The organism is Verrucomicrobiales bacterium (assembly GCA_016793885.1).
Lineage (GTDB): Bacteria > Verrucomicrobiota > Verrucomicrobiia > Limisphaerales > UBA11320 > UBA11320.
Genome location: JAEUHE010000042.1, coordinates 230,685 through 316,218 on the forward strand (window position 1 = coordinate 230,685; position 85,534 = coordinate 316,218).

51 protein-coding genes (1 of these 51 running past the window's edge) are annotated in these 85,534 nt (G+C 59.4%); 30 read left to right on the forward strand and 21 right to left on the reverse strand.

The genetic code is table 11. The annotated features are described in order from the left end of the window. The 4 genes from JNN07_05910 to JNN07_05925 all read left to right on the forward strand — a co-directional run. Positions 1-297: the end of an ABC transporter ATP-binding protein gene (locus JNN07_05910; GenBank protein MBL9167256.1), read on the forward strand. 384 nt of this gene lie to the left of the window's left edge; 297 of the gene's 681 nt are visible here — the last part of the coding sequence; the start codon falls outside the window, past its left edge; its stop codon occupies positions 295-297. Next, entirely contained in the window at positions 294-1,499 is a 1,206-nt protein-coding gene (locus JNN07_05915) for an ABC transporter permease (protein MBL9167257.1), read from the forward strand. The genes JNN07_05910 and JNN07_05915 overlap by 4 nt, the downstream gene beginning before the upstream one ends. Before the next feature lie 58 nt (positions 1,500-1,557). Continuing rightward, on the forward strand, positions 1,558-2,028 hold the full coding sequence (locus JNN07_05920; protein MBL9167258.1) for a hypothetical protein: 471 nt from the start codon (positions 1,558-1,560) through the stop codon (positions 2,026-2,028). 84 nt (positions 2,029-2,112) lie between these two features. Continuing rightward, entirely contained in the window at positions 2,113-5,334 is a 3,222-nt protein-coding gene (locus JNN07_05925; GenBank protein ID MBL9167259.1) for a hypothetical protein, read from the forward strand. Positions 5,335-5,480: 146 nt separating this feature from the next. On the opposite strand, the gene JNN07_05930 is transcribed toward JNN07_05925, so the two are convergent. The 13 genes from JNN07_05930 to rlmN all read right to left on the reverse strand — a co-directional run bounded on the left by JNN07_05930 (position 5,481) and on the right by rlmN (position 22,515). Continuing rightward, positions 5,481-7,457 carry a hypothetical protein gene (locus JNN07_05930; GenBank protein ID MBL9167260.1) on the reverse strand — a complete coding sequence of 659 codons (1,977 nt, stop codon included), beginning with the start codon at positions 7,455-7,457 and terminating at the stop codon, positions 5,481-5,483. Positions 7,458-7,572: 115 nt separating this feature from the next. Further along, positions 7,573-8,175, reverse strand: a complete 603-nt coding sequence (locus JNN07_05935; protein MBL9167261.1) for a hypothetical protein — start codon at positions 8,173-8,175, stop codon at positions 7,573-7,575. A 101-nt stretch (positions 8,176-8,276) separates the two neighbouring features. After that, positions 8,277-9,656 carry a hypothetical protein gene (locus JNN07_05940; protein ID MBL9167262.1) on the reverse strand — a complete coding sequence of 460 codons (1,380 nt, stop codon included), beginning with the start codon at positions 9,654-9,656 and terminating at the stop codon, positions 8,277-8,279. 27 nt (positions 9,657-9,683) lie between these two features. Continuing rightward, positions 9,684-11,477: a hypothetical protein gene (locus tag JNN07_05945; GenBank protein MBL9167263.1), complete on the reverse strand. Its 1,794-nt coding sequence runs from the start codon at positions 11,475-11,477 to the stop codon at positions 9,684-9,686. Positions 11,478-11,687: 210 nt separating this feature from the next. Further along, a complete protein-coding gene (locus JNN07_05950; protein ID MBL9167264.1) occupies positions 11,688-13,076 on the reverse strand; it encodes a response regulator in 1,389 nt (462 codons plus the stop codon). Further along, positions 13,060-14,931 (reverse strand): PAS domain S-box protein, encoded by a 1,872-nt coding sequence (locus tag JNN07_05955; GenBank protein ID MBL9167265.1) that lies wholly within the window; start codon positions 14,929-14,931, stop codon positions 13,060-13,062. The genes JNN07_05950 and JNN07_05955 overlap by 17 nt, the downstream gene beginning before the upstream one ends. Before the next feature lie 92 nt (positions 14,932-15,023). Further along, positions 15,024-15,737: a hypothetical protein gene (locus tag JNN07_05960; protein MBL9167266.1), complete on the reverse strand. Its 714-nt coding sequence runs from the start codon at positions 15,735-15,737 to the stop codon at positions 15,024-15,026. A 189-nt stretch (positions 15,738-15,926) separates the two neighbouring features. Further along, on the reverse strand, positions 15,927-16,475 hold the full coding sequence (locus JNN07_05965; protein MBL9167267.1) for a response regulator: 549 nt from the start codon (positions 16,473-16,475) through the stop codon (positions 15,927-15,929). Continuing rightward, positions 16,472-17,707, reverse strand: a complete 1,236-nt coding sequence (locus JNN07_05970; protein MBL9167268.1) for a PAS domain S-box protein — start codon at positions 17,705-17,707, stop codon at positions 16,472-16,474. The genes JNN07_05965 and JNN07_05970 overlap by 4 nt, the downstream gene beginning before the upstream one ends. Further along, positions 17,704-18,417 carry a response regulator gene (locus JNN07_05975; protein ID MBL9167269.1) on the reverse strand — a complete coding sequence of 238 codons (714 nt, stop codon included), beginning with the start codon at positions 18,415-18,417 and terminating at the stop codon, positions 17,704-17,706. Before JNN07_05975 ends, JNN07_05970 begins: the two co-directional genes overlap by 4 nt. 395 nt (positions 18,418-18,812) lie before the next feature. Then, positions 18,813-19,637: a hypothetical protein gene (locus JNN07_05980; protein ID MBL9167270.1), complete on the reverse strand. Its 825-nt coding sequence runs from the start codon at positions 19,635-19,637 to the stop codon at positions 18,813-18,815. A 789-nt stretch (positions 19,638-20,426) separates the two neighbouring features. Next, positions 20,427-21,089, reverse strand: a complete 663-nt coding sequence (locus JNN07_05985; GenBank protein ID MBL9167271.1) for a ferritin-like domain-containing protein — start codon at positions 21,087-21,089, stop codon at positions 20,427-20,429. A 319-nt stretch (positions 21,090-21,408) separates the two neighbouring features. After that, positions 21,409-22,515: a 23S rRNA (adenine(2503)-C(2))-methyltransferase RlmN gene (rlmN, locus tag JNN07_05990; GenBank protein ID MBL9167272.1), complete on the reverse strand. Its 1,107-nt coding sequence runs from the start codon at positions 22,513-22,515 to the stop codon at positions 21,409-21,411. Positions 22,516-22,726: 211 nt separating this feature from the next. Here rlmN and JNN07_05995 point away from each other — a divergent pair, with 211 nt between their 5' ends. The 9 genes from JNN07_05995 to JNN07_06035 all read left to right on the forward strand — a co-directional run bounded on the left by JNN07_05995 (position 22,727) and on the right by JNN07_06035 (position 42,968). Then, on the forward strand, positions 22,727-26,161 hold the full coding sequence (locus tag JNN07_05995; protein MBL9167273.1) for an autotransporter-associated beta strand repeat-containing protein: 3,435 nt from the start codon (positions 22,727-22,729) through the stop codon (positions 26,159-26,161). A 119-nt stretch (positions 26,162-26,280) separates the two neighbouring features. Next, positions 26,281-28,647, forward strand: coding sequence for a sulfatase-like hydrolase/transferase (locus JNN07_06000; protein MBL9167274.1), 2,367 nt, complete (start codon positions 26,281-26,283; stop codon positions 28,645-28,647). Positions 28,648-28,741: 94 nt separating this feature from the next. Continuing rightward, a complete protein-coding gene (locus JNN07_06005) occupies positions 28,742-30,499 on the forward strand; it encodes an ABC transporter permease subunit (GenBank protein ID MBL9167275.1) in 1,758 nt (585 codons plus the stop codon). Positions 30,500-30,982: 483 nt separating this feature from the next. Then, positions 30,983-35,188: an immunoglobulin domain-containing protein gene (locus JNN07_06010; protein MBL9167276.1), complete on the forward strand. Its 4,206-nt coding sequence runs from the start codon at positions 30,983-30,985 to the stop codon at positions 35,186-35,188. A 42-nt stretch (positions 35,189-35,230) separates the two neighbouring features. Beyond that, positions 35,231-36,403 (forward strand): hypothetical protein, encoded by a 1,173-nt coding sequence (locus JNN07_06015; protein MBL9167277.1) that lies wholly within the window; start codon positions 35,231-35,233, stop codon positions 36,401-36,403. A 3-nt stretch (positions 36,404-36,406) separates the two neighbouring features. After that, on the forward strand, positions 36,407-37,069 hold the full coding sequence (locus JNN07_06020; protein ID MBL9167278.1) for a hypothetical protein: 663 nt from the start codon (positions 36,407-36,409) through the stop codon (positions 37,067-37,069). A 96-nt stretch (positions 37,070-37,165) separates the two neighbouring features. Further along, a complete protein-coding gene (locus JNN07_06025; GenBank protein MBL9167279.1) occupies positions 37,166-38,740 on the forward strand; it encodes a sulfatase in 1,575 nt (524 codons plus the stop codon). Positions 38,741-38,751: 11 nt separating this feature from the next. Next, complete coding sequence (locus tag JNN07_06030; GenBank protein MBL9167280.1) at positions 38,752-40,812, forward strand: alkaline phosphatase family protein; 2,061 nt, start codon at positions 38,752-38,754, stop codon at positions 40,810-40,812. Between the two features lie 47 nt (positions 40,813-40,859). After that, complete coding sequence (locus JNN07_06035; protein MBL9167281.1) at positions 40,860-42,968, forward strand: hypothetical protein; 2,109 nt, start codon at positions 40,860-40,862, stop codon at positions 42,966-42,968. A gap of 27 nt (positions 42,969-42,995) precedes the next feature. Here the strand turns inward: JNN07_06035 and JNN07_06040 are convergent, their stop codons facing one another. Beyond that, positions 42,996-44,174 (reverse strand): hypothetical protein, encoded by a 1,179-nt coding sequence (locus JNN07_06040; GenBank protein ID MBL9167282.1) that lies wholly within the window; start codon positions 44,172-44,174, stop codon positions 42,996-42,998. 344 nt (positions 44,175-44,518) lie between these two features. Between JNN07_06040 and JNN07_06045 the strand changes: the two genes are divergently transcribed. Both JNN07_06045 and JNN07_06050 read left to right on the forward strand, forming a co-directional pair. Then, complete coding sequence (locus JNN07_06045) at positions 44,519-47,824, forward strand: tyrosinase family protein (GenBank protein ID MBL9167283.1); 3,306 nt, start codon at positions 44,519-44,521, stop codon at positions 47,822-47,824. Between the two features lie 261 nt (positions 47,825-48,085). Further along, the gene (locus JNN07_06050) at positions 48,086-50,962 is read left to right on the forward strand and encodes a hypothetical protein (GenBank protein MBL9167284.1); all 2,877 of its coding nucleotides are present in this window, start codon (positions 48,086-48,088) and stop codon (positions 50,960-50,962) included. A 128-nt stretch (positions 50,963-51,090) separates the two neighbouring features. Here JNN07_06050 and JNN07_06055 read toward each other — a convergent pair whose 3' ends face one another. Continuing rightward, complete coding sequence (locus JNN07_06055; GenBank protein MBL9167285.1) at positions 51,091-53,511, reverse strand: hypothetical protein; 2,421 nt, start codon at positions 53,509-53,511, stop codon at positions 51,091-51,093. Positions 53,512-53,679: 168 nt separating this feature from the next. Here JNN07_06055 and JNN07_06060 point away from each other — a divergent pair, with 168 nt between their 5' ends. Beyond that, positions 53,680-55,065, forward strand: coding sequence for a PQQ-binding-like beta-propeller repeat protein (locus JNN07_06060; GenBank protein ID MBL9167286.1), 1,386 nt, complete (start codon positions 53,680-53,682; stop codon positions 55,063-55,065). A 472-nt stretch (positions 55,066-55,537) separates the two neighbouring features. Here the strand turns inward: JNN07_06060 and JNN07_06065 are convergent, their stop codons facing one another. Beyond that, complete coding sequence (locus JNN07_06065; protein ID MBL9167287.1) at positions 55,538-56,314, reverse strand: spondin domain-containing protein; 777 nt, start codon at positions 56,312-56,314, stop codon at positions 55,538-55,540. A gap of 234 nt (positions 56,315-56,548) precedes the next feature. Between JNN07_06065 and JNN07_06070 the strand changes: the two genes are divergently transcribed. Then, on the forward strand, positions 56,549-58,546 hold the full coding sequence (locus JNN07_06070; GenBank protein MBL9167288.1) for an SUMF1/EgtB/PvdO family nonheme iron enzyme: 1,998 nt from the start codon (positions 56,549-56,551) through the stop codon (positions 58,544-58,546). 44 nt (positions 58,547-58,590) lie between these two features. Here the strand turns inward: JNN07_06070 and JNN07_06075 are convergent, their stop codons facing one another. After that, positions 58,591-60,552, reverse strand: coding sequence for a PQQ-dependent sugar dehydrogenase (locus JNN07_06075; GenBank protein ID MBL9167289.1), 1,962 nt, complete (start codon positions 60,550-60,552; stop codon positions 58,591-58,593). A gap of 417 nt (positions 60,553-60,969) precedes the next feature. Here JNN07_06075 and JNN07_06080 point away from each other — a divergent pair, with 417 nt between their 5' ends. Further along, positions 60,970-62,229: a sodium:proton antiporter gene (locus JNN07_06080; GenBank protein ID MBL9167290.1), complete on the forward strand. Its 1,260-nt coding sequence runs from the start codon at positions 60,970-60,972 to the stop codon at positions 62,227-62,229. A gap of 67 nt (positions 62,230-62,296) precedes the next feature. On the opposite strand, the gene JNN07_06085 is transcribed toward JNN07_06080, so the two are convergent. Next, positions 62,297-63,460 carry a terpene cyclase/mutase family protein gene (locus JNN07_06085; protein ID MBL9167291.1) on the reverse strand — a complete coding sequence of 388 codons (1,164 nt, stop codon included), beginning with the start codon at positions 63,458-63,460 and terminating at the stop codon, positions 62,297-62,299. A 769-nt stretch (positions 63,461-64,229) separates the two neighbouring features. On the opposite strand from JNN07_06085, the gene JNN07_06090 reads away from it, so the two are divergent. Genes JNN07_06090 through JNN07_06100 form a run of 3 tightly spaced genes read left to right on the forward strand, consistent with a single transcriptional unit; the run spans position 64,230 to position 66,847 of the window. Then, a complete protein-coding gene (locus JNN07_06090; protein ID MBL9167292.1) occupies positions 64,230-65,648 on the forward strand; it encodes an MBL fold metallo-hydrolase in 1,419 nt (472 codons plus the stop codon). Between the two features lie 50 nt (positions 65,649-65,698). Beyond that, positions 65,699-66,247: a YeeE/YedE family protein gene (locus JNN07_06095; GenBank protein ID MBL9167293.1), complete on the forward strand. Its 549-nt coding sequence runs from the start codon at positions 65,699-65,701 to the stop codon at positions 66,245-66,247. 6 nt (positions 66,248-66,253) lie between these two features. Continuing rightward, positions 66,254-66,847 carry a YeeE/YedE family protein gene (locus tag JNN07_06100; protein MBL9167294.1) on the forward strand — a complete coding sequence of 198 codons (594 nt, stop codon included), beginning with the start codon at positions 66,254-66,256 and terminating at the stop codon, positions 66,845-66,847. Between the two features lie 318 nt (positions 66,848-67,165). Here JNN07_06100 and JNN07_06105 read toward each other — a convergent pair whose 3' ends face one another. After that, positions 67,166-70,558: a hypothetical protein gene (locus tag JNN07_06105; GenBank protein ID MBL9167295.1), complete on the reverse strand. Its 3,393-nt coding sequence runs from the start codon at positions 70,556-70,558 to the stop codon at positions 67,166-67,168. A 255-nt stretch (positions 70,559-70,813) separates the two neighbouring features. On the opposite strand from JNN07_06105, the gene JNN07_06110 reads away from it, so the two are divergent. From JNN07_06110 to JNN07_06145, 8 genes are all read left to right on the forward strand, one after another. After that, positions 70,814-71,668: a radical SAM protein gene (locus tag JNN07_06110; GenBank protein ID MBL9167296.1), complete on the forward strand. Its 855-nt coding sequence runs from the start codon at positions 70,814-70,816 to the stop codon at positions 71,666-71,668. 4 nt (positions 71,669-71,672) lie between these two features. Next, entirely contained in the window at positions 71,673-71,927 is a 255-nt protein-coding gene (locus JNN07_06115; protein ID MBL9167297.1) for a hypothetical protein, read from the forward strand. Next, positions 71,924-73,489 (forward strand): AAA family ATPase, encoded by a 1,566-nt coding sequence (locus JNN07_06120; GenBank protein ID MBL9167298.1) that lies wholly within the window; start codon positions 71,924-71,926, stop codon positions 73,487-73,489. The genes JNN07_06115 and JNN07_06120 overlap by 4 nt, the downstream gene beginning before the upstream one ends. A gap of 77 nt (positions 73,490-73,566) precedes the next feature. Continuing rightward, positions 73,567-74,031 (forward strand): hypothetical protein, encoded by a 465-nt coding sequence (locus JNN07_06125; GenBank protein ID MBL9167299.1) that lies wholly within the window; start codon positions 73,567-73,569, stop codon positions 74,029-74,031. A gap of 6 nt (positions 74,032-74,037) precedes the next feature. Beyond that, positions 74,038-74,238 carry a DUF2997 domain-containing protein gene (locus JNN07_06130; protein MBL9167300.1) on the forward strand — a complete coding sequence of 67 codons (201 nt, stop codon included), beginning with the start codon at positions 74,038-74,040 and terminating at the stop codon, positions 74,236-74,238. A gap of 28 nt (positions 74,239-74,266) precedes the next feature. Next, positions 74,267-75,148 carry a hypothetical protein gene (locus JNN07_06135; GenBank protein MBL9167301.1) on the forward strand — a complete coding sequence of 294 codons (882 nt, stop codon included), beginning with the start codon at positions 74,267-74,269 and terminating at the stop codon, positions 75,146-75,148. Continuing rightward, a complete protein-coding gene (locus JNN07_06140; protein MBL9167302.1) occupies positions 75,145-75,918 on the forward strand; it encodes a tetratricopeptide repeat protein in 774 nt (257 codons plus the stop codon). Before JNN07_06135 ends, JNN07_06140 begins: the two co-directional genes overlap by 4 nt. After that, positions 75,915-76,973 carry a PilT/PilU family type 4a pilus ATPase gene (locus JNN07_06145; protein MBL9167303.1) on the forward strand — a complete coding sequence of 353 codons (1,059 nt, stop codon included), beginning with the start codon at positions 75,915-75,917 and terminating at the stop codon, positions 76,971-76,973. The genes JNN07_06140 and JNN07_06145 overlap by 4 nt, the downstream gene beginning before the upstream one ends. 641 nt (positions 76,974-77,614) lie before the next feature. Here the strand turns inward: JNN07_06145 and JNN07_06150 are convergent. Both JNN07_06150 and JNN07_06155 read right to left on the reverse strand, forming a co-directional pair. Further along, positions 77,615-81,172, reverse strand: coding sequence for a protein kinase (locus JNN07_06150; protein ID MBL9167304.1), 3,558 nt, complete (start codon positions 81,170-81,172; stop codon positions 77,615-77,617). Between the two features lie 86 nt (positions 81,173-81,258). Next, the gene (locus tag JNN07_06155) at positions 81,259-82,008 is read right to left on the reverse strand and encodes a sigma-70 family RNA polymerase sigma factor (protein ID MBL9167305.1); all 750 of its coding nucleotides are present in this window, start codon (positions 82,006-82,008) and stop codon (positions 81,259-81,261) included. 598 nt (positions 82,009-82,606) lie between these two features. Here JNN07_06155 and JNN07_06160 point away from each other — a divergent pair. After that, on the forward strand, positions 82,607-85,069 hold the full coding sequence (locus tag JNN07_06160; protein MBL9167306.1) for a LamG domain-containing protein: 2,463 nt from the start codon (positions 82,607-82,609) through the stop codon (positions 85,067-85,069). The last annotated feature ends 465 nt before the right edge of the window (positions 85,070-85,534 follow it).

Sequence of the window (85,534 nt, forward strand, 5' to 3'; positions counted from 1 at the left end):
GTGGGCCTGGGGGATCGACTCCACTACCGCCCGCGCCAGCTCTCCACGGGACAGCAACAGCGGGTGGCGGTGGCGCGCGCCTTGGCCGGGCAGCCTAAGCTGGTCCTCGCCGATGAGCCCACCGGGAACCTGGACAGCACCCGATCCAGGGAGGCCTTGGTGTTGATTCGTGAAGTCTGTCGCGAGAACGGGGCGGCGTTGCTGCTGGTAAGTCATGATCCCGGCGTGCTGGGGCAGTTTGACCAGGTCCAGGACTTCCATGCCCTGAACGCCGCCATGAAAGGGGCTGGACAATGACCATTCTTCGAATTGTTCTCAAGAGCCTCCGGCAGCATCTGCTCTCCACGTCCATCACGGCCTGTTCGATCGCCCTGGCGACCGGCCTGTGGATCTCCGTTTGGGTGGTCAAGGATCAGTCTCAATCCACGTTTACCGGAGTCACTGCCGGGTTCCATGGGGTGCTGGGAGCACGAGGATCTTCGCTTCAGCTGGTGCTCAACTCCATCTTCCACCTGGAAGCCTCGCCGGGAAATCTCCCCTGGAGCGACTATGAGGACCTGCGTAAGGATGAGCGGGTGCAACTCGCCATTCCGCTGGCGGTGGGCGACAATTACCACGGCTATCGACTGGTCGGCACCACCTCGGAGCTGTTCGAGAAGGGTGAGTATCGAGAAGGAAAGCCTTATCGGGTTCAACCTGGAGGACGATTCTTCGACAGCCAGCGGCGGGAAGCGGTGGTGGGTAGCTTCGTGGCCCAGCAGCTGAGGCTCAAGGTGGGGGACACGTTTCATCCCTACCACGGCCTCATTTTTAACGAAAACGATCGGCATGCGGAGACCTATGTGGTGGTGGGCTTGCTCGAGCCTTCCAACACACCTGCCGATCGGGTGATCTGGATCCCCTTGGCCGGGATTCAAATGATGAGCGGTCACGATGCCAAGTCGGCCACTGAGATCAGCGCCGTGCTCGTGAGGCTCAAAACACCCATGGCGGGGAAGCAGCTTGAGATGCTCTACAACAAGCAGGGGAACCGGCTGACGTTCGCCTGGCCGATCAGCACCATACTGGTTCAGCTGTTCGACAAGATTGCCTGGTTTGAGCGAGTGCTTGCCCTGGTCTCCTACCTGGTGGCATTGGTCGCGGCCGCCTCCGTTCTGGCCAGCATCTACAACTCGATGAACGAGCGTCGTCGGGAGATCGCGATTTTGCGCGCCTTGGGGGCGCGGCGCTTCACCGTGTTCGCCATCATCATTCTGGAGGCGACGGCGATCGCCGCAATCGGCATCCTGCTAGGGGCGGTGGTCTATGCCGTGCTCATGTCAGGAGTGGCCAACCTCATTCGCGCGCAGACGGGCGTCGTTCTCAACCCATTTGAGCCGGCCGCGGTCATGTTGTGGGCGCCGCTGGCGATGTTGGGACTTGGGGCGTTGGCTGGAGTAGTGCCGGCGTTTAAGGCCTACCGCACCGATGTCGCTCAGAACCTGACGCCTGCCTCATGATCGTCGCCTCTGGACTCACGGCTCCGGTTCCTCTACGTTCCTCGAACTCTCTATGAAAATGCTCGCTCTCTTACTGGTAGGAATCTCAGCTTGGTTTCTGGCTGGTTGCGGTGACTCCCACTCTTCACACGATCACTCGAGTCATGGGGCTGGATCGGAGCATAGCCACGCGGCACCTCATGGCGGAACGTTGGTGGAACTCGGCCAGCACGCCTTTAACGTGGAGTTTGTGCGGGATCTCGAGGCGGGGAAGCTGATCGCTTACATTCTCGATGCGCACGCGGAATCCTACCTCCGGTTGCCGATACCCAGCTTTGAGGTGACCCTGATGAAGCCGGGCCAGCCTGAAACGGTAAAGCTTGCCGCGGTCGAGAATTCCAAGACCGGCGAGAAGGTGGGCGATACCTCGCAGTTCGAGGTGCAGGCGGATTGGCTCAAAGTAGCCTCCCCCTTGGCCGGGGAGATCAAAGAGTTGGATCTTCGCGGTTCCAAGTTCTCAGGGGGCAAGTTCCAGCTTCCGGGCAAATAACCCCTGGCCGGGATGCGTGCCATCCAGCTGCGCTTAACAAACATGGCTTTCGACCTGGACCGTTAGCAATTGCGCGACTCGTGGATGTCCTTACTGCTCCCAGCTTTGCGGCCCGTCATACCCGACCATCGGCTGATCACTCTCATCGGCGGTGGCAGCTACGGCCAAATCTGGCTGGCCCAGAATGTGGCGGGCGCTTATCGGGCGATCAAGGTGGTTTCACGGTCGAACTTCCACTCGGACCGCCCCTACGAGCGGGAGTTTGAGGGCCTTCAACGCTTTGAGCCCATCTCTCGTTCTCACGAGGGCTTTCTTCAAATTCTGCATATCGGTCGCAACGACTCCGAGGGTTACTTCTACTATGTCATGGAGCTGGGGGACAGCCAGGACGAGGCCTGGCAACAGGACCCCTCGAAGTATTCTCCGCGCACTCTGTCGAGTGAGTTGGTTCAGCATCTCCGGTTGCCCCTGGATCGCTGTCTCGAGGTGGGGCTCGAGTTGAGCGCCGCTCTGGCTCGACTTCATCTGCAAGGGCTGGTGCATCGAGACCTCAAACCGGCGAACATTGTCTTCGTGAATCGACGTCCCAAGCTGGCGGACATCGGATTGGTGACGGAGGCGGGCAACTCGGTGACCTTTGTTGGCACGGAAGGATACGTTCCCCGGGAAGGGCCGGGCGCGCCCAACGCCGACATCTATGCGCTAGGCAAGATTCTCTATGAGATGGCAACCGGCTTCGATTGTTCTCGTTTCCCCGATCTGCCGGAGGAACCTCCAACTCCCGTGGGGAGTCTGACTTTTGCCGAATGGAATGAAGTCGTCTGCAAGTGTTGTGACGAAGATCCCTGGCGTCGCTACCAACAGGCGGAGGACCTCCGATTCCACCTGTCTCTGCTTAAGGCGGGAAGCTCGCTTCGACGACTTCTGAGACTGGAACGCACGCTGCAGCGCGTTCGGCGTCTCGCCCTCCCCGGCCTCTTGATGCTTGTCGCGGCGGCGGCGGTGGGCTTTTCCGTCTGGCGTTCGCGCCAGGATGCTGCGGTCATTTCGCGGCGGGAGTTCGAGCTGTCCCAGAGGAAGGTGGGATCGTTCGTCGCTACCGGTGGCCAAGCCATGCAGAGTGGAGACTTTTCTGGCGCGCTGCCGTGGTTCACCGCTGCACTGGCGCTGTTGGACAACGATCCAATGGCGTTAGAAACCCATCGGACCCGCATGGCCGCGGTCTTGGACCGATCTCCTCAGCTGAAGCAGCTTTGGTTCTCCGAGCACGAAGCGCGTTTCGGCCAGTTCACGACCAATGGCGAATCGGCTCTGGTGCAGACGCTGAGCGGTCGGTTTCAGCTCCGCCGGGTGTCGGACGGCGCCAGCCTTTCGCCTGAGTTTGGTAGCCTGAAAGGCGAGGAGCTTGCCTGCCTTTCCGCCGATGCCACGCTGGCGCTGACAAGCTCGCGCCGGGAGATGTTAATTCGTCTCTGGGATCTGCGCGGCGATAAGCCGGTGGGCCAGGTTCAGTTTCACAGCTGGGTCACTGCCGCGAGGCTTAGCCCGAATGCCGATCGGGTCGTGGTGGGGCTCTATGATGGCAGCGTGGTGATTCATCACCTGGCGACTCAGCGGCAGGTGGTGCTGCGCGCCCACAGCAAGCGCGTCTTGCATGTGACGTTCGATCGACACGGAGACCGACTGCTCACCTGCGGTGAGGACGGACAAGCCTGTATCTGGCACGGGGTCACCGGGGAGCGGATTTCGCGCTTTCTGGATCACGCCAACTGGGTTACCTGGGGTGCCTTCAGCCCTGACGGATCCAGAGTGGTTACGGCCGGTTTCGATCGAACCCTTCGAGTTTGGAACCCGGTCGACGGCGCTCCTTTGCTCCCAGCGCCCTTCGACCTCGCCTCGGTGGCTCGGAGTGTGGAGTTCACCGCCGATGGGCGGAACCTGGTGATCTCTGATTTCGAATTCCGAGTGCTCGTCCTGGATGCTCTGGACGGACAGCGTGCCGGTCCGGTGTTTCACCACGGCGAGCATGTGGTTTTTGCTGATGCTAGCCCATCGGGAGATCGGCTCCTGTCGGTCTCACAGGACGGAACCACCCGCATCTGGCAGATTCCGAAGAAGGTTCCGGTGAGCTCTTGGGCCGTGCTGGATTTTCAGCCCATGGCACAGCGGGGTATCGTCCTGACCAATGGCCGCTTCGCCGAACTCGAGCTTCCGCTCGGAGCGATCCGCGCCCAGCGGAACGAAATGGCGGAAGATCGTGCGCCTGTAGCTCGCTTTCTCGCGGATGGACAGTCGTGTGCCACCTTGTCGGAGGTCGTGACTGCGGACGCGGACCCTGAACCCATGCGTGTGCTGAAACGAATCGATTTTGCCGGCGAAGCTAGCGATTCGATCGCGCTGCGTCTGCCCGCCGCTTTCGATCGATTCCTTGGGCTAGGGACCCAGCGCTCCATTGCGGTGTGGTCCACGAATGTGCTGACGCGGTATGAGCTGGGAGCAGCGCGCCAGAGTTGGCAGGTAGAGTTCGGCGGATCGCGGCTGCATCAGGTTTTCCCGGACTCGGCGGGCGAGCGAATCGCTGTGGCGTTGACGGGGCGGGCGGGCCATTCATTGCAGCTGCTGGATTCCTCAGATGGACGATCGATTTGGGGCGGTCCGGTCCAGGTCAAGGGTGAGATCAAGGCCGTCGCATTTTCTCAGGATGGGAAATGGCTGGCGGTGGCTTGCAGCAGCAGTCCGGCACGGAGCGAAGCCGCATTCGTTTTCGAGTGCCGTTCCGGACGCCTCGTCGGCGAACCGTTCTTTCACCGCGATGGGGTCCTCTCGGTGGCATTCAGTCCGAGCGGGAAAGTCTTGGTGACCTGCGGCGAAGACAAGACCACACTGATCCGCAGCTTGGAGACCGGACAGCAGCTGGTGCGCCCTCTGCTGCATCAGGAACAAGTGCTGCGCGCGGTGTTCAGTTGGGATGGCCGCTGGCTGGCGACTTTATGCAAGAATCAAGTCCTCCAGGTCTGGGATGTTGGAACCGGGGACCCAATCACTCCTCCCATCGATCTTCCCGGACGATGCAACCAGGTCGCTTTTCATCCCCAGGCGCAAGGAGTTTGGGCGTGGGCTCCTTCGGACGGCCAGCTCATGGGTGAGGTCTGCTGGGTGCCGCTTCGGCGAGAAACACGGAGCCTGGATGAACTCGCCGCCATTGCTCGGGTCTTGTCCGCCCAGTATTATCACTACAGCGGGGGACTGTTGCCCTCGCCTCGCAAAGTGCTGGATGAAAGCTGGTCCAAGGTGCAAAGCCCTTGAGTTTCGGCTGGCAGCCTGTGGGACTTGTCTCCACCCCGACTCGGAGTCGGGGTTATTTCTAGCAGGCCCACGTCCAGAAAGCCCTGGAACCAAGGATTAGCCGTGGTGAGCACCTTGTAAAACGATATTCTAAGTCCGACGGCCTGCTAGAAAGAGAGCTTGTTCGGAGAGACTGGAGCGGCCGATCTTCGACGCTCCTTGTGAATCGGGTGGGAAGGTTGGCCGCCTTCCGGGCTTGAACCTGTCGCTCCCGGCGTTTCGTCGGCGGGCTGGCTGGCAGAACTGCCCACCAGCTTGTCGAGTTCAGTCATCGCTTGCTTGAGAACCTCCGCTTGCTTGCTCAGACCGCTCGCCGAGGCGGTGGTTTGCTCCGCTCCTTGGGAATTCTGGATCGCGATTTTCTCGATCTGCTGGATGCCCTCCTTGATCTGGTTGATGCCGACATCCTGGTCGGAGGAAGCCTTGGCGATCTGGGCTACCAGATCATCCACTTCTTTCACTTTTTTCACGATCACCTGCAGCCGTTCGGTCATTTCCCGGGTGATCTGGACCCCCTGTCGGCTGCACGTGCAGGAGTGGGCGATTTTTTCACTCGTTTCCGCAGCGGCGGCAGCGGAGCGCTGAGCCAGGTTGCGAACCTCATTGGCCACCACCGCGAAGCCCAGTCCGGCATCACCCGCGCGCGCGGCTTCCACGGCCGCATTCAGCGCCAGGATGTTCGTTTGAAAAGCGATCTCGTCGATGGTCTTTAGGATCTTTCCGACGTCGCTGCTCGAGGTCTGGATGTCGCTCATGGCCGCCTGCATTCGGTCCATGTCCCGACTGCCCAAGTCCACGACCTCGCAGGCCGATGCGGTCACGGCCTTGGCGGTGGCGGCGTTCAGGGAGTTCTGGCGGGAGAGATCCGCGATGGTGGCCGTCGCGCTGGCGGTTTCCTCGACAGCGCTGGCCTGGAGGTGAGCGCCATCACTCAGTCTGCTACTGGAACCCTGCATCGCAGAGGAAGCCTGGTTGACGCGCTGGGTGCCGGCCTTGACGCGCGCGGTCACCAGGCAGATCTGGCGAGTCGTGGCCCGAGCGATCAAAAAGGCAATCAGCGTGCCTGCTATCACGGTGATGATGGAAACGATCAAGCTGATCTGGACCGTTCTCTTGGACTTCTCTGCCAGCAGAATCTGTCCGGCGTCAAATTGGCGTTCGGTGGCCGTCCTCAGTCTTGCCACATTTTGAGTGATCTCCTGGGCGAGGTGCGCGAAGAATTCGTAATCTGCCTTCGCTGCCAGCGCTTGGCTGGCCTTATCGAAAGTTTTTGTGAACTGAGCCTCCATCTCGTCGAGCAAGGGCTTGGTCGCCTCGCTGTCCTTGGACTTGCGCAGTGCTTCGAGCCCTTCGGTGAATTTGGCTCGTCCGACGAAGTTCAGGTCTCGAATGGAGGTGGTATGCAGCACGGCCAGCACGCCCCGGGTCATCACGTTGAATGATTTGGGATCCAGAGGGTAGGCATCCAGAACTTTGCGGAACGTCTTGGCGAGCGCCTCCTTGGAACTCTCCAGTTCGCCGCGATTAACGAGCCGGCTTTCCGCGAGTTGGGCGGACTTCACACCCGCTTGCCGAAAGCGAACGGCATTGGTGCTCAGGAGGCTGATCAGCTGTCCCATGGTGCGGATCTCCGTCGATTTGACGTCCTCCGTCGCGGCCACTGAGGCGGATGCGATGCCCCCGGAATTGGGGCGCGTGTCGACCGAACCGCCCTCGGGAGGTGGGGCGGCGCTAGAGCTAGAACCACTGGTGGACGGCGCGAGAGCCTCCGAGTGAAACCGCTTGAAACGCTCTGAATTCAGTTGGCTGAGAGAGGAGTCGAGTTTGCTCAGTTGAGTATCCAGCTCCCGTTGGGCGGCTTGCACATCGCTCACGCGCAAGGCCAGGAACGACTCCGCCACCAGGTGCCCGATCTCGTCTACCTGAGATTTGATCTCCAGTGCCTCCCGATAAAGCGGGATTCGCTCGCTGCTTTCCAACTCAATGATTGCCACAATGGCACGAAGCTCGAGGTAGACCAGGCCGACAACGACCGCGAAACCGGCTACGAGCACGCCCACGGCGGTGAGGATTCGTTTGAGCATAAACTAACTGTAGAAACTAAGTTCTGGACAGGATGGGGCCCGGGATGAGGCTCCTTTCGCGCCGGGCGTCCCCGTGGAGTGCTCGCTCATGAGCCTCAGCGGAGGGGATATCTCCTTACTTCTTCTCGGCCAACTGCTTTTTGAGCCGATCCATTTGCTCCAACCCTTCCTCCATCTCCTCTTTCACCGCTTTGAGGTCATCCTCTCCTTTGCTCACCGCATAATTTTGGGCGGCTTTCAGCACCAGCAGGGGATGTACAATTGAGTGGATTGGATCGGTAAAGTGTTCGTTGCTCTCTTCCTTGAGATCCACGCCGGGGTCGTTCCCTGGTTTGGAAAAGTAACCCAGATCATGCCATTCGGTCTCCAGAGATTTGAAATCTAGCTTCTCCATGGCGGGGATGCTGGCTACCACGGTCTTGAGTAGCTTGGCTCCTGCGGGAAAGGCTTTGCCATACTCTTCCGCGGCCCATGATGCATCGGCTAGACACTCTCGGACATGTTTCTCCACAACCGTCGCATCGATTTTTTTCGTGATCGCCATTTCGAGGATGGCTTTCGCGTTCTTACTATAGTTCTGGGTGTGTTTTTCGAGAGCCGCCGAGTCGGTCGCCGCCCCCGCCCTCACCAAAGAAAGTCCGAGTAGGACTCCACTTATCAATTTGTTGAATCTCATACTTCTTGATGTGGAGGTGTTTTTTATTTCGTCAGCTTGCATTCCTCCCTCCTCTGTCTTTCATCGGTCAGCTAGCGGATCCCTTAAACGAGAATTGCCTGGGGTTATGGCAGTTCCCGTTCAGTTGGCTGGACTGGCTGTGTCTAGATCACCAGGCTGATTCCATACGCGATCAGCATGCCGACGATTCCGACAATGGTTTCAGTGATCGTCCAGGTGCGCAGTGTCTGACCTACGGTCAGGCCTAAGCTTTCTTTGACGATCCAGAATCCGCCGTCGTTCAGGTGTGAAAGGAAGAGTGACCCGCAGCCGATGGCAATGACAATCAGCTCGCGGTTCACCTCCATGTTGCCCTCCAGGGCAGGGGCCAGCAGGCCGGCCGCTGTCGTGATCGCCACGGTGGCCGAGCCGGTGGCCACTCGGATGAAGGCCGCCATCAGCCACCCATAGATAAGCAGCGGCAAGTGAATCGATCCCGCGAAAGAGGCCAGGGAACCTGCCACTCCGCTCTCTTTCAGCACGCGGGCGAAGCCTCCGCCACCCCCCACGACCAGCAGCGTCATACCGATGGTTCCGATGCTTTGTTCGGTGAACCGGAGGACTTCACTCCTAGAATAGCCGCAGGCGGTTCCCAGGGACCAACTAGCGAAAAGCACCGAGATCATCAGCGCGATCGTGGGGTTGCCGAGGAAGGCCATGGCAGCACGCCAGGGGTTTTCCTTGCTCAAGGTCAGTTCTGTCACCGTGGTCAGGAGCATCAGAAGAATGGGCAACAGGATCGAGATGAGAGTGATGGTGAAGCCCGGCAGGACCAGGTCGCTTCGCAGGTTATCCTGCTTGGAGGGAGACGGTGGGGCTGTCACCGGGATATGTGCGACCACCAGCCGCGCGAAAAGCGGCCCAGCCAGCAAAATGGTGGGAATGCCCACGACCATGCCCCACACCAGCACCATGCCCATGTTGGCCTTGAGCAGGTCAACCGCGACAACCGGTCCGGGGTGAGGCGGCATAAGCCCGTGCATGACCGAGAGGCAGGCGAGCATGGGGATCGCCAGAAGCAGAAACGGTTGTTTGGTCTCCCTGGTAAGCGTCAACAGGATTGGCAGCAGCAGGAGCAGACCGACCGCAAACCAGGTTGCCAGTCCGACCGCCAGCGCCAGGATCATCATGCACCACATGGCGTGGCGGGAGCCGAACCAGCTGTTGATGCGTTGAGCGAGCACTTCCGCACCGCCCGATTCAGCCAGCAGCTTGCCTAGCATGGTGCCCAGGCCGATCACCGCCGCGATCCCGCCCAACGTGGCCCCCACGCCAGCCGCGAACACGCTGACGATTTCCCCCATGCTCAGAGGGTGTGGCTTGCCGGTAGCTGGGATGCCGAACGTTAGAGCGCCAATGCCCACAAGCAGGGAGGCCAGGGCCAGGGCGATAAATGGGTTGAGCTTGAGGCGCGTCACCAGCACCACCAGCCCGGCCACCGCGACCAAGGCCAGCAGGATCAGTTTCCAATCGTCGGGTGTCATATCCAGGACTGCAGCCTTCAGCGCTCCTTAAAGCAGTGGGACCAACTTGGAGAAAACCAGGCAGACTCCAAGCCCCGCGATGCTATTGACTGTGACCGCGACCGACCAGGTCTTAAGCGTTTCCTTCTCGGTGAATCCGCTCAGCTTTCCCACCACCCAGAATCCGCTGTCGTTCATCCACGACCCAATCATGGCTCCGAAACCGATCGCCATAAACAAGTAGACTGGATGGTAGGGCAGGGAGGCTGCCGTGCTCATGATCGGGTAAATCATGGCCGACGTGGTCAACATGGCCACTGTTGCTGAGCCTTGAGCCATGCGAATGACGCCCGAGACCAGCCAGGAGAGCAGCAGCAGGTTCACATCCTTGCCCTCTACCAGTGCTTTCACCGCGTCGCCGACTCCGGCGTTCTTAAGCATCAGCCCAAAGGCGCCTCCTGCGCTCGTGATCAAGATGATCACGCCGGCGGTGGCGAACGGAGGCTCGATGAGCTGGCCGATCTTTTCAAGTGTCAGGTCTTTCTTCTGCCGGACCAGGACGAGAATCGCCAAGGTGGCTCCTAACAGCAAAGCGATGTTCCGGTTTCCCCAGAAAATTCCCCATTGATAGATGCTAGGGTTCATGCCGGTGGTGGCTTTGAGTTCTTGGGAAAAGGCATCCTCCAACAGCGCGCGGTTTAGCCGGACCAGGTTGTCTGCTTGAGGCGCGGAGGCCTTCAGCGCTTGAGTAGTGGGTCGGAGAGTCACGCCCTGCCAGGCGGCGTCCGCGCCGGCGAATTTACCTCGGATGATCGTATTCAGCTCGCCCGCAAGGTTGGCCACGAGTGCTGAGGAAGGGGCGGCGGCGACATCCAACGCGGCGATGGAGTCCTTGGTTTTGGTGCTGAGCTGCCCGTTCAGCCATTGAGCCGCCGGGTCCGCCGAGGCCTTGATCCTCCTCACGAACGCACCTGGGTCTTGAAAATCGGCCGCCAGGAATCCTTTGCCTTGGATGGCAATGAAGGTGGACGACAAAGAAATCAGCACGATGGGCAGAATGACGGGAAGGATCGAGGCCCAGAACCCAGGTAGCTCGGATTCCGGCCGTTCGGCGTTCGCCCGCAGTTCGCTGAGGGACAGGCCGGGCACTTCCCGCAGCGGTATGGTCATGCGTCTGTTGATCCATTTCATGACCGTCCATGAGCACGCCACCGGGATGATGCCAGCCACCAGTCCAACCATGATGGTCAGTCCCACATCCAGCTTCAGGCTCTCCGCCATGGCCAGCGGTCCAGGGTGCGGCGCGATCAAGGAATGCGTGACCACTCCACCGCAGCAAATGGCCATGATGTAGAGCATGTAGTCCTTGCCGGTTCGCAGGTGCATGGCCACGGCAAGCGGCAGCAGCAACATGAAAAACGTGTCGAAGAAAATGGGGATGGAGAGAATGTAGCCGCTCACTAGAATGGCTGCTCCCGCCCGTTTGGTCCCGAAGAGCGCCAGGAAGCGCCGCACGACCTTGTCGGCCGCGCCGCTCTCCATCAGGCACATGCCGATCACCGAGGCCAGAGCGATGACGACGCCAATCTTGCCCGCGGTCACCCCGAACTCGGAGGTCGTCAACTCCACTGCCTGCACCCAATGGCTTTTCTCCGTTTCGCCCGGCAGGGTCTTGGCCAGCAACCCGGCGCATATCGCCGCGAGAATCAGAGCCATGAAGGCGTGAACCCTCAGGACGGTGATCAGCGTCACGATCAGCCCAACGCTGATCGCGAGGACGGCAAATGGCCAATAGTCGGGAGCCCCAAGGGCTTGAGCCAGGAGTGGATTGATTGCGGTCATGATCGGTTGAACCGGCGTAGTTCGACAGAAAAAACCTCCAGGGTCAAGCGATGGGCGGTGGAAACGGGTTGTGGAAGTGCCGGATTTTCTTGGACCTTGCGTCATCCAAGCCGCCACGGAGGCATTATTTCCTGGATGAGGAAAAGCAGCGCGTGAAACGAATGGTTCCGAACTCGCCTGGGCGAAGGAACAGAGGTTATGACCTTAGAGTCATGCCCCTGATTCACGTCCGTTGTTCGGAGGTGCGCCCTCTCCGGAAACACAAGTCTCGCCGGCCTGAGCCTTCGCCAAACGCACGACGAACCAGAATAACGATCCTTCCCCAGGTCGACTCCGCACTCCGATGTCCCCGCCCATGAGCTTCACCAGCCGGCTGCTAATGGCCAATCCCAGGCCGGCTCCTCCAAATCGGCGAGTCGTCGAGAGATCCGCCAAGGCGAAGGGTTGAAACAGGCTGCGCTGCGCGTCCTCGGAGATGCCGATTCCGGTGTCGGTCACGCTGAATCGGAGAGTGGCGTTTTTCACCGATTGCTCGAGAAGCGTCACCTGGACTTCCACCTGGCCCTTGGTGGTGAACTTGAAGGCGTTGTTCACCAGGCGACTCAACACCCGACCCAAGCGCCGAGCGTCTCCCCAGAGCGGGGTTGGAATCGCGGGGTCGACGGATTCGACCAGTTTCAGATTCTTGCTCAGCAGCGCGGGGCTGAGTTCGCTGGTGATGCGGGAAACCAGCGAGCTCACATCCAGCTCGGTCTGGTCGACGCAAACCCCGTTTGTCTCCAGTTGGGAGAACTCGAGAACGTCGTTCAGCATCGCCAGCAGCACCTCTCCGCTAGCGAGCGCGGTCGACGCATAATCATGCTGCTCTGCACTGAGGTTCGTATCGAGGAGCAGCTTGGTCATGCCCAGCACTCCGTTCATCGGAGTTCGGATCTCGTGACTCATCACGCTTAAGAATTGACTCTTCGCGCGGCTAGCTGCCTCGGCGGCGCGAGCCAGTGCGTTAGCGCGGGCAGTTTCAGCCGTGAGGAACCTGTTCGCCGCGCATAGATCGGCGGTTCGCCGGTCAACCAATTGCGCGAGCTGATGGAGGTTTCCGCTGACCGCTCGCCCCAGTCGCCATTTCTCAGACAAGGCGATCGCCATTTGCAGCGCTTCGGTGTCGTCAAAGGGCTTCTTCAGGATCAGCAAATGATCCGACACCCCCAGCTTGACCAGCAGGTCTTCGAAGGAGTAGTCGGAGTAGGCCGTGCAGATCACCACCTGAAGTTCTGGGTCCGCTCGACGGAGGTGCTGAATGGTCTCCACCCCGTTCCAACCCGGTGGCATTCTCACGTCGACGAACGCGACGGCGTAAGGCCTGCCCGCCGCCCGAGCCTCCTGAACTCGTTGCAGACCCTCTTGGCCCTGAAATGCGGTGTCGACCTCAAACGACTCGCCACGGGGCTCCTCTCTCGCCGTGCCCAGAAATGCCGATTCCGAGCGCTCGAGTGCCGTTGGCTCTGCCATGAAGCCGGCAAAAATCTTCCTGAAATCCTCGTGGATGATCGGGTGATCGTCGATAACGAGGATCCGGCGATGGTCAAGGGGCTTGATCATGGGTCGAATTTGCAGGCTTTCGGGGAGTCGCATTCATTGGCAGTTCCAGGGTAAATTTCGCTCCCTGGCCGGGACCGTCGCTATGGACTGTCAGCCTGGCCCCCATTTCCTTGGCGGCATTCGCCCCAGCATGCAGCCCGAAACCGTGCCCCCCTTGACGAGTAGTGAAGCCGTGGCTGAAAATGCGATTGAGGTTTGCCTGGGGTATGCCGATGCCGTTGTCCAGAACCGAGATTTGAACCCATCCGTTAAGCTGCCGGCATCGCACCGTGATCCTGGGCGCGACTCCCTCCGCCGCGATGCAGGCATGCATGGCATTGCGGATAAAATTCACCAGAATCTGTAGCACCCTATGCTTGTCGCCCGAAATCGGAGGGATCTCCTCTTGCAGCTCGCGGACGACTTCGATGGCGTGTTGCGTGAGTTCATGGCTGCTCATCTCGAGTGCGTCCGCGATGAGATCGGCCACCTGGATGGTTTCAGGTACGCAGGCAATCCGCGCGTACGATTGCTGGCGGGCAACAATCTCCTTAATATGGTCGATGTTCTTGGCCAAGCTTCCGACCTCCTCAGCCATCGCGTCCCGCTCCTCGTTCAGCTGATCGGCGAGTTCCTTGAGGTATGACGTGAGCTTTTCGCCATGTGCGTCCCAGGCGAGGAACGTCGGCAGCTCCGCGGATTTCTCACGAAGCAACTTGGCAACTTTGTGAAGGCCGGGTGTCCGGCTCCTGCGGAGTCGCCCGCTGAGCAGTCGGCACGAAACGTTCACGCTGTTCAGAACGTTCCCCACGTTGTGTAACACGCCGGTTGCGACCTCCGCCATCCCTGCCTGTCGCGAGGACGCCACGAGTTGGCGCGTGAGCCGAATCCTTTCCGTAATTTCGATACGGATTGCCAGGTAACCCTTGATCTTCCCGTCTTCGTCGAACATGGGACCGATGGCCGTATCCACCCAATAGGTGTGACCATCCTTGGCCCGATTCCGAATCTCCCCCCGCCAGACGTTCCCCTGGGTGATGGTCTGCCACAGTTGCTGGAAAAACGAGTCCGGATGCTCGCCCGACTTGAGGATCCTATGGTTTTGGCCGATCAGTTCCTCTCGCCTATAGCCCGAGAGCCGACAGAAGTTTTCGTTGGCATGCGTGATCCTGCCCGCGCGATCCGTGATGGCGATGAGGTAGGCGCGATCCAAAACGGCATTGATGGCCGCCAGGGAACTCAGCGAAGCCTTCAGCCGTTCTTCGGCCAATCCCCGCTCGTCGATCTCCTCCTGCAGGCGTCGGGTCCGATCCTCGACGCGCTCACCAATCATCTGGTTCATCTGCTCAAGTCGGGCCTGGCGGTCGGCGATTAGACGGGATTCGCGCAGGCCATGTCGGATCGAAAGCCATAGAAAGCTATCCTCGAAGATCACCCATCCCGTGTGCTCAAGCCAACGCCAGGGGCTGGCTTGGGCTACGCCGAAGATGGACTGTGGCCAGAACGCCCCCCGGACTACGTGATCCAGGATGATGAGACTGGTGGCCGTGCCCAGCACCTTCCAATCCCGGTAGAAGGCTAGGAAAGCCAGCGATCCGAAAATGTGGAAATGGGTCTCGATGCGGCCGCCGGCTAGGTGGACCAGCAGCGCTGAGCTCAGCACTTGACCGACGGCGACGGTTTGCCGGGTGATCTCCGCGCCGGGGTGCGACCAAGCCAACCACACGGGTAGGCTGGCCACCGCTGCCCCCAGGAAAACTGCCGCCCAGACATGTCCGTGCACCTCGCTCTCCATTCCTTCCCACGCCTGGGGAGAGATCCAAAGAGCGGTCACAATCCCCGCGATCCACTGAACAATCATCAGATTCGCGAACATGCGGTCCGTGCGGACGTGGATTTCCTGTTGCCGCTCCCTAAAGATTTCCTCGCCTCGGCAAGCCAGCGGGTCGGATGTGGGGCAGGGGGCGTTCAAAGGCGCCATTCATCCCCCTCTCCGCCGCCATTCGGTTGCCCGCGAAACAAAGGGCAGCCGAAGACTGGCGAGTGACTTAGCTGGCGGGTGCCATGCAGCAAAAGCTGCCTGACTGCCTCCCGTCCCTCGCTATCACCCGAGTGGTTCCGCGCTGGAGTGATGCCTCCGTGGAACACCAGCTGCCCATGCTTGCTGTAGACGATGACGTCCCCGGAGGTGAACGACTGGAAGAGTCTTGCTTCCTGAGCTCCGACGTCCGCATGGAGCGTTGCCCCTGGAATCGTCGCCGCCTGGCTCCACCGATCCGTTGAACCCCATCGCTCACGGCTGGCCGCCGGATACAGCATCACCACGTGAGCCTTGACGCGTCCTTCGCAGCGCGCCAATAAGTGGGCGAGTTCTGCTAGGCTCGATGCAGAGCAGGCACATTGCGGGTGGACCATCATCACAAGCGTGGGCAGCATGGGGGACCGCTCCAGGATGCTTTGCTCCGGCCATCGCTGCGGAGGTTTGCCCGTCTTGCCGGGACTTAGGCTGCGCTGATGGATCAGGGCAAACCCAATGAGCAAGAACGCCAGCCAGAGCCCTATGGCCGCGGAGCGAGGGCGCAATCCGACCAGCGAGGAAGGGCGCGAAGGGACCGGGGATGCCAATGATCCCCGGTCGGACTTCGTCACCCCGCCGTTGCCGCGTGTCAGTATCCCATTCATCAGCTCTTCATCATGACTTCCCTCAAAAAGCAGAAGGCACAACCGTCCCTGGGTTAACCAGGAACGGTTGTGCCTTCAACTTGCGGGACCTGATCCCGCCCGGGAAAGCTCGCTCAGACCCGTCTGAGGTCTCAGCCTGCTAAAGACCTATCGGTTTGCCGAGGACGAGGGTTAAGTCCTCGCGTCGCATTAGCGCCAAAAAGGTGTTTCGAGCAGCAGTTCCAGCTTTTCACGGAGCTGGCCCAGCGCTTTTGATTTAAAAGCTCGTTTGGTGTCGCGTAGAACCTCGATGGCTTCCCGAACGGCATGGATCGCGCGCCTGGCCTCGATCTTCACTTGGCGCTCTTGCAACGCCCGCTGCGCTATCGGGGGGAGCAACTTGAGGTTGTTCTTCGCGACATAGTCGGTGGCGCCCTCACGGAGGAGACATGCGAGCGTTTCCTCGCCGATCGCCCCCGAAACCAAGACAAACGGAACATCCGGATAAGCGTCACGAGCGATGGCTAGGGCCTCCGACCCGCTAAACCCGGGTAACTTAAAATCTGAAAGGATCAGGTCGGGATTGATGCTAGCCAAGGCTCGGACATACGCGGGCTGGTCGGTACAGTGGTGGAAACAGCATTTCCGCTCCAAGGACTTCAGTTGGCGTTGGATGAGTTCCGCATCCCACATCACATCCTCTAGAACGATCACCTGCAACTCGCGGTCCGGAGCGAGGGGCTGTGGACTGGGGTTCATATCGCGGGAGGCGAGGGTGGAGGTGAAGTTAAAGGGGAGCCCGTCTGCGGCAGGCTGAACGTGAAAACGGCTCCCCCATTGGGCTTTCCTTCAGCCGAGATGGTCCCATGGTGTCGTTGGACGATACGCTGGACCAGAGCCAGTCCGATGCCATTTCCCTCAAATTCAGCATCGCTGTGCAGACGTTGGAATACACCGAACAGCTGACTTGCTTGCTCCATATCAAACCCAGCTCCATTGTCCTGGATTCGATAGCTGATCTCCTCAGGCCCAACCCGCCCGGTGACGTGAATCGTGGGGTTCGGTCGCTTGCTGCTATACTTAATCGCATTCGAGATGAGATTGGTCCAAACCTGGCGCATCATCGAGACATCGGCAGAAACTGCCGGCAGATCTTCGATGTGGATTCGCAGATCCGGTGACCTTGCTTGCTGCTCCAGTTGCTCGCAGACACTTCTGCACTGGGCCGACATGTCAACCTCAGTCAGCCGGAGGGCTTGGCGGTCCAGCCGAGACAGAGCCAGTAGGTCGTCTATCAGCTCACCCATCCGATAGGCCTCGCTCTGGATGACGCGGAGCACTCGGTGTCCCTCGGCATCGAGTCGATGCCCATAGTCTTCGGCGAGCACATGGGCGAACCCATGGACGGCTCGGACCGGAGCCCGCAAATCATGGGAGACGGAGTAGGAGAAAGCCTCCAATTCTCGATTCGCCGCCTGAAGCTGGGCAGTTCGTTCGCGAACTCTCATCTCCAATTGGGCGTTCAAGAGATTGATTTCCCTCTGAGCCGCGATGCGTTCGCCAATGTCGCGAGCGATCTTGGAGGCCCCGATGATCGTGCCATCCGCTCGTCGGATGGGTGAGATGGTCAGGGAAATATCCACGCGAGTTCCATCCTTGCGGATCCGCACGGTGTCGAAATGATTCACCAACTCTCCGCGCAGAATTCGTTCCAAAATCCAGTCCTCCTCTTCCATCTGATTAGGAGGGAGCAGTCGCTTGATGGATTGCCCGATCATTTCTGCAGCGGAGTATCCGAAGAGGCGTTCGGCACCACGATTCCAGCTCGTCACGATCCCTTCGATCGACTTGCTCACGATGGCATCGTTGGAGGAGTTCACAATGGCGGCGAGCCGAGCCTCGACGAACCGTTCGGGCTGATCTTGAACGGTCGTAGAGTTCACGCCGCCGTCGCCCTTGGCGGGCATCTCTCCTGGATTGGATTGGTTCATGGGGTCGGTGTCGAACCTTGGCTCTGCCGAAGCAGCGCCCACTGACACGCGAGCTGAGGGGTAATGCTGCAGAAGCGCTGAAAGTTGACTGGTTTGACGATATAGGCATCCGCACCCAAGGACTGGCTGGTGTGGAAGTCTGCATCGCTTTCGGACACCGTCAGCACCACCACCGAAATCATCCTCGTTCGCTCATTTGCTTTGATGCTCCGCAGGACTTCAATGCCGCCGAGCTTCGGCAGATTGAGATCCAGGAGCACAACCAAGGGAAGCGGTTCGTCCTTGCGACTGGCATGCCGGCCGGAGCCGAACAGAAACTCCAACGCCTCGTCACCATCGTGGATCACGTGAACCTGGTTGTTGAGGCCTGATTTCTTGAAGGCTCTCAGCGTCAGATCCACATCCTTGAGATTGTCCTCCACGAGCAGAATATCCACCAAGCGCGCTGATCCATTCGGACGACGAGGATCGTTTAGCAACATGGGGAGCTCGTGGACACTGGTGAAGAGCGCGGGTAGAGAGATATCCAGTGCGATGGCGAGTCGCTCCATGCTCTCTAACGAGAGGTTCCGTGCGCCGCGCTCCACATCGGTGATGTAGGTTCGGTGCAGCTTCGCCCGCTCCGCCAATCTCTCTTGTGAGATCCCTCGACGGAGCCGCCAAGTTTTAACGTTTGCCCCAAACCTTTGTTTGATGTTTGGTTCAACCATAGAGACTACTTCATTCGTCATCACTTCGAGAGTAACCGAGGGATCAACAGACTATACGTGACACCATCACGTCAGAATCGTTTTCCTGTCGGGTTCAGAATTGTTCCGATGAAACAGCCATCCGGCCTGGATCCGTTGGAGGCTTCAAATCACGCCTCCCGATCAAGTGGTTCATCGAGGGGTTGCTCTAGCGCGTGCAGGAAGTGCCGCCGAGACAATTGTGGTGGAATGGACGTAGAACGGGATGACTCAGACCTGATCGCCTGTTTCAGCCTCTGTCTGAGGGAGAACTAAAGGTTTAACCGGGTTTCAGATGCGCGCCGTTTGGGTTCAGACTGGTTGGACTCCGGTTGATACCCACAGCCTTGCGCGGTTTGCGTGACCGTTGGAGGCGCTTACTTCCGACGAATCTCGATACCAGTGCCTCGCCAGATCTCGCGGAAGGCTGCGGGGCGATACTCGCGCAAGCCCTGGTTGGGATCTCCGACGACGACGGCAGAAGGAGTGACGCGGAGCACGGTCACGTAGTGGTCGACCAGAAATCCATATTTGATGACCGCCAGCGTGAACACCCCTGGCTCGCGGCCGAGTTCGTTGAGTTCCGGATAGGGGCGGTGTCGCGAGACGATGCCGTCGGCGCCGTAGCGCGCTGCGATGGCGTCTGACAGGAGATCGGATGGAGTTCCAAGTGAATTGCTGGTGTGGGCGAGAATGGCCAGCTCTCCCTCTTGGGCCGGAATCCCCAATTTGCGCAGTGCGGTGACGGCGGCTGCTGGGCCACAGCTGTAATCGGTTCCTTGGATGCAAATGCCGTTGTCATCGATCTGTGTGACATAGCTCTGCCAGAAGCTGCGATTGAAAGCTGGCGCCAGGAAGGGCCAGATGCACACCACCGAAACGAAAAAGGCAACAAAGCCCATCAGCACGGTCCGTTCGCGAGCGGTGCGCAGGCGAGAGCAGGGAGTGGCGAGCACCCAGGCGGCGCAGATACCGCCGAGGAGAAACTCCCTTCTCCCCGCCAGCAGCCACGAGAACGGCGGGACGAACTCCAGACTGAGGACATTCCGTCCCAGCCCCAGGAGGCCGATGAGGAGCAGGGGAACAATGTAACCCACCAGCCACCACCGTCCCGGAAGCGTCGAGCATCGCCATCCCATCCCCAGCCCGGCCAGGCAGAATAGGGTGGCCCCGAGCGCTTCGATCCAAGGTTCTAAGTCCATTGTTTCTTCATCTTCTCCTGAGGAGGTTATCGGCGGATTTTGGAGATTGCTTCGGCGGCCTGTTCCACAATTTGTGGGTTCGGGTCAGTCGCATCTACTCGCGTTTTATGGCACGTGGTTTGGCCAGGAGCACCAGCGCCATCACCGTCGCCGCCATGACTTCGCGAACGCTTCGAGCAGTGAACATGAATCGGTTCGTGGGTGATCTCCGTGCCCCTATTAGTTGCCGTTCCCGACTCGCGGGGCTCCCCCGACTATAGAGAGCGCCATTTTAAGTGGGTGACTTACTCACGTGTCGCTCCGGATTTCCGACTCCGTCGGTCCTGAAAAGCGGTAGAGGGCTCTAAGCATTACCCACAAGTTCGGAATGCTTCGGTCCCTATCCCAACGGGATTGCGCTTCAAAGCCCAGGGTTGGGAGGAACGAGTTACCCTGGGAAAAACCCATAGAATTCACAACCCCATCGTGGGTTGCGGTTTGTTTGGGGGTGTTGGCCGATCCGGTCGCAACCCGCGATGGGGTTGTGAGAGAACGACGACTAACCCAGGGTAGGCGCTCCCGCTTCGCGCCAACCCTGGGCTTTGAGGCGGAATCCCTGTGGGATTCTAACATCTGGTCGAAGAACTTGTGGGTAATACTCAGAGAGGGCTCCGCACTCCATATGTCCCACATTCCTCGCGAAGCGTTTGGAGTGCTGTAGCCCTCTACAGCTTTCTTGCCCCCCCGGAGGGGGATCCTGACGGTCATCACCCACCTTACATCACGCTCAGCCATCGACGTGACCCGAGACTAGGTTTGGACACAACCCGGATTAATGGCGAAATGGGGTAGTGGTTTCTGCCCCACTTCCCGATGCAGGCGACGCAGGAAGCGGCCGAGCTGGACCTGGACTTCCAGGAAATACTCGCGCCGACTGGATCCCAATCCGCGCAGGCAGGGGCCGTGGTTGATCCAGAGCATCATCGCCGCCGCGTGGCCCAATACCCAGAACTGTGTCATCCACAGGAGGCTGGGTAGGACGCTGCGGGCTTCGTAGTGGGTCCTAAGACGGTCTCGGTGAAAAGCTACATGTCCCGCTTCATCGCGGAGTATCAGTCCGCACATGTCCCGAATGGGCTCGTCGGGAACGTGACGTCGCAGCACCTTGTAGTAGGCTGTGCTGACCAGTTCCGTAAGCAGGAGCACCTGCAGCTCGAATCGAACTCCCAACAGACGTCGGCAGGCGCAGAACGCTGAAAAGCTCCAATGCGACTGCCGGGCGGATCCACCCAGTCGCCGAGCTGCGCATGACAGCAAGCGCGCGTGCTCACGTTCCTCTTGAAACCAGAGGTCCACCACCCTGCGCATTTCATCGGAAGTACCTCGGAATCGTTCGGCGTCGTGAGCGATGAGGCAGGCTGGCCCTCCCCCATCCCCCAAGGCGAACTGCTCAAGTGACGGTAACGTTGTCATTCGTGTTCGGCGATCCATCGAGAGAGGGGCAGTCCAGCTCGGTTCTGGCCGTCGGTGTTGATTGTGTTCGAAGTGGCGGATCCAGCGATTGAGGTTCATGGAATGGAAAAGAATCAGCGTCTTAAACTAAGCCGCTCGGTTTTTCGGATGTAGAGCTCCGAAGCCAGTTCCTCTGAGGATTCGGTCAAGGTCTCAGCTCTTGTGCTTTGATCGCCCCACGTAAGATTGGACACCACCCACAGAATATTGTTCTAAGATTTTCGCGGGCTTGTTCGCTTCTCTTCAGTTCCGACATCGCGCCCTTTGCGTCCATCGCGGTTTAAACCTCGGCGTCCTTTCCGTTCGCGGAACGGCGGGCCTGCAGTTGGCCGCAGGCTGCGTCGATGTCCGGACCGCGGGAGCGACGGAAGTGAGCCACCACTTTCCGCGCTCGTAGCACACTAGTGAATGCTTCGGAAGTCTCGTCGGAGGAGGCTTGGTATTCGATCCCACGCAGGCTCAATCCGGTTGGATTGTAGCGCAGCAGATTCACATGCATGCGTCGCGAGCCCACGATATCGGCGAGCATCTGCGCATGGTCGACAGAATCGTTCACGCCGGCGAGTAAGCAATACTGAAGTGTCACCGGACGACCCCGCCGGGCCTGAAAACGGTCGGCCGCAGCCAGGATGTCTGCGATTGGGAAGCGTTTTCCTACGGGCAACAGGCGAGCGCGGGTGAGGTCGTCAGGAGCATGCAGGGAGATGGCGAGGTTGAGGTTGAGTCCGGTGGAGGTGAGCGCGTCGATACCTGACACGATTCCGACGGTGGAGATCGTAATCTGACGCCATCCCATTGCTCCGAGAGAATTGTCCGCCAAACGCCGCACTGCCTCGAGCACGGATTCCAGGTTCAGCATGGGTTCGCCCATGCCCATGAAGACCAGCGTCTGCAGGTTGCGGCCCATCGATCGGGCCTCGCGACGCAGCGCCAGAAACTGTTCAACGATCTCCCCGGAAGTGAGGTTGCGTTCGAATCCGGATTTGGTGGTGGCGCAGAAGTCGCAGCCCATTGAGCAGCCTACCTGGGACGAGATGCAGCCAGCCGCGCGATCGGCCCGATAGTCCGGCATGAGGACCGACTCAACCGTGCGTCCGTCGTCGAGTCGGAGCAGAAGTTTGGTCGTGCCATCCGACGCCGTCTGGCGGGCGGCGAGCGTCGCGGCCTGGCTAGCGAACTCCGCACGCACCCGCTCCAAGAGCCCCTTGGGCAGGGAGCACGAAGCGGAGTGGGTCACCTCGTTGCCCCCATAGAAAGCCCGCATCACCCGGGCCGCATGCCTAGGTTTGTAGCCCCAGTGCCTCAAGCGCTGCTCGAGATCGGCCAGCTCTAGGTCGACCATCTTGGTGGCTCCCTCGGAGGACGGAGGAAGGTGCGATGAACTCATCGCTTAGACTAGAGCCGGACCAACCGGGCATTGCAAGAGTGCGGTCGCGAGGACCGCCCTATCCTTGGTGACGGTTCCCTTTCAAGCCTCACGTGAGGATCATCACACTCGGGCTCTCCCTCCTTTGTTCATGACTCTTTCGCCACCCATTGGTAATACTTTTCTCCCGAAGTCTCAGAAGTAACGTAACATGATCACTCCAGGAACTCGTATGCCAACCCAGGTTTTCTCCGCTGGTTCCATCCTAAGAATCTGGCTTCTCGTAGTTGGATTCGGGCTTCCTCTCACCACCTTTGCCGCCAGTAAGACTTGGACGGGCTTGGGCGCCACCGGCAATTGGACCAGTCCGGCCAATTGGCAGAACAACGACGCGCCCGATCCGGGCGATATTCTGAATTTCCCCCAGAATGCCTCGCGGAAGACCAGCAACACCAATAACTTCCCTTCCGGAACTGCCTTCTCGACCGTGAACATTTTCGGGGCTGACTATCGGCTTCGGGGCAATGGGATCGTGATCAGTAACTACGTGGGCATCGGAATTCCCGGCGGCACCAATGTCATCGATCTGGACCTTACCGCCGCCGGTCCAGGAGCGGGCCTGACCCTCCGTAGCTTTAGCACTGATCACCGGCTCACGATCAGCGGAGATATTGAGCTGAATTCTCGTAACCTTACCCTGGAGGGTGAAGGCGATTACATTCTCACCGGCTCGATCCGCGGGTCAGGCGGAATTCGGAAGCTCAACACGGGCGAATTGATTCTGTCGGGCCCAGTGGGTAACACTTACTCTGGACCGACTCTCGTGGGCGCGGGCACCCTCCGGTTGAGCAAAGCGCTGCTGCTCGGATTTCCCAACCCCCTGGTGTCTCCGAGAACGGCGATTCCAGGACGCCTGGTTATTGGGTCGGGATCAAGCGGTCCGATCACTGAGTTCGTCATTCACACGTACAGCAACCAGATTGCGGACAGCTCCGTGGTGGAGGTTCTCGGGTCCGGGGAACTGGATCTGGAGGGAAACAACGACCAGATCGGATCGCTGAGCATGCGGGGAGGAAGCATCGTCACCCGTCAGGCGCGAGATCTCGGCCAGTTGACCCTCGGTGGAGATGTCGACGTGGCCTTGGGTAGCCAGCCATCGGTGATTGAGGGGCAGCTTAACCTGGGACCGAATGGCCAACGGCTCTTTGATATTGCTCAGGGGGCCACCTTGCGAGTGGATGCGCGGATCGTGGGCCAGCCGGGCGTATCCCTCGTCAAGTCCAACCGAGGAAATCTGTTCCTGACCGCCTCCAATCTCTTCAGTGGCGATGTCGAGCTTCTGGGTGGGTTCCTGACCCTTGGCCATGGGGCGGCCCTCGGAGATGTTACCGGAGTGACTCGCATTCGAAGCGGAATTCTTGCTATCGACAGCACCTCCCAAGGACTGGGAATCCGAGAGCCGCTCGAGGCCCTCGGACCCTCGGGCGTGTTGCGGACGGACTCCGGTTCGTACAGCTGGCTCGGCTCGGTTCTTTTGGAAGACGACCTCTCGATTGAAGTGCCGACCATTGGCTCCTTGACCATCCTCGGTTTGATATCCGGGCCGGCCGGTTGGGTCAAAACAGGCGATGGAACGCTCACCTTCAAGACTGGCTCGACCAACACCTATAGCGGCACCAGCTGGGTTCAGAGGGGCAATTTCGTCATGGATGGTGTGTTAAATCAGGTGGTAGTCCCGGGACCTCTGGTGGTGGGAAACCACACGGACCCTACCAACACCACTCGCGCCTGGAGCATCAAACAGCATCAAATTGCCGATAATGCTCCGGTGACTGTCAATCGGAGTGGAGTGCTTGAGTTGGTTGTGGGGGATGAGCGCATCGGTTCGCTGACGTTCAACGGAGGGGCGGTAAATTCATTGAACAATACCCTGGTGTTGGGCGGGGACATCCTGGTGAACGCGACCAATGAAATGGCCCGGCTCTACGGACATTTGTCGCTTGGCGGCGTCAGTCGCCAGATCAACACCGTGGGGACTGCCAATACTCCGGACCTGCTCATTGAGGCGGAGATCCTTGATGGTGGAGCTGCTGCAGGGTTAAGCAAGGTGGGGGAAGGTTCACTTCAGCTCGCCAATGCCAATCTCTTTTCGGGTTTGGTGACCGTAACCGACGGTGAACTTCGAGTCTCGCATCCTGAGGCCCTGGGCGGTGCTTCGGCTGGGACGGTCCTTTCGGGTCCCGATGGTCCCAGGCTCGTGCTCCAGTCCGTGGCCAGCCTGACGATCGTCGCTGAGCCCCTCACCCTAGATAGCACGTCCCCTGGCTTGCCCGCAGTGCTGCGAAACTTTACCGGAAGTAATCAATGGAATGGTCCCATCACACTTCTCGCCCCGGAGTCTGTCATCGAAGTGCCAAGCATTCCACGGCCGCTGGCCTTGGGAGGCACCATCGGTGGAGTAGGTGGATTGACGAAAGCAGGTCCTGGTGTGTTGACCTTGAATGGAAATGCCGCCAACACCTTTAGCGGTCTGACCAAGGTCCACGAGGGTGAACTCATTCTGAACAAGCCGCTGGGTGAAGCCATTCCGGGCGATCTCCAGATTGGGGACGGTCTGGGTGGTGCCAACTCGGATCGCGTGATCGTGCGTGGCTCCGGGGGGGCGATCGGAAACTCCTCGCGGATTGCTTTGAGCAACTCCGGCTTCTTGATCCTCGATTCGGTTTCCGAAGCGGTGGGTTCCATCGAAGGACTGGGGAATATTTCAATCCTCGGCAACACCAGCGGGTTGGTGGTTGGGGGTAACCAGCTGTCCACCGTCTATTCGGGTCTGATGACCGGAGACGGCAGCTTGGAGAAGGTGGGGGCGGGAGTGCTTCAGTTCACCGGCGGTAGTTTGCTGACGGGAAAGACAGCGATTTCGGAAGGAGCTCTCATCGTCGACAGTGAAATGACCTCCAGTTCCGGCGTGCTAGTGAACCAGCCTCTGAATCCGGCGAACAACCCGCCGGGCATTCTGGGAGGATCCGGCAATCTGCCCAAGGTAGTAGGATTTCCGGGAGGGACCCTGTCTCCTGGGGCTGGGCCTGGTCAAACCGCCGTGCTTCGAGTGAAGGGAGATCTGGAGCTGTCGTCCAGCGATGTTCGCATCGAGATCAATGGCTTGGCTCCCGGAGTTGGTTACGATGTGATTCGTGTTAACGGTGGAGTGATCTTGGGAAACAGCTCCCTACATTTGACCTCCGCATTTACAGCCACAACCAACGACAGCTTTCTGGTCTTGCAGAAGACGAGCCCGGGCCCGATTCAGGGAATTTTCCTGAATGCGACGGAAGGGTCGATCATCGGGACCGCCCCGGACACATTTCGTATTACCTATCAGGGTGGTGATGGCAATGATGTGGTTCTGCAGCGAGTGGGCGTCGCGGGATCCACCATCAGCGGCATCTCCGCTTTGGCGGGCGGAACGATGGAAATCCTCGGGCAAGGGCAGCCCTTCGCGACCTATATTCTGGAAGCGGCACCCCATCTGGACATCCCGATCCCCTGGACACCGGTTGCCACTAACAGCGCGAACCAAAACGGGCTCTACCAGTTCATCGACGCTTACCTGGAGCAGGGGGCGCAGCTCTTTCCCAAGCGATTCTACCGCGTGATCTCTCCCTAGCAGGCCGCCGGACTTGGAATATCGTTCTGCACGGTGCCCCACCCGGGCTTTGGTGTGATTTCCGGCAGGCTTGGCTTTTTGCTCTCGCCTAAACTTCCAACGTTTCTTAATTCTCGCCCATGAAAAGCCTGATGGCTGCTGTGTTCGCGGCGCTGATGTCCATACGACTGGGCTGGGCGGCTGTGCCGCCTCAACCGGCTGCCACACGAGCCAACATTGTGTGGATCCTGGTCGATGACATGTCCCCGCATTTGTCATGCTACGGAGAGACCAGCATTCGTACACCTCATCTTGATCAGATGGCGACGGAAGGGACCCGTTTTCAGCATGCGTTCGTGACGGCTCCTATTTGCTCGATCAGCCGGTCGGCGTTGATGACCGGATGCTATCAGACCACGATCGGATGCCAGAATCATCGTAGTGGCTCGGAGCGTTTTCCTATCCACTTGCCTCCCGGATTGAAACCAGTTCCCCAACTCCTGCGGGAGGCGGGGTATCACGCCTCTAATCTGTCCTTCCAAGATTTTATGAAGCCAGGTGGCAGCGTGGGGATTGCCAAGACCGACTATAATTTCGTTTGGGATCGTGGTGCGACCTATGACACCAACCACTGGACCGACCGGAAGCCCGCCACGCCGTTTTTCGTTCAGATTCAGCTGGCGGGAGGCAAGTATCGGGGGCAGGTTCCCCGACCGGAATGGCCGGCGAAAGTGAAAGCGACGCTAGGATCGGTCACCCGCGCTGAAGACGTTCGACTGCCCCCCTGGCTGCCCGATGACCCCATCGTGCGCGAGGATTGGGCGCAGTATTTGGATACCGTACGGTGCACGGACTGGGAGGTGGGGCAGATTATGGAGCGGCTGCGGAAGGTCGGGGAGCTGGAGCGCACCGTGGTGTTCTTCTGGACCGACCATGGAATTAGCCATGTGCGCGCGAAGCAGTTCCTTTATGATGCGGGGATTCGAGTGCCCTTACTGGTGCGTGGACCTGGTGTCTTGGCCGGTTCGGTTCGCGGAGAGCTGGTCGAGCACATTGACATCGCTGCCACCACCCTGGCGTTGGCGGGCGTTCCTCGACCGGCTGGCATGCAGGCCCACAATCTTTTCGCGTCCAACCCCGAGGCCAGGCCATTTGTCTTTGCGGCCCGTGACCGGGCTGATGAGACCGTGGACCGCATCCGATCCGTTCGGAGCGTTCACTACAAATACATCCGTAATTTCTATCCCTCACGGCCTTATCTCCAGCCCAACCGCTACAAGGACGAGAAAGCAATTGTCCAGGCGATGCGCCGTCTTCACGCCGAGAACCGACTCAATGCCCAGCAGTCCTTGATCATGGCCGAAACGCGTCTCGAGGAAGAGTTGTATGATCTCCAGACAGACCCCGACGAACTTCGCAATTTGGCCGAGGATCCTCGACATCAGCCGGGGTTGCGACAGCATCGACGCGCTCTGGAGGAATGGATGCTCCGCACCGACGATCGGGGTCGGGAGGTGGAGTCGGAGGCAGTTTACCTCGATGCGATTTACGACCAACGTCCAGAGGGAGGACGTGGAGCAACGAATGCCACGTTCCAACGCAATGTGGAACTCATGCGCCAATGGACTCGGGAGAAGCCCATGCGCCCGGAACTGCGGAAAAGCGAGGTGGCCGGAACTTGGTCATTTCTTACCAACGAGCTGGTGGTGATCGGTGTCGATACGAGCCGCGGATCGGGCATCGGCTATTTTGCGCGACGGGATACGGGCCGGAATGTGCTGAACCACTTCGATACGGGTCGGTTTGTTCAACAGTCCTACTACGGCGATGCCGACGGATCGACCTGGGGCCGTCAGCCTTGGCGCTACAATCCGGTGCAGGGAGGCGGTTACCGACAGGAGTGGCCTGCGGAGACTTTAACCTCGACCCAGGCGAAGGACGAACTCTACGCGCGAGTGAGGCCGCGACATTGGGGTACGGGTAAGCCGTTGCCGGAGGTTCTGATGGAGCAGTGGATTCGATTGGAGGGCGAGGTAGCGCGCATTCGATTTCGCATGAGCTACTCAGGGGAGGATCATGCCGAGGTGCGCGACCAAGAAATGCCCGCGGTGTTTGCGGACTTCGCCTTGGACGAATTGGTAACTTACCAAGGGAGCCAGCCCTGGCAGCGTGGCTCCATGAAGCGCCTCGCCGTGGTGGCGTCGGATCCTCCACGCAATGAATACTTGCGTCGGGATGAGGAATGGGCTGCGTGGGTGGAGAAGGGCTCGCAGTGGGGGCTGGGAGTTTATACTCCCGGTTCCTCGGGCATGACCTACTATCGTTACGGAGGTGGGAAGCAGGACGGCCCCAATGGTTCGAGGTGTTCTTACTTCGCTCCCCTGAGAAAGTTTAGACTCACCAAAGGCCTGGTGGTGGATTATGAGTTGTACCTCACCATTGGGTCGGTGGATCAGATTCGTTCCACCTTCGAACATCGGCATGCCTCACTGCCGAAGGTGCCTTGAACCTGTCCCGTGACGGCCTTTTGGCTATGGAGTAACGTTGGTTCTCTTGGTTTCGGCATTGCCTGCTTTGACATCAAGGCTTCTACTGGGGGCAGTGACTGCCTTACCGATCCTGGAGCGAGAATTGCGCGTCGCGGCCCGACGTCGGAGCAGCTTCATCGCGCGCTGGGTAAGCGCCTTGGCAGCTGTGGTGGTCGGAGGGGCATGGGTTCTGTTGAATGAGGCTGGGCCCATGTTGGCAGCGCTCGGTCCGGTGGGAAGTTCTCTCTTTCAAGTGCTTGGCTGGTTGACGTTTGGTACCTGCCTTTCTGCCGGCGTGTTCCTGACGGCCGATTGCATCAGCGAGGAGAAACGGGAGGGCACGCTGGGCCTTCTGTTCCTGACCGACTTGAAGGGCTTGGACGTCGTTGCGGGCAAGCTCTTGGCGACCTCGTTGCAAGGCACTTATGGATTGATCGCGGTGCTCCCGATACTCGCGGTTCCCATGATTCTCGGGGGAGTTGGCGTTTCGCAGTTCGTCCTAACTTGCGTCGTGCTTCTGACCACTCTGTTGCTCTCCTTGGCGTGTGGCCTTCTGGTGTCGACATTCGTTCGTCAATCTCAGGCAGCCATGGGGGGAACCCTGGCGCTGGTGGTCACACTCAATTTGGGAGGACTTGGCTTCGATGCCGTCACTCAGTGGTTGTGGGGTGCGTCCTCCGCCCCGATCGCCAGCCTCACCAGCCCGGCCTTCCTTTTCAATTTGGCCTCCAACGGGATCACAACCCCGTTCTGGGTCTCCTGGGCGTTCCACTCCGGACTGAGCATCGTGTTCTTTGTTTGGGCCTGCCGAAGAGTTTCAAATCGGTGGGGGCGCGCCTCTGAATCCGAGGCTCTGATTAGCCGTGTCACCAGCACGCCTGCCGGAGCGGCTCCCATCCGGAGTCCGATCCAAGAATTGGATCCTGTGGAATGGCTGACGAGACCCGGATGCAGGGAAATGCGGCTGTTGTGGCTGGCGCTGAGCCTCTATGGAGCGGCCATACTCGCGTTTTTGGTCTGGTGGCTCGCCACCGGTATTTCTTGGGGAAAAACGGCGTTAGATTGGGGCGAGTCATTGTTAGCTTGGGTCGTGTATGGGTGGGTGACATCCGTTGCGACGCGCGTTTTCGTGGAGGCCCGGCGAAGCGGTCTCCTCGAGTTAATGGTGACCACCCCCCTCACGGTACGCGAGATGTGGCAGGGCCCCTGCCGAGTTTGGCTGCGGCGACTCAGCGCACCACTGCTCGCTTGGACATCGCTGAGTCTTCTCCTCGCCTTGAGCACCATCGATTTGCAGTTCATGGTTTCGGGACTTGCCACGACCGCTCCACCCCCCACCGCAACGACCAATCCAGCGGTTGTTCCAACCCCCTCTAAGGTCGTCGTCACGACGTCCACTTCTAACTCCGCGGCTGGACCAACCGTAACAGTGACGCGACCGTCCGCCGACGAGATGGCGCTGTTCCGATGGCTTGTGCCCTTCCAGGCTATGGGCGGCTGGATCGTCTTCTTCACCAATCTGGTGGCGCTTTTCGTGAGTGGCCTTTGGTTCGGACTCACGACGACCAAGCATCCGATGGCGGTTGCCAAGACCTTCGTATTCGTTCTGGTGATTCCTTGGATCGGGATCGGCTTTCTCACCATGCTGTTCACCTTGATGGGGGCTTTCAGTATGGTAAGCAATGGTTCTGTTTCGGTGGCATGGATGCCCTTTGTGATGCTCGCGGTGTGGAATGGCGCTCAGGTCGCGAAAAATGTGGTTTTCTTTCTCTGGTTTCGAGGGAATCTGGCCGCCCAATTTCGAGAGCGAGCCGTGGAAGCCCGGAAGTAGAGAAACTTTGGGGGGATGGTAATCGGCAGGGATCCTTCAAATCCCGCAGGCAGGGGTTGATCGAGAACTACAGCTGCTCCTGTTCATGACCGTCCTTGGTGTTCTAACGTTTTCCCCGGCCGGAATGGGACTGGGCCCGAGTTTTGAAACGCAAAGGACGCAAAGGACGCGATGAGGAACCAGAAGAAAAACAAAACCAGAAATGGGTGACATTTTCGTTGCGAGCCTCGTCCGAAAACGATCACCTCCCGGCTCTAGGAGACCAGAATTCAAGGTTTACTTTACCGCCTGGATCAGGCTACATTTTGCCAATTCTCATTTCAGTCGATGCATCTCGGGGGGGCTTGTGTGGTGAATCGCGAGGGACTGATCCGTTCAGATCAGACGCACCAGCGATCCCTGAACCGGAGTTGAGCGACACCTGGGACAGGTTCGTCCGGTGTTTAGTCTGTATTGAACCTACATTCAACATTGCCTGACCTTGTGAAACCGACGCTTCCTCTAGTTGCTTGCCTGGTGCTCGTCGTCACTGGCTGGCTGGTGCCGCTGGCTCCCGCGAGAGCTGCCACTGTTCCATCGGCCCCTCCCGTCCTTCCCGTGCTCCCAGGCGCGGTCGATCCCTCTACGTTGGCCAACCCGCCGAATCCCAACGATGTGGTGCGCGTGATCCGGACGCTGGAGGATGGCAAGATCATGGTGGTCGGCCAATTCACCGAGATCGGCGGCAATAATTCGTGGCGGCTGGCCCGTCTCAATGCCGATCTGAGCTATGACCTCACTTTCCAAGCCGGTCCCGGCGCCGACGGGGTGATCTACAGCCTGGCCTTGCAAGACGATGGAATGATCCTGATCGGGGGCGAGTTCATGACCTACAACGGCGTGACGCGTCCACGGCTCGCCCGCCTGAACGCCGACGGCTCGCTGGATGAGTCTTTCCGAGCCGATGACACGCTCCCCGCGATGGACGGTGCTATCTGGTCCATTGCAGTCCAGCCTGACGGGCAGATTCTCATCGGTGGTGATTTCAACGCCGTGGATGGATTATCCTATGGCAAGCTGGCACGGCTAGCCTCCACGGGCGAACTCGATACCAGCTTCGGCACCGAAGGGGCAGGGATCAATGGAACGGTGCGATCCATCGTCATCCGCACCCCCGACCTTATCTATGTGGGGGGAAGTTTCTCAGCTTATCAGAATGTGTCCGCCAACAATCTGATCGCACTGGACGGGGCGGGAGGTCTCAATCCTGTTTTCGAAACAGGATTTGGCCCGGTAGGGCAGGTCAACACTTTAGCGCTTCAACCCGATGGTCGGCTCCTGGTGGGCGGTTTCTTCGAGAGATACGTCAGCCGGGACGGCAATAAGGCTGTCTCTCACCTGGTTCGCGTGCTTCCTAACGGAGCGATGGACCCCTTCTTCGATCCGGGCAAGGGCCCCGACCAGGCCATTACGAGCATCGCCATCCAACCCGACGGACGCCTTTTGGTCGGCGGTGGATTTACAAGTTTTGATCAGCAAAATCGCTTGCGACTCGTTCGCCTTCTGCCGGAGGGCGCGATCGATCCGCTCTTCGACCCTGATCTTGCTTTTGACTCCTGGATCGAGACGATCGCGCTCGACGCTGAAGGGCGGATCTTGGTCGGAGGAGACTTCCAGTATGTGAAATCCACCCGCGTGGCACGATTCGCCAGACTTGTAGGTGGGGACCCCGCACCGTTTGCCCCGGTGATAATCGCCGATCCAGCCGGAGTCAGGGTTTTCGAGGGGGATCATGTGCGACTCTCGGTCAGGGTTCTGGGTGCCCCGTTTCCCACTCTCCAGTGGTTCCATGGAGATCAACCCATCGCCGGTGCTGACTCCAGCGAGCTTCAAGTCTTCAACGTCAAGGCTTCGGACGCGGGCTCCTATTGGGTGTCCGCCGTCAATGTGCTCGGATCTGTGCGAAGCGCCTCGGCCCAGTTGACCGTCTATCCTTCTCCGACGGATTTCGGCTCGCCGGACGTCGGATTCTACGGAGGGAGCGGACCTGATCAACCGGTGTTTACCATGCTCCCCGATGGTCCTGGAAAATGTTATGTTGGTGGCAATTTCTTGACCTTTGACGGTACTTCCACCCCGGGCATCGCGCGACTTACCGAGAGTGGTGCTCTGGATTCCACCTTTCTGTCTCCCTTCGGCAATCCAGGAGGTCAGCCCCCACCCCAGGTTTACAGCATCGTTCGGGATCGGGTGGGGAGAGTTCTGATCGGTGGCCTCTTTCCGATTCGAGATTTGGGCTACTTTCAACTGATTCGCGCCAATTCCGATGGAACTTTGGATCCAACGTTCACTCTGACTTCGTCCGGTTTGGGTGGAGTGGTTTCGGCGATTGCCGAGCAGGCCGACGGGAAGCTTCTCGCGGTGATTGGTCAAGCTCCTTCGTCCGTGGGGTTTGTTCAATACACTTCCATTCGACGGTTCTTTGCCAACGGCACCCTCGATGCTAATTACCTGCCCGAGTCGAGAGGCTCGCTTCCGCAGCCGATTCTAGGCTTGGCTCTTCAGGCTGACGGCAAAGCTGTTGCGGTCGGAGGTAGAGCCTCCAGAACCGCGATCCCCAACAACTTAAACATCGTCAGGCTCCTGCCCGACGGTAGTCCCGATCCTTCCTTTAGAGTCGGTTCCGCGGCCAACAGCACCATCAGCGCCGTTGCTCTCCAATCCGACGGTCGAATCCTAATCGCTGGTGCTTTCACGCGTTTCAACGGGCGCCCGCAACCTCGCCTCGCTCGCCTGAACGTGGATGGATCTCTTGACCCATCGTTTCAAGTTGGATTCGGACCGGATAACAACGTTGATAGCCTCCACCTGCTTCGTGATGGGCGGTTTTACGCCGCTGGTCAGTTTACATCTGTCGATGGCATTCCGCGTACGCGTGTCGCTCGATTCAACCCCAACGGGAGTCTTGATCTGAGCTTCGATCCCTTGGCTGGCCCCAATGACCGCGTCCGTGTGGTCGCTCACAATGGGGCTGACTCTGTTTGGATTGGCGGACAGTTCTCGACTGTTAATGACCTTCCTCGTCCACGGCTGGCCCGTTTGCATGACGGCGACCCCTTTCCCCTGAGGCCCTCCATACTCTACCAGCCTTACAGTGATCCTGTTTTTGTAGGCATGGATGTTTCCCTCAGCGTGGTGGCCGAGTCCTGGCCAGTTCCCTCGTACGAATGGCGTAGGGGGCCGAGTCCCCTCGCGGGCGAAACCAACTGGGTGCTCTCGTTCCGCAATATCCAGCAAAACCAACAAGGTGCTTACTCGGTGGGGCTCAGCAGCCCGCTTGGTAAAGTCGACAGCGTGGATGTCGAGTTGATCGTCAACCCGGCCCCGGTTAACGCTGGCGCCACGGACCTTTCCTTCTACACCGGCGCGGGACCTAACGATCAAGTTCGATCCATCGTGGTTCTCCCGAATGGCGGGACTCTCATCGGTGGACGGTTCAGTGAAGTGGATGGCATTCAACGGAATGCCTTAGCCAAGCTCCAACCCGATGGGTCAGTAGACCTGGATTTTGACACGAGCCAGGGACCTCAGGGACACATCAATGTGCTCCTACCTGCCGCGGATGGCAAATGGATCGCCGGGGGCGATCTGCGCAGCACCAATTCGGTGCGTTACACTCCTTTGGTACGCTTTCTAGCCAATGGCCTCCGTGACACAACCTTCAACCCTCCGGTCTTCAATCAGGATGCCTCGGCTCAGGTGTTTGGAATCATTCCCCAGAACGATCGCAAACTGCTGGTCTTTGGTAGCTTCTATCTCGTTGACGGCGTCAACCGATTCAGCCTGATGCGGATGAGCGTCGATGGCACTCTCGACACGCTTTACCGTCCCTTACTCCCGGGACCCTCTGGGTCCATCCACGCCGTCGCGGTTCTTCCGGACGATCGATCGCTCATCGGTGGTAATTTTACGGGCTTCGATGGGCGTCCCAAACCTTTTCTCGTCCGACTTGACTCCGAAGGAAACCTCGATGCGTCATTTAACCCCACCTTGAATGGGGAGGTTCGTTGTATCCACGTGCAGCCTGACGGTCGCATCCTGATTGTCGGCGCGTTCCAAATCGTCGATGGCCAATCGCGTGTGCGTCTTGCACGCCTTCTGCCTGATGGCCGCCTGGATCGGTCATTCGATCCGTCGACCGGCCCCAATAACCTCGTCTATTCGCTGCTCGTTCAATCGGATCAGAAGGTCATCATTGGGGGAGCCTTCACGGCCGTGAACGATACCCCTCGATACCGGATCGCTCGGTTGCTTGCGAATGGGTCATTGGATCGGCAGTTCGATCCAGGGGAAGGGATTCAGAACGGATCCGCCTACCTGGATGAATACGGCGCGCCTGTTGACTTGACGGCTGTCCACGCCGTGGGGCAGCAAGTCGACGGGCAGATCCTCGCGGGGGGCGAGTTCACCCGAGCGGGCAAGCTGCCCCGCAACTTCGTCGTTCGCCTGAATGACCGGGAACGTCTCCCGCTTCTTCAATGGAACATAGCCGGGGACTTGCTGAACAGTTTGGAGCTGCGTTGGGACAACGGTATTCTTCAGGCGGCGCCGGAAGTTGAGGGGCCATGGTCCGATCTCCGGAACGCCACCAGTCCGCAGATCATTAATGCCAGCGATGGTAATCGCTATTTCCGACTCCGCCTACGCTAAACGGCCGCCACCCTCCTGCTGCGGCCTTACCCTACAATTCGCATGCTCCCGCTAACGCGCTCGGATGGAAGCCTAAAGATCTCATTCCTCCTTGTCGTTGCGGGGGCTGGACTTTCCCTGGTCCGCCCGCAGGCAATCTACGCCGTATCCGATTCTTGGATCGGCCTCAACAGAGGTCTCTCCTCCAGCAATAGGTTGGTCAACCCGGGCAAGGTGGACGTTCTGTATAAGCATGTTCAAGACGAAGAACGCTACAATGTCTTCGGCTGGACACCTCTTTTCAAGGGCGGTTATGGCCGACTAGATCCAGATCAAGGCTCGAGCACCGACTATGGAGGAGGATACCTGCGCCCGCTGGCCACGCAACCCACGTACGGAGATCTCATCATGGGGGGGCTGTGGGCGAACTCGACTCAACGCACCGACTGGGAGTTTCAGGGTGAATATCGGCTGCCCGCCGGACTTGGATTCGGCGGCGGCCTGGTCGATGTCCAGCCCGGCAACAACATCACTTTCGGCAAGATGTCCTATCGCGGCAAGCTGGGGCGCTGGAGCTATATCGGCGAGGCTCAGTGGCAGGATGTGGAAGGGGAAGGCTCACCCGGCGGCTATGCTGCCGTTTACGACTCCAACTGGATGTTCGTGGGCGGCTCTGACGGGGAACAGTGGCGCACCACCGTCGGTTATGTGGCGCCTGACACCTTCGAGCGCATCCGCCCGTCGGCTGAGCTGTTGTATGTTGACAACACGATGGGTAGGTTGGCCGGACCGCGCAGCTTCTTCGCCAATGTGACCTTGCGGTATGAAGGCGGTTTCTTGAGCCACCCGGCTCGATTGGGCCGGGCGATGGGGCCCCAGGGCCTCGAATATGGAAATCCCCTCGGATTCCTCATCCCTACATGGAACAGGCGTCTCGAGGTTTGGGAGCTGGGCGGCCTTGCTGACTTTCGTGCGGAACGCATCCGTTCACCCCGTGGTTTGATTACCGAACGCTACGAAGGGCTGCTCTTTCCTGGGCAGATCCACACTGCTCCTGGCTGGATTGGATCCCTTTTTATCGGGGTCTCCTATTCCCGGAGTTCGGCTCGCGAAACGGCGGGCATCCTGGGAGGCTGGGCGGGGCGTCTGGGATTTTTGAGAACTTCACTCGGAGTCGATCATGAGTTGGACCCGGCGCGGACTTCCGTCACCGTTGGCATTGTTGATGTGTTTTGAAATATGCGGCATCTCCTAGCCAAGAACCTTCTCCGGCAGACTTTCACAGTCGGCGTTCTCATGGTGTTCACCCAAGGCTGCGCTTACCTCAAGCCTCGTGGCGCCGATACCAGCGGAGGTTCGCCTGCTGCCGCTTCTCCTGCCTGGTTGGGTTCACTCCGGGGCTCTGCCCTTGATGGCTTTCAGCTCAGTGAACAGCTCGAACGCCGTGGAACCTCGTTGATCACTGCCACCAATCTTGCAGGCGATATCCTCAAGTTGGAGCGAATTCCCGGCCTGGATGCGGATTCGGCCAGCCGGCTTATTGGCGATGGCGTCATGAGTCTGGAGGCTCTGTATGCGAACGCGCTTTCTCCCTATCCGGGCGACCTTTCCAATCGAGTCATCACCGACGATGGCTTTCACCCCCGGCGTGCCGCCGGCCCTCGGGAACCCTGGTTCGTCTTGTTCGCCAACGATCGATTCGGATTCGGGGTGAGCACTCCAGAACAAGTGAAATACAAAGCACTGTTGGGGTGGGTTCACAGCGATTCCAGCGAGGAGCTTTTTAAGATCCGACTGTACGTCCCTGCGAATCGCAAGGACGCCGAGCTGCGCCGGTGGGTGAAAGGCATTGGCGCCGGTAGCCGAGGCGCGATCGGTCAGCGTGAGGGCTTGATTCAGTGAGCTAGGCAACGTGAGAACATCCGCCCGGCTTGTCTTTTTCTTGATCGCTCTTAGATTTAGGTGTTCATCCAACTGCCAAACCAATTGATCGCTCCCATGTCGACACGACTCGAATCACCACCGCGGGTAGACAGTGCACGGCCTCGGGGGCAGCTCTCCTACCCCAGCCAGCCTAGGGCCTTGGCTCTGCTGCAGCCATCGATCTTGTGGCTAGGGGTTCTAACTCTCTGCGCTGCCGACTCGATTCCGACAGCGGCACCCGGTCCGAAGTTTAACATCGTCTTGATTTCAGCGACCAACACGCGAGCGGATCACCTGGGTGTCTACGGATACGCACGCCCCACATCCCCCCACTTGGATGCCTTCGCGCGCCAGGGGATCGTCATGCGGCAGGCCTTCACTCACGCCAGTTGGACTCTACCCGTCGCCGTTTCGCTGTTCACTTCCCAGTACCCTTTCACCCACGGGCTGATGAATCGTGATGAAAACCCGGTGCTACCGCCTTCCGTCCCGACCTTCGTGGATGTCTTGAAGGCGGCCGGTTACACAACCGCCGCATTCGTCGGGGATCGAGACTACAGCATTCGATACGGACATACCGCGCGTTTTGATACGGTCTTTGATGCGGTTACCGATCATGAACAACAGGACTGGAAAACCTACGGGGTCTTCGGCCAAACGCTCCCTCCTGCGCGCAAATGGCTGGAAGCGAATCATCAGTCCCCCTTTTGCTTGCTCATCCAGGGTTACGATACCCATTGTCCGTTTGCCAGCCCAGCGGAACACAAACAGTTCGATTCCAGTTACCGAGGCGATATCGACTTCACCCAGTGCTATTGGACTTTCGAACCTACGAAGCCGATCCGCAAACGCAGCCCGTCGGGACTCTATCAGGACGTCTATGTTCTCAAATCCAAACCTGGGAAGGCGGCCGGAGAGGATTATGAGGTCATGTTTTACCCTGAGGACGTCCGACACATGATCGCCCTGTACGATGGCGAGATCGCCAATGTAGATCGCATGCTGGGTGGCCTCTTTGACGATCTTGAGCGTCTCGGCCTCGCTAAAAATACTATCGTGGTGTTCTACTCTGATCATGGCGATATGTTTGGGAAGCATGGCCGCTTTATGCGGGGTGGCCCTCTCCGTGGAACCTTCTACGACGATGTTCTCCACATCCCCCTTCTGATTCGCCATCCTTCCTTGCCGTCTCGATCGGTCGATGTTCCGGTTGAGGTGGTCGACATCGCTCCGACGCTGCTTGAGTTGCTGAAGCTCCCATCCCCAGCCACGTTCGTTGGACGCTCATTCGCCGCCGCACTGGAAGGGAGGACTTCGCCGCAGGAGAATTCCACGGTGTTTGCTGGCTCGGCATTCACCCCTGCCAAGAATAACCAGTTCTTTAAATACCCTTCCACCATCATGTCGGCGCGGAATTCCAAGTGGAAATTGATCGTCGAGCGCGTCACCTACCCGGATGGCACCCGGGATTCGGTTGAATTGTATGAACTGGAGCGGGATCCAGAGGAATTGAAGAGCGTGGCGCTGCAGCATCCCGAGAAAGTGCGAGAGATGCGCGCCCAGCTGCTCCACTGGCTCCGGCGCATCAACGCCCAACCCCAGCTCAAAGACTGGAGCGACACCCCCGCGCCTTTGCCCGCCAAAGGCTGACCCCTCATCTCATGACTCGCGCCCACTCCTTCCGTCAATTCAGAGCCGATAGGGTTCTGCTTGCGATCCTCCTTTTGACCGCCCAGAGGTGCCTTCCGGCAGAATCCTTGGCCTCACCCTCCGCCCCATCCAAGTCGACATTGCCCGCCAAGCTCTATTGGTTTATTCCCGACGGCATGCGGGCCGACCCGGGTGTGTTTGACGTTTATCGTTGGGCTTCCGAGGGCAAAATGCCCAACCTCAAACGTTTGATGAACTCCGGGACCTTCGGCTATTCAAGGCCTGCGTTTCCCGGTCACACTCCCGCAAATTTCGCCACCCTTTTCACGGGAGCCTACCCCGAAGTCAATGGGGTCAACGACGGCCCAATGCACACCCAGGGCAGCCCGCTCAGCCAGATCTCAGTGCCTGGGTTCAGTTCGATCGCGAAAAAGGTCGAGCCATTCTGGTTGACCGTGGAGAAAGCCACCCGGGCCGACATTACTCTCCTCTCCTTGCCCGGATCGACTCCCCCTGAGCTTCGTCATGGGATCACCATCCGCGGTCGCTGGGGTCGCTGGGGGGCGGACTTTCATGCCGTCAACTTTCAAGATGACGCCGACCCCGATTATGCTCAGCACGACCGCACTTCCGCTAAGCTCTTCTATCTGGGCGCGCCCCTCACTCAGCGAATCCGAAAGGAACCCGTATCTCAAGGTTGGTCGGGGATCCTCTCCCATTCACCTAAACTTGAGATCAGCTGCACGGCCTGGGGCAATACTCTCTGGGGATGCATCTCCGACTCTTCCGATGATCAGAAAGTCAATTACGACCGTCTGACACTGTCCTCCGATCGTGCTACCCCACTGTGCACGCTGACCTCTGGTGCGTGGAGCGATTGGTTGCCCGTCACTCTCAAATGGCAGATTCCTAACAGCACCCTTCAGCGCGAGGTTCCCACTTCCGTGCGCATCAAGCTCATTCGCCTCGAACCCAACGGCCTCTTCCGTCTGCGGTTCTTCTACAACAACATCAACCAGTTCCTGACCGAGCCGCCTGAGATCGCTGATGAGCTCACCAAGCAGGTCGGTCCCATGGTCGATTTTGTCGACAACTTTCCCGCTCAGCTCATCTATTACACCGAGGACAAGCAAACCTTCCTTGAAGAGTCCAGGATGTCCATGCAATGGCATCAGACCGCCTCTGAGTTCATCCTCCGACACTACCAGCCCCAGGTTTTCATTCAGAACATCTATACCCCGAACCAGATGCTCTGCAGCCGTTGGTGGATGGGTTACCTCGATCCGAAGAGTCGTCGGTATAACCAGGTCACAGAAGCTCAGCGCGCCCAGCTCTGGAATGAAGTCCAGGAGATGTATCGCGGCCTGGATAGGATACTGGGTCGTTTGCTGGACAAGGCTGAGACTGAAACTAACACCTACGTGGTGCTTAGTTCCGACCACGGTGCCATCCCCCTTGATGTGTCGGTGAAGCTCAACAATCTCTTCGCCAAGAAGGGATGGCTCAAGTTCGTGACGGATCCCAAAACCCAGGAACGCGTCGTGCAGTGGGAGCAAACCAAGGTCATTTACCTGAAGATGCACAATGTGTTCATTCACCCCGACGGACTAAGTGGGAACTGGAAGCGTGGGGCCGGTCCCGCGTACGAGAAGCTCCGTTCCGAGGTGAAACGCGCCCTCCAGGATTTGACCGACGACCAAGGGGTTCAGCCGCTCGTCAAAGTCGCCAACTGGGAGGATGCAGGGGCGTCATTCCGGCTCGACTCCGAGCGTACCGGCGACCTGATCATTGCGAACAGGCCCGGCTACGGCTGGGCCGAGGAAATGACTCCTGACCTTGACGTGTTCTCGACACCGCTGGTTTGCGGATACAAGCAGGCCGTGCTCTCGGCTCAGGAGCCCGGAATGTGGACGCCCTTTGTCATGGCCGGACCCGGAGTTCGCAAAAACCATTCTCTGGGCACTCAGCCCATCGAGGCGGTGGATCAGTATCCAACCCTGTTTCGATGCCTCGGACTTCCCACTCCACCATGGGTTCAGGGCCGGGTCGTCACTGAGGCGTTCGCGCCCTGAGCCGGTGGACGAGCCGCTTCGGAAACCCCTGAATCATCCTGAAGACTATGGATTCTCTTGTCGTCCAAAAATCCTGGCAGAGACAAAGGACTCGGCTCGAGTCCATCAAAGAGGAGACCTTCATGAATCTAAAACTGCAACGCCGTGTAGGCTTATGTCTTATCGGTCTGGCCATTTTCCCCACGATCCTTCATTCCGCAGTGCTGACCCAGTGCGATGAGGTTGCCTTGCGCGCCGCCATCGAACAGGGGGGGCTGATCCAATTCGATTGCGATGGCGTCGTCCCCTTCTCGTCGGTCATTGCCATTTCTAAGCCCGTCACGCTTGACGCCAATGGACACTCGGTCACGTTGAGCGGTCAGAACAAGACACAGCTGTTCATGGTCGGACCTGAGGGCGAACTGACGCTGCGAGGCCTCACGGTATCCGATGGCCACTCCGCCACCAACGGCGGGGCGATCGGGGTGAGTTCAGGCATTCTCGATGTGTATCAATGTCGCTTTCTCACCAATCGCGCTTCCGCTCAAGTGGCCGTGGCATCCAATGGCTTGAAATCCTCTGGCGGGGCCATCTACAACCTTCGCGGAAAGGTCTCCGCGAGTCACTCCCGGTTCATGTATAACACCGCCGATGGCGGAACCGGCGGATCCTCGTTGCCTGGCGGTGATGGTTTGGGCGGAGCCATCTACAGTGAAGCTGGATGGCTCAGCTTGACCAACTGCGATTTCAGTCTCAACAACGCGCGGGGCGGGGCGGGCGGGGATGCAAGCGGGGGATTCTCTCCAGGTTCTGGTGGAGCTGGTGCGGGCGGCTCTGTCTATCTCAACGGCGCACAACTCACTGTCGTGGATTCCGATTTCCTGGGGTGTATCGCCTTCGGCGGTAACGGAGGGTTCGCGTTCTTGTCCAGCGGCAGTGGAGGGTTGGGTCGCGGGGGTGCCATCGCCATGAGCGGCGATTGTAGTGTTCTGATCCAAGGGGCCAATTTGAACGGGAACGTTGCCAATGGCGGAAACTCTGGTCGTGGTGCGTTTGGCGGCGTAGCGCAAGGGGGCGCGGTCTTTTGCGGAGGAGGACAACTTGTGTTGCAAAACAGCAACCTGAAGGACAACGAGGCGTTTCCGGGATATGGGAATCCCCATGGGGGAACCTCGTCCTTCGCTCAGGGTGGCGCTCTGTTCAATACCTCCACTTCCATCGTGACGCGCTGTCTGATTCAAAACAATAAGGTCACCGGTGGGGTAGCCAGTACTCGACCTTCGGGACCTGGTGGAGGCGATGCGGAAGGGGCAGGTATTTACAATGATGAACAGTTGCTCGTGGAGCAGTCCGCCCTGATCGGGAACATAGCCATAGGAGGATCTGGCTCGATACGGGAAGGGTTCGGTTTTCCACCCAACACCGCCCCCGGTGGCGACGGTAGGGGCGCTGGAATCTTTTCGACACAGGGCGAGGCCAAGCTGCTGAATACCACTCTCGCAAACAATACGACCGTTCCAGGGCCTGCCGTCGATGGTGGAAGCTCAGGTATAGAAATCGGCGGTGCCTTCTATACCGACGGAACTGCATCGATTCGTTTCTGCACGATCGCTCGCAATGAATCCACTGGAGGTTCTGTCGTATCGCGAGGCTTTGTGACCCTTGCCAATTCCATCGTGGCATACACCTCGAAGGGTCCGAATCTGGTGGGTAAGTTTGTGGATCTCGGACATAACATTTCATCCGACTCCAGCGGGGGCTTTCAAGGCCCAGGAAGTCGACGGTCGACCAATCCGCTCCTGTTGCCTCTTGGCGATAACGGCGGTTCCACCCCCACGATGGCTCTGGCTGCCGAAAGCCCGGCTGTCGATGCGGCTGTGGATGACAATCCTCCCGCGACGGATCAGCGTGGCGTGGCCCGGCCCGCACTCCGCGGTCTTGACATCGGGGCCTACGAATTGCTCCCTGCCGGCTTCCAGATCACCTCCCTCCGGTTCGATGGCGATCGGGAGATTGTTCTCTCAGGCGCCGGACCCTTGCTGCAGTCCTTTGCCGTGGAGGCCTCGTCGAACTTGCGCGATTGGCAAGAGATTGCCACTGGTCGCGCCGATTCCCTCGGCGATTGGAGTGTGCAAGTGCCAAACACCGCGACGACCACCTTCTATCGGGCAAAATGATCACTCAGCCCCGGGGGGCTCGTCATTTCACTCAATCCGCAGGCGATAGAAGCGTGCCGCACCGGAAGGATTTGAATCGGTCGCCGATTGCACCGCGCCGTTCCCGGTCCGAGTGGCCAACAGACTCCAGGTGACGGACCCCAGCCCGCTTTGGGTTTCCACGTGATACGTGACGCCGGTCATGGTCGGAAACGACAGGTTGATTTCTCCGACGTGGGTCCTTGAGGCAGTCAGGGGAGTGGCGGAAAGCACTCTGAAGTTCGCACCGTTTGTGCTGGCGACGGAGTGAAGGCGCAGACCAGGCTCCAGCAACACATGCTTCACGGCGAGGGTGTGCCCTGCATCCACATCCGCGCCGTCCCTCGATTGAACATGGATATGACCCACCACGGCATACCGATGGTTCGCCACGGGGACGAAGGACGCAGAGCCTGCTTTGCGAATTGGCGTGAGGCGGGAGTTGGCGACATCGGGATAGGGTTCGAGAGGGCCGAAGGAGTCTCTGGCGATATTTGAGCCTTGTTGGAAGACCTCGAAAGCGCCCACCTCCCTAGGCACGTCGTCGGTGTAGTCACTGTCGGGTCGAACGAGTTGATCGATGACGTCGAGATCAAAAATGCGAACGGAACCATAGAGGCGGTACCACCAAGCGTGCAGCCCCTGACGCGTAAAAAGAGGGTTTCCCACCTGTCCGCAAAATCCCGTGGTGCAGGGGGATCCGCTGATGTCCACTTCGAAACTCACCGCCAAGGTGACCGCCGCCGAACCTAGACCGGAGCCGGTGAAGGTCCATTGATCGCTCCAGATGGACTCCGCGATCATGGAGTGGCTTCGTCGGTCGAAGAATTGTCGGTCTTCGGTCTCCCCAAATCCGGTCAGGAATGTCTGAGTCTGGGCGTGATTCTGGCCGAAGTCCGTTTGGGCTTTCGCGGTATAGGGATCCGGCCCTATGACGTCACTATTGGGAGCCACGACCAGCACGCGAGCCAGCTCCCTGTTGGTTTTGGTGCTTGAATCGTTATGGGCTTCGCGAATCTCAGGCTCATCGGGAAGACGAGCATCCCGGCTATAGCCCCCGGCGGCTGCCGAGTAGAGGCCGGGAACCGCGAAGCGGCCATCCCACCACGAGAAATAGACTTTCTCCGCGCGCGCCGAAACGCTGGACGCCATGAGGAGCGACAGCACCATCCATCGATTTGTTGTCATAGGGAACGACGGCTTTTCAAAACAGTACAACCTAGCCAGGGTCCATTCTTACTCCAATTCATCGATTTTGGCTCGCGAATATTACGGGAAAGGTGAAGGGAACGCTCAACTGGAGGGGAAGTCGCGACCGCTCGAGAACTGATATAAGAGATGGTAATTAAATGTATTAAAACCGCTTGACTATTCGCGATTGGGTTCTATATACGAAGGTTAGTTCCACAAACAAAAACGTCTCTTTCCGATCGGTATGCGGCACACCACTGCTGCGGGATCGTTTCGGCGCTGAGCGCTGGGTAGTGCGTGCGCGCTCTGAAGCCTCCACCCTTAACATGGACGTCCATCCTATGAAGATAAAAGCCACCTCCCTCGGTCAGGACACGAGATCCCTGGTTGCCATGATACGTTTGGCGGCTCTCGGTGCTGGAGTTTTCGCCTGCGGTTCGCTGTGGGCACAAAGCGATCTCTACATTCGCGATACCCCGTCCGACACAGGAGCAGAACCCTGCGCCGGGGGGGATATGTACGTGAGCGAGGATATTTGGGTGCGAACGAACCCCGATCCAGCCTGGCAACCTTATCCGTTCAATGCCGCCTCGCCTCCCTGGACCCCGGCCGCTCATCAGAATCCGGAGTATCGAGATCCCAAATACAGCACTCCCAACTACATTTATGTCCGGGTTCGGAACCGAGGTGGAGCAGCGTCCACGGGCAATGAACGACTTCGGGTTTACTGGGCGAAGGCCTCCACCGGCTTGAGTTGGCCAGCCCAGTGGGTGGACTACGCGACAACGATGCCGGGGTGTAATGCCCGTGTCTTTGGCATGGAAATCACCAAGCCGCGCAAGAATGCAGCGACCGCTACCCCGGCTGAACGGGAAGCTTACCGCGATGCCATCATTGCCATCGGCACCACGCCTGCCTATCAGTTCCCGGATCGAAGTTATTGGCACAAACAGGATCAGATTCACGAGTCGGCCCCGGCGGGGATTGCTCACTTTGCCGCGCCCTTCCTTCCCTGGCATCGCGAATATGTCAATCGATACGAACTGCTGCTGCGCGAAGCCAATCCGCTGGTCACGTTGCTGTATTGGGACTGGACCGTCAACCCGTCCGGACCCGGCGGAGGATTCAACTATTTCACCACCACCTTCATGGGTGTCTCCGGAGCTGGAGGAGGCGCCTCCGTGGGCGCGCCCTTTGGTTCCCTGGCAGCTCCGCTGGATGGTGCGATCACCCGAGCTTTCAACTGGGCCGGTGGAGCAATACCGGCGAGCGACGCATCGATCTTGACGCCTGCCTCCTACAGTGGCGCCTCCGGCCTGAGAAATAACATGGAGAGCACGGCCCATGGGCGCGCGCACCTGCGTATCGGAGGTGATCAAAACGGATTCAATGGCGCCGCCGAGGACCCCTGGTTCTTTTTGATTCACGCCGACGCCGACCGCCTGTTCGCCCAATGGCAACGAAGTGACCTCACGGGCGCACGGCTCGATCCGAGTGCCGTTTATGGTGCCGACGGCGGAATCTCCGTGATCAACAACAATCTCCCCCCCTGGGATGGATCCAGCGTGCTGAACAACGATACTTTGGTGAACGCGCCCATTCGTCCCTGGACAGCGGGGGACGGATATATCGTTAATAAGAACGCGAAGCACCGCTCGATCGTGGCACCCCCTATCTATGACGTGGCACCTTTGCGCATTCCCATCTTGGCTCCCGGCCAGGCGGTCGTGCTAGAGATCCCGTGGTATCCTCCAAATCCAGGCGACTATGCTTGTTTCGGGGATCCCGGCCATCACTGCCTCTTGGCTCGCATAGAGACTTCGACGAATGCCCCCTTTGGGATGACCACGGTGGAAGGGCCGGATGTGGGGGTCAATACGTGCAACAACAACAACATCGCTTGGAAGAATCTCACCGTGGTGGACAACTTCCCGGGCGCCATGGCCCTGTCATCGCTTTTGGTTCGCAATATTCACGAAAAATTCAATCTCGCGACCATCCGCTTTCGAAACCTGGGAACCTTCGCTCCCAAGTTCAGCGACTTCGGCCGTCCATTTTTTCAATTGCCTAAGGAAATCTTTGCGCGGTGGCGTCAAGCTGGGGGCGGACTTAAAGGAATCGAGCTGATAGGCGAAAATCGGTTTCAGCTGTTTGGAGATACCGCCGAGATCACGGGTATTCCGATGAACCGGGAGGAGACATTTTCACTCGATCTGCAGTTCGAGCTGGGGCCGAACTATCAGCCGATCGAAGGACGCGACATCGCTTTCGACATCCAGCAATTAGGTTCGCCCGAGGACCCCGATGGCTTCGTGGGAGGAGTTCGGTTCCAAATCGACATCAGCAAGCTTACGTTCGTGAAGCGTGGAGCGGATTGGCGGTATCTCGACGGAGGCCAAATTGCGGACAAGCAATGGACCTCCGCCAAATACGATGACTCCAAATGGGCCCTGCGGCAGGCGGGGCTGGGATACGGAGGCGACCAGACCACGACCATTCGGCCGGTCGGTCGAGGTGAAGGCGGGCTCGCCGCCTACTTCCGCAGGTCCTTCCAGACTCGAGGAGTCGGGATTACGCGCGACACCTGGCTGCGGCTACGGGCAAGCGACGGAGTGGTTGTCTACCTCAATGGACGTGAAGTGATGAGGCGCAATCTGCCTCAAGGAGAGATCTCACCCGAAACTCCGGCTCTGAATGAGGTCACGGGTATCGCGGGCGAGATCTTCCTGCAGATCCCTATCGAGACTGCCCGAACGCTTTTGGTGGAAGGCGAGAATATCATCGCTGCGGAAGTGCATGCGGCGAGCAAAGCGGACACGGACCTCTACTTCGATCTGGAATTCTGCGCCAACCTCGCCGCGCGGTCAGTCCCCCCGGAAGTGCGGATTCGTAGACCTCTCAACGGCGAACGTTTTCTCCCGACTGAAACCATCGGGGTATCGGCCGACGCTATGGACACGGATGGCAAGATCGCGTCGGTCCGATTCACCGTCGACGGCGAGCTGGTCGGGACAGCCACAGCCCCACCGTATCGGACGGAACTCAGTGGATTGAAGATTGGCCGGCATCGGGTGGCTGCCTTCGCCACCGACGACGATGGACTGACGGCTGAGGAGGTGGTCGATGTCATCATCGAACAGAATCTTGCGCCCATCGTGGAATTCTCGACACCGCAACAGTATCAACGTTTTCTGGCAAGCGAGCCCGTTACGTTAGGGGCGAATGCTGAGGATCGTGGGGGAAGTATCGCCCAAGTAGACTTCTTGGTGCGCACGGGCCACGGATTCGCCGTCGAAGACGATTTTAAACTGGTCGGGTCTTCAACGAAGCCACCCTATGGGGTGGAAGTCCGCGGACTCAACCCGGGCCACTACATGGCCATCGCTCGTGCGACCGACAACTCGGGGGTCACCGGCGATGCTCCTTCGCTGCACTTTGAAATCACCGGGCTAGTGGCTCCGGAGCTGCGAATCGTCCCGATGGCCCCTGGACAAGTGATGCTCACTTGGAATTCGCCTGGGGCAGCTCTGGAGTATACCGAGGTGCTCCCTGGCGCTCGGTGGACTACGATTCAAAATGCCGCGAGTCCTCTGCACGAAACCGTGGGCGGTAAGGCACGCTTTTATCGGCTGCGGATTCAACCGTAAAAGCCGCGCGCTGAGCGACTAGGTCTACTCGGTCGGGGATGGTTAACAGCTTATCCCCTCCGCCGTTTTCGTGCTCACGACGGGGGTAAGGATGGAGCCCGAAGCTCGGGTCGTGCGTGGAATGTCACCCGCTTCTAATCACGCCTCAATCCGCCTACCACTACGTGTAGGATGGACAGAGTTCTGCAAGGCTTGGTATTCTTAGCTACCATTTATTCTAAGAATAAACAGTCTCGTCAACGTTCGCGCTGCCGCTTTGCCATGTGGGCTTTTTTTGCGGCGTTCGGACTCTTATCCAGTGGTCGTTCCCTCCTCGGCGACTCCACCCCCGAAATTGTTCTCCAGCGCGGCCACTACGGGGAGGTCGGAGCGGTGGCCTACAGCCCCGATGGACGCATTATCGCGTCAGCGGGCCCGGCGGACGACATCCGCTTGTGGGATCGGGCGACGGGGGATTTGGTACGTGCCTTGCCCGGTCATCCGGAGCGGGTCATGGGATTGGTTTTCAGTCCGGATGGAAAATGGCTCGCGTCCGCGGGCACCGAGGGAACGGTCAAGTTGTGGGATTATGATGCAGGTCGACTGGCACACCTGCTCACCAATCACGTTGGCGATTGGGTGCGCCGGATAGCCTTCAGTCCGGATAGCCGCCTATTGGTGCCAGCCAGCTACGATGGCAAAATGAGCGTCTGGGACGTGGCTAGCGGTGCCGTGTCACGAACTTTATCGACCGATGGTTCCGTGTCCGACGTGGTGTTCACGCCGGATGGAAAGTCCATCGTCACTCTGCTTCGACGTGGAGCTTCGAAATCGGTTGTCTTCTGGGATGCGGCCACCGGGGCTCCCGGGCTGACGCTGGATTCAGGCGTGGTGATGAGCGGAGTCGCGGTGGCGAACGATGGCTCCCGGCTGGCCGCCGGTGGATTGGACGGACTATTGATCGTCTGGGAACTCCCTTCGGGCCGTGTGCTGCATCGGCTGATGGCTCCTGAGAAGGAGCAGATTCTCGATATCGACTTCAGCCCCGATGGGGCGCTGCTGGCGGCTGCCGGGGCCGTCACCAATACCGTGTGGTCCACGGAGACAGGGCGGATGGTCAGCCAACTCCTCGGTCACGAGGACAACACCATGCACATCAATTTTTCTCCCGATGGTCAGGAGATCGCCACGGGTTCCTCGGACTCGAGCATCCGCTTATGGAATGCTCATAACGGGACGATCAAGCGGATCTTTCCGCGTCGTGCCCCGAACACCCCCGTGACCAGCGTGGCGTTCAGCCGGGACGGTCGCTTCGAGGCCATCTCCACGGCCGATGGGCGTGTGCGGACCTGGGACGCCGAGGATGGACGGTTTCTCCATGAGCTGGATGGGCATGAAGAGGCGGTTCAGGTGGTTGTTTTCGGGGAGGACAGTCGTTGGCTCTTCTCGGGCAGCGTCGATCGCACCGTTCGCGTGTGGGATATGCACCGGGGCACGTTGTCGGCGAATAAGGCTGCGTTCGATCGAGTGGATACGATGGGGGCAATTGCCGTGGGAGGAACCGAGAATCTGATGGCGACCGCGCCTGGACCGACCGCCAGCGCCAGTCTCGACTATTCCATCAAGCTTTGGGAATCGCACGATGCGTGGCCCAGACTCGTGCTAACCGGCCATGTCGCCAGCGTCCGCTCGGTGGCGTTTAACCCGGGAGTTGATTTGCTGGCGAGCGCGAGTTTGGACGGCAGCCTGAAACTCTGGAGCACGGCGAGCGGTGACTGTTTGCGCACGGCGACCAACACGGTGCTGCCTGAGGTGGTGGTCTTTTCATCTGAGTCGAGATGGCTTATTGCTGGGATGGCCGATGGCACGTTGCGCGTATTGGATACGAATGCTCTCCTGGTGGCACGCGAATGGCATGCCCATCATCGCCCCGTGCAATCCTTGGCGATCAGCGCCGATGGACGGTTCCTTGCCAGCGCCAGTGCGGATCGAACTGTCGCCTTGTGGGAGTTCGAATCAGGCAGGGAGCTGCGCCGCTTTACCAATGTCACTTCGCATCATCTGCCCCTGGCATTTCATCCCAAACGGCCCGTGTTGGTGTATGCGCCGCGGGATGATTTAGTGATTCACGTAGACATGGATTCCGGGGAAATTCTGTTCCAGCGCGTTCTCTTCGCGAACGGTGAATGGCTGGCCTGGAATCCCGCCAAGGCGTTCCATATGTCATCCCCGCGTGGTGGAGACCGCGCGCGGCTTCGCTTGGCGGGGCAGCTCGCGCCCGTGTATCCGCTGGAGTTGTATCGGTATGAATTGAGCCGTCCGACTGATCTACTCAAGGCACTGGCGGGGCCAGCGCCTGTTTTGGTGCCCAAGGATTTCCGGCTTTGGTGGCATCGCTATCCTCACAAGCGCGCCTGGTTGTATGGCGGTTGCGCATTGGTGCTCATCTGGGTGATCACGCGATTGCGTCGCGGCTGGATCGCTGAGCGCCGACGGCGCTCGCAGGAAGCGCTTTCTCGCCAGCTTCTGGTCTCTCAAGAAGCCGAGCGCAAGCGCATCGCCGCCGAGTTGCACGATAGCCTGGGACAGAACCTCCTGATCATTAAGAATCAGCTGTACCTGGCACAACGGAAAATGCCCGCAGAGTCGGCCCTGCAGTTGGACGAGATCTCCCAATCGGTCTCCCAGTCTCTCACCGAGGTTCGTGAAATCTCCCACAACTTGCGTCCCTATCAGCTGGACCGGCTGGGGCTTACCAAGGCTCTCGAATCCGTGGTTACCAAGGTTGCCGATTCTGGGTCGCTGCGCGTGGAGAGCCAGTTTGCGGACATCGATGGATTGTTCTCGCCGGAGGGAGAGATTAACATCTTCCGGATCGTTCAGGAGAGCTTCAACAACATCCTTAAACACTCAGAGGCAGCCACCGTCAGTTTTTCGATCGCTCGGGTGGCCAACCAGGTGCGCATCCGGATCGACGACGATGGTCGGGGGTTCGATTATCGGCGCGCGACGAGCAACCGAGACGGTGCGCGTGGTTGCGGTTTGGCGAGCCTCAGTGAACGGGTTCGGATACTCCGTGGAAGCTTTCTCTGCGACTCAGCCCCCTCCCAGGGCACTCGGCTGACCTTCGAAATTCCTGTGCCTTCGGAACGAAAGTAGGCTGGCCGAACGTGCTCCCGCGTCGAGACGACGGTATCGCGGTCTCGCTCGAATTTGGCACTGCTCCCCTTCCTGCCTCGGTTTTATGCTAAACGGCTCCTCATCGAGCGAGCCGTCTCAACCCCTCGTCAAGGACTCGTGACGCGGTAGAACGCTCCGTTGGCCGGAGGATTCGGATCGGTGTAACTCAGTTTGCCATCCGGTGCAGCAATCAAGGGCTGGAGAGTGATCCAGTTTTGAAGATCGACACTGCGTTGCAGTAGATACTGCTGCCCTGGCACTCCATAGAAGAGAACGTTGACGGTGGGGCCGCCTGGCAGGTAGATCAGCGATGGATTGGGCTGGCCTGGTCCTTGCGTGAAAAGGGCAATGTCGTTGCCGTCCCCTCCAGCGTAAGTGATGAACAGGTCGGTTCCGCCAAAGGTGCCGATGCGCGCACCTTCATTGAGACCGCTGAATGTTCCCGTGCGGGTTCCACTGACCGCAGCGATAACGTAGGACTCTCCGGTGTTGAGCGTGTGGCCGTTCAAGAGGTTCACCTGAAGGTTGCCCGCCAGGTTTAAATTCCCGTTCACTTGGAGCCGATCGTATTGAGAGGGAGACAACCCGCCGAGCTCAGCCAGAAATGAGCTGGTGGCTGTCTGGGTCCAATCGCCCTGGATGACGAGTGACCCGGGACTGGAACCTGGGCTGATCACACCGTAGTTGGTGACGCTTCCCAGAAGTTGGCCGTTACCGAGAACGGACCCGTTCGTCGCGATGGTGGTGCCATCGGTTGCGGCGATGCTGGATCCGGCCTGTAGCGTCAGGCTCGCGTTGCCAGTGCCGCCGCCAATGTAGAGAGCTTTGACCTGGGTATTGCCTGCCGGGCCGAGGACGGTGACCGTATTGCTGGGGGCAATGAATACGTTGTGAACAGCCGCAGGCGCCAGACTCAGAGTCCAGTTGGTGGCGACCTCCCAGCTCCCATTTCCTTGGGTTCGCCAGCGCAGATCTGGGGTCCAGAGACGGATGGCTCGTCGGCCATCCGCGAGTTCGGTGTTGAAAACAACTTGTCCAAGATTATTCAGCCCTCGGGTTCCGAAGCCTGAATCGAATTTGCGGTAGGTGCTCCCCTCACAGGGATCACCCGTTCGTGCGACACTGATGAGATCGATTCCATCGCCCGTGAAGATCCCAAACACCGAGAAGAGTCCCGATCCCCGGAGCGCTGTGGGCGTGGCCCAGGCAACCTGGCCTGCATCGTTGAAAGCGATGTCCGATGGAATGCCGTCAAACCGGCCGACCAAGGCGCCGGCTGCGTTGGGCGCCAGCTGATTTTCGCGAGCAATTGGGGTCAGGGGCCCGCCGCTACCGCGGAGGATCACCGCATCATCGGAAGTGCCGCCGCTCGTGCCTGTCAGCACGGTTGCAAAAGCTACCTGTCCGGCCTCATTAATTTTGCTCTCTACGTAGGTGGAGGCCGTGATTTTTCCATTTCCACCGGGTGCTGACTGTCCCTTGCGCAGGATCTCAGTGACCTCTCCCAGGCGAGCCCGATACAGTCCCGCGTTGTTGACAGTGCCTTGGCTAGTCCCGGTTAAGGTAGCATTGAAGCTGAATTCGCCGGAGCTATTCAGGTTGTGATCCGCCAGATTCAAATTGGAGAACTTCCCGCTTCCATCCGGGACTGAATCTCCCACCAGAACAACCGCGGCGTTGGGTTGCGGGGAATCCTTCCGGTTAATCCAAATCCCGTTTCGAACCTCAAATGTGCTGGGGGATTGAACGCGGCCCACGAAGGCGATCGTCCCGGCATCGTTCATGGGTGTATGAGCGGGCGCCTCAACAAGTCGCCAGTCTCCTGTAAAGCTGGTTTGGCCGACTTGCACGGAATCCGAGAGAAAGCTGATCGCCACCGTTCGCACGGTGGTTCCATCGATCCGAAAGAGGCCTGGCAACTGCGACCCGAAGGGAAAGCAGTTCGCGAATACTGCGAAGTCCCCAGACGCGTTGGGAGTCGGAGGCTCGACGAACGCAAAATTGAACTGCCCGAAGGTGCTGTTTGCTATCTGGGGCAACGGGTCCAGACCGTGAATGAGTTCGGTACGATTGAGCGCACTCAAGCGATAGACCGTGTATTGTCCGAATTGCTGACCAGGCGCCGTCTCGTTTCCGATGAACACAACATCGCCTGATTTGTTGAAGCCCGGTTGGCCGATAGTGAGATGGGTTTCTGAACCATCCGGCGTGAGTCCTCCTTTGCTGATCAAGCGGGTCAAAGTCCCTTTACTCCAGGCGAATAATCCCGCGTCCGCGTCTGGGGGCGTGTCGCTTAATTTCGCAAAGAAAACGATCTCCCCTTGGTGATTGAGAACTGGAGTGGTCGCCGAGGAACCCGCAGTGGTCCAAAATCGAAGCAAGGTGCCACCTCCATCGACCGCATCGCCGGTTTTAGCGACCGTCACGGTGTCAGCAGTCCCCGTTTGAAAAGAAGCCAGAGTCAACGAAAGAACTCCCGGCACCAGCCAGCCTGATAGATAATTTGAGCAGTACGACTTAATCCGCATGATCCGCCACTTTAACCCATCTACCCGTGAATTGTCGAAGCGTATTTGCGCTCGGCTACGGGATGCGATGGACCCTGTTCATCTGATAACCTCCCCGGCAATGCTCAAGCGAGGCGGCGTTCGCCGCAGTTGACCTGTCCGTGGTTCGTGTACAGGTTGCTGCTCACTATGTTCGTCATAAACGTCGGTTCCTTAACTCGAGTCCCCGGCTTGATCGGAATCGCCTACCACCGAGGCCGGCGAGTGATCCAACCGTCCGGAGGTATGACTTTGCCTCGTTCGATCACGACTCGCCCGGTCCGGTCACCCTTTCAGACCCTGGTACTTTGGTGCACATGCATCCTTGTAGGCGTTGGGGCCTCGGCTTCCTTGCAGGCGGAGGATTGGCCGCAGCGACGTGGGATCGGGAACAACGGCATCTCGCTCGAAACGGGCTGGACTCATGATTGGCCTGCGGAAGGGCCTAAGGTCTTGTGGAAGGGAAGTGTCGGTATAGGGTTTTCTGGGGTGGTGGTTGGGAATGGCCGGGCCTTCACTGCCGGGAACTCGAATGGTGTAGACACCATTTGGGGACTGGATGCTTCGACCGGGCAAAGCCTGTGGAGTTTCAGCTATACAGAGGCTCTGGCCCCCAAAATGTATGAGGGAGGGCCCAACAGCACTCCCACCCTTGACGGCAATACTCTTTTGGTTGCGAGTAAAACGGGGAAGCTCTTTCGGATAAATGCGTCCACCGGCGTGGTTCTGTGGACGAACGACCTGCAAGTCACTGTCGGTCCGGTTCTCAGCGACTGGGGCATCGCCTGCTCTCCATTCGTTCTGGCGGGCAGGGTCTATCTCAACCTGGGTCCATCTCTAGTGGCGTTGGATGCAGAGTCGGGCAAAATGTTCTGGCGCACGGAGCCGGAGGTTAAGGGCAAGTTCAGTTTTACCACCCCCGCTTTGTTGCTGCAGAAAGAAACGCCCTACCTCCTGGTGCATATGCACAAGGCGCTTCATACCGTGAACGCGGCGACCGGTAAGGAGCTCCGGGTTCATCCTTTTGGACGTGGATACGAAACGCACTCATCCGATCCGGTCATCTGGGATGGTAGCGTATTCATCAGTTCAGGAGACGATGGTGGTGAACTTCTCGATTTCACCCCAGAGGGACCCTCGCGACGTTGGAAAAATAAGAATCTTTCGACCTTCACCGGAACGGCCGTGGTGCGAGATGGAATGGCGTATGGGGTTGACTCGGGAGGCTATCGCAAAGGGGAGCAGAAGCTCCGGTGTGTAGACCTGGCCACAGGGAAGATCCGTTGGTCGCTGGACGGCTTCGGTCAGGATAGTTGGATTCTCGCCGGTGACAGGCTGCTCTTGCTGCGGGACTCCGGTGAAATTCAAGTGATCCGGGTAACCCCTGAAAGTGGGAAGATCGTGGCTCGGGCTCAGGTTCTAGGAGGCAAATGCTGGACGCAGCCCTCGTTAGCAAACGGTCTGCTCTACTGCAGGAACGCCCGAGGCTCGATCGTGTGCCTGGATCTCCGCGCTTCCTCGGACAAAGTCCCCTGACTTGTTCGCGTACTTCCGTGAGTGGGCGGAGCGCCGTTTTTACCCAGGTGTGATGTTTTGCGCGGAAAGGCGCATCCGTGCATGAGGAAATCCCGACTCCGTCGGCGCCTGAAAAGCGGCAGAGGTCTGCCGGACAATGGAACTATAAACCTCATCGGGCCGCTTCGCGATCAACTCCATATCGTCAGAGCCCTCTACAGCTTTTCAATATCCCCGGAGGGGGATCTCAACCGCGGACATGTCGCGGATGCTCCAGCCACCATCGGCGTGCTGCTTGGCGGAGAGCAACGCCAACGCGGCGTCGCGGTCCTTCGCCGGCTTGACCTCCTTCGGCCCCGAGCCGACAACGTCGTTGTGAACTTCCGAGCTGGCGGGACCGAACTGCTTCGTCCACGCCGTGCCTCAGATGCCGCTATCCGGGTAGCCCGTAGAAGGTGACCTCGACGGGCTACGCGGATTCAGCCTCCGCCGACTAGTGACGGCGACGACGCAATAGTGGGATCAGGCCGCCCAGGCCAGCCAAAGCGATGACAGCCGAGGAAGGCTCCGGAACGGAGGTTATGGTAACCCGCAGTATATCCGTGTTGGCATTGAGCGACGAAGAATCAAAGACGTATCCCGCGGCCGTGGTGAGCCCGTTGTAGGCCGCCAACTCTGAGAACTCGAACGAGACCGTGCTGTTTTCGTCAACGCGGTCACCATTCACTGAACCCACCAGGAAGGCGGCATTGGCGGCGATGGCCTGCTCGGACCCGGCGTCCCAAATCGCCCCGGCTTGAAGAGTGAAGGTTCGTGAAGTAAACGCGCCCATTTCGTCGAAGAGTTGAGTTCCCACAGGATTGTCATTGCCAATGAACAGATCGTTACTCGGGACCACCATTGCGGCATACGTGAAGTAGCGATTGATAGCACCATCGACTTCGAAGTCAGCCGAGAAGACGCTGCCTGGAGTCTCAGGACCTCCCACCGCGCCAATGACGGCGTTGGGCTCGGCCGCTAGAAACTCAGGGATCCAGACGTTGCCACTTCCCCCTTCTGCAATCGAGACGATCGCAGGCGTTGCTGCAAAACCGGAGTTGAAAGCGTCGAACGTTCCGTTGCCGAAACCAAGTCGGAACGGCGCAAACGAGACACTGTTGGCGGGGGCAATGTTTTCAACGGTAACCCTAACGGTCGTCGTTGCAGCTTGGCTGGACATTGCGGAGAGTCCGAGAAGGGCCGAAGCCCATGCGTGAGAATGCTTTTTCATAGTGTTAGTTGATCAGGCGAGCCTTAATGAGCATGCGCTTAACACTGAGAGCTTCCACCCGAGCTATTTATTCCAACCTTGTTCGAAATTCTTTTCCTCCTGAGCTTGGAATACACCTCAGGTCGCTCGTTTGTGTTGGGGAGTGTAGGTATACGATTTTCTGCAACAACCTCCGCGCCGCGCTTCAGAAGACAGTAACATCGCTTTGGGTGGAATCGCCCGGCACCACTGCCTATGAAACAGTTAATACGCCTGCACCTTTGCTGTCTGCTGCTCTGCTTCCTGTCCGCCGTAAGTCTCACGGCCCAGAATAACTTCAACGGGTCGCTCCACTTCGGCGAAGTCAATAGCCGTCTGGTGCTTAAAAGCACTTCGATCCCGCCGCCCTGGACGGCCGAAATGTGGGTGCGCCGCCATGATGCCAGTGGGCCGTCGGCGCCGTTGTTCATTGGCGATGCCGGAGCTCTCAAGCTCGAACAGTTTGCCTCCGAACGACGCGTGGGTTTTACCAAATTCGGGGTGGGGGACTACACCTTTGACTATGTGGCCCCTGCCGATCAGTGGGTCCACCTCTCCTTCGTTGCGGGCTTGGATGGAAGCACGGCCCTGTTCGTCAACGGTGCCTTCATCGACAGCCAGCGGGTGACCATCCCCTTGCCGCTGGATTACTTCGGTTCATCCCCGGCCATACTTGGGGATCAGCTCGCGGCTGAAATCGATGAGCTGCGCGTCTGGAATATCGCTCGATCTGACGAAGAATTGGCAGCTAACTTTCGGACGCCTCTGACCGGGACCGAGGCCGGGCTCGTCGGGTACTGGCGTTGCGACAGCCTGACTGACGGCTCGACGCCTAACGCCGCCGCAATCACTTGGATTGGCTCGGGCATCGTTGCGGGGGTGACCTTGCGATCCGAGAGCCCCAGGTTGGACCCTGCTATCATCCTTTCCCGTCGTGAGGTTTCTGTGCCCGAACGGGGGAGCGCTGGTGTGGGCGTACGCCTCAGTGCAGCGCCACTCAGCAATGTCGTCGTCGCGGTGCAACGCCTGAACGGAGATCCGGACCTCATCGTCAACGCCAAGAACCTGCTCACATTCACACCGGATAACTGGCAGGACGATCAACCCCTGCCGATCCTCGCTCTCGGCGATGCTGACGCCGAGGACGGGACGGCGACATTCCTCATTGCCTCGACGGGGGCAGCGAGGCTCACCAGCGCTACCTTCCTGGCGCGCGAGCTCGATACCGACTTGGCGGCACCGGTGCGACTGGCGATGAGGCCGGTGTCAGCCTTGCGTCTCGAGGGACCATCCCCCGCGGTCTACACGGTGGAGTTCAGCCACGATCCCGCCGTTTCCAATTCGTGGACATTTCTGACCAACGTGGTGGTCTCGAACGGCGCGAGCTGGCTGGTCGATTGGGAGGGTCTTGACGATTCGCGGCGGTTCTATCGCGCGTCGGTACAACCGTTCCAGCCCATCACCAACATGGTCTACGTGGCCCCGGGCGAATTTACGATGGGCTCTCCAAATAATGAAAAGGAGCGCTCGGAGGCCGAGCTTGCCCACCGCGTGTTTATCACGCGCGGGTTTTGGATGGGCCGCTTCGAAGTGACGCAGGATGAGTATTACCGCATTGCTGGTACGCGTCCTAGCTACTTTTCCGGCGGGAACCTCCCGGTGGAACAAGTCAGCTGGATCGATGCCACGAACTACTGCGCGCGCCTGACCGCGGAGGAACGACTGGCTGGACGTCTGCCCCGGGGCTGGGTTTACCGCCTGCCGACCGCGGCCGAGTGGGAATACGCCTGTCGGGCCGGATCCTCCACTCCGTTCAGCATGGGCTCGGATCTCCGATCCGGTATGTGCAATTTCGACGGCCACGAGGAATACCATTCCGGGATCGGCACGGTCCACAATCCGACGGGTATCCGGCTGGATCAGACGATCGCCGTCGGCAGCTACGCGCCAAATGCGTGGGGACTCTACGATATGCATGGCAACGTCATGGAATGGTGCCTGGACGGAGATCAGCCGTATCCGGCGCACGCCCTTACCGACCCGCTGCAGCCTTGGGGCGGACATTTTCGCGATCGCATCGCCCGGGGGGGAAGCTTCCTCAATGCAGGGCAGTTCCAGCGTTCGGCTTTTTGGGCGACCCGTTTTGAGCATGGTGGCCCGAACGATCTTGGATTTCGCGTCGTTCTCGCCCCGGCGGATCTGACCACACCGTAACCCCAACGATCAGATCCGGGTTTGCGGGCCAAGACGATCTTCTACTATTGCCCCCTCAATCTGAGGAAGCGCGCCGTCACGTTTTGAGGGGGCACATGATCACGAAACACGAGCTGCGTGGGCGTCTCACTGAGCTTAACTATTTCTGGATCGGCGGACCAGGTGACGAGGTCCGAAGAAACATCTATGGTGTATCGCACGTCCGGAGTGGGGGCAGAAAGGGAAACCGTTACCATAAGGAACTTCTGGTCGCCTTCTTCGACAATGCTGGCGGACAACCGAGGTCTCACATAGGCGATCCGCCAGATTGTTCCGTTGGCGTCCTCCGTCATAAGCAAAGCGCCATCACGTGCCACCGCAACACCAACCGGTCGCCCCCAGACATTTCGATCGCTGGTCACAAAGCCGGTAAGAAAATCATCGTAACGACCCGTAGGCACCCCCCCATTCAAAGGGATCCGGACGATCTTATATCCGGTTCGCGTTGCCCGATTCCATGAACCGTGCAATGCCACAAACCCATCGCCGTGATAATCGGAAGGAAAGGCGGCTGGACCCTTGTTCACTGGGTAGAATGTCATCTGCAAGGAGGCGGAATGGGCCTGTTCCAAGACATCAGGCACGATCGCCTTCCCGGCTAAGTCCGGTCGCTCGCCCTTTCGGCGAGGATCCTCAAGATTTCCCATATAATACCAGGGCCATCCATAGAAGCCTCCTTCCCGAACGCGCGTGACGTAATCGGGAACGAGGTTGTCTCCGAGTCCATCCCGCTCGTTGGTGGACACCCAAAGATCACCGGTTGCCGGATGGGTCGCTAACCCTACCGGATTTCGGATTCCCGTTGCATAGGGACGCAGCGGCGCCCTCCCTTCTGGATCGGTGACCAGGATGTTGGCGCGATGGGTTTCCGGACCCCATGCGGCTCCCAAACCATGTGCCGCTTCCCATGCCGCAACTTCAGCGGCTGTCTTACGGCCCATCTGTTCCCCAACGTTGGAGGCCGATCCCACGGAGATAAACATCCTGGTGCCGTCCTGGGAAAAGGCGACATCCCTTGTGGTGTGGCCCCCAGTGGTGGCGCTCAAGGACGGAACCACTACCTGGGCGGTTCCAGACGCAACCAGGTCGCCGTCTTGATACGCAAACCTCACGACTGAGTTGTTCAGTGCGACATAGAGCCAGCGAGGGTTGTTACCTGGCGGGTAGAACGCAGTGCCAAAGGGGCGGTTCAGCCCTTGCGCAAAAACTCGGTTGGTAGACGGTTTGTCGGCACCCTCAGTGGACCGCAGGACTCGAATTCGGTTTTGTGCCGTCTCTGAAACGAAAATGTCCCCGTTGGGCGCCACCCTGATGATGCGAGGGTTATTGAGGCCAGAAGCGAACAGTTTTACGGTAAACCCGGCCGGAACGGACAAGACGGCGTTCGCGGGTTGACGTACGACACTGGGAGGATTGCCCGCTGATGGAGTGGCAAAGGGCGCCGGTAAATCCGCCACCGTGATGTAATGCTGATCACCCGGCGAGGCTCGCTGCCAGTCATCCGGGTCGGGACCCGTCACAGTCGGTAGCTTATCGAGATCCAGGCCCTCCGGCACTTTCAGTGTCGCCAAGTAAGCGATGACATCGGCACGGTCAGCCGCGTCTGCGACCTTGGTTAACATCGTCGTGCCGGGAACAGCAGTTTCAGGATCGCTCAGGTAGGAATTCAGCGCCTCCGCGTTCCAGACCAATCCTGAATCCTGGAGAACCTGCGTGAATCCGAAGTGTGGACTCGTTCCAGCCCTCCGTCCCATCACTCCCACCAATGTGGGCCCCAGCTTGATGATCACGGTCTGATCCGGCCCTAGGGTCGAGCTATGACAGAGCGCACAGCTTGTCTGAAACAGCGGGTCTCCGCGTGCGGCGTCGCCTGCTGGATTAATTTGAGCTCGCGCCTCTGTCACGCGCACTAATCCCGCCAGGAGGGCGATGAAGGGCCACTTTGCTTGAAGAAAGCGGTAGTGCATAATAGGTGTTCTCTGACGGTCGAATACGACGGTTGTTCTTCCAAGTTAAGGGAGCAGTGCGGGGTGAAAGATGCCTCCGAACGCTTGGCCATAAAGTTCGAGAAAGAACCGCGCCATGTCCGGGTCCGCAGCTAAGAAAGTTTTGTCCTCCGATATCCGCTGCCCCCAACGGCTTATACGAAAGGGTCTTCCGACGTCCGAGAATGTTTTAACCGCGGGCGGCCGATGAGCCGGTTCGGCGCCAGCGGCTGGCGTTCTGCATGATCGGTTGAATAGGTAGGGCGTTCTGCAACTCGACATCGTATGATGGGGATCTGCTTTCAACCCGCAGCTGCGCCAACACGATGGCTTGCCGCCATTGGCCTTGTTTGATGAGGGGTGTTGCGGAGCGGCAGATCCGTAATTATGAATTCATCTGTGAACGAGACAACCATTTGGTTTTTGTTGGTCGGAGTTCTTCTCATCCTCATGGTGCTCGGAGAGGAGTTTTTTAAAAGGGCGGCTATTTCGGCGGCCATGGTCTACCTAGCTATTGGGTTTGGACTGGGTCCACTTGGTCTCGGAATCCTCAGATTCAGTCCGACCGAGAACTCGAAAACACTGGAGTTTGTTGCGGAGATTGTTGTTCTGATTTCGCTCTTTTCTGCGGGACTAAAACTCCGTATTCCGTTTCAGCATGCTCACTGGCGCCTGAGCCTTAAGCTGGCGACCCTGACGATGGTTTCAACCGTCGTCTTGATCGCGGTTCTGTCACACTATGTTCTGCACCTCCCGTGGGCCTTTGCGTTGCTCCTGGGCGGTATCCTGGCCCCAACCGACCCGGTTTTAGCCTCGGCCGTTCAGGTTGAGGATGAACGTGACGACGACCGACTCCGAATCGGGTTAACAGGCGAAGCCGGGCTTAACGACGGAACCGCCTTTCCAGTTGTGATGCTCGCCCTCACTTTACTCGGGCTTCACTGGCGCGAGAATCAAATGATCAATTGGCTTCTGGTGGATGTGCTCTGGGCAACTGTTGGCGGGCTCGCCATCGGCTACGGGGTTGGTTGGCTCGGTTCCAAAGCCATCATTTGGGTTCACCCGAAAAAAGACGACGAACTGCTCATCGAAGATTTTATATCCATCGGGCTTATCGCCCTTTCTTATGCTCTTGCACTCATGCTGAAAAGTTATGGCTTTCTCGCGGTCTTTGCCTGCGGACTGGCTTTCGCCCGAGTCGAACAAGGGTTCTTCAACTTGAACTCCAAGAAAAAGGCAGATGAATTTTCACCCTCACTCATCAAATTCACCTCACAGATGGAGCGAATCGGCGAAGTGTTGACGGTTGTGATCGTTGGAGCGATGCTGAGTTTTGTTAAGTTCGACATTTGGATTCTTTTTTTCGCCCTAGCTTTGATTTTGGTGATACGGCCGCTTTCCGTCCTCGCGGGCACCCTAGGCTCAAAGATGCGCTTTAAACAACGCACGCTCATCTCGTGGTTCGGGATTCGAGGCATCGGCTCGATCTATTATCTAAGCTATGCGATGAATCATGGTGTCAAGGGTAGCGATGCGGAGGTCCAGGTCAGTATCGTCCTCACGACAGTTGCACTTTCGATTTTGGTTCACGGGATTACAGCGAACCCGTTCATGAAAATCTACAACCGCTCGAAATCCATTTCGGCCACACTCGCGTGAGGGTGGCCCTTCGGCTGGCCGCTGGGCAAAATGAGAAATCCTCTCCGATCCTTTCACCAGGCAGTTCTCAGTCGGCGGGAAGGGCATCCAACTCGCCGCTCAGGGCAAAAGCCTTCACCGCCTGGGCCGTGGCGATGTAGGTGATGTAGTGATAGTTGCCCCGGTAAAGCGAGTGCATCCACCAACGCCCGCTCTCGCGCTGCTCCCGCCGCAGCCAGGCGAGGCCACGCTGGATGCGTGGATCGGTCGTTGGGACGTTGCTCTGCCGCAGGAGCACGACGGCGAGCGCGGTCATGTAGGCGTCGCTCTCCGGCTGCTGGGCGTCCGGCAGCCCGTTGATGAGATTCACAACGGTCGCGCTCATCTCGAAGTGCCAGTCGTTGAGCGCGGACATGTCGCGGATGCTCCAGCCTCCGTCGGCGTGCTGCTTGGCGGACAGCAACACCAACGCAGCGTCGCGATCCTTCGTCGGAACCAGTTCCGGTAGGTAGTGCGCGAGTTGGAGTCTTAAAATGCGGTCGAAATCGTTCTTCGGTGCACCGGTGCGGAGATAGTCCTTCAGCTTGGCCACGCGGCCTATCAGGGTCTCATCCTTCAGCCCGGCGAGCCAGCCTGGCGCGGCAGTGATGGCACGCGCGGCTTGCAAGGATAACTCGAAGTCCGTCGTGATGTGCGGAATCTCCACCTCGCCGTGGCTCACGAACGCGCCGTTCCCCGACTGCTGCTCGAACAAGTCGCGCAGCGAGCGCTCGGTCGGCTCGGAGAGTTTGCCCGTGATGTGCCGGTCCCACTCGGCCAACCCGAGGCTGCGCCACACGCTGTAGAACGTGCTTGGGTAATGCTTGTGGCCGCGCGTCTCCGTCTCCTTCGCTGGCTTGACCTCCTTCGGCACGGAATCGACAAAGTCCTTGTGGACTTCCGCGTTGGCGGGACCGAACTGCTTCGTCCACGCCGTGCGCTCCGTCAGGTAGGGGCCGGTGGTGTGGCAGTTCACGCAGGATTTCTCACGGACCCAAGTCAACGCGCCCGCTTCCAAATACTTCGCGGCCAATTTCAGTGACGCCGGCCCGAACTCCTTCACGCGAGGCTCGTCGGCAGTGGGAATACTCACCCGAATGTCGCCCGACTGATATTGAAAGGCGGGTTTGGATTTGTCTTGTGCCAGAGCCGACATCGGCAGTGCAAGACAGGTGAGGATCGCGAGGAAATGGATTTGAACGCGGGTATTCATCGGCTGGATGCAAAACGGTTTTCTCAACGCTGCGGGGGCTTCGACCCCCACGCGGGTCATAGAGATTAGCCGGGTGATCGCAGATCCCCGGAACCGGTCCGCAAAACCCAGAGCATCGCGCAGCGATGCCACGAGCTGGGATGGTTGTCGTGAGACGAGCTTACGTGCCGGGTCCATGGAGAGTTATTTCGCCCCCATGTGACAGGGTTGTAAATAGGATTCAGCTCGGTTTTGACAGTAAGGGCGAAACCAGGGAGGCAAGAGCGGTGAGCATGGAAACCGCTCCAGGGCTAAGGAATGTTGGATCGAGGGGGCTTGGTCGGCATTCTGGTCATGCTGGTGCCAGACTCATCACCAGATAAGGCCCCAGCAACAAACCACCGACGGCCATCTCAGATTGCTTCGCTTATCCCAATAGCGGCAACCTGGATGGTGTGTAGATGATGCGCTCTGATTGGAGGTAGAGGGCAGGGCTCGATTTTGGCGGATCGAAGTGGGTGAAGGAGTCGATTGCCAGACTTTAGCGTCCCCGTCGACTCCAGAAGAAGCCGCCACCGCCAAACAAAAGCAACAAAACGACTATAATTAGAAGAGTATTATTGGACATAGCTTACAGTAGGCTTGGCGCACACGGCGCACCATTAGGTGTTCTCCCCATAGGAACTCAAATCGGGAAGGCACGACTAACCGTCGTCCGGTCAGTACCCCATGGTAGGTTGTGAACGATGCAGTAGGATCCCCCCGTTCCTTTCTTAAGCATCATAACTTTATGGCTCTGGTTTTTGAACGAATCCAAACTGACGGCATCGCCGAACTTTCCTATTTAGTCGGCGACGATGCCGAAGGCGTCTGCGCCGTATTCGATCCTCGCCCGGACGTGGACTGCTATCTCGAGCTCGCGCGCGAGAAGCAGGTTTCTATCACCCACATCTTTGAAACGCACATCCATGCCGATCTGGTCAGCGGTGCGCGCGAACTGTGCGCGCGCGTCGAAACTGCCAAAATATTTCTCAGTCACGAGGGCGGCGCACGCTACGGCTTCGAACACGAAGAAATCAAAGCCGGAGACACGTTCAGGCTCGGCTCCGTGGTGATTACCGTTCGGCACACCCCCGGCCACACGCCGGAGCATGTTGCTTATTCTTTGGCGGAGAAAGACCACCCTGATGCGCCGTGGGGGGTGCTTACGGGAGACTCACTGTTTGTCAGTTCCGCCGGGCGACCAGACCTCCTCGGCAACGCCCAAGCGACAAAGCTGGCCGAACAACAATTTCATACCCTGCGGGAATTTTACCTCCAGCTCACCGATGGGGTCATTATTTATCCGGCGCACGGTCATGGATCGCCGTGCGGCGCGGATATCGGCGACCGGCTAAGCAGCACGATTGGTTACGAGCGGCGCTTCAACCCCTTCCTGCAATTTCAGGATGCGGGACGCTTCACTGACTACGCACTCTCCACCGCGCCTCCCGTGCCGACTTACTATCCGAGGATGAAGAAGTTGAACGCGAAAGGGCCGGAAGTGCTAGGCAACCTGCCCAAAGTCCGTGGGCTACCTCCCAAGTTCTTCAAGGAAGCCGTCGAGCACGAAGACAATGTGCTGATTGATACCCGCATGATGCTGGCGTTTGGCGGTGGCCATATCAAGGGTGCGCTGAGTATCGGTGGCTCGCCCATGCTATCCGTCTGGGCGGGTTGGCTGCTCGACGCGGGCAAGCCGATCCTTCTCGTTCTTGAGTCCGACGAAAAGCTCAACGAAGTCCTCCGTTACTTCCTGCGCACGGGTTACACGAAGTTCGGCGGATATCTCGTAGGTGGAATGAAAGCATGGGATAACGCCGGTCTACCCTTGGATGACGTCGGGCAAATGACGGTGCATGAAATCAAGAAGCGCGGGAAAAAATTGCAACTGCTCGACGTGCGCGCGCCGGACGAATGGCAAGGTGGTCACATCCCAAATGCGCGCCATATCTTCCTGGGCGATTTACGCGAAAAACTCGGCGAACTGGATAGGGGCCAACCCACGGCGGTGTACTGCGATAGCGGTTATCGGGCGAGCATCGCCACCAGCATTTTGAAACAGGAAGGATTTGGCTGTGTCTGCAACGTGCCCGGAAGCTGGCAAGCGTGGAAGAAAGCGGGATTCCCGGTGGCTGGGGTGATCGAAACGAAAAAGGAGTCAAATTGAAGGCGCAAGGGAAAAGGCTTATCATCATGGGGGGCTTGGCCCTGCTCTCTATGGATACTGGGATCGCGGCGGACCAAAGCGTCAACTCGCTCGATTATCCCGGCGCGACATGGTCGCCCTATGTCGTGGGCGCAGGCATTGGCGTTCTCTCGTGGCTCACCTTCTATTTTTCAGACAAGCCTATCGGCGCGTCCTCCTTTTACGCCCAGGTGGCGGGCTTCATTGGAAAAATGTTTGCGAAACGTCATACCGAGTCGCTCGCCTACTTCAAAGACAACCCGCCCCGAGTGGGCTGGGAATTTGTTTTTGTCCTGTCCACCATCGTGGGGGGAGCGATTGCCGCCATCACCGGTGGCGAGTTCGTCAACGAATGGCTTCCACCCATGTGGATTGACCGCTTTGGTGACAGCATTGCGCTGCGTGCAGGAGTCGCATTCGGAGGCGGTATTCTCATGGCCATTGGCGCTCGCCTCGCCGGAGGTTGCACCAGCGGGCATGGCATTAGCGGAACGATGCAGCTTAATGTCGCCTCTTGGATTTCTGTGATCTGCTTTTTCATTGGCGGCATCGCCGTGGCCATGCCCCTCTTCAAACGTTAAGAAACCATGATTGATCCCGGAAAAGCAGTTAAGCAATCCGCAGAAAGGCCCGCGCCGCAGGTCGCCACAGTGCGCACGCTGTTGGCTGGAGTGATGTTCGGCCTAGCTTTTGGCTTTCTCTTGCAGAAAGGGGGCGTCGGTAAATTCAATATTCTCATCGGCCAACTGTTGCTCCAGGACTGGACCGTCGCGAAAGTCATGCTGACCGCCATCGTGGTGGGCATGCTGGGCGTTTTCACGCTGCACCACTTCGCCAAGGTGAACCTGCACCTCAAGCCGACCAAAATCGGCGCGAATATCATCGGCGGACTCCTCTTTGGCGCGGGCTTCGCGCTGATGGGCTATTGTCCCGGCACGGCTGCGGCGGCGCTGGGACAGGGAAACTGGGACGCGCTTTTCGGCATGGTCGGCTTAGTCGCCGGTTCGTGGATTTTTGCCGAGCTCTCAGCGTGGCTGCAAACGACCTTGGAGAAGTGGGGCGACCTTGGTAAGCTTCTTCTGCCGGATTTGCTGCACGTCCCGCGCGGAGTGTTCGTGGTCATTTTTGCGGTCCTGGTTACCGCGGGTTTGGTCGCATTGGAAAGAGCGTTTCCCCGATGACGGTCCGGAGAGCGGATCCGTTTGACGCGGAGGTGTTCCTGTCTGGGGCGACGTCTTTGGTTTTGCTTTCCGTCTTCAACTCCTGTTGCACTGCTTGATCACCAGCCAGGATCCTTGAGCCGAAGGTCACCTGAAGGCTGGCTTCCTCCGTCGCTAGCAGCTAGAGAGGAGTTGGGGGCAGATCTCTTATGTCTGAGTTTGGCATCAGTGATGAAATACTGCGTCTGAGGTTCTTGCAAAAGTTGCAATATCGGAACTAAGAGATCCCTAATGGCGTGTTCGTGGTCGGACGGCGGATGCGCTGACCTGGTCGTGGCGCTATTCGCGCAGGCTCACCCGATAGAACCGGCTGAGCTGCCCGCCGGAATGGGAATCCTCGAAGACGAAGCTTCCCGGAGAGACCTCCGTGGCGGTGCCGACCACGGTCCACAGGGCTGCGGGGTTCCCCAACTGTGTGGTGGATTGGACCGCGTAGCTTCGCTGGGGAACGCCCAGGAAACGGATGCGGAACGTCTGCGCCAGGGGAAGGAAATCCGCCACCAGGCGTGGAACCACGGTCTGGAGGCTCGCCCCCCACTCGAAGGCTCCGATGTCCTCGCGCTTCCCGTTGGGCCGGGGATAACCGCGTTGGTCGAAACCGGCCACACCCGCCTCCCCGGCATCGATCGCCGGACTCCCGGTCAGCAGCGCATGCGTCGGCGTCGGCCCCCCGTAATTGTTGAGCCGAGCCAGACCCGGAGAAATGGGATGCGTTCCCGAACCGATGAGGCTGGTGTTGTCCGGGCTCTCCAGCATCAGGTCATCAATCGAGCTGGCGTCGCCAATGAGGTTGTAACCGGAGTCCAGGATACGCGCCGTCTCGTATGTCCCGGCATCGACTTCGACGAATCCCTCGAGATCGGGTGCCTCGATGAGGGCGCGGTTGTCCGCCACGATGGTGGAACGCAGGACCATCTGGCCACCGTAGTTGAAAAGTCCGCCTCCGACATGGGCCTGATTCTCGGCGATCGTGCTCCGGGCGATGGTCACCTGGCTGAAGAAGCTCAGGATGGCTCCCCCGAAGTTCTGACGGCCGGAGTCCAGGTAATCGGTAAACAACTCGCCCGTGTTCAGGGACGTGAATAAGTCGAGGTTTCCACTGAGCGTGCTGTTGGATACCGTCAGCTCGGTCGGAGAGTTGGTGCTATTACCATCGGAATAGAGAAAGACGGCATTGCCTCCGGACCAAGCGCCATTGTCCGTCATGGTTGTGTTCAAAAGGAGACACGCCGCCGGATTGGTCAGCGTGACGCAGGATAGCGCTCCTCCATGGGTCGCCAGGTTGTTCCGGAAGACGCAATCAACCAGCGTCAAATGGTCCAGGTTCAGCACTCCCCCGCCTGTTCCATCCCACCACTCAGACTCGGAGGATGTGCTGGTAGTGCCGTCCGCGATCGTTAAGCCGGAGATCCGGACGCTGCCGCGCTCGATTCGCAGGACTCGGTTCATCGCGTTTCCGCTTACCGTCAACTGGGCTGCGCCGGGGCCGTCGATCCGCAGGCTGCGGTCGATCCGGAGCTCACCCGAGCTGAGCAACAGCGTTCCTGAAAGGTCGGGGCTGATCCGAATGAACCCCTCATCGACGGTTCTCTGCAACGCCTGCCGCAGCGATCCCTCCCCCGCGTCGTTCAGGTTTTTCACCACAGTGGACAGGGCGGCCGTTTGGTCCGGGCTGTAAGCGATTCCCCATCGGTTCGAGAGCCCGATCCGATAGTGGAAGTCTCCCTCCGGCGGCAGGTTGGCCAGCGTCAGGGTGGCTTGGGTATCGGATCCGCCGGGAGTGGTTTGGAAAGGGGCGGGACTGGGCTCAGCCTGGTAGACAGCGCCCGATCCCCGTTCGATCCAGCACCGCCCGGACTCATACCACGAAGGAATCCGGAGGTGGACTTCCAGCTGGCCTGGACCGGGGGTGGATGCCTGGATGTTGTTCGCGCTGATGGGAAGGGGGAAGGAGACTCCGGGGATCGTCTGTGGATTACCCGCTGTGTTTCCACTCAGCTCACTTCCTTGCGAGGCGTAGTTGGGGATGGCACTGGCGAGCAGCTCCTGATCAAACCGAAAGTAGACCATCAGGTCGGTCTCGCTCCCGGAGAGCTCACGGACCAAATCGCGTCGGATCTCCTCCGGCGATCGCGCGACCTGCCAAATCCGGAGTTCGTCGATGTCCGCGTTGGCGTAGCCGTCGAGCGGCCAGTTGCTGCGGCCAATGAAGTTCTGTGTTCGGAGGCCAACGGTGGATCCGATCACTCCCGATTGCTCGGAAACTAATCGGCCGTTGTGATAAAACTTCAGCCGGTCCCCGTCGACCACCACGGCGAGGTGCAGCCATTCATCCAGCGGCAACGGGGTGGGAAACAGGTAAGTCCGGGGCTGGCTGCCGCGATACAGTGTGAGGCTCGGCTGCCCGGTGGTCCCCGTGCTCAGCGCGAAGACCACATTGTCCATGGCCGGGCCGTTTCCGAAGTCGAGCAGACGTCCCCAGTTCGTATAGTTTTTCACCCGAACCCAACTTTCGATCGTGAAATCGCGGGTGAAATAGTTGCCCGGTGGCAGCTGCACGTATTGTTCCTGTCCGTTCAGGGACAGAGCTCGATCCAGACCTTGGATGGCCGCAGTGGCGATCCGGCCCAGATAGCCGTAGGTGATCCCGGCACGGTTGGAGGCTACCAGGCGAACGTCATACGCAAGACCGGGACTTAGCCCGCGCAACACATTGGTCACGAGCGTCGGCGATTTTTCCGCGGGAAGGGAGATCGGCCGGGAAGTACGGTCGAAGGCGGAACCCAACCCAAACTCAAACCAGGACTCGGTGGCACTACCGTTCGGATTCACCCGACCGGCAACGGTGAGCGTGTTGGGGGAGATGTCGGTCGCCGGCAAGCCGGTCAGGCTCGGTCGACGCAGCGAGTAGAGAAACTCCGTGGTGGCGAATTCCCCAACGGGGAAGGTAAACACCCGGACATCATCGATGCGTCCGTTGAAATACTCAGCGTTCCCCCCCTGACCAGGGCTCCCAAGGACGAACTTGCCGCCCGTGGGAGGGAGCGGAGGCAGCGTGATGAATACCTCCATGGGCTGGCTGTTGATGTACAGACGAGCATAGCCGGAAGTACGGACGAACGCGAGGTGGGTCCAGGTATTGGGCCGCACGGTCCCGCCCGTGGCAAGCTTCACTCCCCCGAAGAGGATGCCGTACGTGTCGCCCACCTGATACAACCCCCAACCCGAAGTGCGGGTGTCGCCATTGTAGACGATGGCATGGTTGCCCACGGTGGTCCGCGGATACACCCACGCCTCCACTCCAAAGGATTCGGTATTGACGTCCAGCAGGTCTCGCCCCAGGGCTTGGTCGATCCCGTTGAACTGGGCGCAAAGAGGCCCACCGCTGATCTCGGCTGCCAAGCCCGGCACATCAAGGGTATATGTAGGGGAGCCGATCGCCTGCAGATCCCGACCCCCTGTCCGATCCCGGGTCGCGGTGATGATCTTGGGTTGCGCCGCGCCCCGGTCATCGTCGCCAAGCCCATAGCGGGCGACGTCCACCCAATCGGCACGAGCCGAAGCAGGGAGACTTGCCAGGATGGCGACGAGAAGGCTGAACCTGAAATTCCGGCGGCTGAGGAGTTGATCCGCCCAGGCACGAACAACTGATAAAATACTGAATGGTTTCATACACCCTCTGCAGAAAGATTTTCTGCGCAAGGGTGCAGGAAAAAGTGACTTGGGAGGTGCCGGAGCCGCGGAGCCTGTTGAGCCTCAAACTCCGGGGAACGCTGAGAAAGTAGGCAGGCAGGTTGCCGCACCTTGTTCTGATGAGCCGGCCGGCTGAAGGAGTTCAGGTCCACTTCGAACAGCTGCTGATTCAACCTCTCTTCCCTAGCCTGAACTCACGCGTGAGTGTTTCTGGATGAATCTGTCCAATTGGCAATGACCGCCACCGTCCCTAGCAGGGTCCTGCGCCGTCAACTCGCGGAGGCGAGGATCCCGGAAGCACGTCTCGCGCTGGCCTGTTGTGAACTGTGCGCCCACCGGTGTCAGGTGAACCGACTGGCCAATGAACGGGGCCTTTGCCGGGTGGGGGCCGATTCCCGGGTCTTCTCCGCGCAGGTGGAGGTATCGGATGAGCGGGCGCTCGGACCGACCTTTGCCATCGCCTTCGCCGGTTGTGATCTCCGCTGCTCGTTCTGCATCACCGGCCGGGAGAGCTGGAATCCGCAGGTAGGCACCTCGTTCGCGCCAGCGGCTCTCGCCCAGCAGGCGGCCCGGGCCGTGGCCCAGGGGGCTCAGTCGATCATGATCCTAGGCGGAGAACCCACGGTGCACCTGCCCGCGGTGCTCGAGTTGGTCAGCCAACTTCCGGAGCAGGTGCGGCTCGTGTGGAAGACCAATGCCCATGGGACGGAACAGTCGCGCCGGCTGCTGGCGGGTTTGTTCGATCTCTGGCTCATCGATTTCAAGTTCGGCAATGACTGCTGTGCTGAGCGGCTCAGCGGTGCGTCCGATTACGTCGCCACCGTTGTCCAAAACCTCGTGTGGGCGCAGGAAGACAGCGGGGTGGTGGTCCGGCACGTGCTGATGCCAGGTCACCTGGAGTGTTGCTGGCGTCCGGTGGCGGAATGGCTTGCGGGACACCTTCCCGAGGTGTCGGTGAATCTCCGTTCGGGCTTCTGGGCCGGCTGGCAGGCCAGCCGACATCCCGAGCTGTGTCGTCCGTTCCTGCCGGGCGATGAAGCAGCGGCTCGCCGGCTCGCGGATGAACTTCACCTCCACCTCATCGACTAGAACTATGCAAACCAATGGCTCTCCGCTCTCGTCCGATCCTCCGCTTCCCGAGCCGCCTTCGTTTCATTCCGAAATGCGGCTGCTGCCGGATGGCCGGGTGCTGGTCCACAATCTCACCCCGGCCTTCGCCCGGTTTCTCGACTCGCTGGGATTAGCTGATCTTCGTTCGTCTAGCGAGAAAACCGAAGGCGCCATTCTCACTGTCCGCGTGCATGTCGCCCCGGGCCTTCACTCTTCACACCCGGAGGCGCAGTCATGACCTTCGCCGAAGAAATCGAGACCCTCATCCGGGCCCGCTACCCCATCCTCTACATTGTCTCCAGCGAGGAAGCCCGGGTTACTCAACTCATCATGGGGCTCGCTCAAAAGCGGCAGAAAAAGGTCTTCGAATGGACCTTCACCACCGGCATCGTCCCCGCTGGCACCAACATCCAGTCTCAGAAGAGCCGCAACGCGGCAACCAAGGACCCGCTGGCGGCCTTGGATCAGGTGATTGAGCAGGTCGAACCAGCCATTTTCGTGTTCAAGGACCTGCATCCCTTTCTGGCCAAGGGAAACCGCGCCGCCAACGCCGCCCCCATCCGAAAGCTCAAGGATGTCGCAGGCCATTTGAAGAGCAGCTACAAGACGATCATCCTGGTCTCGCCCATCCAGGAAATCCCGGAGGAGTTGGAGAAGGAAATCACGGTCCTCAACCATCCGCTGCCTAGTCGGGAGGAACTCCAGGCGCTGCTCAATCGGATCGTTCAGGAGGTGAGTCAGCTTCGGCAGGTGACGATCGATTTGGATGGGCAGGGACGCGACCGTCTGCTGCAGGCGGCGCTGGGTTTGACGCTTGCCGAGGCGGAGAACGTCTTTGCCAAGATCATCGTCAAGGACGGACGGTTAAGCGGAGAAGATGTCGTGGAGGTTTTTGCTGAGAAGCAGCAGATCATCCGGAAGAGTGGCCTGCTGGAGTACTGCGCGTGCTCTGAGACGTTTGCCGAAATCGGGGGGCTGACGGTGATGAAGGAGTGGTTGAGAAAACGAGCGCGGGCCTTCACTGATGAAGCTCGAGCCTTCGGCCTCCCGGCACCCAAGGGCATCCTGCTGCTCGGGGTGCAGGGGTGTGGGAAGAGCCTGTGCGCGAAGGCCGTGGCCAGTCTGTGGCAGCAGCCTTTGTTGCGATTCGACATGGGACGCATGTTCGGTAGCCTGGTCGGATCCTCGGAAGAGAATGTTCGACGGGCCATTGCGGTGGCAGAGTCCGTGGCCCCGGCGGTGCTTTGGGTGGACGAAATCGATAAGGCCTTCGCCGGATCGCAGGGTTCCGGCGGGACGGACGGCGGGACCACCGCCCGGGTCTTCGGAACGTTCCTCACCTGGCTCTCGGAGAAAACTTCCCCGATCTTTGTGGTGGCCACCGCGAATGACATCTCCCAGCTTCCGCCCGAGCTTCTGCGCAAGGGGCGGTTGGATGAAATCTTTTTTGTGGACCTCCCGGCGGAGGCTGAACGGGAGGAGATTTTCCGCATTCATCTTGCGCGACGCCGTCGTGACCCGGCGGCGTTTGATCTCTCGGCGCTCGTCAGCGCTAGCCCCCAATTCAGCGGCGCCGAATGCGAGGAGGCCATCATCAGTGGGCTCTACGACGCCTATGCGGCGGGCCTTGAGTTGTCGACGGACCACATCGTGCAGGGCTTGTCACAGACGGTGCCCCTGGCACGTACCATGGATGAACAGATCAGTCGCCTGCGGGCTTGGACGGAAGGCCGTGCTCGCAACGCGAGCGTGCCTCGTCGGCCCGAAGCACCTTGCCCAATCCGTCGCATGGAACTGTAAACGCTCCGGCGTGAGCTGCGATCCTCGGCTCGGTCCAACCCAATGACACTCCTGAACCTCAACCCCTCACTTCCATTATGAGCGCTGTCTGCATTCTCACTCCGGTGGTTATCGCCGCCTGGCCGGCTTTTTCGGCCGCAGTTGTCGCGGCCGCTTCGTCGCTCGGTTATACCGTGGTGGACCAGGCCCTGGACGCGTTGTCTACCCAGTCGTCCCCAGCCCGAGTGCAACTCGAGATCCCGCAGAGCGAGTTGGTCACGGATCGACTGGCTCGGGCTAAGGAATTAAGTGTGAGTCGGGATGGGGTGACCATCACCTTCTCGCGCGATGCGCGTGGCCGCGCGGCGGTTTGTGTCAGCGGGGAAGGGCAATCCAAGCAGGAACTGCAAGCCCTGGGTTCGGAGTTGGCCGGGCGGGTCGTGCAACAGTACGTGTATCAAAGATTGAAGGAGGAGATGGCGGCCCGGCAGTTCCTGGTCGTTGAGGAGGAGACCGATGCCACAGCCGCCATCCGCCTCAAGGTGCGGCACTGGGAGAACTAACTTCATATGTCACAACGCGAATTCGACATCACGATCGGGCCGGACGGAAAAGTGGAGCTGCACGTCTCGGGCTATGAAGGCAAGGGTTGCCTGGAGGCGGTGCGCTTCTTCGAGCAAATCATCGGCCGGGTTCAGTCCCGCCAGGAAACGACTGAGTTCTACGGTCCGGAGGAGGAAGTTCGACAGCAGACGGACAATCATCACTGAGCTCCTTTGCTCCCAACTTGGGATTTTCATGCGCGCGCCTGAGTCCAGCTACTATCCGCCACGACGGAACGCCTGGCGCAGATGGGTGGGAAACCCCATCCGGGCCGCGTGGCGAGAGTGGTGGCGTCGTGGAGTTCCGGTTCACTCCGATTGGTCCTTCGGGAGCAGTCTTGGCGCGCTTCTCCTTCCCGGCTATGCCCTGGTCGGCCTGCGGCGTCCCTGGCTGCAACGCTTCTGGTGGTTGGCCTACGGCACCTGCTGGGCGGCCGCGTTGATCGGGTTGGGTTTCCTGGTGGGCGACCTAGCCGTTGGGTTGCTAGTGGCCTTGCACGCCAGTGCGTTGGTGGGCTGGCTCGGTCGCCATGGGGTCAACTTGCGCGACGGGCACGGGGTGATGGTGGTTGCAGCGGCCCTGACGATGGTGACCTTGACGGTTTATCTGCCCTTGGGCGGCGAGGTGATTCGCCGGATGTGGCTGCCGCTGGCCAGTCCGGAAGGCGTGATCGTGATCAATTGCACGGCTTCTCCGAAAGGCCTGGGTCGTGGCGACTTTGTGGCTTACACCGGTGCGAATCCTGGTACGTATGCCTACCAGGGCGGAGTCTATGTGGCGGATGGCCCAGGCTGCGGCCGAGTGCTGGCCGTCGCGGGTGATCACGTGGAGTTCAGTTCCGAGTTTGTCTGGATCAACGGGGAGCCCCAACCCCGGCTGCCAGACATGCCGACGGAAGGGCATTTGCGCATTCCCGCTGGCTCCTGGTTCGTCTGGCCTCGGCTGGTTCAGACCAACGGACGAGCCAACGCCGACATCATCGCCGCAGCTCTCCTACGGGTCGCTGTGGTACACGAATCCCGCTTTCTGGGCCGTCCCTTTGTCCGTTGGTTTGGGCGTCGGCAGCCATTGTCATGAGCCGCTTCATCAACCTCGAATTTGGTGATCTCTCGGAGGGCCGCTGCGAACCCGAGGAAACGGTCAAGGATGAGTCGTATTATCTTTCCGAGGCTCAGCAGCATTTTGAGAATGGCTGCTTCGAGCCGGCGCTTCGGGCCTATGCGCGGGTTCTGGAACACAATCCGCAAAACCCCGCCGCCTGGGCTGGTCAGGTGCGCATGTTGATCGAACTGGGCGAGGCTCATGAGGCGAGTTTGTGGTGTGACAAGGCGCTGGAGCGGTTCCCCCAAGAGGCCGACCTGCTGGCCGCCAAGGCTGTGGCACTCGCACGGATCGGGGAACTGGATGATGCCCTAGGGTTCTCGGATGCTTCGTTCGAAGGATCCGGCGACTCGGCCTACCTCTGGCTCGCTCGGGCCGAAGTACTCCTGGCTCGGAAGGAACGGCGCGCCGCGTTTTGCTTCGAGCGTTCGGGGCAGGTGGCCAACCACACCTGGGTGACCCAATGGATGGCCTCGCGCCTCCGCCTGGCGTATCGACAACCGGCGTTGGCCCTCCAGCATGCCCGCTCGGCCATGGAGTTGGGGCCGACGGTTTTCCTGGTCTGGCTCCAGTTGGGGCTTTGTCAGCAAGCCCTCGGAATGGTGACGCCCGCCGGCACTTCCTTCACCCGCGCCCTGGAGCTCAACCCCGATTGTTTGGAGGCGCAGCGGGCGTTGAAACTCACTCAGCAAATGGACGCCTGGACCCAATTGCGACTCTGGCTGCGCCGACTGCTCTCCTCATGAACCACCCCCGACTCGATTTGCTCTTGGCTCAAGCGACGGAACTGGGTGCATCGGATCTGCACCTGATTGCCGGTGTCCCGCCCGCCTTCCGGGTCTTCGGAGAGATCCGTTTTGCCGACGGGGAAGCGTTGAGCCAAACCGAGAACTTCGAAATGGTTCACGCACTCCTCAGCGAGCGCCAACGGGAAACTCTGGACAACGAATGGGAGCTTTGCATCTCGCTCCTGCATCCGGCCGCCGGCCGGGTCCGTGTGACGCTTTATCGGCGCAACGGGTATCCGGAATTGAGCCTCCGGTTCTGCGGCCGTGAAGTGCCGTCGCGTGAGGAGCTGGGTCTGCCCGAAAAATTGGACGAGCTGGCGCGGCGTCCCAACGGCTTGATGCTCATCACCGGGCCGACCGGGGCGGGCAAGACCACCACGCTCAACTACCTGGTGAACCTCATCAACCAGGAGCGCCGCTGCAAAATCGTCACCATCGAGGATCCCGTCGAGTTTGTGCATGAAAACAAGCGCGCCATCGTCGTTCAGCAGGAAGTGTTGACCGACACCCATTCCTTCCACCGCGCCCTCATTCATGTGCTCCGCCAGGATCCGGACGTCATTGTGGTCGGGGAGATGAGGGATCATGAAGCCATTGAGACTGCACTTGCTGCGGCGGAGACTGGTCACCTCGTGCTGGCCACCATGCACGCGCCGAATGTGACCCATGCCCTGGAGCGGATCGTGGGCATCTTCGAGGGCAGCGCCCAGCGGCAGATCGTCATGCAATTGGCCAACACGCTCCGGGGTGTGATGGCCCAGGACCTTCTGCCGTCCGCCGACCGCTGTCGGCGGGTGCTGGCCTGCGAACTCCTGGTGGTGAACAGCGCGATTCGTAACCTGATTCGGGAAGGAAACCTCCACCAGATTGAGAACGTGGTGCAAACCGGCGCGAAGGACGGGATGGTCTTGATGGACGACTGGCTCGAGGATCTCTACTGTAAATGCGCCATCAGCTACGACACGGCCGTGACGCGGGCTCGCGATCCTCAACGTTTCATGAAGAAGGAATGACCGTGACAAGGATGGTCCAAATCCACAATGGCCCACAGAGGTGACTGCAAGGGTTTCTCTGCGTTCCATCCCGTGTCAGCGGTGTAAAGATGCCCTCTCTGGACTCACACCCCTTTGCGGCATGTGCCGCGTCCTTGCGTTAACCTAGAACCGAGAATGGATTAACCACGGATTTCACTGATGACACGGATCATGAAAGATTTGTCACATGTGTTAACGGGAGATCACAGTCCCTTTCAGAGTGGTGAGGTGGTTCGTTCAACTTCTTAAAAGCTCAGTTCAGGGGATGCTATTGGGGCGGAGAGCTGCGCCAGAGGATCTGCCAAGATTTCGGGAAACCAAATCATCACTGCTGCCGCTCATCGGTAATCACTTATGACGTTCCTTTTCATACCGTTCGTTGGCAGGCCTTGGCGGACGATGGACAATGCTGAACGGCGTGGGGTTAGATCCCGCTTGGACCACGGTGGCTTCGCCCCTGCTGACCGAGCCCCGATTTCTGTTCATGGATACGAATACTCCCTTCGAACCTTCCCGATACTATCGTGTTCGCTTGGTACCCTAAGGTTCGACTGCACCTGCCGACAGCGTGGAACGGTGATGCTGTTCGTCAGTCTAGCTCTTCCCAACCCAGGGCCAACTCAGCGCCCCCGCTCCTCCACCGCCCGGACCCAAGCCTTTCTCAACTCTTCCCGTGTCAGGGGCACCACCGCTCCGGAGGGTTCCTTGCGGTGGGCCGCCAACAATTCGGCCTTCTGCCGTGCGTCGACCAGGGAGCCCACTTCCGGACCGAGATCCCAAACCCGCGTGGTCCCGTCGTCACTGCTGCTTAACAACTGCGAGCCATCCGCGGAAAAGTGAATCCACTGGACAGCTCGCGCATGCCGCAAGGGCGGGGTGACCGCGTCACCCGTGGCGGTGTCCCAAACCCGCGCCGTGCCATCCTGACTGGCCGTCGCCAACAGCGTGCCATCGGGACTGAATACGACTCGCGTGATCTTGCCTTGATGCCCCAACTCCGGCACGAGCTGACGTCCAGTCTGTACCTCCCAAATCCGTACGGAGTTGTCCTCGCTGCCCGTGGCGATTCGACGGCCGTCCGGACTAAACGTGGCCTGAGTCACGCCATCCCGATGCCCCCGGAACTCGTGGATCCTTTGTCCGGAACTCACATCGAACAGAACGGCTGAACGAGCCTCATAGCTGTAATCAGAGTTCGCCGCCAGAATCTGCTGGCCGTTCGGGCTGAAGTGAGCTTCCCAGATGAAGCCGCCGGCGCTCATCGGTAGAGCGGCCGGTTTCCCGTCACCGCTGTGGAAGACGCGCACCTTTCCATCCGCACAGGCCGTCAGGAAGAAATCGCCATCCGGACTGAACTCGCAATCGTCGAGCCAATCCGGATGCGGGATCGGCGGGCTCAACGGTTTGCCCGTGTTTGCATCCCACACGCGGGCGGCGCTCAGCTGGGGATCAGCCGAGAGGGTGATCGTTACCAGCTTGCTCCCGTCTTTACCAAAGGCAGCACGGCGAACGGCGACTTCGTGCGCGAGGGGAGCAAACTTCTCCCTCCGGGTTCGAAGGTCGAAGACGCGCAGAAACCGATCCGCACCCGCGACCGCGAGGGCTTGGCCGGTAGGATCCTGAGCGACATGCAGCACGTCTGATCCGCCGGCTAGGAGCTGTCCCACCGACTGTCCGTTCGTGACGTCCCAGAGGGTCAGCTTGCCCCGCGCGGTGGCGGTGTAGGCATGGGAGGTTCCCCGGATCCAATCCGAATGCACCATCGGATCCCTCTCCGACCACTCCCGAAGGGCGGTGGCGCCCGTGCGCTCCCAGACTCGGACGATGCCCAGCTTGTCCCCTGTGACCAGGCGGAGCTCCTCCGGGCTGAGCGAGGCCGAGAAGACGAAGGCGCTGTGTTGCAGGGCTGGCCAGAGCGATTCACCCCCGAAATCGCGGGGGTGTACGGTGTGGTTGAGCTCGGGCAGCAAGACCAGGCCGCGGCCAAGATTCAACCCTTCCTGTGCTCCATCGAGCTCAGTTTCTCCCGCGACTCCAAAGGGCTCACCGGTGCGGGGATTCCACAGGCGGAGCTTGCCATTGTAACCTACAGTGAAAGCGTAGCGTCCGTCGCCCCCGAAACCGGCATGTTGCAAGCGGGGATGTCCGGCATGCGTCAGAACCGGGGAGAGGGCTTGACCGGTCTGGGCACTCCAGATTCGTGCTTCGCCAGCGTGGCAGGCGGTGATCACCTCGTGGCCATCTGGACTAAACCATCCCCCCGCCCAATCGTCCTGCGTGCCGCCCGGCAACTGCCATGGGCCGAAGACCGGACGAAAGCTTGCGACGTCAAACAGTTGGGCATAGCCTCCATGGCCGACCAGTAGGATGCGGTCCCCTTGAGGACTGAAGGTGGCATGCAGGATCTTTTGCGGAAGCGTCAGTGCGGGGCCGATGGATTTCCCGCCGCGCACCTCGCGGACTTGGGCTTTTGATCCCTGGGCGGAAATCACCCAGCGGGAGTCCGGAGTGAAAGAAATTCGCGCCGTCGCGGTGCGCTTCAATCGGCTCTCGTTCTCCGGGAACGGCCCCGCCAGCAGCCGTCCCGTTGCGGTTTCCCAAACCCGGGCCGTGCCATCCGAGCAGGTGGTCGCGATGGACAACCCATCTGGACTGAAGTAGGCGGTGGACACCGCTGCTGGATGTTTCAGAGGGGGGAGTGTCGGCTGTCCGGTGATTCCCTCCCATACCTGGAGCACGCCGTCCTCACCCGCGCTCAAAATCCGCCGTCCGTCGGGGCTGAATTGAGTCATGTTGACGGATCCCTCGTGGAACATGAGTTGTCCCAACCGGGGTGCCTGACGGAATCCTTCGGCGATTCGACGGCGGTGGATGAGTTCCTCCGCAGGGCGTCCGGTGTCCAAACTCAGAGCGTCCAGGAAGTGCAGCACCGCAGTGGTGGGATCACCCTGCAGCGTGAGCCGATTCCCTTCAGCCACGTTGAGCCGAACGACCTGCCGGCGGTTCTTCTCTGCTTCGCTGGCGATGCGCATACCCAGGACGGCCGAGATAGCGACGATGACCAGCGAGCCAATAGCGACCGCCAGACCGAACGCGGCCGTCCACGGATGTCGCCGGGTCCACTTCACTAGAATCTCGGGCGTGCTGCTCGGTCGGGCCTGGATGGGCTCGTGGCGCAGCCAACGTTCGAGGTCTTCCGCCAGCTGGAGCGCCCTGGTATAGCGGCGCTGCGGTTCCTTCTCGAGACACTTCAAACAGATGGTCTCCAAGTCCGCATCGATGACCGGATTGACCACCCGAGGCCGGATTGGTTCCTTCTGGACCACCTGCTGAAGTGTTTCGAAGGCGGTATCCCCGAGAAAAGGCGGACTTCCGGTCATTAACTCGTAGAGCACGGCCCCCAGGCTGTAGGTGTCCGATGCCGTGGTGAGCTGACGGGATTTCCCTTCGGCCTGCTCGGGCGACATGTAGGCCGGAGTACCAAGAACCGCGTCGGACAGTGTCAGATTCGATTCACCTCCCTCGACCTTAGCCAGTCCGAAGTCGGTGACCTGAGGTTGCCCCTGTGCGTCGATGAGGATGTTGGCGGGCTTGAGATCGCGATGGAGGATCCCGTGCTCATGAGCGTAATGAACAGCCCGTGCCACCGTGGCGATCAAGTTGGCGGCTTCGGTCAGGCTGAAGGGGAGAGTCCGCTGAGCGAGCCGTTCACCCAAGGTGGAGCCTTCGATCAGCTTCATGCTGAAGAACGGCATGCCCTCTCGTTCGCCCACTTCGTAGATGGGGACGATGTGCGGATGATCCAGCCGGGCGGCCGCTTCTGCCTCGGCGCGGAAGCGTCGAAGATCGACTTCGCGGGCCAGCTTGCCACCGAGGATCATTTTTAAAGCCACCCGCCGATTCAAACTCACTTGGCGGGCTTCATACACAATGCCCATGCCACCCCGGGCGCGCGGGCGGAGTTCCGCGTAGTCTCCAAAGGAGTCCAGCTTGGGGGCGGGACCAGCGACCAGCGAGTCGAGGTCCAAGCTATCGGCGGAGGAGGTCGCCGGGTCCGGATCACTGGACTCATCCGCGAGCAAGGCGACCACCAGACACCGGGGGCAGAGCCCCTCGGTGGCGCTTTCTGCGATCAGGCGCAGGCATTTAGGACAATGCATGGCAGGCAGCTTTGTCATGACTTGCGGAGTCGGAGGCATCGGCGCACTCGCCCAGTTGTCTTACGACCCTGCGTTCCATAGAGAAAGGTTTGGGCGTCAAAGATTCAGCTCAACGCGGCGAAGAGCTGCCGGATTTCCTCATCCACCTGGTTCGGATCCTCGAGCGTGCTGGCGATCTCCTCCCGAAAGAGCTCGCGGAAGCGCTTCCGCAGGCGGTGGACGATGGACTTGAGCGCTGATTCGGTGATCCCCATGCGCTCGGCGGTCTCCGCGAAGGGTGAGCTGCCCCTTTCCTCCAGGAGGTAGACCTTGAGCTCGTCGAAATACTTGGGCTGATACCGACGCTCCCATTCCTCCCGTAACCGTTTGAGAACCTGCTGGACCACCGTCTCGGCCCAGCGCCGCTCGAACTCCCGTTCGGGTGTTTCGTGGATCGCCGGTTCTACTCCCAGGTGGCCTTCGGCGAGGGCGAGATCGAGGGAGAAGATCTCCTTGCCTCCGCCCCGTTTTTGCCGCTGCGAATGGTTCCACTCGTTGAGCAGAAAGTGATTCAGTGAGGCAAGCAGGAAGGAACGGAACTTGCCCTTGTTGGGATGAACCTCCTGCAGATCACGTCGAGCGAGCAGGCTGGCGAGGAAGCCCTGGATGAGGTCCTGAGATTCGTGGACGTCGTAGCCCTTACGTCGGACGAAAGCATAGAGGGGAGGCCAATAGAGGCGGCAAAGGGTTTCGAGGGCCTCGGAGGATTCCTGACCCTGGCTGTCACCCGCGCGCAGGATCATGCTCCACCGCGTGGTGGCAAACACCGCCGCTCCGGCGCCGGACTCAATTGGGCTGGGTTTTCGTTCTGACATGTACCCGCGGGTGAAGGTCGGGATGATTCAATCTGAACCTGCCGAACCTGAACGGATTTTTTATGCTACCTCCGAACCGGCTGGGGGTCAATTGCGCTGGAAGAATTAAGGAGTTCAGGCTTCATGCCGCCTGGGCATGGAAGGTCGCGCCTGGGTGGGGATTGTCCGCTGGTTCGGGGGGCTTGTGCGTGCCCTTGAGCAACCTGAAGGTTGAACTCTGTACGGGGATCGCGGCGATCTCTGATTTCTGAGTTTGTCATCAGTGATGAAATACTGCGTCTGAGGTTCTTTCAAAAGTTGCAATATCAGAACTAAGAGACCTGACCCGAATGCGAATGGCATGCGTTGTTTGTTGATCGGCTATGCGTGCAATGCGGATCGGTATGAGGACTGGATCACGAACCCACGTCCGATGCACACCGGAGGGGACTGCGGCGGACGGTGGGGAGGACCGGGATCGCATGGCTCCGATTCCGAGCAGGTGCGCTGCGCCTTGGCACGTCGGGGCAGCCTAAAGGTTGAACACCAGACAGGAAAAAATGTCGGGATCCCACTTTCTTTGCAACACAACCTCCAGAACGCTTCAGAACCCACCAGCATGAAAACCCGAAGTTTCCTCCTCTGCGTGTGGCTGGTGGCCAGTTCCAGCTGGATCGGCACTGCCCAGGCCGCCTCCCCCGACACCGCTCTCTCCTTCGATGGCGCCGACGACTACGTCGTCGCGAGTTTCAATCAGGAGCTGAACGTCTTCCCCCTCGCGGTGCAGGCATGGGTCCGCTCCACGGATCTGGGTCTGGACCGCGGGATCGTTTGCAAATATCAGGCTGGGTCGTTTAATGGGTATCAAGTTTACCTGAGCGAGGGGAAACTCTATGCCTGGTACTTCCGCGACCGGGACAATGCCGTTTGGGGGGGAGATCGTGGCCTCGAGGGTGGCTTCATCGCGGATGGCCTCTGGCACCATATTACCTTCGTTGTCGACGCGGATGGCGGTCGACTGCAAGTCGATGGACAGCTCCGGAGCACGAAACCCTGGACGGGCAGCCCGGGAGTGGTCAACACGACCCAACCCCTGGAGTTGGGCCGCTATCGCGGTCGGTACTTCCACGGGGAGATCGACGACCTCGCGATTTGGAGCACGCCACCGTCCACGGATCAGATCCTCGCGCTGATAAACCGTCCCTCCTACCACGGGTTGTCTGGCCTGCTCGCCTACGTTTCGGCGGATGAAGGAGAAGGCGCGAAGGCGGGGGCGTCGGCTGGCACCGAGGGAGGTTTTTTCTTCCGTCTCTTCAACGGCGTCAGCTGGTCCCTCGTCGGTCAGCATCGGGCGGCTCAGCGAGTCACGGAAGTGCAGGACGGCCTGCCTGGCTCCCTGCGCAACGTTATCTCCAATGCGCTTCCTTACGATACCGTGCAGTTTGTGACGACTGGCATCCATGAGTTGACGCAGGGCGAGATCGTGCTCTCGAAGGATCTAACCATCGTGGGATTGGGGGGGAACCAATCTGCTATCAGCGGAAAAGGCGAGTCGCGCCTGTTCTCCATTCCGCTAGGAGTAACGATCTCGCTCAGCGATCTGAGCCTGCGGGACGGCTACCCGGGTTTGGTGGATCAGAACTCCAACACCGGTCGGCCGGGCGGGGCGATTCTAAATCGCGGTCGATTGTCACTGAGCCACTGCTGGCTGAGTGATAATCACACCGGGCCCTTTTCTATGTCGACGAGAATTGGTTCGGGAGGTAACGGAGGCGCGATTGCCAACATGGGGGTGTTGAAGCTTTCCAACTGCACGCTCTGGTCCAACTCTGCGGGTTCAGGATTCAGCGATCAAGGGAGTGGTTGGTCGGCGGGGAGCGGTGGGGCTATTTGGAGTGACGGCGAGCTTACGTTGGAGGGGTGTACGCTGACCGACAATCAGGCCGGAATGGGGGTGGGTATGTTAGTTGAGGCGGGCGGAGGGGGTGCCATCGCCTCCTTCGGGTCACTCAGACTGACATCTTGCACGATCGTCGGAAATCGGGCTGGGCGATCTGTCGCGCCGCCGCCCTTCGATCGACCCGGTCGGGGTGGAGGGATTCTTCATGCCCAAGGGGATCCGGGCTACCTACGGAATTCGCTGATCGGAGGGAACACAGTGTCGGGCGGCACCGACTTGGGTCCGGATCTTGTGGGGAACTTTATGTCGGGAGGACACAATGTGGTAGGCGAGATCGAGGGAGCGGGGATAGTCGTGAATGGCATCAACGAGGATCAGTTGGGAGGACTGACAGCGAAGATCCAGGCGACGTTGCTTCCGCTGGGCCAATACGGAGGTTCGGTACCCACCATATCATTGACTCCAAGCTCTCCGGCCTTTGACGCGGGCGACAACACGTTGACGGGCAAGGATGCCCGGGGGTTGCCGCGGCGGGCGGGGCGGCAGGTGGATGTGGGGGCGTTTGAATTGGAGCTGGATCAATACGCACTGCCGGACGTGCCTCGTGCGGCGGAGTTGGGTGAGATTCGTATCCCCGTGACGGCGCGATTTATTCCGGGCCTGCTTCCTATTTGGCTGCATGTCAACTATGGCAGCGGCACGAACCTCTCGCTGTCCACCCTTGCGGAGAGAGTGGAGCCGGGCACGAGCGAGGTGGCGATCACGTTGTGGTTGACGGCGCCGGATTTGAGCACGGTGTTGAATTATCGGTTTGTCGCCACGAGTTCTGTGGGGACGAGCCACGGCCCGATTTTGCGGTTGGGACGGAGCTGTGAGGAGACGATTTGTCCGGGGGGTGTTGACCCGGTGGACTTGAAGAGCTTCTTGCGAAAGTACTTTGTCATCCGTCCTCCAGCGATGGATCGCTTCGACGCTGGGGTTGGCCCAGGGGGTGGGGGAGCGGTTCGACGATTCCGATTGGCGAATTTGGAGGAGATGACTTTTAGTGTGTTGGCGAGCACCAACGCGTCGGCGCCGCGGGCGGAGTGGCAGGCGGTCGGGGAAGCGTCCTTGCAATATGAATTTGCGGACCCGGACGGGGTAGGGCAGCCCATGCGATTCTACCAACTGGAGTGGCGGTGAGCCGAAGTTCCACGTTGAGCCCATGAAAGCCAATCGTTTGAAGGGGTTCAAACAGCCGCGACGAGAAGCGCTGAGGGCTAGTCCACGTTCAGAGGCCCTTATGGGGGCAGCCTTCCTTGTGCGCCTCGGCCTGGAGCCATTATGGGCTCAACGAGATCAGAACTATAAGCTCAATCGGAACGAGTCCTATCTTGGTGACGATTCTCTTTCAAGTCTCACTCGCATTTAACCACTCCCATAGCTGTTCACTTCCACTCGGGCTTCCTCCGTCGCTGAAAGCTTCTACCGACGCCCTAGGCTATGGTGGACAAGATGGAGGACGCGAAGCGAAGGTGTATTTGGATCTGAAGGCTAATAGGAAGGCTGGCCTGCCGGCCGTAGCTACAGGGGATGTTCGACGAAGCCCGTCGTCGCCTGCGGCTCCCGCCTTCGCTGAAGCTATGGCGTGGCGAGATGACGTGGCAG

What these genes read in the sequence shown, in the direction of transcription:
- JNN07_06050 (MBL9167284.1), top strand. Translation starts at nt 48,086, where the DNA reads ATGTGGGCTTTTTTTGCGGCGTTCGGACTCTTATCCAGTGGTCGTTCC.
- JNN07_05930 (MBL9167260.1), bottom strand. Translation starts at nt 7,457, where the DNA reads ATGCTCAAACGAATCCTCACCGCCGTGGGCGTGCTCGTAGCCGGTTTC.
- JNN07_06020 (MBL9167278.1), top strand. Translation starts at nt 36,407, where the DNA reads ATGCGGCATCTCCTAGCCAAGAACCTTCTCCGGCAGACTTTCACAGTC.
- JNN07_05960 (MBL9167266.1), bottom strand. Translation starts at nt 15,737, where the DNA reads ATGAATGGGATACTGACACGCGGCAACGGCGGGGTGACGAAGTCCGAC.
- JNN07_06160 (MBL9167306.1), top strand. Translation starts at nt 82,607, where the DNA reads ATGAAAACCCGAAGTTTCCTCCTCTGCGTGTGGCTGGTGGCCAGTTCC.
- JNN07_05945 (MBL9167263.1), bottom strand. Translation starts at nt 11,477, where the DNA reads ATGACCGCAATCAATCCACTCCTGGCTCAAGCCCTTGGGGCTCCCGAC.
- JNN07_06035 (MBL9167281.1), top strand. Translation starts at nt 40,860, where the DNA reads ATGGATTCTCTTGTCGTCCAAAAATCCTGGCAGAGACAAAGGACTCGG.
- rlmN (MBL9167272.1), bottom strand. Translation starts at nt 22,515, where the DNA reads ATGAGTTCATCGCACCTTCCTCCGTCCTCCGAGGGAGCCACCAAGATG.
- JNN07_06095 (MBL9167293.1), top strand. Translation starts at nt 65,699, where the DNA reads ATGGATACTGGGATCGCGGCGGACCAAAGCGTCAACTCGCTCGATTAT.
- JNN07_05985 (MBL9167271.1), bottom strand. Translation starts at nt 21,089, where the DNA reads ATGACAACGTTACCGTCACTTGAGCAGTTCGCCTTGGGGGATGGGGGA.
- JNN07_05935 (MBL9167261.1), bottom strand. Translation starts at nt 8,175, where the DNA reads ATGCAAGCTGACGAAATAAAAAACACCTCCACATCAAGAAGTATGAGA.
- JNN07_06130 (MBL9167300.1), top strand. Translation starts at nt 74,038, where the DNA reads ATGTCACAACGCGAATTCGACATCACGATCGGGCCGGACGGAAAAGTG.
- JNN07_06015 (MBL9167277.1), top strand. Translation starts at nt 35,231, where the DNA reads ATGCTCCCGCTAACGCGCTCGGATGGAAGCCTAAAGATCTCATTCCTC.
- JNN07_06105 (MBL9167295.1), bottom strand. Translation starts at nt 70,558, where the DNA reads ATGAAACCATTCAGTATTTTATCAGTTGTTCGTGCCTGGGCGGATCAA.
- JNN07_05955 (MBL9167265.1), bottom strand. Translation starts at nt 14,931, where the DNA reads ATGTTCGCGAATCTGATGATTGTTCAGTGGATCGCGGGGATTGTGACC.
- JNN07_06090 (MBL9167292.1), top strand. Translation starts at nt 64,230, where the DNA reads ATGGCTCTGGTTTTTGAACGAATCCAAACTGACGGCATCGCCGAACTT.
- JNN07_05925 (MBL9167259.1), top strand. Translation starts at nt 2,113, where the DNA reads ATGTCCTTACTGCTCCCAGCTTTGCGGCCCGTCATACCCGACCATCGG.
- JNN07_06025 (MBL9167279.1), top strand. Translation starts at nt 37,166, where the DNA reads ATGTCGACACGACTCGAATCACCACCGCGGGTAGACAGTGCACGGCCT.
- JNN07_06120 (MBL9167298.1), top strand. Translation starts at nt 71,924, where the DNA reads ATGACCTTCGCCGAAGAAATCGAGACCCTCATCCGGGCCCGCTACCCC.
- JNN07_06140 (MBL9167302.1), top strand. Translation starts at nt 75,145, where the DNA reads ATGAGCCGCTTCATCAACCTCGAATTTGGTGATCTCTCGGAGGGCCGC.
- JNN07_06145 (MBL9167303.1), top strand. Translation starts at nt 75,915, where the DNA reads ATGAACCACCCCCGACTCGATTTGCTCTTGGCTCAAGCGACGGAACTG.
- JNN07_06060 (MBL9167286.1), top strand. Translation starts at nt 53,680, where the DNA reads ATGTTCGTCATAAACGTCGGTTCCTTAACTCGAGTCCCCGGCTTGATC.
- JNN07_05970 (MBL9167268.1), bottom strand. Translation starts at nt 17,707, where the DNA reads ATGAACCAATCCAATCCAGGAGAGATGCCCGCCAAGGGCGACGGCGGC.
- JNN07_06040 (MBL9167282.1), bottom strand. Translation starts at nt 44,174, where the DNA reads ATGACAACAAATCGATGGATGGTGCTGTCGCTCCTCATGGCGTCCAGC.
- JNN07_06030 (MBL9167280.1), top strand. Translation starts at nt 38,752, where the DNA reads ATGACTCGCGCCCACTCCTTCCGTCAATTCAGAGCCGATAGGGTTCTG.
- JNN07_06155 (MBL9167305.1), bottom strand. Translation starts at nt 82,008, where the DNA reads ATGTCAGAACGAAAACCCAGCCCAATTGAGTCCGGCGCCGGAGCGGCG.
- JNN07_05920 (MBL9167258.1), top strand. Translation starts at nt 1,558, where the DNA reads ATGCTCGCTCTCTTACTGGTAGGAATCTCAGCTTGGTTTCTGGCTGGT.
- JNN07_06150 (MBL9167304.1), bottom strand. Translation starts at nt 81,172, where the DNA reads ATGACAAAGCTGCCTGCCATGCATTGTCCTAAATGCCTGCGCCTGATC.
- JNN07_06000 (MBL9167274.1), top strand. Translation starts at nt 26,281, where the DNA reads ATGAAAAGCCTGATGGCTGCTGTGTTCGCGGCGCTGATGTCCATACGA.
- JNN07_06075 (MBL9167289.1), bottom strand. Translation starts at nt 60,552, where the DNA reads ATGCACTACCGCTTTCTTCAAGCAAAGTGGCCCTTCATCGCCCTCCTG.
- JNN07_06045 (MBL9167283.1), top strand. Translation starts at nt 44,519, where the DNA reads ATGAAGATAAAAGCCACCTCCCTCGGTCAGGACACGAGATCCCTGGTT.
- JNN07_05940 (MBL9167262.1), bottom strand. Translation starts at nt 9,656, where the DNA reads ATGACACCCGACGATTGGAAACTGATCCTGCTGGCCTTGGTCGCGGTG.
- JNN07_05950 (MBL9167264.1), bottom strand. Translation starts at nt 13,076, where the DNA reads ATGATCAAGCCCCTTGACCATCGCCGGATCCTCGTTATCGACGATCAC.
- JNN07_05995 (MBL9167273.1), top strand. Translation starts at nt 22,727, where the DNA reads ATGCCAACCCAGGTTTTCTCCGCTGGTTCCATCCTAAGAATCTGGCTT.
- JNN07_05975 (MBL9167269.1), bottom strand. Translation starts at nt 18,417, where the DNA reads ATGGTTGAACCAAACATCAAACAAAGGTTTGGGGCAAACGTTAAAACT.
- JNN07_06085 (MBL9167291.1), bottom strand. Translation starts at nt 63,460, where the DNA reads ATGAATACCCGCGTTCAAATCCATTTCCTCGCGATCCTCACCTGTCTT.
- JNN07_06115 (MBL9167297.1), top strand. Translation starts at nt 71,673, where the DNA reads ATGCAAACCAATGGCTCTCCGCTCTCGTCCGATCCTCCGCTTCCCGAG.
- JNN07_06135 (MBL9167301.1), top strand. Translation starts at nt 74,267, where the DNA reads ATGCGCGCGCCTGAGTCCAGCTACTATCCGCCACGACGGAACGCCTGG.
- JNN07_05980 (MBL9167270.1), bottom strand. Translation starts at nt 19,637, where the DNA reads ATGGACTTAGAACCTTGGATCGAAGCGCTCGGGGCCACCCTATTCTGC.
- JNN07_06110 (MBL9167296.1), top strand. Translation starts at nt 70,814, where the DNA reads ATGACCGCCACCGTCCCTAGCAGGGTCCTGCGCCGTCAACTCGCGGAG.
- JNN07_06100 (MBL9167294.1), top strand. Translation starts at nt 66,254, where the DNA reads ATGATTGATCCCGGAAAAGCAGTTAAGCAATCCGCAGAAAGGCCCGCG.
- JNN07_06125 (MBL9167299.1), top strand. Translation starts at nt 73,567, where the DNA reads ATGAGCGCTGTCTGCATTCTCACTCCGGTGGTTATCGCCGCCTGGCCG.
- JNN07_06055 (MBL9167285.1), bottom strand. Translation starts at nt 53,511, where the DNA reads ATGCGGATTAAGTCGTACTGCTCAAATTATCTATCAGGCTGGCTGGTG.
- JNN07_06070 (MBL9167288.1), top strand. Translation starts at nt 56,549, where the DNA reads ATGAAACAGTTAATACGCCTGCACCTTTGCTGTCTGCTGCTCTGCTTC.
- JNN07_05965 (MBL9167267.1), bottom strand. Translation starts at nt 16,475, where the DNA reads ATGAACCCCAGTCCACAGCCCCTCGCTCCGGACCGCGAGTTGCAGGTG.
- JNN07_06065 (MBL9167287.1), bottom strand. Translation starts at nt 56,314, where the DNA reads ATGAAAAAGCATTCTCACGCATGGGCTTCGGCCCTTCTCGGACTCTCC.
- JNN07_05915 (MBL9167257.1), top strand. Translation starts at nt 294, where the DNA reads ATGACCATTCTTCGAATTGTTCTCAAGAGCCTCCGGCAGCATCTGCTC.